Origin of the sequence: Streptomyces sp. NPDC019443, assembly GCF_044389785.1 — a bacterium.
In the GTDB taxonomy this organism is placed as follows: domain Bacteria; phylum Actinomycetota; class Actinomycetes; order Streptomycetales; family Streptomycetaceae; genus Streptomyces.
Genome location: NZ_JBIRYJ010000007.1, coordinates 1 through 114,264 on the forward strand (window position 1 = coordinate 1; position 114,264 = coordinate 114,264).

The following is a 114,264-nucleotide window of genomic DNA, read 5'->3' on the forward strand; positions in this document are numbered from 1 at the left end:
CGCCCGGTTACATTCCGAACCCGGAAGCTAAGCCTTTCAGCGCCGATGGTACTGCAGGGGGGACCCTGTGGGAGAGTAGGACGCCGCCGAACAATCTTTCAAGGACCCGTGGTCCAGCGTTCATGCTGGACCACGGGTCCTTTTTGTTTTGCTTGCTTTTCCGAAGCGCGCCCGAAGGCCGGCTGCGCGAGAATGACTGCAGTACCCGAAGACAGGAGTCACGCCGATGTCCACCAACTCTCCCGACGATCGTCCGGAGCGCGAGCCGCGTCGTAGGGACGGTGGTGAGCGGGGCGGCTTCCGCGGTGGCCGTGACGACCGGGGCCGTGACGACCGGGGTCCGCGTCGTGACAACGACCGTGGTGGGTACCGCGGTCCGCGCGACGACCGTGACCGGCGTGACGATCGGCGTGATGACCGCGGCCGTGATGACCGTCCGGGTGGATTCCGTCGTGACGACCGCGACCGGGGCCGTGACGACCGGGGCCGTGACGACCGGGGCCGTGACGACCGGGGCCGTGCCGACCGTGGGCCGCGTCGGGACGATGACCGTGGTGGGTACCGCGGCGGGCAGCGTGACGACCGTGGCTCTCGCCCCAGCGGCGGCGGGTACGGCTCTCGCCCCACCGGCGGCGGTGGCGGCGGGTTCCGGCGTGACGACCGCTCCGGTGGTGGTGGCGGTGGTGGCTATGGGCGTCGTGACGACCGGCCGAGCGGGCCGCGTCGTGATGACGACCGTGGTGGACGGCCTAGTGGTGGACGTCCCGCTGGCGGCGGCTACGGTCGCCGTGACGACCGTGGCCGTGATGACCGGCGTGACGACCGTCCGTCGGTCCGTCGCGATGATGACCGTGGTGGGTACCGCGGCGGGCAGCGTGACGACCGTGGCTCTCGCCCCAGCGGCGGCGGGTACGGCTCTCGCCCCAGCGGGGGCGGTGGCGGCGGGTTCCGGCGTGACGACCGCTCCGGCGGCGGGTACCGCGGACCGCGTGACGACCGGCGTGACGATCGTCGTGATGACCGCGGGCGTGATGACCGCGGGGGTGATGACCGTCCGGGTGGGTTCCGTCGTGATGACCGCGGTCGTGATGACCGGCGTGACGACCGTCCGTCGGTCCGTCGCGATGACGACCGTGGTGGGTACCGCGGTGGACAGCGTGACGACCGCGGCTCTCGCCCCACAGGCGGCGGCTACGGAGGCCGCGACGACCGCGACAGGGACCGTGGGCCGCGTCGCGATGACGACCGCGGTGGACGGCCCAGCGGTGGACGTCCCACTGGTGGACGTCCCGCTGGTGGCGGTGGCTACGGGCGCCGTGACGACCGCGACCGCGGTGGGTACCGCGGGCCGCGTGACGACCGACGCGATGACCGGCGTGACGACCGCGGTGGCTATCGCGGGTCCCGGGACGACCGTGGTGGCTACGGGCGGCGCGACGACCGTGACCGCGACCGCGGGGACCGCGAGCCGATCAAGCGGCTGCCGATTCCCGAGGACGTCACGGGCGAAGAGATCGACAAGGATGTACGGCAGGAGCTGCAGAGCCTGCCCAAGGGCCTTGCCGAGGATGTCGCCAAGAACCTCGTTATGGTCGCCAATCTGATCGACGAGGACCCGGAGCAGGCGTACGCGTACTCCAGGGTCGCGCTGCGGCTTGCCTCGCGTGTGGCTGCCGTACGCGAGGCCGCGGGCTTCGCCGCGTACGCGACGCAGAAGTACGCCGAGGCTCTGGCCGAGTTCCGGGCGGCCCGGCGGATGACCGGGAGCGTTGAGCTGTGGCCCGTCATGGCGGACTGCGAGCGTGGGCTCGGGCGTCCCGAGCGGGCGATGGCGATGGCCGGTGAGCCCGAGGTGCAGAAGCTCGACAAGGCGGGTCAGGTCGAGATGCGGCTGGTCGCTGCCGGCGCGCGCAGGGACATGGGGCAGATCGACGCAGCCATCGTGACCTTGCAGAGCCCCGAGCTGGCGTCCAACTCCATACAGCCCTGGACCGCGCGGCTGCGCTACGCGTACGCCGATGCTCTGCTTGCGGCGGGGCGTGAGGCTGAGGCGCGTGAGTGGTTCGCCAAGGCGCTCGAAGCGGACAAGGATGGGGCGACCGACGCCTCGGACCGGCTCGCCGAGCTGGACGGTGTGGAGTTCGTCGACGCCATCGACACGGACGACGCCATCGATGCGGACGACGCCATCGATGCGGACGACGCCATCGATGCGGACGACGCCATCGATGCGGACGACGCCATCGATGCGGAGGATGCGGACGACACGGACGACGATGACGACACGGATGACGATGACGACGCGTCCGGCGATGTCGAAGGTGACAAGTCCCAGTAGCGGAACGTAACGAGGAAGGGCGGCACCCCAAGCGGGTGCCGCCCTTTCGTATGTGTACGTCCTAGTCCAGCGCCAGGCTTCTCAGCACCAGGCCCGTCGCCGGCTTCGGGCCGAACGAGGTGGACTTGCGGGGCATCGTGACACCCTCGCGGGCGAGGTCCCGTACGACCTCCTCCCGTACCGGATGCATCAACACCGCCGTACCGCCGCGGAGTTCGGCCTGCGTCACGACCGCCTCGGTGTCATGGATGTACGCGATGTGTTCCGGGGTGTCCGGGATCCGCCAGATGCCGTCCAGGAGCGTCGAGTGCAGAACCGTCGCGTCGAGCGTGCGCCACGCCTCGGGGCGGTCGGCGCGCACGGTGCGTGACAGCAGCTCCGGGTCCGGGCGGTCGACGAGGTGGAAGGCGCCGTCACCCGCGAGGAGGAAGGCGTTCCCCTCGGCTGCCGCGTCCGCAAGGGCCTCCAGCGCCTCCGGGAGCGGGACTTCCAGGCGCTGGACGCGGAAGGAGCCGGTCAGCGCGGCGAGTGCCTCGGAGACCGGGAGGCGGTGCAGCAGGCGGTGGATGGCGCGGACCCGCAGCGGGTAGCGGGCCGTGTCGATCAGCAGGACGAGGCCGTAGTTCCACGGGCCGTTCGAAGGGTGTTCTGCGCGCAGTCGCAGATACGTCGCCCAGCGGTGGTGGCCGTCGGCGATCAGGGCCTGACGGTCGGACAGGTCGGCGCGGATCTCGGCCAGATCGGCGGGGTCCGTCACCGACCACATGCGGTGGCTGAAGCCGTCCTCCGTGGTGGTGGCCAGCAGCGCGGGCCGCAGGACGGTGCGTTCGATGACGGCGGTCGCGCCGGTCGCGTTGCCCATGCTGCGGTAGGTGAGGAGCAGTGGTTCCAGGTTGGCGGCGGTGGTACGCATCAGGGCCGCGCGGTCCGCGACGATGTCCGGCATCACGTCCTCGTGGGGGAGGACGACGCCTTCGGACGGTTCGGACAGGGCGAGCGCGCCGATGACGCCGCGCTGCAGGATGTCGCCCCGGCGCTGCTCGTACACATACAGCGCCGGCTCGGGGTCCGCGGCCAGGATGCCGTCGGCCATCCAGCGGGTGAGGGTTTCGGCGGCCTGCTGGTGCCGGGCCTGCGCGGTCGTCGCCTGCGGGAGGATCAGCCGGACGATGTTGTGGGGGTCCGCCGACTCGAGGTGGAGCAGTCCGTCGGGCCTGACGACGACGTCGTACGGCGGCGAGGTCACGGCGGCGAGGCTGCCGACCCGCTCGGGGACATAGCGCAGTCCACGGAACGGGATCAGGTGCAGACCGTCGTTGGCCGCGGGACCTTCGGTGTTCATCTGTGCATCGTATGTGGGTGCGCGGATAAGCGATGATCGGGGGAGCGGCACCGAGTGAGGAGCGAAAGCGAATGAGCCAGCAGAGCAGGAACCGGCCGAGCGGGAGCGCGACGGCGCTGAGCAAGGTTTACGACACGGCACTGCTCGACCTGGACGGCGTGGTGTACGCGGGCGGTGAGGCGATCGCGTACGCCGTGGATTCGCTGCTGACGGCGCGGGAGCGGGGAATGCACCTCGCGTATGTGACGAACAACGCGCTGCGGCCGCCCCAGTCCGTGGCCGCGCACATCACCGAGCTGGGTGTACCGACCGATGCGTCGGACGTCATCACCTCGGCGCAGGCGGTCGCCCGGCTGATCTCCGAGCAGGTGCCGGCCGGTTCCCGGGTGCTGGTGATCGGCGGCGACGGACTACGGATCGCGCTGCGTGAACGGGGCCTTGAGCCGGTCGAGTCGGCGGACGACGATCCGGCGGCGGTGGTGCAAGGGTACGGCGGTCCTGATCTGGCGTGGGGGCGGTTCGCGGAGGCGTGTTACGCGATCGCCCGGGGTGTGCCGTGGTTCGCGTCCAACACCGACCTGACGATTCCCAGCGCGCGCGGGATCGCTCCGGGCAACGGTGCGGCCGTCGAGGTCGTACGGATCGCGACGGGCGCGGAGCCGCAGGTGGCGGGGAAGCCGCTGCCGCCGATGCACAAGGAGACGATCCTGCGGACGGGCGCGCGCAGGCCGCTGGTGGTCGGGGACAGGCTGGACACGGACATCGAGGGCGCGTTCAACGGGAGCGTGGACTCGCTGCTCGTACTGACCGGAGTGACCGACGGCGCGCGGCTGCTGGCCGCGCCTCCCCAGCACCGGCCGACCTATGTGGACGCCGATCTGCGCGGGATGCTGACCGGGCAGCCCGAAGTGGCCGAGGCGGACGGCGGGTTCACCTGCGGCGGGTGGACCGCGTCCGTACGCGACGAGGAGCTGGCACTCGACGGCGAGGGTGAGCCGCTGGACGGGCTGCGGGCGCTGTGCGCGGCGGCGTGGACGCAGGCCGGGGGCGGCGTGTGCATGCTGGACGCGGGAAAGGCGTTGTCCCGGCTGGGGTTGTAGGCCGCGTCAGGACGAGCTTGATCGACAGGAGGGTAGGCTAACCTAACCTCGTGTTGGTCGACAGTCCCCCCAAACAGAGCGCGGAGCCGATATCCGCAGCTGCGTCCCGGAAGCGCCACGCGGTGCGCGCCAGCGGGCTGCTGGTGTCCATCGGCCTCCTGCTGTTGGTCTGTGTCGCGAGCATCGCCGTCGGTGCCAAGCCGATTCCGCTCTCCGACGTGTGGCACGGCCTGTTCCACAACGCGGGTGCCGGCAATGACGTGATCGTCCACGATGTGCGCGTGCCGCGGACCCTGCTCGGTCTGATCGTCGGCGCGGCTCTCGGCCTCGCGGGCGCCGTGATGCAGGCGCTGACGCGCAACCCGCTGGCGGAACCCGGACTGCTCGGCGTGAACGCGGGAGCGTCGGCTGCCGTCGTCTCAGCCATCAGCTTCCTCGGCGTCACATCGCTCACCGGCTATGTGTGGTTCGCGTTCCTCGGCGCGGCCGCAGTCTCCGTTCTCGTGTACGTCCTCGGCGGCAGCCGCGGCGCGACGCCGGTACGGCTCGCGCTCGCCGGGACCGCGGCCACCGCCGCGCTCTACGGCTACATCAACGCCGTACAGCTGCTGGACGCCGCCGCCCTTGAACGGCTGCGGTTCTGGACGGTCGGCTCACTCGCCTCGGCCGACATGGCGACCATCGGCAAGGTCGCACCGTTCATCGGCGTCGGCGTGGTGCTCGCGCTGCTGCTCGCGCGGCCGCTCAACGCCATGGAGATGGGCGACGACACCGCCCGCGCGCTCGGCGCGCATCTGAACCGTACGCGCGCACTCGCGATGCTCACCGTCACGCTGCTGTGCGGGGCGGCCACCGCCGCCTGCGGGCCGATCGTCTTCATCGGGCTGATGATCCCGCACCTCGTGCGCACCATCACCGGACCCGACATGCGGTGGATCCTGCCGTACGCAACCGTCCTGTCGCCCGTCCTGCTGCTCGGCGCCGACGTTCTCGGCCGGGTCGTCACCCGCCCTTCCGAGCTGCAGGTCGGCGTCGTCACGGCGCTGATCGGCGGGCCCGTCTTCATCCATCTCGTACGTCGCAAGAGGATGGCCCAGCTGTGAAGGCCGTGCTGTGTCTTCCCGGGGGACGCCGCACCCCAAAGCGGCTTCGCCGCGGGCCGGATCCCCGGCAGGACAGACAGTTCAGACGACCTGCCCGGAACGTCATGCGAGGGAAATCCCAGTGAAAGCGATACGCACCCGCAGCGGGCTCTCCGTACGGGTCGATCCGAGGATGGCAGCCGTCGTCCTGCTGCTCACCGCGGCCGTCGCGGCCGCCGGAGTCGTACTGATCGGCAGCGGCGACTTCCCGATCTCGCCCGGCGAGGTCATCGCCACGCTCCTCGGGAACGGCACCCCGGCGCAGGAGTTCATCGTCCAGGACCTGCGGCTGCCGCGGGCGCTCGTCGGACTGCTCGTCGGCGCCTCGCTCGCCCTCAGCGGCGCGATCTTCCAGTCCATCTCCCGCAATCCGCTGGGCAGTCCGGATGTGATCGGCTTCGGGCAGGGCGCGACCGTCGGCGCGCTGAGCGTGATCGTGCTCTTCGACGCCGGGGCGGTCGCGGTGGCGGGGGGTGCGGTCGTCGGCGGAGTGGTGACCGGCGTCGCGGTCTACCTGCTGGCGTGGAAGCGCGGCGTGCACGGCTACCGGCTGGTCCTCGTCGGCATCGGCATCGCCGCCGTGCTCACCGCCGCCAACCACTATCTGATGACCAAGGCCAGCCTGGTCGACGCCACCCGGGCCACCCTGTGGATGACAGGCTCGCTCGACGGCCGCGACTGGGCCGAGTTCTGGCCGCTCCTCGGGATGTGCGCCGTCCTGGTCCCGCTGGTGTTCATGTACGGGCGGCCGCTGCGGATGCTGGAGATGGGCGACGACGCGGCGTATGCGCTGGGCGTGCCGGTCGAGCGCACGCGTGTAGTCCTGATGGGCTCGGGCGTTGTGCTCATCGCGATCGCCACCGCGGCTGCCGGGCCGATCGCCTTCGTCGCGCTCAGCGCGCCGCAGCTCGCCCGCCGGCTGACCCGCTCGCCGGGGCCGAACCTCGCCGCGGCTGCGGTGATGGGCGCCGCGCTGCTGCTGATCGCCGACTGGGTGGCCACCACCGCCTTCGGCGAGCGCCAGCTGCCGGTCGGTGTGGTGACCGGAGTGCTCGGCGGTTGCTATCTGCTCTGGCTGCTGGTCACCGAACGCAAGGCGGGACGCATATGAACCCCGTGAACCCCCGATCCAGGAGTACGACCCCTATGCAGCGCCTCACCGCGGAATCGGTAACCCTCGGCTACGACCAGCGCGTCATCGCAGAGAACCTCTCGGTGGAGATCCCCGACAACTCCTTCACCGTGATCGTCGGCCCGAACGCCTGCGGAAAGTCGACTCTGCTGCGCGCCCTGTCCCGGATGCTCAAGCCGACCCAGGGCCGGGTCCTGCTCGACGGGCAGGTCATCCACTCGCTGCCCGCGAAGAAGGTCGCCAAGACGCTCGGCCTGCTGCCGCAGTCGTCGATCGCGCCGGACGGGATCACGGTCGCCGACCTGGTCGCGCGCGGCCGCTATCCGCACCAGGGACTCCTGCGCCAGTGGTCGCCCGAGGACGAGCGGATTGTCGAGGAGTCGATGGCCGCGACCGGAGTCGGCGAACTGTCAGAGCGCTATGTCGATGAATTGTCCGGTGGGCAGCGGCAGCGCGTATGGATCGCGATGGCGCTGGCCCAGCAGACCCCGCTGCTCCTGCTCGACGAGCCCACGACGTTCCTCGACATCCAGCACCAGCTCGAAGTACTCGACCTGTGCGCGGAGCTGCACGAGACGCAGGGGCGGACACTCGTCGCCGTACTGCACGACCTCAACCAGGCCGCCCGTTACGCGACGCACCTCGTCGCCCTGCGCGACGGGCAGGTCGTCGCCGAGGGCGCGCCCGCGGATGTGGTCACCGCCGAGCTGGTGGAGCAGGTCTTCGGGGTGAAGAGCCAGGTCATCGACGACCCCGAGTCCGGGACGCCGCTGGTGGTGCCCGCTGCCCGGAGGCGTACCGCTACAGCAGTGTCCTGAGGCGCAACAGATCGCGGAAGCCGGCCTCGAGCCTGACCCGGCCCGATGCCCAGGCCTTGGCGAAGTTCAGGTCGCCGTTGACCATCGCCACCAGGTCGTCGCCATTCATCGCCAGGCGGATCTCCGCCCTGTCGCGCGGCGGACCCGGGAAGGTGTCGGCCACCTCGATCCTGCCGTCGTCCAGACGGCCGGTGAAGGTGATGTCCAGATCCTTGATGTGGCAGCTGAGGGATCGGTCGAGCGCGGCCGCGCCACGCACGTCGCCGTCCGCCTTTGCCAGGTTGTCCGAGAGTTTGTCGAGTGCGGTGCGGCACTCTTCCGTTGTCGCCATCGTGATCGACCGTACCTCAGGGCTTCGCGATAGCGTCTGGGCATGAGCGACTCGATGCCGGGCCCGGAGATCCAAGAGCAGGGGATCCAGGAGGCGCCACAGAGCCCCGAGCCCGGGACCCCCGAGGCCGGGAGCTCCGCGCCCGGGACCCCCGAGGCCGGGAGCTCCGCGCCCGGGACCCCCGAGGCCGGGAGCTCCGCGCCTGCGGCGGCGGCCGCCCAGGCGTACGAACCCGCCGCGCCCGCGCCCCTCGGCGTGCAGCGCGTACCCACCGGCGACGCCGGCGTGGACGCCCAGCTGGAGCGACTGGCCGACGCCGACCACCTTCCGGCGGACGGACACCTCGAGGTGTACGAGGATGTACACAGGGGGCTGCGCGACGCGCTTACCGCGCTCGACGCTCGCCCCCAGCCGTCACCCCCGTACAACCACAGGAGCTGAACCGAACGTGGCAGGAGTGGCCCGCCGCCGCCTCGACGCCGAGCTGGTACGCCGCAACCTCGCACGCTCGCGGGAGCACGCGAGCCAGCTGATCGCCGCGGGGCGAGTGACCATCGGTGGCAACACCGCGACGAAGTCCGCCACTCAGGTCGAGACCAGCGCGGCCATCGTCGTCGCCGCGGACGACGGCGACCCCGACTACGTCTCGCGCGGCGGCCACAAGCTCGCCGGCGCGCTGGAGGCATTCGTACCGCTCGGTCTGAAGGTCGAGGGACGGCGGGCGCTGGACGCGGGCGCGTCGACCGGCGGCTTCACGGATGTACTGCTGCGGGCGGGCGCCGGTCATGTGGTCGCCGTCGATGTCGGATACGGACAACTTGCCTGGTCTCTGCAGAGCGATGAACGCGTCACCGTCAAGGACCGTACGAATGTACGCGAGTTGACGGTGGAGGCGATCGATGGAGAGCCGGTGGACGTGGTGGTCGGGGACCTTTCCTTCATCCCGCTCGCCCTGGTGCTGCCCGCACTGGTGCGCTGCGCGGCTCCCGACGCGGACCTGGTGCTGATGGTCAAGCCGCAGTTCGAGGTGGGCAAGGAGCGGCTCGGCAGCGGCGGGGTCGTACGCAGTCCGGAGCTGCGGGCGGACGCGGTGCGGGCCGTGGCGCGCAAGGCGGCGGAGCTCGGGCTCGGTGTGCTGGGCGTCACCGCCAGTCCGCTACCGGGCCCCTCCGGCAATGTTGAGTATTTTCTGTGGCTCCGGGCCGGAGCGCCCGAGCTCGATCCGGCGGATGTCGACCGTGCAGTGGCGGAGGGACCTCGTTGACAACGAAACCAGCAGCGACACCAGCACGCACCGTTTTCCTGCTCGCACACACCGGGCGGCCCGCGGCGATCCGCAGTGCCGAACTCGTCGTACAGGGACTGCTGCGCTGCGGTCTGGGCGTGCGCGTCCTTGAAGCCGAGGCGGCCGATCTGCCGCTGCCGCCGTCCGTCGAGACGGTCCGGGAGGCGACCCCCGGCGTACTCGAGGGCTGCGAGCTGCTGGTCGTGCTCGGCGGGGACGGGACGCTGCTGCGCGGCGCCGAGTTCGCCCGGGCCTCCGGGGTGCCGATGCTCGGCGTCAACCTCGGGCGCGTCGGCTTCCTCGCGGAGGCGGAGCGCGACGACCTCGACAAGGTCGTCGACCGGGTCGTCACGCGCGCCTACGAGGTCGAGGAGCGCATGACCATCGATGTCATCGTGCACAGCAACGGCGACATCGTGCACCGGGACTGGGCGCTGAACGAGGCGGCCGTGCAGAAGGTCTCGCCCGACCGGATGCTGGAGGTCGTCCTCGAGATCGACGGGCGGCCGGTGACCGCCTTCGGCTGCGACGGCATCGTGTGCGCGACGCCGACCGGCTCGACGGCGTACGCCTTCTCCGCCGGCGGGCCGGTGGTGTGGCCGGAGGTGGAGGCCCTGCTGATGGTGCCGATCAGCGCGCACGCCCTGTTCGCCAAGCCGCTGGTGACCTCGCCGACCTCGGTACTCGCGGTGGAGGTGCAGCCGCACACGCCGCACGGGGTGCTGTGGTGCGACGGGCGCAGGACCGTCGAACTGCCGCCGGGGGCACGGGTGGTGGTGCGGCGCGGGGCCGTTCCCGTACGTCTCGCACGGCTGCACCACGCGTCGTTCACGGACCGTCTGGTGGCCAAGTTCGCGCTGCCGGTCTCGGGTTGGCGCGGCGCGCCGACCTGAGCGTTGCGCCGTGGTGAGGGGGCTGGGGCCATCCCCGCGCGTGGGGAGCAAAGTATCCGGAGATCACCCAAAACGGAGACGTCCGGACCATCCCCGCGCGGGCGGGGAGCCATACGGTCAACGAGCCGCGCACCGAGGAGTGACTCCCCGCCCGGTGCCTCCCCGGCACCGGTTTCCCCGCATACCGTGCAGGGAGGCGGGGCGACGTCGCATCGGATGGGGGAAACCTCGTATGGTCAGGTCCGTGTTGGAGGAGATGCGGATACGGTCGCTCGGAGTCATCGACGACGCTGTCGTCGAGCTGTCGCCCGGTTTCACCGCGGTGACCGGCGAGACGGGCGCGGGCAAGACCATGGTCGTCACCAGCCTGGGGCTGCTGCTCGGCGGGCGCGCCGACCCCGCCCTGGTGCGGATCGGCGCGAAGTCGGCGGTGGTGGAGGGGCGGATCAGTGTGCCCGCCGACGGCCCCGCGGCCGTACGGGCCGAGGAGGCGGGCGCCGAACTCGACGACGGCACCCTGCTGATCAGCAGGACCGTCTCCGCGGAGGGGCGCTCACGGGCCCACCTCGGCGGACGGTCCGTGCCGGTCGGCATGCTGTCCGAGCTGGCCGACGAGCTCGTCGCCGTCCACGGCCAGACCGACCAGCAGGGACTGCTGCGGCCCGCGCGGCAGCGGGAGGCGCTCGACCGGTACGCGGGCGGCGCGGTCACCGGGCCGCATGCCAAGTACGCGGCCGCGTACCGGCGGCTGCGCGCCGTCGCCACCGAGCTGGACGAGCTGACCACGCGCGCCCGCGAGCGCGCCCAGGAAGCCGATCTGCTGCGCTTCGGGCTGAACGAGATCGCGGGCGTCGAGCCGCGGGCGGGCGAGGACGTCGAACTCGCCGCCGAGGCCGAGCGGCTGGGCCACGCGGAGGCGCTCGCGTCCGCCGCGTCGGTCGCGCACGCCGCGCTCGCGGGCAACCCCGAGGACCCGGAGGGCGTCGACGCGACGACGCTCGTCGCGGGCGCGGGGCGGGCGCTCGACGCCGTACGCTCCCACGACCCGGCGCTGGCCGCGCTCGCCGACCGGATGGGCGAGATCTCCATCCTGCTCGGCGATGTGGCGGGAGAGCTCGCCGGGTACGCCGACAATCTGGACGCCGATCCGCTGCGGCTGGCCGTGGTGGAGGAACGGCGGGCGGCCCTGACGCAGCTGACGCGCAAGTACGGCGGGACCGGTGAAGGTATCGACAAGGTCCTGGCCTGGTCCGAGGAGAGCGCCGAGCGCCTCACCGAGCTGGACGGCGACGACGAGCGGATCGATGAGCTGACGGCGGAGCGGGACGCGCTGCGGGGTGAACTGTCGGGTCTGGCCCAGGCGTTGACCGACGCCCGTACGGAGGCGGCGGCGCGGTTCGCCGACGCCGTCACCGCGGAACTGGCCTCGCTCGCCATGCCGCACGCGCGCGTGTCGTTCGACATCCGCCAGACCGAGTCCGTCGACGAGGCCTCCGGCGTGGAGGTCGGCGGGCGCCCGGTGGCGTACGGCCCGTCCGGCGTCGACGAGGTCGAGCTGCTGCTGGCCCCGCACCCCGGTGCGCCGCCGCGGCCGATCGCCAAGGGGGCATCCGGCGGTGAGCTCTCGCGCGTGATGCTCGCGGTCGAGGTCGTCTTCGCGGGGACCGACCCGGTGCCCACCTACCTCTTCGACGAGGTCGACGCGGGTGTCGGCGGCAAGGCGGCGGTCGAGATCGGCCGGCGGCTCGCGAAGCTCGCGAAGTCGGCGCAGGTGGTGGTCGTGACGCATCTGCCGCAGGTGGCGGCGTTCGCCGACCGTCAGCTGCTGGTCGAGAAGACCAACGACGGCTCGGTGACGCGAAGCGGCGTCACGGTCCTGGAGGGCGAGGACAGGGTGCGCGAGCTGTCGAGGATGCTGGCGGGCCAGGAGGACTCCCAGACCGCGCGGGCGCACGCGGAGGAACTGCTGGCGACGGCCCGGTCGGACGGGTAGCCAGCCCTGCGGACGGGTAGCCCTGCGGACGGGTAGCCTTGCGGACGGGTAGCCCTGCGGACGGGTAGCGAGGGCGGACGGTGAGGCTGGGGCCAGGGGCGGACGGCCGACCGATGGCCCGCCCTAGGGTGGGTCGTATGCGAGCAGCCCAGAACCCCAGGCCCGGTGGCCGTGTTGCCGCGTTCGTCACCGCCCTCGGCGCGACCCGCGGCGTCTACGAAGCGCTGCGCAGGCGGGCGCCGGGAGACCCCGCCCAGTGGCAGCGCAAGAACTACGCGGGCCGCACAGTCGACCTCTACGCCGGGCCCGCCGCGGCGGTCGGAGCCGCGCTCGGGACCGTGCCGGCCCGGACCCGGGGCGCGGCAGGGCTCGTGGTGGTCGTGGCCGGGGCGTGCGGGGCGTACGACGACATCGCCGGGGCCGGTGACCCGCGCCGCGGGTTCCGGGCGCATCTGGCCGCGCTCCGGCGTGGCGAGTTGACCAGCGGGGCCGTCAAACTGTTCGGGATCGGGGCCGCCGGGCTGGCCGCGGGCGCGTTGCTCAAGGAACGGCCGGCCGACAGGCTCCTCGCCGGGATCGTGATCGCCGGCACCGCGCACCTCGTCAACCTCGTGGACGTCGCCCCGGGGCGGGCCGCCCTCGCCGTGCTCGGCATCGGCGCACCCGGGCTGCTGCGGCGCGGCGGCGCGGGCGCCCTCGCCGCGGCACCCATGGGAGCCGCTGCCGCGATCCTCACCGAGGACCTGGGCGAGCGGACCATGATCGGAGACACCGGCGCCCACGCCCTGGGCGCGGCCCTCGGCGCCGCGATCGCCGCGGGCAACGGCCGCGCGGGACTGGCCCTTCACGCGGCGGGCCTGATCGCGGCGGCGGCCTACGGGGACGAGGTCAGCCGGGTCGCCGGTTCCCCCATGTGAGTGATCCCGCGACACAGCCGCCCGGTACCTGACACGGCGGCGACATCCCGACGGTGCCGGAACGTGCGTACGGGCTGGCATCCTTGGCGCGTGACACAGCTGCGTACGGTCCAGGTGCTGGGCGGCGGCAGTGCGGGCAGCAGCGCGCACGTCAGGTCGCTGGCCGCGGGGCTGGTGGCACGGGGCGTGCGGGTGACGGTGTGCGCGCCCGCCGAACTGGAGCACGTCTACGACTTCCCGGGCGCCGGGGCCCACTTCGTGCCCGTGCCGCGGCGGAGCGACCCGGCGACGGTCGGGGCGCTGCGCGTGGCGTGCGCGGGGGCGGACGTGGTGCACGCGCACGGGCTGCACGCCGCCGTACGCACCATGCTGGCGCTCAGGGGGCAGCACCTACCCCTCGTCGTCACGTGGTACACGCGCTCCCACGACGACGGGGCGCGGGCCCGTGGTCGGGTGCTCCAGCTGCTGGAGCGAAGGGCCGTGCGGGCGGCGGCAGTTGTGCTCGGCACCTGCTCCGAGCTGGTCGACCGGGCTCGCGTCCGGGGCGCACGTGACGCCAGGCTCGCACCGGTCGCGGCGCCGGCGCCGCGGGGCTCGGCGGCCGCGATCGAGGGCAAGGCCCGGGCCGAACTGGGCGTGGTGGACCAGCCGTTGCTGATGGCCGTCGGCAGCCTGGAGCCCCGCCGGGGGTACGGGACGCTGCTGGACGCGGCGCGGTTGTGGCGCGGCCTGGACCCGATGCCGCTGGTGGTGATCGCGGGGGAGGGGCGGGAGCGGGGCGCGCTCCAGCGCCGCATCGAGGCGGAGGATCTGCCGGTGCGGCTCATCGGCCGCCGCGACGACATCGCCGACCTGCTGTCGGCGGCGGACGTGGCCCTGCTCACGAGCCGCTGGGAGGCCCGCTCCGTGCTCGCCCAGGAGGCGCTGCGCCTGGGCGTTCCGCTGGTCGCGACGGCGGTCGGCGGCGTGCCGGAACTGGTGGGCGAGGCGGCGGAACTGGTCCCGTACGGCGACGCGGCCGCGCTGGGCGAGGCGGTGGCGCGACTGCTGGGTGACGCGCGGCGGCGGGAGGAACTCGCGGCGGCGGGGCGGGCGCAGGCAGGGACGTGGCCGACGGAGGACGACACGATTGCGCAGGTGCTGAGCGTGTACGACGAGGTGGTGGCGGGGCGAGGGGCCTGACCCCGGAGCGGAGCCCGGCGCCGGGCTCCGCACCCCCGGGCCGGTCTCACCCTCACGGCACGTGACGCCTCGCCCGCAGTGCCAGGCTCAGGGCCAGCACCGTCTGGGGGTCGTCCAGGTCCGTGCCCAGGAGTTCGGAGATGCGGGCCAGACGGTTGTACAGCGTCTGGCGGTTCAGGTGGAGTTCGCGGGCCGTTTCCGCCTTGCGGCCCGCGTGGGCCAGGTACGTCTGCAGCGTGGGGAGCAGCGGCGGACGGGACGTCGCGTCGTGGTCGCGCAGCGGGCCGATCGCGCGGTCCACGAAGGCCGCCAGATCCGGATGGTCCCGTAGGCGCCACAGCAGCAGGTCGATGTCCAGGCGGCGTGCGTCATACCACGGGCGGTCGGACAGGCCCTGCGCCGCCGTCGCCGTTTCCGCCGCGTGGCGCAGGCCCGCCGATGCCGCCGCCCAGCCGCCCGCCATGCCGGCCACCACGACCGGCGGGTGCGCGCCGGCCCTCTCCAGGCCGGCCCGTTCCACGCCCGCTCGCAGTGCCGCCGCGACCCGGTCCGCGACCGCCGTGCGTTCGGATTCGGAGCGCAGGCCCAGCAGCAGCGGGACGCGGCCCTCCACGGGGCGCACGCCCAGCAGCACCGGTACGCCCACCGAGGACAGCTCCTCCAGTACGGCCCGGGCCAGCAGCGCCCAGTTCCCGGAGGGGGAGAGCTCGGGTGCCAGACGCATGACGACCGGCAGCAGCGGTCCTTCGCCCGGTTTGAAGCCCAGGACGCGGGCCTGGGCCGGCGCGTCCTCCGCCGTGATGCGGCCCTCCGCCAGGTCCGTCAGGAAGTCGCCGCGGCCGCGTGCCGCCAGCTCCTCCTCCTGGCGGGCCTGCATCAGGACGACCGCCAGCAGCCCGGCCGCCCGCTCGGCCGCCATCCGGTGCACCGTGAGCAGCGGGGAGCCGACGGCCAGCAGCACCAGCCGGGCGCGTACCGAAGCCGCCCCCTGCCCGCCCCCGGGGACGTCCACCAGGACCGTTCCGGCCGGCGGGGACTCCCGCACGGCCCGCTGCCCGCGCAGCCCGTCCCACACCTGGAGCGGATCCGCACTGGCCTGCCCCGACTCGGAGCCTGCCGCGTACAGCAGCTGTCCGTCCGCCGTCTCCAGGAAGACCGGGTTCGCGGTGAAGTCCGCGAGGATACGCAGCACTTGGGGCACCCCGCCCCCGCCGAGCAGTGCGTCCGTACACCGCCGGTGCACATCCTCGGCCTGCCGCAGCAAGGCGTAGTGCCCATTGACGATCTCGGTGTGGATCTCCTCCGTCACCGAGACGAAGGCGACCTCGCGGTGCAGCTGCACCAGCGGCAGCCCGGCCGCCCGCGCCGTCTCCACGATCGCCGCGGGCAGCCGGTCGAAGCGCGGCCCGAGCTCCACCACCAGCGCGGCGATCCCGCGGTCGGCGAGCCGCCGTACGAAGGCACGCTGCTCGGCCGGCCGGGTGCCGAGGCCCAGGCCCGTGGTGAGCAGCAGCTCGCCGCCCTTCAGCAGCGAGGCGATGTTCGGCACTTCGCCGGCGTGCACCCAGCGCACCGTGCGCTGCAGCCGGTCCGCGCCGGCGACGACCTCCGGAAGCCCGCCGCGCAGCCCGGGCAGCTCCAGCGCCCGCTGCACCGTGATTCCGCCTTGGGTCTCCACTGACTCTCGCCTCGCGATTTCACTCGGGCCGGACGGGTGGCGCCGCCTTGGACGAAGGCGTCGCCCAGGATTCGGACGCTACTGTGCCGGTGCGCGTGGGCGATTGCCAGGCCCCCTGATGGATACAGCGGGTGTCATGCGCCGTTCGGCGGGGCCGATTGGATGTTGTGGTTCAGCCGGAACACATTGTCCGGGTCGTACTCGGCCTTGACCGCGGCGAGCCGCTTGTAGTTGTCGGCGCCGAAGCTGGACACCACCCGGTCCCGGCCCTCCTGCCCGATGAAGTTGAGATACACCGTGCCGCTGGACCAGGTCGCGAAGTCGGCCCGGACGTCGCGGACCCACTGCTTGCCGCGTTCGTCGTCCAACGGGTTGTCCCAGATGCCGAAGGGATGGACGGCCCACGGGGATGTGCGCCAGGGCACCGGATAGTCCGCCCGGCCCCTTGCGACCGCGCCGCCCATCGGGAAGAGGATGTGCTGCGAATTCGAGGGCACTGGCATGGCGGAGGCATGGGAGCAGAAGACGTCCACGGCCGCGTCCGGGAAGCTCTCCAGATACTCGGCGGACCAGTAGTTCCGCAACCCGGGCGGGTCGTCGAGCATGCACTGCAGTTCCGCGTACGGAAGCTCCGCGATCACCTCTGCCTCATGACCGAGCCCCTGCAGCGGCTCGGTGACCTCGCGGGCCTCCGCCTCCCCACCCGCGTAGGTGACCAGGGCAACGAGCATGAGCTCGCCCACCAGCTGCTCGGGGACGAACGGCTCCGGCGGCCCGGTGAGGTAGATGCAGCCACCGCCGGCCTCGTCCGGGGCGGATTCCCCGAAGTCGCGGAAGGCTTGCAGCACTTGGGGTCCGGCCTCCGGCCGGAACACCAGCATGACCATGCTCATCGCGGGCAGCTCGTGCAGTGCCAGGGTGATCGAGGTGGCCACGCCGAAGTTGCCGCCGCCGCCGTGCAGCGCCCAGAACAGCTCCTGGTTCTCGTCCTCACTCGCGTGCACCGTGCTGCCGTCGGCGGTCACCAACTCGACGGCGATGAGATTGTCGCAGGCCAGTCCGTACTTGCGCTCCAGCCAGCCCGATCCGCCGCCCAGCGTGAAGCCGCCCACGCCGGTGGTCGACGCGCGGCCGCCCGTGGTCGCCAGATCGTACGGCTGTGTCGCGCGGTCGAGGTCGCTCATGGTGGCGCCGCCACCGATGCGTGCCGCACGGGAGCCGGCATCGACGATCACGGTGTGCATCCGGCGCAGGTCGATCACGATCCCGCCGTCGGTCAGCGACATGCCCGCGACACTGTGGCCGCCGCCGCGGACCGCGATCTCCAGTTCCTGATCTCTCCCGAAGCGGATCGCCCTGGCCACATCCGCCTGCGTCTCGCACTGGGCGATCACGGAGGGCCGCCGGTCGATCATGCCGTTGAAGACCGCGCGGGCCTCGTCGTATCCCTTGTCACCAGGGACGATTGCTTCCCCGGTCAGTTCTTGGCGGAAACCGGCCAGAGCCGTGTCCGCTATGTCTCGGGGTGCCATAGTGGCCCCCTTTCGAGGGCGCGACAGGACTTTCTCATCGTAGTCCCGCAGGGCGGGACGTGATCAGTCGGGAGAAGGGCCCAGCCGCGCCGCCGGGCTACCCTCCGTACGCCCCCGAAGCCGTCAGCCGCAGCGCCGTGTCGATCAGTGGCACGTGGCTGAACGCCTGCGGGAAGTTCCCCACCTGACGCTGGAGCTTCGGATCCCACTCCTCGGCCAGCAGCCCCAGGTCGTTGCGGAGCGACAGCAGCTTCTCGAACAGCCGCCGCGCCTCGTCCACCCGCCCGATCATCGCCAGGTCGTCGGCGAGCCAGAACGAGCAGGCGAGGAACGCGCCCTCGTCGCCCTCGAGGCCGTCGACGCCGGCCTCCTCGCCGGCCGTCGGATAGCGCAGTACGAAACCGTCCTCGGTCGACAGCTCCCGCTGGATCGCCTCGATAGTGCCGATGACGCGCTTGTCGTCCGGCGGCAGAAAGCCCATCTGCGGAATCAGCAGCAGCGAGGCGTCCAGCTCCTTGGAGCCGTACGACTGTGTGAAGGTGTTGCGCTCCTTGTCGTAACCCTTCTCGCAGACATCGCGGTGGATGTCGTCGCGCAGCTCACGCCACCGTTCGATCGGCCCGTCCGCGTCCCCGGACTCGATCAGCTTGATGGTCCGGTCGACCGCGACCCAGGCCATGACCTTGGAGTGCACGAAGTGCCTGCGCGGCCCGCGCACCTCCCAGATGCCCTCGTCCGGCTGGTCCCAGTGCTTCTCCAGGTAGCGGATCAGCTTGAGCTGCAGCAGCGAGGCGTAGTCGTTGCGGGCCAGACCCGTCATATGGGCCAGATGCAGCGCCTCGGTGACCTCGCCGTACACATCCAGCTGAAGCTGGTGCGCGGCGCCGTTCCCGACCCGGACAGGGCCGGAGTTCTCGTAGCCGGGCAGCCAGTCCAACTCCGCCTCGCCCAGCTCCCGTTCACCAGCGATCCCGTACATGATCTGCAGGTTCTCCGGGTCGCCCGCGACCGCGCGGAGCAGCCACTCGCGCCAGGCGCGGGCCTCCTCGCGGTAGCCGGTGCGCAGCAGCGACGACAGGGTGATCGCCGCGTCGCGCAGCCAGGTGTAGCGGTAGTCCCAGTTGCGTACGCCGCCGATCTCCTCCGGCAGCGACGTCGTCGGCGCGGCAACGATCCCGCCCGTCGGCGCGTACGTCAGTGCCTTCAGCGTGATCAGTGAGCGGACCACGGCCTCGCGGTAGGGCCCGTGGTACGTACAGTGCTCGACCCAGTCCCGCCAGAAGTCGGCGGTCGCCTCCAGGGAGCCTTCCGGGTCCGGCAGCGCCGGCGGCTGGTGGTGCGAGGGCTGCCAGCTGATCGTGAACGCGATCCGCTCGCCGGGAGCGACGGTGAAGTCGGAGTACGTGGTGAGGTTCTTGCCGTACGTCTCGGTCTCGGCGTCCAGCCACACCGAGTCGGGCCCGGCGACGGCGACCGTGCGCCCGTCGATCTTGTGGACCCACGGCACCACACGCCCGTAACTGAACCGCATACGCAGCGCCGAGCGCATCGGCACACGCCCGCTCACGCCCTCCACGATCCGGATCAGCTGCGGGGCACCATCGCGAGGCGGCATGAAATCCGTCACACGGACCGTGCCGCGCGGCGTGTCCCACTCCGATTCGAGGATCAGCGAGTCACCGCGGTAGCGGCGCCGGTCGGCCGTCGGGGGCTCCGCCTCCGCGGCGTGCGCCGGGCCGAGCCGCCAGAAGCCGTGTTCTTCGGTGCCGAGCAGGCCGGCGAAAATGGCATGCGAGTCGAAGCGGGGCAGGCACAGCCAGTCCGCTGTGCCGTCCCTGCAGACCAGGGCAGCGGTCTGCATGTCCCCGATGAGTGCGTAATCCTCGATGCGCCCGGCCACGTGCATCTCCAGTCGAACGGCCACGTTCGCCCCGCGGGGCGCTTACTGCTGTCAAGGGTCGTTGACGAGCCCTGCTCGATGCGCTTCGCCCGCGCCCTTGTACATCGCTCGGCAGCGAGTGTCCGAGCAGGATACGACGCACCCTGATGATCCGCGCGGCCCTCCCGACAACCTGAGACGGCCGAACGGGTGAGCCAAGGGTGAGTCCCCTGTGATGGGTGTGCCTATAAGACCATGCGTGGCCGGAAGCGGTCACGCGCTGTCGCTGATACCCTGGTACCCCGTGGACCGGTGGCCGTCCTGTGTGAAACAGGGGCCCCGAAACCGCAGCGACGGCACCCCCCGAACCCCCTCGGAGGCACGCCGGTACGCACTTCACCTCGCGACCACGGGAGCCCCCTCTTGGCGATGCCGCCCAAATCCATGACGACCAAGCACATCTTCGTCACCGGGGGTGTCGCCTCCTCCCTCGGCAAGGGCCTCACGGCCTCCAGCCTGGGCGCGCTGCTCAAGGCGCGGGGCCTGCGGGTCACGATGCAGAAGCTCGACCCGTATCTCAATGTCGACCCGGGCACCATGAACCCGTTCCAGCACGGTGAGGTGTTCGTCACCAACGACGGCGCCGAGACCGACCTGGACATCGGCCACTACGAGCGCTTCCTCGACGTCGACCTCGACGGCTCGGCCAACGTCACCACCGGTCAGGTCTACTCCACGGTCATCGCCAAGGAGCGGCGCGGTGAGTACCTCGGCGACACCGTCCAGGTCATCCCGCACATCACCAACGAGATCAAGCACCGAATCCGCCGCATGGCCACCGACGACGTCGACGTCGTGATCACCGAGGTCGGGGGCACCGTCGGAGACATCGAGTCGCTGCCGTTCCTGGAGACCGTCCGCCAGGTCCGCCACGAGGTCGGCCGCGACAATGTCTTCGTCGTACACATCTCGCTGCTGCCGTACATCGGTCCGTCCGGCGAGCTGAAGACCAAGCCGACCCAGCACTCCGTCGCCGCGCTGCGCAACATCGGTATCCAGCCGGACGCGATCGTGCTGCGCGCCGACCGTGACGTGCCGACCGCGATCAAGCGCAAGATCTCGCTGATGTGCGACGTCGACGAGGCTGCCGTGGTCGCGGCCATCGACGCCAAGTCGATCTACGACATCCCCAAGGTGCTGCACACCGAGGGCCTCGACGCCTATGTCGTACGCAAGCTGGACCTGCCGTTCCGCGATGTCGACTGGACCACCTGGGACGACCTGCTGGACCGCGTGCACAACCCCGACCACGAGGTCACGGTCGCGCTGGTCGGCAAGTACATCGACCTGCCCGACGCCTACCTCTCGGTGACCGAGGCGCTGCGCGCCGGAGGCTTCGCCAACAAGGCCCGCGTCAAGGTCAAGTGGGTCACCTCCGACGACTGCAAGACCCCGGCGGACGCGCAGAAGCAGCTCGGCGACGTCGACGGGATTCTCATCCCCGGCGGCTTCGGCGACCGCGGCGTGACCGGCAAGGTCGGCGCGATCACCTTCGCCCGCGAGAACAAGATCCCGCTGCTCGGCCTCTGCCTGGGCCTGCAGTGCATCGTGATCGAGGCCGCGCGCAACCTCGCCGAGATCCCCGAGGCGAACTCCACCGAGTTCGACGCCACCACCGCCCACCCGGTGATCTCCACCATGGAGGAGCAGCTGGCGTACGTGGAGGGCGCGGGCGACCTGGGCGGGACGATGCGCCTCGGCCTCTACCCGGCGAAGCTCGCCGAGGGCTCGATCGTGCGCGAGGTCTACGGCGACCAGCCCTACGTCGAGGAGCGCCACCGTCACCGCTACGAGGTGAACAACGCCTACCGCGCCGAGCTGGAGAAGAAGGCGGGCATCCTCTTCTCGGGCACGTCCCCCGACAACAAGCTCGTGGAGTACGTCGAGTACCCGCGCGAGGTGCACCCCTACCTGGTCGCCACCCAGGCGCACCCGGAGCTGCGCTCCCGCCCGACCCGCCCGCACCCGCTCTTCGCGGGCCTGGTGAAGGCCGCGGTGGAGCGCAAGACGGGCAAGTAATCGCAGGCGATACGGTTGCCGGGGTACGGGGCTTTTGGGTTCCCCTACCCCGGTTTTCTGTTGTGTGTGGTGGGAGGACTTTTTCATGACCATCAAGGACACGCCCGAGGAGTGGCACGTCGCCGCTGCCGCGACGCCTTTCCGGGGCAACAAGACCAGCGTCCGCACCGACGATGTGGTCATGCCCGACGGCACGGTGGCGCGGCGGGACTACCAGGTCCACCCCGGCTCGGTGGCGGTGCTCGCGCTCGACGACACGGGCCGTGTTCTCGTACTGCGTCAGTACCGGCACCCCGTGCGCCACAGGCTCTGGGAGATTCCGGCCGGTCTGCTGGACGTGCCGGGTGAGAACCCGCTGCACGCCGCGCAGCGCGAGCTGTACGAGGAGGTGCACGTCAAGGCCGAGGACTGGCGGGTGCTGGTGGACGTCTACACCACGCCCGGCGGCTGCGACGAGGCCGTACGGATCTTCCTCGCCCGTGATCTGTCGGAGGCCGAGGGCGAGCGCTTCGAGGTCTCAGAGGAGGAGGCCGACATGGAGCTCGCGCGGGTACCGCTCGACGAGCTCGTACGTGGCGTGCTCGCCGGTGACCTCCACAACAACTGCCTCGTCGTGGGCGTCCTGTCGGCCACCGCCGTACTGGCGGGCGACGGCTTCGACTCGCTGCGCCCGGCCGAGGCCCCCTGGCCGGCCCGCCCCTTCGAGGCCTGAGCTAGGTCCGATCGGGCCCGATCGGGGCTTTGTCCGACGATCCGCTGAACCGAACGGGCGATGCCCCCGCCGCGCTCTGCAGGGATCGTCGCAGAGAGTGAACTACGCTCGGAACGCCCGTGCGGAGTCCCGGCGGGCTCGGCTCGTGCGCGGACTGGACGGGAGCGTGGCCCGTGGCGGATCAAGCGGTGGACTCGGGCGGCCAGGCCGGGGCGTCCCGGGACCAATTCTTCGGGCGGCAGCGGGAGTTGAAGTCCCTGCGGGCCGATATCGAACGGGCCGGCCTGAACACCCTGTCCGGACGCAAGGCACCCCGCGCCCGCGTTCTTCTGATCGCCGGGCGGCCCGGATCCGGACGTACCGCACTCGCCGGGGAACTCGCCTTCCGGCTCGCCGACGACTATCCCGACGGGGTGCTGCGCGCCCGGCTGACCGAACCCGGCGGGCGGCGCGTCCCGATGGACTCGGCCGCCCGCGAACTGCTCGACTCCCTCGGCGTCACATCGCCGCCCGGCGCCGACGAGGACGAGCTGACGGAGATGGTCCGCGAGGCGCTCGCGGAACGCCGGATGCTGCTGCTCCTCGACGACGCCGGTGACGCCGAGCAGGTCGACCCGCTGCTGCCCGACAACCCCGACTGCCTGGCCGTGGCGGTCTCCGAGGGGCCGCTGACCGGCATCCCCGACGTACGGCCGTGCACGCTGGGCGGGATGGACGCGAAGTCCGCGATCGAACTGCTCAGCACCTTCACCGGGTCGGTGCGTATCACCGTCGACCCGCAGGCCGCCGAGTCCATCGCCGAGGAGTGCGGCGGGCTTCCCGCAGCACTCGTCCTGGTCGGCGGCTGGCTCGCAGGCAGGCCGAGGGCGTCCGTCGCCGACGTGGCCAAGCGGCTGCGGGCACTGCCCGACGACGGGGCACAGCCAAGAGGCGCGAGGCCGCTGGCCCGGGCCTTCCGGCTGGTGTACGAGTCCTTGCCGCAGTCGGCCGCCCGGATTCTGCGACTGCTGGCCCTCGCGCCCGGCGGGTTCGCCGACGCGCACACCGCGTCCGCGCTGGCCGGCTGCTCGCTCTCGGCCGCCCAGTCCACGCTGGACGACCTCGTCGCCCTCCGCCTGCTGCACTCGGTGAGTGCCCCTCTACCGGAGACAGGGCAAGGGCAGTACGTGGTGCCGGGCTGTCTCCTGCCGATGCTGCGCGCCCTGCTGGAGACGCAGGACCGGCCTTCCGAGCTGCAGCTGGCCCGGGCCCGGATGCTGGAGCGGACCGTGCGACAGCTGCAGTCCTGCCGTGCCGTCACCGAGCCGGACGGCTCCCCGGCGCGCAAGAAGCTGGCCGGGCTGCCGAGCGGACTGCGTTTCCCGAACGCGCCCGCCGCGGCGGCGTGGCTGAGCGCGCGGCTGCCCGCCCTGCTGGCATCCGCACGCCTCGCGGTCGAGGACGGAGGGCTGGACACCCTGGCGCGCCGGCTGGTTGCGGCGCTGGTCAGGGCGCTGGCCGCGCACCGCGGCACCGAGGCCGCCGCTCCCGAGCTCTACGGCCTGCACCAGCTGGTCCTCGGCGTCGCCGAGCGGCGCGGGCTGCACCGGGAAGCGGCCGCGGCCCTGCTCAATCTCGCCGATCTGGATGCGCAGACCGGCCGCACCGAGGCGGCGCTGGCCCGTTACCGGGCCGCTCTGGACGCCGGACGGGCCGCGAACGATCCGTACGCGACCGGCCGCGCGATGGAATCCGTAGGCGGCGCCTACCAGGAACTGGGGGACTGGCAGCGGGCCGCCGACTGGTACGGCCGGGCGCTCGCCCAGCGCCAGGCGCGCGGCGAGCGGGCAGAGGAGGCGCGGCTGTACGGCCGGCTCGGCACCGCGCACACCTACGCCGGCCGGTACGGCGACGCGCTGCGCAGCTGGCGGGCCGCGGTGGCCGGCTACCGCAGAGTCGGCGATCTCCCGTCCCAGGCACGAGCGTTGAGCGAGGCGGCTCGCGTACAGGAATATGCGGGCCGGCCGGAAGAGTCCTTGCACACCTGCAGGGAGGCGGTGGACTGGGCGCGGCAGGCCGGGGACGTACGGCTGCAGGCAGCTCTGCAGCTCAGGCTGGCCGACACGCTCGACCGGCTGGGCGACCCGGCGGCAGCCCGGCTGCACCGTTCCGCTGCGGAAAGACTGCTCGGAGAAGAGGATTCCACCTACGAAATCCGTAGCACTTCAGCCAAGGATTGATGCTTTGTAAGGCTAGACAGCGAGAAATCCTTCATTAGACTGGCTCCGCCACGTGTTCTCGTGGTGTCATCCGGTGCGGCATACGTATCCGGGTATGTATGGCTATGCCCCCTGTATCCCCTGAGCCAAGGACCGTGATCGACGTGAAGGTCGGCATCCCCCGCGAGGTCAAGAACAACGAGTTCCGGGTGGCGATCACCCCCGCCGGCGTGCACGAGCTCGTGCGCCACGGCCACCAGGTCTTCATCGAGCAGAACGCCGGTGTCGGCTCCTCGATCACGGATGACGAGTTCGTTGCCGCGGGTGCGCAGATCCTGCCCACCGCCGACGAGGTCTGGGCCATCGCCGACCTGCTGCTGAAGGTCAAGGAGCCCATCGCTGAGGAGTACCACCGCCTCCGCAAGGACCAGACGCTCTTCACCTACCTGCACCTGGCCGCCTCCCGCGCGTGCACGGACGCCCTGCTGGAGTCCGGCACCACCGCGATCGCGTACGAGACGGTGGAGACCGCGAACCGCGCGCTGCCGCTGCTCGCCCCGATGTCCGAGGTCGCGGGCCGGCTGGCCCCGCAGGTCGGCGCTTACCACCTGATGCGCTCGGTCGGTGGCCGCGGTGTGCTGCCGGGCGGAGTCCCGGGCACGGCGGCCGGCGAGGCTGTCGTCATCGGCGGCGGCGTCTCCGGCTGGAACGCCACGCAGATCGCGGTCGGCATGGGCTTCCACGTCACCCTGCTCGACCGTGACATCAACAAGCTGCGCGAGGCCGACAAGGTCTTCGGCACCAAGGTGAAGACGATCGTCTCCAACGCCTTCGAGCTGGAGAAGGCCGTCGTCGAGGCGGACCTCGTCATCGGCGCCGTTCTCATCCCGGGCGCCAAGGCCCCGAAGCTGGTCACCAACGAGCTCGTCGCCAAGATGAAGCCCGGAAGTGTACTTGTCGACATTGCAATCGACCAGGGTGGCTGCTTCGAGGACTCGCGTCCGACCACCCACGCCGAGCCGACCTTCATGGTCCACAACTCGGTCTTCTACTGCGTGGCCAACATGCCCGGCGCGGTGCCCAACACCTCCACCTACGCGCTCACCAACGCGACGCTCCCGTACATCGTGGAGCTCGCGAACCGCGGCTGGGCCGAGGCGCTGCGCCGCGACCCCGCGCTCGCCAAGGGGCTCAATACCCATGACGGCCAGGTCGTTTACGGCCCGGTCGCCGAGGCTCACGGCCTTCAGAGCGTCGAACTGAGCGCGCTCCTCGGCTAGGCGTCAACGCGCGTCGTCAACATCAATCCCACGGCCGGACCTTGCCGAGCAAGGTCCGGCCGGATGTGTATCCGACCATTTTGCGACGCTCGCTCAACTCGCGTCGAACGTAACCCTTTAGCCGTTTCGCGCACCATCGAAACCAGAGGGCCAGGTCACGCCGGAAGTCCTGAGCGCTCTTGACAGAAGGGTGTTCGGTTGCCGACACATCGGGCCGGGTCCGGCGGATTGTGTTGCTGCGGACCGGTGACACGCCATAGAGTCGCCAACCGTCGGCATGGTGCCACGCTGACCTATCGATAAAGTTTCCTGGTCACGTCCAAGGAGGTAAGACGACTTGTGAATGAGTCGACATTTACTCCCGGGGGTGTTCAACCAGGTATTCCCCCCCGACGCCCTGGGGGCGTGGGGGAGGTGCCCCCAGCGAGGGGCCGGGTCCCGTCAACAGAGCAGCCCGGGCTCGAGGCTGTCGGCTCCGTCGCTGTCCGAACCTCCGTGACACGCCAGCACACGACGCACATGACGACAGCCCACACGATGAAGATGATGGACGGCCAACACGTGAACGCCATGGCCGGCAACGAGAGTGGCCGAGAGTCCACCCACTTCGCCGCCTACGAGGAAGTGCCCGAGGGGCACTTCTACGACCCCGACGCCGAGTACGAGCCAGACCCCGAGTACGCGGCCACCCTCGCCCCTGACGCCGCGCGTCAGCGCCGCGAGCGGATCGGCCCCACCGGGCGGCCCCTGCCGTACTTCCCGATCCCGGGCCCGCTGACCGACCACGGTCCCGCGAAGATCATCGCGATGTGCAACCAGAAGGGCGGCGTCGGCAAGACGACGTCGACCATCAACCTGGGCGCCGCGCTCGCGGAGTACGGACGGCGTGTGCTGCTCGTCGACTTCGACCCGCAGGGAGCCCTGTCGGTCGGCCTCGGCGTCAACCCGATGGAGCTCGACCTCACCGTCTACAACCTGCTCATGGAGCGGGGCATGGCGGCGGACGAGGTGCTCCTGAAGACCGCGGTGCCCAACATGGACCTGCTGCCGAGCAACATCGATCTCTCGGCCGCGGAAGTGCAGTTGGTGAGCGAGGTCGCGCGCGAGTCCACGCTCCAGCGCGCGCTGAAGCCGCTGATGTCGGACTACGACTACATCGTGATCGACTGTCAGCCGTCGCTGGGCCTGCTCACGGTGAACGCGCTGACCGCCGCACACAAGGTGATCGTGCCGCTCGAGTGCGAGTTCTTCGCGCTGCGCGGGGTGGCGCTGCTGACCGAGACGATCGAGAAGGTCCAGGAGCGGCTCAACCCCGACCTCGAGCTCGACGGCATCCTCGCCACGATGTACGACTCGCGCACGGTGCACAGCCGTGAGGTGCTGGCACGGGTGGTCGAGGCCTTCGACGACCACGTCTACCACACGGTGATCGGGCGGACCGTGCGCTTCCCGGAGACAACGGTCGCCGGTGAGCCCATCACCACGTACGCATCGAACTCCGTCGGCGCCGCCGCGTACCGTCAGCTCGCCAGGGAGGTGCTCGCCCGGTGTCACGCCGAGTGAGTCTGCCCGGGGCCGACGAGCTGTTCCGTACGACCGGGGGCATGGCGCTGCAGGCTTCCTCCCCTGCGTCGCAGCGCCGCAAAGCGAACGGCGAGCCGAGGGTGCCGGCGCCGGCGGGGGAGAGCGATCCGGCCGACGATGGCGCGGCCGAACCGTCCTCGTCCGCCACTTCGTCCAACTCGTCGTCGGAGGAACACTCCACTGCGGACGCGGACTCCTCCGCGGAAGGGCGAAGCCGGGGGGCGGAGGCGGAGGCCGTACCGAAGGCTCGTCGCCCGCAGGAGGCGGCCTCTGCGGGAGCCGCTGCCGTGTCGCCGACCGGACAGACGCGCCGCAGGGGGCGTGGCGCGAACCGCCGGCCGAGCGGCCGCGAACGGCACGACGAGAAGATCACGGTCTACGTCTCGGCCGAGGAACTGATGGACCTCGAGCATGCGCGGCTGGTGCTGCGTGGCGAGCACGGGCTGGCCGTCGACCGCGGGAGGATCGTCCGCGAGGCGGTGGCGGTGGTACTGGCGGATCTTGAGCAGCGCGGCGAGGCGAGCATTCTCGTACGACGTCTGCGCGGGCGCTGACGGTAGCCTGCGCGCTGCCCTGCCTGCTCCTTTTGCCCCTGGACCGCGATGCCCCCGACCGATGACTCCGCCAGCCCCCAGCCTTCGGCCGGGGGCGCCGGCTCGTTTCGCTCACCCCGCCGCTCGCTGGGCCGCGGCCCGGGCGCGCCGGCCGCCCCCGGCGAGGCGGCGACGGTGCAGCCCGAAGCCCCGGGCGAGCCGGAGGCGGCCGAGACCGATCCGCCGGGTGAACCCGAGGCCCTGGAGCCCGAGGCCTCGGAGCCCGAAGCCCCGAGCGAGCCGGACGCGGCCGAGACCGACCCGCCGGGTGAGCCCGAGGCCGCCGAGGGCGTCCCCGCCGAGCAAGCCGTCGACGACGGGCGGTTCAGGGTGCGGCTTGCCAACTTCGAAGGGCCCTTCGATCTCCTGCTGCAGCTGATCTCCAAGCACAAGCTCGACGTCACCGAAGTCGCCCTCTCCAAGGTCACCGACGAGTTCATGGCGCACATCCGGGCCATGGGCGACGACTGGGACCTCGACCAGACCACCGAGTTCCTCGTCGTCGCCGCCACCCTGCTCGACCTCAAGGCCGCCCGGCTGCTGCCGACCGCCGAGGTGGAGGACGAGGCCGACCTCGCGCTGCTCGAAGCGCGGGACCTGCTCTTCGCCCGGCTGCTGCAGTACCGCGCGTACAAGCAGATCGCCGAGATCTTCAGCGCACGGCTGGACGAAGAGGGCAAGCGGTATCCCCGTACCGTCGGACTCGAAGCCCAGTACGCCGAGCTGCTGCCCGAAGTCGTCATCAGCATCGGCGCCGAGGGCTTCGCCAAGCTGGCCGTGAAGGCGATGCAGCCCCGGCCCAAGCCGCAGGTGTACGTCGACCACATCCACGCCCCCCTCGTGTCCGTGCGCGAGCAGGCAGAGGTGGTCGTGGCGCGGCTGCGGGAGGCCGGTGAGGTCACCTTCCGGGAGCTCGCCGCGGACGCGCCCGACACCCTCACCGTCGTCGCGCGCTTCCTCGCGCTGCTGGAGCTGTACCGGGACAAGGCCGTCGTTCTGGAGCAGGACGACGCCCTGGGGGAACTCGTGGTCAAGTGGACCGGCGGCGAGTCGGATGCGACTGTCACCGATGAATTCGATTCTGAGGTTCGCGAGAATCAGGAGGAGGAGAAGGCGTGAGCGATCTCAAGCCCGCGCTCGAAGCGGTCCTCATGGTCGTCGACGAGCCGGCCACCGAAGAGCACCTCGCCAAGGTCCTGGAGCAGCCCCGCCGGGCCGTCGCCGACGCCCTGCGGGAGCTGGCGGACGAGTACACGGTCCAGGGCCGCGGCTTCGAGCTGCGGCTCGTCGCGGGCGGCTGGCGCTTCTACTCGCGGGCCGCGCACGCCGACGCCGTGGAGCGCTTCGTACTCGACGGGCAGCAGGCCCGGCTCACCCAGGCCGCCCTGGAGACCCTCGCGGTCGTCGCGTACCGCCAGCCGGTCAGCCGTTCGCGCGTCTCGGCCGTACGCGGAGTGAACTGCGACGGCGTGATGCGCACCCTCCTCCAGCGCGGTCTGGTCGAGGAGGCGGGCGCGGAACCTGAAACAGGTGCGATCCTGTACAGGACGACGAACTACTTTCTGGAGCGGATGGGCCTGCGCGGCCTGGACGAGCTCCCGGAGCTCGCGCCCTTTCTCCCTGAGGCGGAGGCGATCGAGGCCGAGACGCAAGAGGGTGTGCCGTCGTTCGATCCGGACGCACCGGACACCGACGCAGACGACAAGACGGAATTTTGATGCGAAGCAGCGGCAGGAACAGCGGAAGCGGCAACCGGGACTCCCGGGGCGCCGGCGGGAACCGGGACTCCCGGGGCGCCGGCGGGAAGGGGCGCGACGACAAGCAGGGGCAGCGCCCCCGCCGCCCCCGGCCCGAGGAGCGCCGTTACGACGTGGGCGGTTCCACCGAGGAAGGCGGCGGCGTCCGCAAGGGCCGCGGCGCGTCCGCGCGCGGCGGCGCCAAGGGCGGCCCGAAGCCTGCGCAGAAGCCTCAGGGTTCCCGGCGCGGCGCACCGGCCCGCCCCCGTGAGCTCGACGCCAAGATCGAGCAGCGCAACCGGGACAGGTACGCCGACAAGCCGCAGATCAAGACCCCCAAGACCTTCCCCGGCGCCGAGCAGGAGGGCGAGCGGCTGCAGAAGGTGCTGGCCAGGGCCGGCATGGGCTCCCGCCGTGCCTGCGAGGAGCTGATCGAGCAGGCCCGTGTCGAGGTCAACGGCAAGATCGTCGTCGAGCAGGGGCTGCGCGTAGACCCGGACAAGGACGAGATCAAGGTCGACGGGCTGACCGTTGCCACCCAGTCGCACCTGTTCTTCGCGCTGAACAAGCCCGCCGGTGTCGTCTCCACGATGGAAGACCCGGACGGGCGCCAGTGCCTCGGTGACTACGTCACCAACCGCGAGACCCGTCTCTTCCACGTCGGCCGGCTCGACACCGAGACCGAGGGCATCATCCTGCTCACCAACCACGGCGAGCTGGCCCACCGGCTGACCCACCCCAAGTACGGCGTGAAGAAGACCTACCTCGCCGCCATCCAGGGTCCGCTCCCGCGCGAGTTGGGCAAGCGGCTCAAGGACGGCATCCAGCTCGACGACGGCTACGCCCGCGCCGACCACTTCCGGGTCGTCGAGAACACCGGCAAGAACTACCTGGTCGAGGTGACGCTGCACGAGGGCCGCAAGCACATCGTGCGCCGGATGCTCGCCGAGGCCGGCTTCCCGGTCGACAAGCTCGTACGGACCTCCTTCGGGCCCATCGCACTGGGCGACCAGAAGTCGGGCTGGCTGCGCCGCCTGACCAACACCGAGGTCGGCATGCTGATGAAGGAAGTCGGCCTGTAGCCACACCAGTTCTCGCACGAAGCCCGCGGTCACCTTCGGCCGCGGGCTTCACGCATCTTGTGGGACAGACCCGTTCACCTTTATAGTCAACATGACTATTAAGGGGGCGGGCGTGAGTCTCTCGGACATCGTCGAACTCCTCGGCTTCGGCAGCGGCGCGCTCTGCGTCCGGCTCGTCGCGCGCCCGCGCATCGCCACCCCCGCCGTGTACGGCTGGTGGACCTGGACCCACGGGGGTGGACCAGGTTCCGACGCCGCGCTCGCGGCGGGGGTGGTGGGGACCCTCGCGCCCCCCATTCCGGAGAAACGATGATGCAGGGCTACGACCCCGGCGCCTTCCCGCCCTTCGCGGTCACCGTCGACCTCGCCGTCTTCACCGTCCGCGAGGGACGGCTGAATGTCCTGCTCGTCGAGCGCGGGGAGGACCCGTACAAGGGCGATTGGGCACTGCCGGGCGGCTTCGTACGCCCCAGGGAGTCCGCCGGGCAGGCCGCACGTCGCGAACTGGCCGAGGAGACCGGCCTGTCGCGAGAGACCGTCGCCGACCTCCACCTGGAGCAGCTGCGGACCTACAGCGACCCCGACCGCGACCCGCGGATGCGGGTCGTGTCCGTCGCGTACACCGCGCTGCTGCCGGATCTCCCGGAGCCGCGCGGCGGCGGGGACGCGGCGCTGGCCCAGTGGATGCCTCTCGCCGACGCCCGGCTCGCCTTCGACCACGACCAGATCCTCGCCGACGCACACGAGCGGATCGGCGCCAAGCTCGAATACACCTGCCTGGCCACCAGCTTCTGCCCGCGCGAGTTCACGCTCGGCGAACTGCAGCAGGTGTACGAGACGGTCTGGGGCGTCGACCTCGACCGGCCCAACTTCCGGCGCAAAGTCCTCACCACACCCGGCTTCGTCGAGGCGGTCGAGGGCCCGCCGCGCCGCACCGGCGGCCGCGGGAAACCGGCCGCACTGTACCGGGCGGGTGCCGCCTCGGCCCTGCACCCTCCACTTCTGCGACCGGAAGGACGGCACGTATGACCGCCATGAGGACCACGAGGACCATCACCAAGCAAGCGGCCAGCGGCTCGCTGATCGGGCTCGCGCTCGGGGACGCGCTGGGCTTCCCGACCGAGTTCGACGACGTGCCCCAGATCCTCGCCAAGTGCGGGCCGTGGCGGGAGATGGACCTGCCCAGGCCCGCGATCGTCTCGGACGACACCCAGATGACGCTCGCCCTGGCGCGCGGCATACGCACCGCGATGGACCGCGGACTGCTCGTCGCCTCCAGGCTGACCCGGCCGGTGCGCGAGGAGTTCGTCGACTGGTACCACTCCCCGGAGAACAACCGCGCCCCCGGCCGCACCTGCATGGTCGCCTGCCAGCTGCTCGACAGCGACCGGCCCTGGCAGGAGGCCAGCCAGATCGGCTCCAAGGGCTGCGGCGCCAATATGCGGGTTGCGCCGATCGGTCTCGTACCGGGGCTGAGCGAGGAACAGCGGGCGGGCGCCGCGCAGTTGCAGTCCGCGCTCACTCACGGCCATCCGACGGCGCTCGCGGCGAGCGACCTCACGGCGCGCGCGGTGTTCCTGCTCGCGCAGGGCGCGGAGCCGATGGGTCTGGTCGGCCAGCTGCGTTCGTACGCGTACGAGATGCGCAGCCACTACTACCACCACTGGCTCGGCAATCTGTGGACCTACTCCCACGACCCGACGCCCGAGGCGTTCATCGCGCGGGGGTGGGACGAGTGCCTGAAGGTCCTGGAGCGGCTCGCGACCGCGATGCGCACCGCCAACCCGGAGACCGATCCGTGCCTGGCCACGGGAGACGGCTGGATCGCCGAAGAGGCCCTCGCCACCGCTCTGTTGTGCTTCCTGCTCTTCCCCGAGGAGCCGGTCATGGCACTGCGCCGGGCCGCCTGCACCAAGGGCGACTCGGACTCGATCGCCTGCATCGCGGGCGCGCTCGCCGGCGCGCATCTGGGGGCGGGCGTCTGGCCGAAGGAGTGGTCCGAGCGGATCGAGTACCGCAGCGATCTGATGTCGCTCGGCGCCCTCTGGGACTCTTGATCCATGACTGACCCGCTGACCGACCCGCTGACCGACCCGCTGTCTGATCCGCTGTCTGATCCGCTGGAGATGGAGCTCGGCCCCGTCGTCGACGAACAGTCCGACCCGCTGCTCTTCGTCACCGTCTCCGGGGCGCATCTGTACGGATTCCCGTCCCGGGACTCGGACGTGGACCTGCGCGGGGTCCATCTGCTGCCCGTCGAGGACCTGCTGGGCCTGAGCGAGCCGGACGAGACCCGGTCCCGGATGTGGGACCGGGACGGCGTCGAGATGGACCTGGTCACGCACGACGTACGCAAGTTCGTACGGCTGATGCTGCGGCGCAACGGCTATGTGCTGGAACAACTGCTCTCACCGCTGGTGGTGCACACCTCGGACGCGCACGCGGAGCTGGCCGCGCTCGCCCCGGGCGTGCTCACCAGCCACCACGCCCACCACTACCGGGGGTTCGCGAACACCCAGTGGCGGCTCTTCGAGAAGACCGGGGAGCTCAAACCGCTGCTGTACACCTTCCGCGCGCTGCTCACCGGCATCCATCTGATGCGCAGTGGCGAAGTGCAGGCCCATCTGCCCACCCTGCTCGGGGAGGTCGACTCCCCGGGGCATCTGCCGCAGATGATCGCGGCCAAGGCGGACGCCGAACACGGCCCCGCGTCCGGCGTCGACCGGGAACGGGTGCGCTCCGACGTCGAAGCGCTGCACGCAGTCCTGGAGGAGGCGCGGCTGGCCTCGCGGCTACCCGACGAGCCCACCGCTTACGACGCCCTGCGTGATTTCGTGGTCCGCGTACGCCTGGAGCGCTGACGCCCGGCGGGTGCGGAACAGGAAGTCCTCGACCCGTGCCCGGTCGGGCTCGGCCGGCAGCGGTGAGCCCGGCGCCGCCGCGTCGGCCTCGCCCGCGAGGCGCGTCATCCATGCCTCGACGCGCGGCCACGGCACTTCGCCCCGCTTGACCGCGAGCAGCCGCTCCCGGTCGGCGCCGGCGTCGATGACCAGCTCGCCCGTACGCAGCAGATCCCGGCAGCTGCCGAGCAGCCGCAGCAGATGCATGGCGTGCTTCCAGCGCGGGGCGCCGTGCTGACGGACGTCCGCCTCCAGCTTCCTGCGCTGGCCCACCGCATAGCGCACGAACGTCTGGTGGGCCTGCCGGGACAGGAACGCGTCGCGCAGGGCGAGCAGTTCCCGGCCGGTGTCGTCGACGCGCTCGACGAGGGGGGAGTGCAGGCACTCCAGGACGTTCGGGTTGGCCCGCAGCGCGAGCTCCAGGAAGCGCTCCAGCTCCCAGGAGAACTGCTCGTGGGCCGGGCCGTCGAGATGCGTCGGAGGCTTGTCGAAGCGCCAGTAGAGCGCGGCCGGGGCGAGGAAGACCCCCCGGCGGTCGGTGTCGCTGCCGTCCGTGGCCAGCCCGAAGGCGCGCGAGCCCATCACGCAGGAGTAGACGGTGTGGTCGCGGACGAGTGCTTCGGGCGTCACCTCGGGCGTCATGCGCGAGAGGGTACGTGAGGGGGTCAGACCAGCCGGATGGTGTCCCCGGAGATGGCGATCTGCTTCGCGGGCAGCGGTGTGGTGGCGGGGCCCTCGGCGACCGAGCCGTCCGTGATGCGGAACTTGCTGCCGTGGCAGGGGCAGTCGATGGTGCCGGCCGCGATCGTCCTGACGAGGCATTTCTGGTGGGTGCAGATGGCCGAGAACGCCTTGAACTCGCCTGCCTCCGGCTGGGTCACCACGACCTTCTCGTCGACGAAGACCCTGCCCCCGTCGACCGGGATGTCGGCGGTCTTGGCGAGCTCGGCGCCGGCCGGTGAGCCACTCGGCGCTTTGCTGGCCGGCGGTGCGCTGGTCGGGCCGCCGCCCCCGTCCCCGTCGCCGCAGCCCGACACCAGAGCGGCGGCGCCCGCCGCACCCGCCGCCAGAAGCGTCCTTCGTTGCGCGTCCATGGCTGTCTCCCTGTTGTCGTGACCTTCAGCCGGATCACCGAGCATCTTGGCGCTCAAAGCGCCGAAGACGAAGCAACCGGGCAGCGTGTGCCGCATCAGGCGCGTGCTGTACGTCTGACAGCCCAGTCCGCGAGGGCCGCGGAGGGCCGGCATCCAGCCCTGGTCCTCCGGCCGGACCGTCAGGCCCAGGGGGTGAGCTCCCGCGCGTGCCCGTCCGCGTCCCGGCACACCGCAAGCACCGCGGTGACGGCAGCCCGCTCGATCGGCCCGTACACATGCGGGAAGAGCATGTCCTCAGAACCCTCCCAGCGGATCTCTGCGGCGAGCTCCGCCTCGTCGATCTGGAGAACCAGCAGGTCCGGCACGTCCCGGTAGAGGCCGTCGGCGATGGCGAGCGCGGCCGGCCCGTCGGGCGAGCAGTGCACAAAACCTTCGGTGGCCAGGGAGGCCGGGGCGTAGGGACGGTCCACGTCCGCCGTCCATTGGTCCACCGGAACGACATGAAAGAGCATGCCGCCAGTTGTAGCGCAGGGCAGCCCGCGCTCGAGGGGTGGTCGCCGCAGCCGTGTACCCCGGTCCCTGACTACGCTTGACGGAGCACTCGCACAGTTAAGGAGCACGACGTGGCGGTACGAGCGGTCCGGGGAGCTGTCCAGCTGGAACGGGACGAGGCCGGACACATGGACGAGCAGGTCAGTGAACTGCTCACCGCCATCCTGGAGCGGAACGGGCTGGGCACGGACGATCTGATCAGCGTCTGGTTCACGGCCACGCCGGATCTGCACAGCGACTTCCCGGCGGCCGCCGCGCGCAAGCTGGGCATCGTCGACGTACCACTGATCTGCGCGCAGGAGCTGGACATCGTCGGGGCGATGCCCCGTGTCGTACGGATCCTCGCGCACGTCGAGTCGGATCTGGCCAAGTCGGAGATCGCGCACGTGTACCTCGGTGCCGCGGCCGCCCTGCGCAAGGACATCGCCCAGTGAGAACCGCCGTCGTCATCGGAACCGGCCTGATCGGCACGTCCGCGGCCCTCGCCCTGGCGGGGCGCGGAGTCGCCGTGCACCTTGTGGACCACGACCCGGAGCGGGCCCGTACCGCCGCCGCGCTCGGCGCGGGGACGGACGACCCGCCCGAGGGCCGGGTCGACCTCGCGATCGTCGCCGTTCCGCCGGCGCATGTCGCCACCGCGCTGGCCGACGCGATGCGCGCCGGGACCGCGCGCGGCTACCTCGACGTGGCGAGCGTCAAGGGCGGGCCGCGGCGCGAGCTGGAGGCGCTGGGCCTGGACCTGAGCGCGTACATCGGCACGCATCCGATGGCGGGCAAGGAGCTCTCGGGTCCGCTGGCGGCGACCGGGGATCTATTCGAGGGCCGCCCGTGGGTGCTGACGCCCACGCGCGACACGGACACCGAGGTGCTCAACCTCGCCCTCGAGCTGGTCGCGCTGTGCCGGGCCGTCCCGGTGGTCATGGACGCCGACGCCCACGACCGGGCGGTGGCCCTCGTCTCCCACACCCCGCAGCTGATCTCCTCGATGGTCGCGGCCCGGCTGGAGGACGCGGACGACACGGCGGTACGGCTCTGCGGCCAGGGCATCCGCGACGTCACCCGGATCGCGGCGTCCGACCCCCGGATGTGGGTCGAGATCCTCTCCGCGAACCCGGGCCCGGTAGCCGACGTGCTGGCCGGAGTCGCGGCGGACCTGGACGAGACGGTCCAGGCGCTGCGGTCCCTTCAGTCCTCCGACGAGTCCAAGCGCCAGGACGGCGCGGAGGGCATCGAGGACGTTCTGCGCCGGGGCAACGCGGGCCGCGTCCGCGTCCCGGGCAAGCACGGCGCGGCCCCGACGTCGTACGAGATCGTGGCGGTCCTGATCAGCGACCAGCCGGGCGAGCTGGCGCGGATCTTCGCGGATGCGGGCCGGGCGGGTGTGAACATCGAGGACGTCCGCATCGAGCATGCGACGGGCCAGCAGGCGGGCCTGGTCCAGCTGATGGTGGAGCCGGCGGCGGCGACGGTGCTGACGGCGTCGTTGCGGGAGCGGGGCTGGTCGATCCGCCAGTGACCACGGCGTCGGAAAAGGGGCGGGGGGCCGGTCGATCCGCCAGTAGCCACCGCTCCGGCGCCGGAGGGTCTTGATTTCCCGCCGGACGGGCTGAAAATTCAGCTCGTCCGGCGATTGAGGACCGGGGTCTGGGGCGGAGCCCCGGTGGCGCCGCCATCCGTGTGTAAAGGCGGCCCCAAGTACTCGGTAACCTTGTTCAGGGCCCACCGGCAATTCCGCCTGCCCTCTCCGCGTACCAGGAAGGTGTCCGACACCGTGGAATCCGTGATCGTCGCCATCGACGGCCCCTCCGGCACGGGCAAGTCGAGCACCTCCAAGGCGGTCGCCGCAGCGCTGGGGCTGAGCTATCTCGACACCGGCGCCCAGTACCGCGCGATCACCTGGTGGATGATCAGTAACGGCGTCGACCTCCAGGACCCGGCCGCGATCGCCACCGCCGCCTGCAAGCCCGCCATAGTCTCCGGCACCGACCCGGCCAACCCCACCATCACCGTGGACAGCGTGGACGCCGCCGGGCCGATCCGTACGCCCGAGGTCACCTCCAAGGTGAGCGCGGTCAGCGCCGTCCCCGAGGTGCGGGCCCGGATCACCGAGCTGCAGCGCTCCATCGCCTCGGCCGCCGCGACCGGCATCGTCGTCGAGGGGCGCGACATCGGCACCACCGTCCTGCCGGACGCGGACCTGAAGATCTTCCTGACCGCATCGCCCGAGGCCCGCGCCGCCCGCCGCAGCGGGGAGCTGAAGGGCACCGACGTCGCGACCACGAAGGAAGCCCTGATCAAGCGGGACGCGGCCGACTCCAGCCGTAAGACGTCCCCGCTCGCCAAGGCTGACGACGCGGTCGAGGTGGACACCACCGACCTGACCCTGCAGCAGGTCATCGAGTGCGTCGTCACCCTCGTCGAGGAGCGGCGCAGCCGAGACGCAGCGCAGGTTGAGGGCTCCGACCGAGGGACGAGGGAGAAGCACTCGGCCGGAGCGGAGCCGAGGCGGAGCGCGACCGGCACCACAGATAAGCGAGCCGCCCGGTGACCGTACCCTCGAAGAAGGGCGCGGCGGTCGGTCGGGGCATCGGCATCGGGCTCATGTACGGACTGTTCAAGCCGCGGGTACTCGGCGCCTGGCGGGTTCCGGCGACCGGCCCCGTGATCCTCGCCGTGAACCACTCGCACAACATCGACGGGCCGATGCTGATGGGCACCGCTCCCCGGCCCGTGCACTTCCTGATCAAGAAGGAGGCGTTCGTCGGCCCCCTCGACCCTTTCCTGCTGGGAATCGGTCAGCTGAAGGTGGACCGTACGAGCACCGACCGCACCGCCATCACGGGCGCCCTCGGCGTGCTGGAGAACGGCGGCGTCCTCGGGATCTTCCCCGAGGGCACCCGGGGCGAGGGAGACTTCGCCTCGCTGCGCGCCGGGCTCGCGTATTTCGCCGTACGCTCCGGCGCCCCGATCGTCCCGGTGGCGGTGCTGGGAAGCACTGAGCGCCGCGGACGGTTGATACGGGCACTGCCTCCGCTGCGCAGCCGGGTCGACATCGTCTTCGGTGACGCCTTCGATGCGGGTGACAGCAGTGGCCGCCGCACGCGCAAGGCGCTGGACGAAGCCACCGTGCGTATCCAGGATCGGCTGACCGCCCACCTGGAAGACGCCAAGCGCCTCACCGGGCGCTAGGCGAGACTTTAGTAGTGGATCGCGCGACGAGCGGTCCATCGATGATGCAACTTAACGAGGTAAGCACTTCATGAACGACCAGATCCACTCCGGCGACGAGCACGAGCACGGAGCGCTTGGCGACGCCGAGTACGCGGAGTTCATGGAGCTCGCCGCGGACGAGGGCTTCGACGTCGAGGACGTCGAGCACGCGATCGGCGAGGCCGGTCACGGCCCGCTGCCCGTCCTCGCCGTCGTCGGCCGCCCCAATGTCGGCAAGTCGACCCTGGTGAACCGCATCATCGGACGCCGTGAGGCCGTCGTCGAGGACAAGCCCGGCGTCACCCGCGACCGCGTCACCTACGAGGCCGAGTGGGCCGGCCGCCGCTTCAAGGTCGTCGACACCGGCGGCTGGGAGCAGGACGTCCTCGGCATCGACGCATCCGTCGCCGCCCAGGCCGAGTACGCCATCGAGGCCGCCGACGCGGTCGTCTTCGTCGTGGACTCCACGGTCGGCGCGACCGACACCGACGAGGCCGTCGTCAAGCTGCTGCGCCGGGCCGGCAAGCCCGTCGTGCTCTGCGCCAACAAGGTCGACGGACCCAGCGGCGAGGCGGACGCCACCGCCCTGTGGTCGCTCGGCCTCGGCCAGCCGCACCCCGTCTCCTCCCTGCACGGCCGCGGTACGGGCGACATGCTCGACGCCGTCCTGGAGGTGCTGCCCGACGCCCCGGCCCAGACCTTCGGCAACGCCGTTGGCGGCCCGCGCCGCATCGCCCTGATCGGCCGCCCGAACGTCGGCAAGTCCTCGCTGCTCAACAAGGTGGCGAACGAGGACCGGGTGGTCGTCAACGAGATCGCCGGCACCACCCGCGACCCGGTCGACGAGCTCATCGAACTCGGCGGTGTCACCTGGAAGTTCATCGACACGGCCGGCATCCGGCGCCGGGTCCACCTCCAGGAGGGCGCGGACTACTACGCCTCCCTGCGTACCGCCGCCGCCGTGGAGAAGGCGGAGCTCGCGGTCGTCCTGATCGACGCGACCGAGTCCATCAGCGTTCAGGACCAGCGGATCATCACCATGGCCGTCGAGGCCGGGCGTGCGATGGTCGTCGCGTTCAACAAGTGGGACAACCTCGACGAGGAGCGCCGCTACTACCTGGAGCGCGAGATCGAGACGGAGCTCGGGCAGATCGCCTGGGCGCCGCGGGTCAATGTGTCCGCCCGTACCGGCCGCCACATGGAGAAGCTGGTCCCGGCGATCGAGACGGCCCTCGCGGGCTGGGAGACGCGTGTCCCGACCGGTCGGCTGAACGCCTTCCTCGGTGAGATCGTCGCCTCCCACCCGCACCCGATCCGCGGCGGCAAGCAGCCCCGCATCCTCTTCGGCACCCAGGCCGGCACCAAGCCGCCGCGGTTCGTGCTCTTCGCCTCCGGCTTCCTGGAGCACGGCTACCGCCGCTTCGTCGAGCGCCGGCTGCGCGAGGAGTTCGCCTTCGAGGGCACCCCGATCCACATCTCGGTGCGGGTGCGCGAGAAGCGCGGCCGCAAGAAGTGACCTGAACGCGTGGCAATGGCGCTGCCCCGGACCGGTGAACGGCCCGGGGCAGCGCCATGTCGTCCCGGGGTCACAGACCCCGGCGGGGACCCGGCGGCAGCGCCGCCGGGACATGGTTCCCGTTGTGCGGCCGACTCAGCGGGTACGGCTGCCAGCCCGCCCCCGGGTGGCTCGTATGGCCCGATGACCCGCTTCGGCTGCTGTGCAGCCCGGTGCCGAAGGCCCTGAAGTCGAGATCCTCCTCGCCGCTCCGGTCGCCCGGCAGCGCCCTGAACGCCCTGCGGTACTCGGAGTACAGCGTGTCGTAGATGGGCGTGGGCGAGTGGCCGACCGTCGCGTCACGCGCGGGACGCATGGCGGGGATCTGACTCTGGTACGGCTGGCGGGAGGGGTCGTATGAGTGCACGTACCTGCAACGACCCCCGCCGTCGGACGGATGCGGGCGCGGAGCTGCATTCTTCCGAGGGACGTACGAAACGTGCGCCCGGGGTACGTTTCCGCACCCTGGCGTCGTCACGTGCCGGCGAGCGGCATCGCCGCGGCCACCAGGCGCCCGCCGGCCGCGGCCTTCTCCAGCGCCTCGCGCAGCAGGTCCTCGCGCGGCTGCTGGCCGATCGAGCCGACCGGGGCGGCGAAGACGAGCACCGTGTGCGACTTGTTGGCGGCCGCGCGCCATCCGTCGGTGACCTGGAGCGGCTGATGGGCCTGCCACCAGGCGACCGGGCTGCCGCCGCCGGTGCCGGGCTGGAGCACGGCGTGCAGCTGTCCCATGGCGACCAGGACGGACCAGCCGGGGAGCCGGCCGGGCCGCCGGTTCATGTCGGAGACCGGCTGGAAGCCCTGCTCGATGAGGAGCGGGAGGAAGTCGTCGCCGCCGAAGCCGGCGGTGCCGGGGCGGGCGATGGGTGCGGTCGGCTCGACGACCAGGGCGGGGTGCAGATCGCCGTCGATCAGTACGAGACCGCTGGTGATGCCGAGGACGGCCTGCTGCGGACCGCCGCCGGGGATCTGTGACTCGTCGCCGGTGATGGACCGAACGGCGCCCTGCAGCTGGTCCTCGGCGACCTGGACGACCTGCGAGGGGATGCAGGTGGCGTGGGCGAAGGCGAGAACGGCGGTCTCCTCGCCGACGAACAGCACGGTGCTGGTGCGTTCCTGCTCGGAGTCGCCCGGGGTACGGCAGGAAGTGCAGTCGTAGCTGCCCGGGGCGTTCTCGCCGGCGAGCAGCCGGTCGGCTTCTTCGTCGCCGATCTCGGCGCGTACGTCCTCGCTGACGTCGAGCATGCGCGGCACGGGTGGCTCCTCGGAACTTGTTGCGTGCGCCGGGCGGTTCCCGGCTCGTAAAGGTTCAACGGGTGATCTGTGGCCGGAGTCACGCGTGAAATGGAACGGAATCGCACCGTCCGATGCAGGCAGTGAAACCGCGGGCGGAATTGGTTACTCCATGTCAACGGCTGCTGATTACACGGAACTTGGTCCGGTGAAGCGGGTCACAGAACCCCTCGCCACCAGGTCGACAAATCATGAAATCAGCGAATCAAGTGGGTGGCCGGATTTCGCCGATACTGCGAGTAACGGGCAACTGGCCTGGAATGACAGGGGATTGGTTGATACCGCGGTGTTGAGCTGCCTAGATTCCTCCGCCGTGTGCAGAGAGCACCGCCCGGGACAGCCCGCCGGCCGTACAGCCAGTACGGCGCAGCAGCAGCACAGAACGACCGACCTCAGGTGGGCGAGGCGGAGCTGACGCACGGCGCCGGATGCGCCGAAGTCGGCACCGCCCAGGGGGACCCCGGGTCCTTCGAGAGGGATTTGATGTTCACGAGTTCCCGTTCCATACGCAGGCGTGACACGGCGGCGCTGGTTAGCGCAGCACTGGTGGCGCCGCTGGCTCTGCTCGCCGCGACGACGGGCGAGGCCCGGGCGGCGGACGAAGGGGTATGGGACCGCATCGCAGCGTGCGAGAGCGGCGGAAACTGGCACATCAACACCGGCAACGGCTACTACGGCGGGCTGCAGTTCTCCGCCGGGACCTGGCGCGCCTACGGCGGCGGGGCGTACGCGTCCACCGCGGACCGGGCGAGCAAGGGGCAGCAGATCGCTGTCGCCGCGAAGGTCCAGCGGGCGCAGGGGTGGGGCGCATGGCCCACCTGCGCGGCGCGGGCCGGGGCGTACGGCAAGGCGCCGGCGGCACAGAAGGCCGACGCTCCCAAGTCCACGGCCCACAAGGCCAGAACGAAGGGCAGGTCCGCGGCCGAGGCAAAGGCGCCGGAGCGAGCAGTTGCCCACACCGAACGCGGCAGCGCCCGGGGCGGCGACTACACCGTCCGGCGCGGCGACACCCTGAGCGCGGTCGCGTCGGCGCACGGCACCTACTGGCGCGACCTGTACGCCGCCAACAAGGCCGTCATCGGCGGTGATCCGAACCTCATCGTGCCCGGGCAGCGGCTCGCGCTCTGAGGTGCCCTTCGGCAGCCCCGCCCGGGTCCGACCGGGTGGGGCTGCCTGCCGCCCGCGCGCGGCACCGGCTCTCGCGGGGCCGCGCTGCCTAGCGTGACCCGATGTCGAAGATCCGCTTCTGGCCGACAGCGACGGCTGCCGCGTTGCTGCTGGCACTGGTGCCCCTGAGCGGCGCGTACGCCGCGCCTCCGCTTCCGCCGCCGCCCGCACCCGGAAGCCCCGGCATCGGCGTCGGCGTCGGCTCCGGACCGGCCGCCTGTGTCGCAAGGGGATGGCCGTGGAGCTGTCTCGCCACGTGCGAGAGCAGCGGTCGGTGGAACGCCAACACCGGCAACGGCTTCTACGGCGGACTGCAGTTCTGGCAGCCCACCTGGGAGGAGCACGGCGGCCTCGTCTACGCGCCGCGCGCCGACCTCGCCACCCGCGAACAGCAGATCAAGGTCGCGGAGGAGGTGCTGCGTACACAGGGATGGGAAGCATGGCCCGTCTGCGCCAAGAAGTACGGCCTCAGCGGCCGTGTCCACACGGTCCAGCCCGGCGACACGCTCTCCGCGATCGCCGGGCGCTTCGGCGCCAAGGGCGGCTGGCAGGCGCTGTACGCGGCGAACAAGGCCACGATCGGCAGCTCTCCGCACCTGCTCCAGGTGGGCATGATGCTGGTCATTCCGGGCTGAGCTCGGCAGGCTCTCCTCTGAATACGACGGAGCCGCGGCGCAGTTCATGGACGAGGACCGGGGGCGTCCGGACGCCGCTCAGGCCGGATGGCAGGCGCTGTTCCGCGATGACGACGGCGGCGTCGAGGGCGCGCAGAAGTTCGTAGGTACGGGCCGCGACGGGCGGTGCCATGCCCTGGGCGGGCTCGTCGACGAGGACGACACGAGCGGGTGAGAGCAGGGCGCGGGAGACCGCGAGCATGCGCTGCTCGCCGCCGGAGAGGGTGCCCGCGCGTCGCCCGAGGAGCGGACGGAGTGCGGGATAGCCGTCGATGGCCTGGGTGAAGTCCCCGTCCACCGAGGACAGTTCGAGATTCTCGGCGACGGTGAGGGTGCCGTACACCGCGCGAAGATCCGGTACGAAGCACAGGCCGCGGCGGGCCCGTTCGTCGGCGCGGAGACCGGTCACGTCGCTGCCGCGCCACACCACCCGGCCGGCGGCGAGCGGCACGGTCCCGGCGAGGGCGCGCAGCGCGGTGGTACGGCCGGAGCCGTTGCGCCCGATCAGTACGGTGAGGGCGTCGGCGGGTACGGGGAGGTGGACGCCGTGCAGGGCTTCCAGGGGGCCGTACCGTACGCGGGCGGCGCGCAGCTCGATCTCGACGGTCATCGCACGATCCGCCCCGCCGCCATGACATGCACGGTGTGCGCGATGCGCGTGACGAGATCGAGATCGTGCTCGACGACGAGCACGGCCATCCCGTCCGCGGCGAGCGCGCCGAGGATCCGGGCGAGCCCCTCCGCCTCCACGGCGTCGAGTCCCGCGGCGGGCTCGTCGAGCAGCAGCGTGTGCGGCCCCCCGGCGAGCGCCCGCCCCAACTCGGTACGCCGCAACGTCCCGGTGGACAGCCCGGCGGCGGCCCGGTGCCGGACGGGCCCGTCGAGCCCGAGCAGCCGGAGCACGGGCCCGACGGCCTCGCGGTCGCGTCGGCGTCCCTGCTCGGCGCCGATACGTACGTTCTCCTCGACGGTCAACGACGGGAACACGGCGAGCTGCTGGAACGTCCTGGCAATTCCGAGCCGCGTGCGCGCGTGGGCGGCGTGCCGGGTGATGTCGACGCCGTCGAGCTCGACCCGCCCGGAATCGGGCCGGAGGGTCCCGCACAGACAGTGAAAGAGGGTGCTTTTCCCGGCCCCGTTGGCCCCGATGAGGGCGGTGACCTGCCCGGAGGGGAGGACGAGATCGACCCCGTCGAGGGCGGTGTAGTCGCCGTAGGCGAGCCGGACGTGTCGAGCGACGAGGGTATGGGCGCGGGGAGTTGGCTGCCGCTGGGGGGCGCTCGGCGGGCTCCCGGAGGGGCGGGGGCGGTGCGCGGGCGTGGCCGGGGCGGGGGTGGGCCCGGTCGGGCCGGGGCCGTCTTCGCCAGGCCCGGGTGGACGCCTCCTGGCAGCCGGGGTCTTGGCCCGGCCGCTCGGCCCCGCCGCGGTGCCCCTTCCCGTCTCGGTCGGGCCCAGGCGGCGCAGGGTCCGGCTCGGGGCTTTGGGGAAGCGGCCGATCAGGATGGCCAGGATGCCGATGACCGCCGCCGCGACACCGCCGCGAGCTCCCGCGTCGAGGCCCACCAGCAGGGCCGCCGCGACAAGGGGGCCCACCAGGTTGTCCGCGCCCAGGACTACCACCGCGGCGAACCAGAGCAGGCCGCGCACCGGGTCGTACGCCGAGGGGTCGAAGGCGCGCAGGCCCATGCCGAGCAGGCCGCCGCCCAGCGCCGCGAGGGCCGCGCCGGTGACGAAGGCCAGGAGTTTGAGCGCGGGGACCGGGACGCCGGCCGCCGACGCGCCCGGTTCGTGGTCGCGCATGGCCGCGAGCGCGCGGCCCGTACGGCCCCGGCGCAGCGCCCCTACCGCGAGCAGCGCACCGGCCAGGACGACCAGTTCGACCAGGTAGAAAGCGCGGTCGGACGACAGGCCGGCCGGGCGGGACAGTGACAGCCCCGCCGTCGCGTACGGCTGCGCGAAGACGAAGCGGCTCACGCCCACCCCCACCGCCAGCGTCGCCAGTGCCAGCGCAAGCCCGTGGCGGCCGATCGCCGGCCAGCCGGTGAACAGGCCCAGCGGCGCGACCAGTAGCACCGCGACGACCAGCGCGAGAAGTTCGGGCATCGCCGGGAGCCCCGGGAAGCGCCCGGCCGCAAGCAGCGCCGTGAAGAGCGCGCCCAGGCCCGCGTACGCCGCCTGGCCCAGCGAGATCTGGCCGCCCCGGCCCGTCACCACCACCAGCGACAGCAGGATCACCGCCAGCGCCGGCACCTGGATCGAGGTGTGCAGGTCCGAGCCCGCGAAGCCGAGCGGGAGCAGGAACAGGATCGCGGCCACCAGCCACACAACGCCCGGCACCCGTACCGCGGGCGCGGCGGGGCGCGCGAGGGTGTCCCGCGCCCCCACCCCCGGCAGCACCAGCGCCGCGATCAGCAGCGCCACCACGAAGAGGTTCGCGCCCACCGCCTGGAGCAACGGCTCGCCCCACCCCGAGGGGTGCAGCCGCGTCAACTGCGCCTGGGCCACGCCGATCGCCAGCGCCGCGGCCACCGCCACCGGCAGGCTCCGCATCCGGGCGATCACCGCGACCGCGATCACCTCGACGATCAGCAGCGGCAGCCCGTACGGATCGAGACGTACGTACGGAACGAGCAGCACACCCGTAACACCGGCCGTGAAGGAGCCGAACGCCCAGCCCACCGCCGACACCCTGTTCGCGTCGATCCCGCCCAGCGTCGCGAGCGCACGGTTGTCGACGACGGCGCGCAGCTCGCGGCCGAAGCGGGTCCACCGGGTGACCGCCGTGACCAGCGCGGCGAGCAGCAGTACGGCCGACAGCTGCACCCACGGGTCGTCAGGCAGCAGCACCGGCGCGTCCGCCCGCGCCCCGCCGCCCCACACCAGCGCCGCGCCCCCGACGAGCAGGACGAACACCCCGATCGACGCGACCAGCGCGCGCCCGGGGTCCATGTCCAGCACCGCGATCGGCCGGAAGACCAGACGGTCCAGGACGATCCCGATCCCGGGGGCGACGACCAGCAGCGTCACCGCCGCGGCGAGCGGCAGCGGCCAGCCCCACTCCACCGCGAACTGCCGCAGCACATACGCGCAGACCATCGCGATCGCACCGTGCGCAAGATTCAGCACGCCGGTCGCCCGGTAGGTGACGATCAGTCCGATCCCGGTGAGTGCGGCCGCGCTGCCGACTGCGAGCCCCGCGAGGGTGAGGTCGTACGTCAGCGAACTCACCCGTCAGCCCCGGGGCTCGCAGACGGGGCACGGGCCGAGCTCCCGGTCGCCGACCGGCTCGGCCTCCGGTTTGCCCGCGACCAGAGGGCAGTCGGGGCGGTGCGCCAGCGTTCCGCCTGGCACGCACAGCGGGGGTTCGTCCGAGGACGGCGCATCCCAGGCCGGTACATCCCTGAAGGGCGAGGCCTCCTCCGGCCCGGCCCCGGCCTCTCCCCGTACCCCCGCGGCCCGGCAAGCCGCCGCGATCAGCACCGCCCCCACCACCAGCAGCGCCGCACCCGGCATCGTGCAGGAGGCCAGATAGGGGATCTGCCGTTCGGCGAACCGCTCGCCGGACACGCCGTACCAGCCGATCACGCACAGCACCGCGCCACCGGTCGCGGCTGTGAGCCCGCCCCACCACAGCAGTCGGGAAGTCGGCATCCGGGGGCCCTCCCGCCGCTCTGGCACCGGTCTGGTCATGGCACTGGTGATGTACGCCGATTCCTTGCACTATGCCCTGAACGGACAGACGCTGGAAGCCGACAACGGGTGGTGAGCCAGATGGTCCATGTCAGGCCCAAGACGACCGCCGCATGGGCGGCCGTCGCGATCCTGGCCTTCGTACCAGCCGCCGCAGGATGCTCGGACGACAGCGGCGGCGGCTCGAAGTCCTCACCCACCCCGTCGGTGACGGCCCCGGCGACGCCGTCGCCCAGCGCCCCGGCCGCGGACGGCCCCGCCGACCCCGCCGCCGCGAAGGCCGAGATCGAGAAGAACTGGACGACGTTCTTCGACCCCAAGGCGGCCACGGACTCCAAGGTCAAGGTGCTCGAGAACGGCGAAGCGCTGCGGCCGCTGCTCGCCGCGTTCAGCGGCGACAAGAACGCCGCGCAGTCCTCGGCCAGGGTCACAGACGTGCAGTTCACCTCCGCCACCGAAGCCACCGTCACCTATGACCTGCTGGTCGGCGGCACCCCTGCCCTGCCCGGCACCAAGGGCACCTCGGTCTACCAGGACCAGACCTGGAAGGTCTCCGTGAAGACGCTCTGCGCCCTGGTCGAGCTCAGCGGCAATGCCGCCGCGCCGGGCTGCTGAAGCCCTGCTGCTCGCGGCGCTCCTGACCGGGGGCGCCGCCTGCGGCAGCCGGCTGCCCGAGAGTGACTTCGACAGCCCACCGTCACCCACCCGCAGCAACGCCGCCGAGCCGATCCGCGTCGGCATCATCCGCAGCGCCACCAGCCCGGTCGGCGGCGCGGCCTTCAGCGGTCCCGGCGACGGAGCGAAGGCCTACTTCGACGCGCTCAACGCGAAGGGCGGACTCGACGGCCGCCGTATCGAGGTCGTCACCTGCGACGACGGCGGCAGCGGCGTCGGCAACAACGAATGCGTGCACAAGCTCCTCGACGAGCGGAGAGTCTTCGCCCTGGTGGCCACCACCGCGCTGGAGTACGCGGGCGCGCCCCTCGTCGCCAAGGCCGGCGTACCCGACATCGGCGGTCAGCCGATCGGCCCCGCGTACGACACGTATCCGCATCTGTACGGGATCTACGGCAGCCTCGCCCCCCGCGCAGGCGGCAAGCCCGGCTGGAACGGCACCCTCTACGGCGGAACCGAGGTCTACCGCTACTTCGCCCGCGAACACGGCGCCCGAACCGCCGCCGTCGTCTCCTACAACCAGGCCGCATCCGCCGCGTACGCCCGGATGATCACCCAGGGCCTGAAGGCCGAGGGCTATCGCGTCGTGGGCGAACAGGTCGACTTCGCCCTGCCGAACTTCCGTGCCGTCGCCGCCGATATCCGGCAGCAGGGCGCCGACTTGGTCTTCGACGCGATGGACACGCACGGCAACGCCCAGCTGTGCGAGGCGATGGACGCCGTCGGCGTACGCGTCACCGCCAAGGTCACCAATGTGCAGAACTGGGCCTCGTCCGTACCGAAGGACTTCAAGAACGCGCCGAGCTGCCGCAACGCACTGTGGGTGACCGGATCGAGCCGCAACCACGACGACGTCACCCATTCGGCCGTACGTGAATTCCGCGAGGCGATGAAGGGCCGCGAGCTCTCCCAGTGGCAACTGGAGGGCTGGGCGGCGGCCATGTGGTTCACCGACGCCGCCCGGTCCTGCGCGGCGGATCTCACGCGCGCCTGCGTCGAGCGGTTCGTCAACCGCCCCGAGCCGTACACCGCCCGTGGTCTGCTGTTGCCCGTCGGCTACGAGAAACTGGCCGAGCCGCCGAAGACCCGCCGCACCTGTCTGTCCGTCGCCCGGTGGCAGGACGACAAGGGCTGGGTGACGCAGGGCGGTGAGATGACCGAGAACTGCTTCACCGTGCCCCAACTCCCTTATCAGCCGTAACAGACAGGTACAGTCCACTGCGGCACACATGAAGACTGGGGGACGCTGCGGCGTATGCACATCTCTTTTCTGCTCCACAACGTGTACGGCATCGGCGGGACGATCCGCACGACGTTCAACCTGGCCCAGACCCTGGCCGAGCGGCACGACGTCGAGATCGTCTCCGTCTTCCGCCACCGTGACGAACCCACCATGGGCGCGCCGGCCGGCGTCACCATGAAGCACCTCGTCGATCTGCGCAAGAGCAGCCCCGGCTACGACGGCGACCATCCGGACTACAGGCGCCCCGCCAAGGTCTTCCCGCGCGGCGACGGCCGCCACAAGCAGTACAGCCGCCTCACCGACGCCCGGATCGCCGCCCATCTGGGATCCGTTGAGGCCGATGTCGTGGTCGGCACCCGCCCCGGGCTCAATGTGCACATCGCCCGCCAGACCCGCCGCGGCCCGGTCCGCGTCGGCCAGGAACACCTCACGCTGGACAGCCACGGCTACCGGCTGCGCCGCGAGATCGGGCACCGCTACCCCCTCCTCGACGCGATCACCACCGTCACCGAGGCGGACGCCCGGTCCTACCGTTCCAAGCTGAAACTGCCCGGCGTACGGATCGAGTCCGTGCCCAACAGCGTGCCCGCGCCGACGCTCCGGCCCGCCGACGCCTCCAGCAAATGGATCGTCGCGGCCGGCCGGCTGACCAAGGTCAAGCGGTACGACCTGCTGGTCAAGGCTTTCTCCAAGGTGGTCGCCGCGCGTCCCGACTGGCGGCTGCGGATCTACGGCAGCGGAGACGCGACCGGCAACGAGAGGAACGCGCTGCGCACCCTTATCGAGGAGCGCGGGCTGCACAACCATGTCTTACTGATGGGCCCCGCCAACCCGCTCGAACCTGAGTGGGTCAAGGGCTCGATCGCCGCCGTCACCTCCAGCCTGGAGTCGTTCGGCATGACCATCGTCGAGGCGATGCGCTGCGGCCTGCCGGTCGTCTCCACCGACTGCCCGCACGGGCCCCGCGAGATCATCGAGGACGGCGTCGACGGCCGTCTGGTGCCGGTGGGCGACGTGGACGCGATCGCCGACGCGCTGCTCGGGCTGATCGAGAACGACGAGTTGCGACGGCGCACCGGGCAGGCCGCGCTCGCCGCCTCGGCCCGCTTCGACCCGGCGCGGATCGCCGAGCGCCATGAGGCTCTGTTCACCGAGCTGGTCGCGCGCGGCGAGGGCCGCTCGCGCAGTGCGCTGCGGGACGCCGCGCACCACGCCCGGGGCACGCTGTACGACGGGGCCTACGCCCTGCGCTATCTGGGCGCCGACGTGATCCGGAAAGGGAAGAAGTCCTCATGACCACGTCCACCGAGCGGCGGGTGCCGCGGGCCGACTGCATCGCCGACTCCGCTGGGGGCATCACCTTCGACATCGCGGGGGCCGGTGCGCCGGACGCCGTGCTGGTGCTGAAGCTGCGCGGTGGCGCGGGCCCACAGGACGAGACACGGCTGCCGCTGACTCCCACGGGGGAGGGCAGCTCGCGCGCCGTACTGCCCAGCACGGTCGAGCTGGCCGAGGGCCGCTGGGACGCGTACGTCGGTGACGAGGCCGTCGAGCCCGGCATCCGGGACCTGCGCACGCTGGTCGATCGCGCGCCCGACGCCGACCGGATCGCCGCGCGCGTGCCCTACCCGACGGAGGACGGCCGGCTGGCGGTGCGCTGCTGGGTGCGGGCGCCGCACGCCGAGGCAGGGGAGATCGGCCTCGCGCCGGAGCGTGGCGCGATGACGGTGGAGGGGGTGCTGTACGGAGCCGAACTGGGCGAAGGGGCCGCCGCCGAGGCTCGGCTGCGCGGCTCCGACAAGGCGCATCGGGTGCCGGTGACGGGCGGCGACGGCGGAGCCTTCGGCTTCACCCTGCCGTACGGCCCGCTGGCGGAGCAGCACCTCGGCAAGCAGGAGTTGTGGGACATGTGGCTGCGGCCCACTGCGGACGCTGCCTGGATACGGATCGCCCGCATCCTCGACGACGTCTGGGACCGGAGGAACATCTTCGTGTACCCGAGGCTGCCGTCCGGCAACTGGCTGGCCGCCCCCTGTTACACGAGCGACAACGAACTCTGCGTACGCCTCACCGAAGCGCCCTGACGCACGCCATCTGAGGACAGCTGCTGTCCGCAATCGCTGGCAGACTCGACACCATGTTGGAGACCTCGGCAAGACTGCTGCGCCTGCTCTCGCTGCTCCAGGCCCACCGCGAATGGTCCGGCGCAGATCTGGCCTACCGCCTCGGCGTCACGCCGCGTACGGTCCGGCGCGACGTCGACCGGCTGCGCGAGCTCGGCTACCCCGTCAACGCAAGCCCCGGCACGGGCGGCGGCTATCAGCTCGGCGCCGGGGCCGAGTTGCCGCCGCTGCTGCTCGACGACGAGGAGGCGGTGGCCGTCGCGGTGGGCCTGCGCACCGCCGCGGGCCATGGCATCGAGGGCATCGGCGAGACCTCCGTACGCGCCCTGGCCAAGCTGGAGCAGGTGCTGCCGAACCGGCTGCGCCGCCGTGTCGGCGCGCTCAACGCCTTCACCGTGCCGATGCTGCGGGGCCGGCAGAGCTCCACCGTCGACGCGAGCGTGCTGACCGAACTGGCCAACGCGTGCCGGGACAGCGAGCGGCTGCGCTTCGAGTACCGCGACCATGGCGGCTCCGCCACCCGCCGCACCGTCGAGCCGCACCGTCTGGTGTGCACCGAGCGGCGCTGGTATCTCGTCGCCTGGGATCTGGACCGCGGCGACTGGCGTACGTTCCGTGCCGACCGGATCACCCCGAAGCCGCCGCACGGCCCGCGCTTCGCTGCTCGTACACCGCCGGCCGAGGACCTGGCCGCGTATGTCTCGAAGGGCGTCTCCACACACGCCTACGCCGCCCAGGCGGTCATCCGGCTGCACACCTCGGCCGAACTGGCCGCCGAGTTCGTCGGTCCGTCCGACGGCGCCATCGAGGCGGTCGACGAGAAGACGTGTCTGCTGCGCACCGGGGCCGCGAGCCTGGATGTGCTGGTCATCCATGTGATGCTCATGGGCGTGGACTTCGATGTGATCGAGCCGCAGGAGCTGACCGAGCACATCAGGGCGGTCCGGGACCGGCTTTCCCGTGCCCTGGACTGATCGCCCCCCGGGCAGTCTCCGTACCCATCACCTTCGCTCGCCGTTCGCGGCTCGGACTTCGTCTCATTGCGCGCCAAGACTGTTCGGACGCGTGGGGGGATTCTGTAATGAACTGGTGAATTCTTCACCGTTGTCAATTCGCCCTCCGGCACCTGACGCGAACAATTCCGCAGGGGGAATTCAGCATGATCAGCAAGGTCGGTGGAATTACCGTGCGGGCGGCGTTGAACTGCACGTTCGAGTGACTGTGTATGGGCTAAACGCGTGTCGTGATCCTGTGACAGAAGCGTGACCGGTGAGGTACGTGGGAGTGCTGAAGCATCCCTTCGGCCCCGGCTTCCGTCACCGTCCGCGGCCGCCTACGGTGGGTGTCATGGCACCCACACCGACCCCTCCCGCACAGCCCGACGACGACCCCGACGCGTATGTCGGCCTCGCCGCCGACGGTGCCGAGCAGCTGGCTCGTGAGCGTGGCTGGAGCACCGTCAGATCGCTGCCGCCGGGCGCCATCATCACGATGGAGTACCTGGAAGGCCGGCTCAACTTCGAGGTGGAGGGCGGCACCGTCATCCGCTGCTGGCCGGGCTGACAGGCCCGCACGCGAACGGCGAAGGCCCCGACCGTCATGGTCGGGGCCTTCGCCGTACATTCCGCCGGGTTTCCCGCGGAACCCACTGACACTGACTCAGCCGCCGGTCACCGGCCGCGAGGTCGGCGGACGGCGCCTGCCGGACGGGGTGATGGGCGTCCGCTCGGAGCGCACCGTGTGCGACCTCGGCTGGGTGAGCTGTGCCGTGGTCCTGCCGTTCGAAGCCGGCCGGCCACCGACGGCGGCCACCGGCTCGCGGGCCGGATCCTGCTCCTGTGAAGGCTCACGCTGCGGGAATATCCCGGGCCTTGGGCCACCCGCCGCGACCGGCAGCGAGGGAGCGAGCCGACGGCGCGCACGCAACTGCTCGCGCAGCGACAGGATCCAGGCCTCCGCGCGGCCGATCAGCGGCTCGCACCAGGGCAGTGCGAGCAGGATCAGCAGCCCGGCCGCCCAGCCGAGCAGCACATCGCTCAGCCAGTGCGTACCGAGGTACACGGTGGTCAGGCCGACGCCCAGGGAGACCACCGCCGACAGGGCCGACAGATAGCGTCTGGCCAGCGGAGTGGTGGCCAGATACGCCAGGATTCCCCATGTCACGACCGCGTTCGCGGTGTGCCCGGAGGGAAATATATCGCCGCCGGCGAAGAGCTCGGCGGAGCCGATCTGCGTCGCGTAGTGGGGGCCGAGACGGCCCAGTCCGATCTTGACGGCGCCCACCGTCGCGTTGAGCAGTAGCAGCGAGGCGCCGAGCACCAGCAGGGGTCGCAGGGTGTGCTGACGCCAGGAGCGCCAGCCCAGCCAGGCCGCGACCATCACGGCTGTGGGTCCGCGCTGGCCGAGAACCACGAAGTAGTCGAGGAAGGCGTGCAGGTCCGGCCACTGCTGGTAGGGCCGGAAGAGCATGACCTTCCAGTCGATGATCACGAGCCAGGTCGAGGCCAACACGGCCACGACGATGGCGAGATAGAAGGCCGACGTCCCGCCGAAGAGGGCGAGACGGGTGCGGCTCATCCGCGGGATCTCTATCTTCGGCGGTTCCGGCTCCCGGTCCAGGCGGGCAAAGATGTCGGTACGCACCCAATCGACGTTACAGCGAGTGAGTGTCCGCCCAGGTCGATCCCGCGGGTTCGTGATGACGATGTGATGTGGACTATGTCTCAGATCGAGTTTTACTCCGGGCCAATTCGGAAATTCCGATGACCTTGCGCTCTATTGTCCGCGAGCCCGTCATCATGGGGTTCTATCCGGGGCGCAAATAACAGTTCACCACTTCCCCGTACGGAATTTCCCCCTCGTTGGCGGACGTCCAGGACGGCTCCGGTTCCGGGCGTGGCGTGGCGTACGCCACACGCGCGTGCCCGACCAGGTGAGAGATGGACCACGCGCCACACGCCGGATCTCGCGTACGCTGGCGGCTCACTCGCCCGTCGATGCCGGACCGCCCTGTGGGACAGCAGCACTGTCCCCGGCTGGCCCGCCGAGCGCGAGGGACTCATTGGGAGGTACGTACATGTCCGGGACGATCACGACCGGAGCACGGCTGCGTGCCGCCGGCGGCGGTGCGAACCGCTGGGTCGTCCTCGTCGTCCTCTGTATAAGCCTGCTGCTCGTCGCACTCGACGCGACTGTGCTGCACGTCGCCGTCCCCGCCGTCACAGAGGACCTCCGCCCCAGCGGGGTCGAGCTGCTGTGGATCGTGGACGCGTACCCCCTCATCTGCGCCGCGCTGCTGATCCTCTTCGGCACGCTCGGTGACCGGGTCGGCCGCCGCCGTGTGCTGCTGATCGGTTACGGCATCTTCGGCGTCGCCTCCTTGGCCGCCGCATTCGCCCCCACCCCGGAGGTGCTGATCGGGGCGCGCGCCCTGCTCGGCGTCGGCGGCGCGATGATCATGCCCGCGACGCTCTCGATCCTCCGCGCGGTCTTCCCCGACAGGCGGGAGCGGGCGACGGCGATCGGCATATGGACCGCGGTCGCCGCGGTCGGCGCCGCCACCGGACCGGTCCTCGGCGGCTTTCTCGTCGAACACTTCTGGTGGGGCTCGGTCTTCCTGATCAACATCCCGCTGATGGCGCTGATCCTGCCCGTCGGCCGCTGGCTGCTGCCCGAGTCCAGGGGCGGCGCCGACGGGCCCTGGGACGTACTGGGCGCGCTGATGGCCGCGGCCGGTGTGCTCGGCGCGGTCCTCGGCATCAAGCGGCTGGGCGCGGGCGACACCGTCCTCGACATCAGGACGGCGGGGCCGCTGCTGCTGGGCGGTGTGCTGCTCGCCCTGTTCGTACGGCGGCAGAAGCGCCGCGAGCATCCGCTGATCGATATGCGGATGTTCGCCAGGGCCGCCTTCTCCACCTCCGTCGGCTGCATCATTCTCGCCATGCTGGCGCTGGTCGGCCTGGAGCTGATCGCCGTCCAGTACCTCCAGCTCGTCCTCGGGCTGAGCCCGCTGGAGACCGGCCTGCGACTGCTGCCGCTGACCTTCGCCGCGATGGCCGCCGGCGCCACCGGCTCGCACACCCTGCACCGCATCGGCCCCCGCCGGATGGTCGGCTGGGGTTTCGTGCTCACCGCCGCGGCCGTGCTGCTGCTGACCCTGATGGGACAGCACGACCGGCCCTGGCTGCTCACCACGGGCTTCGTGCTGCTCGGCTTCGGACTGCAGACCACGCTGTTCGCCGCGTACGAGTCGATGCTCAGCGAGGCACCGGCGGACCAGGCGGGCGGGGCTGCCGCGATCGGCGAGACCTCCTACCAACTGGGTGCGGGGATGGGCATCGCGCTGCTCGGCAGCGTCATGAACGCGGCGTACGCGCCCGCGCTCGCCTCGCTCACCGGCGTCCCGGGATCGGCGGGCTCGGCCGCCTCCCATTCGCTGGGCGAGGCCTACCAGGTGGCGGACCGGCTCGGCGGCCCCGCGGGCGCGATGGTGCGCAGCACGGCGCGCCACTCCTTCGTCAACGGCCTCCATATAACGCTCCTGGTCAGTGCGGGCCTGCTGCTGCTCGGCGCGCTCGCCGCGCTGCGGCTGCCCAAGGTCATGGAGTGCGCGACTGTCACCGCCGAGAAGTGCCCGAAGCCGAGGCGCCCGGAAGTCTCGCTCCCGGCGAGCCGCGAGCCTGCCGAGGCGGCCGGGTCTGGACGCCCGGCACACTGAGCCGTAACGTCAGCCGGAGCAGTAACTAACACTGCTAGTTTTCTGTGTTCCGCTGTGTGAGCGCCGCCGGAGGCCACGCCCATGTCCGCACCCTCGAAGCTGCCGCCCTTCGACCCCAGCGACCCCCTCGGCATCGACGATCTGCTCGACCCCGAGGATCTCGCGATCCGCGACACCGTCCGCAGCTGGGCCGCCGACCGTGTCCTGCCGCACATCGCCGACTGGTACGAGCGCGGCGAACTCCCCGGCATCCGCGAGCTGGCCCGCGAACTCGGCTCGATCGGCGCGCTCGGCATGTCCCTGAAGGGATACGGCTGCGCGGGCGCCACCGCCGTCCAGTACGGCCTCGCCTGCCTGGAGCTCGAAGCCGCCGACTCCGGCATCCGCTCGCTCGTCTCCGTCCAGGGCTCACTCGCCATGTACGCGATCCACCGCTTCGGCTCCGAGGAGCAGAAGCAGCGCTGGCTGCCCGGCATGGCGGCCGGCGAGATCATCGGCTGCTTCGGCCTCACCGAGCCCGACCACGGCTCCGACCCGGCGGGCATGCGGACCTTCGCCAAGCGGGACGGCTCGGACTGGGTGCTCACCGGCCGCAAGATGTGGATCACCAATGGCTCGGTGGCCGGGGTCGCGGTGGTGTGGGCGCAGACCGACAAGGGCATCCGCGGCTTCGCCGTGCCGACCGACGTCCCCGGCTTCTCCGCCCCCGAGATCAAGCACAAGTGGTCGCTGCGCGCCAGCGTCACCAGTGAGCTGGTCCTGGACGAGGTACGGCTGCCCGCCGACGCCGTACTGCCGGGCGTCACCGGTCTGAAGGGCCCGCTGAGCTGCCTCACGCACGCCCGCTACGGAATCGTGTGGGGCTCGATGGGGGCGGCGCGGTCCAGCTTCGAGTCCGCCGTGGAGTACGCGAAGACGCGCGAGCAGTTCGGCAGGCCGATCGGCGGTTTCCAGCTCACCCAGGCCAAGCTCGCCGACATGGCGGTGGAACTGCACAAGGGGATCCTGCTCGCCCACCATCTGGGCCGCCGCATGGACGCGGGGAAGCTCCGCCCCGAGCAGGTCAGCTTCGGGAAGCTCAACAACGTGCGGGAGGCGATCGAGATCTGCCGCACCTCGCGCACCATCCTAGGAGCGAACGGGATTTCGCTGGAGTACCCCGTGATGCGCCATGCGACCAACCTCGAGTCGGTGCTCACCTACGAGGGCACCGTCGAGATGCACCAGCTGGTGCTGGGCAAGGCGCTCACCGGCCTGGACGCCTTCCGGTGACCCGGCGGCGGTCGGCGAGCTCCCCCAGCTGACGCTGGGAGGTGCCCCCCATGCTCAGCTCTGGTTGAAGAAGCCGTCCTGCGAAGAACGGCTCGCGGCTTCCCCGCTGACGACCTGCGTGTCGGCGGGGCTCAGCAGGAAGACCCGGGTGGCGACGCGCTCGATCGAGCCGCGCAGCCCGAAGGTCAGCCCTGCGGCGAAGTCCACGACGCGCTTGGCGTCGGAGGGCTCCATGGACGTGAGGTTCACGATGACCGGGACGCCGTCCCGGAACAGCTCACCGATGCCGCGGGCGTCCCGGAAGCTGTCCGGGGAGACCGTAGCGATCCGGCGGCCCTGTTCCTGGGCGGACTCGGAGGCCACGCGCACCCGCGGGTCGGTGACCCACGCGTCACCCGCCTCAGCACCCTCGGCGTACTCCTCGTCGTAGTAACGCTCGTCACTGTCCTCGACGAGTCCCAGCCAGGCGCTTGCCTTGCGCACAGATCCCATGGACGCCTCCTTCCGCTCCAGTCCGCTCATTGCGGTCTTTTCTCGTTCCGCATCCCTATGGTCGTCCATGATGCGGATCGCGCGCCAAGTAGATAGTCGCCGCGCAGGGGATTCGTGACGGTACTGGTGCAGAAGATGTGGCGATTCGTCAATATTCTTCCTGTGTACGGGGGGTTGCGGGCCCAAAATATGAAAGTCGTGTCACGCGGGTGACGGTGGGCGCGTCCGGGTGAACGGATCGCTCGATACGATGCGTGCCGCACTGTGGAACGACTCTCGGGGGACCGTCGTGTTCGGAATCGTCAGGCCATGCACTCATCGCCTCACCGATGGGCTCAAGACCGAGTGGATGGCCCATCTGTGCGGACTCTGTCTGGCACTTCGCGCCGACCACGGTCAGTTCGCCCGGGTCGTGACCAACTACGACGGCCTGATCGTCTCGGTTCTGACGGAGGCTCAGACCGAGCGCACCCCCGCCTCCCGGCGCACCGCGGGCCCCTGTCCGCTGCGCGCCATGCGCACCGCACCCGTCGCCCGGGGCGAAGGAGCGCGCCTGGCGGCCGCCGTCTCCCTGGTGCTGGCGTCGGCGAAGATACGGGACCACGTCGCCGACCGGGACGGGGTGTTGGCCCGCAGGCCGGTGGCGGCCCCCGCCCTCCGGGTCGCCGCGGGCTGGGACCGGGCCGGGGCGCGCACCGGCGCGGAGCTCGGCTTCGACACCGCGGTGCTGCTCGACGCCGTCGAGAGGCAGAGCGGGATCGAGGCGCTGGCCGGGCCGGGCACCTCGCTGCTGACCGTCACCGAGCCGACCGAGACGGCGACGGCGGCCGCCTTCGCGCACACCGCCGTACTGGCCGGACGGCCGGAGAACATCGCACCGCTGGCCGAGGCCGGCAAGCTCTTCGGACGGCTCGCGCATCTGCTGGATGCCGTCGAGGACAGGGAAGCTGACGCAGCGTCGGGTGCCTGGAACCCTCTCGCCGCCACCGGCACCTCGCCGGCCGAGGCGCGACGGCTCGCCGACGACGCGGTGCACGGGGTGCGGCTCGCGCTGCGCGACGCCCGCTTCGCCGACGACAAGCTGGTGCATGTGCTGCTGGCGCACGAGCTGCAGAACTCGGTGAACCGGGCGTTCGGGACGACGACCTGCGCGCACCAGGGGTACGGAGGCCCGCCGCAGGGCCCGTACCAGGGACAGGGCGGTCCGTATGACCAGGGGCCGTACGGCCAGGGACCGTACGGCCCCGGCAACCCCTACGGCGGGGGCGGCCCCAGCGGTCCTGGTGGGCCCGGCGGTATGCCGCCCGGCTTCCACCAGGAGCCCCAGAAGCCGGGCAGGCGCGGCTTCTGGGCCGGCTGCGCCGCTTTCGTCGGGCTGTGCTGCACCTGCAAGCTGTGCTGCGCCGAAGAGTACGAAGGCCCCTGGTCCCGCAAGAAGCGCGAGGGCTGCTGCCACAAGTGCGACTGCGACTGCTGTGACTGCTGCAGCTGTGACTGCTGACCTGGCGTCGGTTCACTTGATCTCGGGTGGCGAGATCTGCGACTTCTCGATCGCCGACTCGGTCGTGCTCCACTTCTTCAGGATCCGGTCGTACGTCCCGTCCGTCTTGAGCTTGTTCACCGCCGCCTGGAAGGCGGGCGCCAGCGGGGTGCCCTTCTTGAATCCAGCTTCGCGACCGCCTCGTCCTTCGCGACCGCGGACACCACATCGGTGGTGGGGAGCTTGCCGGGCTTCGCACCCGGCTTGGCGCCGGCGCCGGCGGTCGCCGGGTCGCCGGAGCCGCAGGCGGTCAGCGTCAGCGTGGCGGCTGTGATCAGCGTGAAGACGACGGCGTGGCGTGTCCTGCTCATGATGCTGGGGTCTCCAGGTGCTTCTCGAACGGCAGCGGGCCGATCGACTCCGGATCTGCGGACAGATCGAACAGAGGGCGGTATCCGGCGGCCAGATAGAGGCCCTTGGCCTCGGGCTGGCGCGGTCCGGTGGTCAGATAGATCCGGGAGTAGCCGCGGTCGGCGGCCTCTCGCTCCAGTACGCGCAGCACCCGCCGGGCAAGGCCGCGGCGGCGGTGCGCGGAGTGCGTCCAGATCCTTTTGAGCTCGGCCGTGCTCGCGTCGTAGCGGCGGTACGCGCCGCCGGCCACCGGCCGGCCCTGCTCCAGGAGCAGCAGGAACGCGCCGCAGGGCGGAGCGAACTCCTCGGACGGGTAGCGCTCCAGATCGAAGGCGGAGCCGTACCGGCTGATGTATTCGTGCGCCAGCTCCTCCAGGAGCGGGCGGGCCAGGGGGTCGTCGACCGTGGTCCTCAGTACGGACAGCGCGGAGCCACGGCTCGGGGTGAACGTCATGCGTGCCCTTCTTCGAGCAGGCAGAAGGAAGCGGGGTACGGCGAGGGGAGAGATGCGCGTGCTGTGCGTGTGAAGGCGCGAAAAGCGGAAGAGGGCGCGAAAGCGCGCGAACACCGAGAAGCAGCGGGGGTCAGCTCAACAGGAAGAGGACCACACTCGACCGAAGTCGATGTGGGAGCGCGTGACCAGCCACTGCTGCGAATGCATGGCTCAAGTGGAGCAGGCATCCGTTTCCGCGTCAACTGCCTTGAGATGTACGGCTCACAGTCTGGACAGGCTTGACAGCGGGCCGCTTCGACCGTCTAGCCTCAGACACGGATCGTGCTGAGGGGCTCGGTCCACGTTGTGTTTCCAGTGAAGGCATTCCCGTGTTCGATCTCTGCATCCACGGAGCCTTCGCATGGCTGTGTCAACAGACACCCTCCCCGAATCATCCGTGGCCGGGCCGGCCAAGACCGACGCTGTGCAGCCGCGTATCGTGCCCGTACGCCGAACTGGCCAGTGGGCGGCGGCAGTTGTCGTACTGCTGCTGCTCGCGGGCGCCGTCAGCTCCGTCGTACGCAACGACGCCTTCCAGTGGGACGTCGTCGGCGACTACTTCACCTCGGCCTCCGTACTGCGCGGACTCGGCCTCACCCTCTGGCTGACCGCCGTCGTCATGGTGCTGGGCTTCGCGCTCGGCACGCTGCTCGCCGTGATGCGGCTGTCCGCCAACCCCGTGCTGCGAAACGTCAGTCGGGGATACACCTGGCTGCTGCGCTCGACGCCGATCCTGGTCCAGCTGCTGTTCTGGTTCAACATCGGCGCCCTCTACCCGCAGATCCTCGGCGTCAAGACGGTCAATCTGCTGAGCCCGGTCACCATCGCGATCATCGGGCTCACGCTCCACGAGGCCGCGTACGCCGCCGAAGTGGTGCGCGGCGGGATCCTCTCCGTCGAGCGCGGACAGATCCAGGCCGCCGAGTCGCTCGGCCTCGGACGCCGGCGCAGACTCCGCCGGATCGTGCTGCCGCAGGCCATGCGCTCCATCGTGCCGCCCGCCGGGAACATGCTCATCGGCACCCTGAAGGGCACCTCGATCGTCAGCGTGATCGCCGTACAGGACCTGCTCTACTCGGTGCAGCTCGTCTACCACCGCACCTATCAGGTCGTGCCGCTGCTGCTCGTCGCCACCATCTGGTACGTCGTGGTGACCTCGTTGCTCAGCGTCGCCCAGCACTATGTCGAGCGGTACTACGCCCGCGGCACGGCGGGCGCGCGATGAGACCGTCCATCGTCGTGATCGGAGCCGGTCCGCGGGGGACCGGATTCCTGGAGCGACTGGCCGCCAACGCCCCCGAGCAGTACGGCGATCTGCCGCTGGACATCCATCTGGTGGACCCGCACCCGCCGGGCGGTGGCCGGATCTGGCGCCATGAGCAGTCCCCGCTGCTCTGGATGAACTCCATGGCCGAGGACGTCACCATGTTCACCGACGACACGGTCGAGCAGCAGGGTCCGGTTCGGCCGGGCCCCACGCTCGCCGAGTGGGCCGGTCTCGACGGCCAGACCTTTCCCGGCAGACAGCAGCAGGGGGCGTATCTGCGCTGGGTGTACGAGGAGGCGGTGGCCGCCCTGCCGCCGACCTTCACGGTGCACGAGCACCGGGCGACCGCCGTGCGCGTCGGCGGTCCGCGCGCAGGCCGCCAGCGGGTCTGGCTCGAAGGGCGTACGGAGCCGCTGACCGCCGATCTGGTGGTGCTCACCCTCGGCCACCTCGACGCCGAACTCGACGACGAACAGCTTGAGTTGGCCGACTTCGCACGCCGTCACACACTGCTCCATCTGCCGCCGGACTTCACCGCCGACAGCGACCTCGACGGGCTCCCCGCCGCTGAGCCCGTCCTCGTCCGCGGCTTCGGACTGGCCTTCATCGATCTGATGGTGCTGCTCACCGAGGGGCGTGGCGGACGGTACGAGAACGGCGAGTATGTGCCATCGGGCCGGGAGCCCGTCCTGTACGTCGGATCGCGGCGCGGTGTCCCGTACCACTCCAAGATCGGTTACGGGCCGCAGGGCGAACGGCCCCCGCTGCCACGCTTCTTCGGATCCGCCCAGGTCGACGCGCTGCTCGGCGGACCCGTCGACTTCCGCCGCGACGTATGGCCCCTCGTCGACAAAGAGATCGGCTATGCCCACTACCACCGGCTCTTCACCGCCCACCCCGAGCGCACCGCGGTCAACTGGCCCGACTTCGAGGAGAAATACGCAGCCGCCCAGCCCGGCAGCCCGGAGCTGCACACGCTGGTCGCCGCCTCCGTCCCCGACCCCGGCGACCGCCTCGACCTCGAAGCGCTCGACCACCCGCTCGACGGGGTGCGCTTCGGCTCGTACGACGCGCTCCAGGACGGGTTGCGCGGCTACATCACCGCCGACCTCGACCGCCGCCACGATCCCGCGCACAGCGAGGACCTCGCCGTCTTCCTCGGACTGCTCTCGGTCTACGGGCAGCTGATCCGGCTCGGCGACATCGGCGGCTGGTGGCACGGCTTCTTCAGCTATCTCGCTTCCGGCCCGCCCGGCCCCCGGCTGCGCCAGCTCCTCGCCCTCTCCCGCGCCGGAATCGTCCGCTTCCTCGGCGCGGGCATCACCGTCGAGGCCGACGAGAAGCGCGGCATCTTCCGGGCGGGCAGCGCCAGCGTGCCGGGGGAGTGGATCGAGGCGCGGGCGCTGGTCGAGGCCCGGCTGCCGGAGCCTTCGCTCGAGCGCACCCGCAGCCCGCTGCTGCGCGCGCTGTATGCGGACGGGGCCGCCGCGACCCCCACCGGACTGCTCTCGGTGGACCCCGAGGACGGCCGGGTGCTCGACCGCTCGGGCCGGCCGCATCCGCGCCGCTTCGCCCTCGGTCCGCACACCACCGCCCGGGCGAGCGGAGCCTTCACCCGGCCGCGCACGGGAGGCCCGGCCTTCGCGCAGAACGACGCCACCGCGCGTACCGCGCTCGCCCTACTGCGTGACCTCGCGTGTCACAGCCGCCTCACCGCGTGATCGCAGACCCCGTTCTCGTACACCCATCACGGAACCTCACGGAACTCGAAGGAACCCCATGTCGCTCACCAGCGATCCACCCAAGGCGGCCGTCGTCGCCACCGAGGACTACGGCGCGCTGAAGGTCGTGTCCGTACGCCACCCCTGGCGCTGGGTCGCCGTCGCCGCCACCGCCGTACTCGTCGCGCAGTTCCTGCACGGACTGGCCACCAACCCCGCCTGGGAGTGGGACGTCTTCGCCCGCTTCTTCACCGCGGAGACGATCCTCAAGGCGGTCTGGGTCACCCTCCAGCTCACCTTCTACGGCACGGTGCTCGGCTTCGCCCTCGGCATCCTGCTCGCCTTCATGCGGCTGTCGGCCAGCCGCTTCCTCACCTCGGTGGCCGTCGCCTACATCTGGGCGTTCCGCTCCATCCCGCTCATCGTGCAGCTGCTGTTCTGGTTCAACCTCGCCTATCTCTACAAGGAGCTGCAGTTCGGGATTCCCTTCGGACCCGGCTTCTACTCCTTCGACACGATGGGGCTGGTCGGCGCGCTCGGCGCGGCCGTCCTCGGACTCGCGCTGCACCAGGCGGCGTACGCGGCGGAGATCGTGCGCGGCGGTGTACTGGCCGTGGACAGCGGTCAGTTGGAGGCCGCGGCCGCCCTCGGCATCCCCAAGCTGCGCCAGCTGCGGCGTCGTGCTGCCGCAGGCGATGCGCTCGATCCTGCCCAACGCCGCCAACGAGATCATCTCCCTCTTCAAGGGCACGTCGATCGTCTCCGTCATGGCGATCGGCGAGCTCTTCTACCAGGTCCAGGTGGTCTACGGACGCAACGGCAGGGTCGTCCCGCTGCTGATGGTCGCCACGGTCTGGTACATCCTCCTGACCGCCGCGCTCTCCGTCCTCCAGCACTACGTCGAACGTCACTACGCCAAGGGGGCCGCGCGATGAGCGCCATGGTCGAAGTCAGGTCGGTCCACAAGAGCTTCGGGACGCTGGAGGTGCTGCGCGGCATCGACCTCGAGGTCCGCGCCGGAGAGGTGACGGTCGTCCTCGGCCCCTCCGGCTCCGGGAAGTCGACCCTGCTGCGCACCATCAACCATCTGGAAAAGGTGGACAGCGGCTGGATCAGCGTCGACGGCACGCTCGTCGGCTACCGCCGCTCCGGCGACAAGCTCTACGAGCTGCGTGAACGCGAAGTTCTCAGACAGCGCACCCAGATCGGCTTCGTCTTCCAGAACTTCAATCTGTTCCCGCACCTGACCGTGGTGGAGAACATCATCGAGGCACCCGTCTCGGCGCTGAAGCGGCCCCGCAAGGACGCGGTCGCCGCCGCCGAGAAGCTGCTCGCCCGGGTGGGCCTGGCCGACAAGGCAGACGCCTACCCCCGACAGCTCTCCGGCGGACAGCAGCAGCGCGTCGCCATCGCCCGCGCGCTCGCCCTCGAACCAAAACTGCTCCTTTTCGACGAACCCACCTCCGCCCTCGATCCCGAGCTGGTCGGTGAAGTCCTCGACGTCATCAAGGACTTGGCGCAACAGGGCACCACCATGATCTTCGTCACCCATGAGATCGGCTTCGCCCGCGAAGTCGCCGACACCGTCGTCTTCATGGACGACGGCCGCATCGTCGAGCAGGGCACACCTGCCGCGGTGCTCGAGCGCCCACAGCACGAACGCACCCGCGCCTTCCTCTCCAAGGTCCTCTGAAGGAGTTCGGACATGATCACCCGACGTATCACGCTTGCCGGAACCGCCATCCTCTTCCTCGGCCTGCTCACCGCCTGCGGCACGAGCGACGCCGCGAACGACCAGGTCAAGCCCGCGGGAGGGACCGGCGATGCCATCAATCTCGGCCCGAATCAGAACCGTATCCATGCGAAGAAGGCCGACGCGATCGCCGCGAAACTGCCGGAAGCCGTACGCAAGCGAGGCAGCCTCACCCTCGGTGTCTCCACCGGCAGCGCCCCACCGCTCAACTTCTACGCCACCGACGACAAGACCCTCATCGGCGTGGAACTCGACATCGCCACCCTCGTCGCCGACACCCTGGGGCTGAAGCCCGACTTCCAGGCCGTCTCCTGGGAGAACCTCTTCGTCGGCCTGGACAGCGGAAAGTTCGACGGCGTCTTCTCCAACGTCACTGTCACCGAGGAGCGCAAGGAGAAGTACGACTTCGCCACGTACCGGCTCGACGAGCTCGCCTTCGAGGCGAAGAAGGGCGGCGACTGGCGGGTCAAGGGCCCAGGGGACGTGGCGGGCAAGACCATCGCCGTCGGCTCCGGCACCAACCAGGAGGAGATCCTCGTCGACTGGAGCATGGAGAACGAGAAGGCCGGACGCAAGCCGGTGGACATCAAGTACTTCCAGAACACGACCGATTACTACCTGGCGCTCCAGTCCGGCCGCATCGACGCCTATCTCGGCCCCAACCCGACCGCCGCGTACCACGTGGCCTCGGCCGGACAGACCGAGATCATCGGGCACTTCTCGGGCGGCGGCGCGACCATCCAGGGCAAGATCGCCGCCACCACGAAGAGGGGCAGCGGCCTGGTCGAGGCCTACGCCGCCGCGATCGACCACATCGTCAAGGACGGCTCGTACGCCAAGGTGCTGAAGCGCTGGGGGCTCTCGAGCGAGGCGGTCCCGAAGGCCGAGATCAATCCGCCCGGCCTGCCCAAGCCCAAGAACTGACCAGCACCAGAAAGGCACTTCTGCCATGTCCGCCACCCGGCCTCTTCATCTGGCCGTCGCCCTCGACGGCCCGGCGCACTACGACGCCGCGTACTACGTCGGCCTCGCCCGGCTCGCCGAGCGGGGCGCACTCGACTTCGTGACCCTGGGCGACTCCTTCGCCCGGCCCGGGCTCGACGCCCTCGCCGTACTGTCGAGGGTCGCGCCCGTCACCGAACGGATCGGCCTGGTGCCGACCGTGACCACCACCCATACCGAGCCCTTCCATGTGTCCACGGCCGTGGCCACCCTCGACTGGGTGAGCCGCGGCCGGGCAGGCTGGCAGGTCGATGTGTCGACCACCGAGGCCGAGGCCCGGCCCTTCGGCCGCCGCCCGGCAGCGCCCGCGGGCGCGCTGTGGCGGGAGGCCGCCGATGTTGCCGACGTCGCCGCCCGGCTGTGGGACAGCTGGGAGGACGACGCCGAGATACGCGACATATCGACAGGGCGGTTCGTCGACCGCGCCAAGCTGCACCACGTCGACTTCGAGGGCGGCACGTTCAGTGTGCGCGGCCCGTCGATCGTCCCCAGGCCGCCACAGGGCCATCCCGTTATCGTCGTGGACGGCACTGGAGAGCAGGGCAGGGAAGCCGCCGCCCGGCACGCCGATGTCGTTCTCGTACGGGCGGGCGCACCCGACCAGGCCGCCGCCCTCCGCGACGACATACGCCGGCGTGCCGAGGCACACGGCCGTGACCCGGACACACTCCGGGTGCTGGTCTCGCTCGTCGTCGACCTCGGCGAGAGCGAGTCCGCGCCGGACCCCGGCCCCGGCAGCGACCCGCAGCTCGCCGGGGGCGGCCCGCACTACAGCGGCGGCCCGGTCGACCTCGCCGAGCTGATCACCCGGTGGCACGGACAGGCGGCGGTGGACGGCTTCCATCTGGCGCCCATCGCACCCCACCGGGACCTGGAGCGGATCGTCAACGGCACGGTCGCGCTGCTCCAGCACCGCAGTCTGTTCCGCACCTTCTATCCGGGCGGCTCGCTCCGCGAGCACCTGGGCCTCGCAAGGCCCGCCAACCAGTACGCCCTCGCCGGGGGAACCACATGACCGCCGTACGCAAGCAGATGCACCTCGCCGCCCACTTCCCGGGCGTCAACAGCACCACCGTCTGGGCCGACCGCCACTCGAAGAGCCAGATCGACTTCTCCTCCTTCGAGCATCTCGCCCGCACCGCCGAGCGCGGCCTGTTCGACTTCTTCTTCCTCGCCGAGGGGCTGCGGCTGCGTGAGCACAAAGGCGAGATCCACGACCTGGACGTGGTCGGCCGCCCCGAGTCGATCACCGTGCTGAACGCGCTCGCCGCCGTCACCGACCGGCTCGGCCTCGCCGCCACCGTCAACGCCACCTTCAACGAGCCGTACGAACTGGCCCGCCGGCTCGCCTCCTTGGACCATCTCAGCGGCGGCCGCGCCGCATGGAACGTCGTCACCTCCTCCGACGCCTTCACCGGGGAGAACTTCCGGCGCGGCGGCTTCCTCGACCGGGCCGACCGCTATACGCGGGCCGCCGAGTTCGTCTCCGTCGCCCGCAGACTCTGGGACTCCTGGACGCCGGCCGGGACAGCCCGCCCCTTCGCCCACAGCGGCCAACACTTCGAAATAGAGGGTGAGTTCACGGTCCCGCGCGCGCCACAGGGCCACCCAGTCGTCATCCAGGCGGGCGACTCCGACGAGGGCCGGGAGTTCGCAGCGTCCGCCGCGGACGTGATCTTCACACGGCGCGGGACGCTGGAGGCGGGCCGCGCCTTCTACGCCGACGTCAAGCAGCGCCTCGCCCGCCACGGCCGCCGCCCGGGCGACCTCAAGGTGATGCCCGGCGTCACCTTCGTGCTCGGCGACAGCGACGCCGAGGCGCAGGAGCGGGCCGCGGAGATCCGCCGCCGACAGGTCTCCCCGCAGAACGCGATCCTCGCCCTGGAGCTGGTCTGGGGCCGCGACCTCTCCTCTTACGACCCCGACGGGCCGCTCCCCGACATCGATCCGGATCCCGGCTCCGAGCTCGTCCAGGGCCGGGTGAAGCACGGCGACCCCTTCGCTGTCGCCGCCAAGTGGCGTGCCCTGTCGGAGGCCAAGGGGCTGTCGATCCGGCAGACCGTCATCGAGACGACCAGTCGGCAGTCCTTCATCGGCACCGCGCGGAGCGTGGCCGCCGCGATGGACGAGTTCGTGTCGACGGACGCGGCCGACGGCTTCATCCTCGTCCCCCATCTCACCCCCGGCGGCCTCGACGGCTTCGTCGAGCAGGTCGTGCCGCTCCTCCAGGAGCGCGGGGCCTTCCGCACGGAGTACACCGGCACGACGCTGCGATCACACCTCGGGCTCGCCGAGCCGGTGTGGAAAGGTTGATCACCATGGGCACAGACGCCCACGCGGACGCGGATGCGGAAGCCGCGCAGGACTGGAAGGGCTGGCACGAGCACCGCACCGTGACAGTCTCGGCGCCGTACGGACCGCTGTCCCTCACCGGCACGCACTGGCTCTCGGACTACCCGGAAGGTCGAATTCCGGCCGTCCCGGGCCAGTGGCGGGATGACGGCGACAAAGTGGTGCTGACCGCTGCCGCCGAGGATGGTCTGACCGTCGACGGACAGCCGCTGACCGGCGACGTCCGGCTGACGGCGGACCACGGATCGATCACCGACGCCCGGGTCGCGCACGGCGGTCGGCACCTTGTCGTGCTGCGCCGCGAAGGCCTGTGGGCGGTACGGGACTTCGACCCGGACTCACCGGCGCGCACGGCCTTCCAGGGCATCGAGGCGACCGCGTACGACGCCCGTTGGACGCTGCCGGGGCGCTTTCGTCCGTACGAGGAACACCGCAGCGTACGAGTCGAGAACGCCGACGGACGCGAGCGCGGCCTCGGCCTCGGCGGCGAGATCGTCTTCGAGATCGACGGCCAGGAGCGCACCCTGCAGGTCGCAGTCGAGCCGGACGGCTCGCTGTGGGCAGTCTTCGCCGATGCCACCAGCGGAAACAGCAGTTACCGCTTCCGTTTTCTGCGGCCCTCCGCACCGGCCGCGGACGGCACGGTGACGGTCGACTTCAACCGTTCGCTGCTGCCGCCGTGTGCCTTCGCGGACCACTTCATCTGCCCCTTCCCACCCCCTGGCAACACCCTGGAGGCCTGCGTCCCCGCGGGCGAACGGAACCTCCTGGGCGGCTGAGCCGTCCTACCGGCCGGACAAGTGCGGCACAGCCCCGGCGGCCACCGAGCCGCCGGGGCGCTGTGCCGTGGGCGCGCGGAGCGGCCGAAAGGCGCCCTTGCGCGGCAAGTTGACGCCCCGAATACTCCCGAACAGCGCTTGTCAGGAGCACGGCTTGTCCGAAAATCGAACGCTCTTCATCGAACGTGCTTCATGGCTGCGCCTCACGGGCCCCGAACCCCACAACGGGCCCCCAATTCCCCTCTGGAGGAACGACAAGTGAGGATCAAGCGCACCACCCCCCGCAGTGGCACGGCGAGACGTACGCGTCTGCTCGCCGTCACCACTGGCCTGATCGCCGCCGCCGCGCTGGCCGTCCCCGCCGCCAACGCCAACCAGGCCCAGACCTTCAGCGCCAACCAGCTCACCGCCGCGAGCGACGCCGTACTCGACGCGGATGTGGCAGGCACCGCCTGGCACATCGACAAGGCCGCGGGCACCCTGGTTGTCACGGCCGACAGCACCGTCTCCCGGGCCGAAATAGCCAAGATCAAGCAACAGGCCGGGTCCAACGCCGGTGCGCTGCGCATCGAGCGCACCCCCGGCACGTTCTCCAAGCTCATCTCCGGCGGCGACGCCATCTACGCCACCAGCTGGCGCTGCTCCCTCGGATTCAACGTCCGCAGCGGCAGCACCTACTACTTCCTGACCGCCGGTCACTGCACCGACGGCAACCCGCCCTGGTACACCAACTCCTCGCGCACCACGAGCATCGGTCCCACGGCCGGATCCAGCTTCCCGGGCAACGACTACGGCATCGTGAGGTACTCCAACACCTCGCTGTCCCACCCGGGCACCGTCGGCGGCCAGGACATCACAAGCGCGGCCAACGCCACGGTCGGTATGTCCGTCACCCGCCGCGGCTCCACCACGGGCACCCACAGCGGCTCCGTCACCGGCCTCAACGCCACGGTCAACTACGGTGGCGGCGACATCGTCTACGGCATGATCCGCACCAACGTCTGTGCCGAGCCCGGTGACAGCGGCGGCCCGCTCTACTCCGGCAGCAGGGCCATCGGCCTGACCTCCGGCGGCAGCGGCAACTGCTCCTCCGGCGGCACGACGTTCTTCCAGCCGGTCACCGAGGCGCTCAGCGCCTATGGAGTCAGCGTCTACTGACGCACCACCTTCACGGTCGGCAGCAGTCGAGCCCTCGTCCGTATGACAGGACGGGGGCTCGACGTCGCGTCCCCTTTTGAGAGGATGTCAGAGCGGTCGGGCATGGAGGGACGGGGAAGTTGCGGTCAGTGAAACGCATTGGAGTGACCGGCCACCGAGGAATCCCTCCCGAGGCCTACGCCCACATCCGCGCCGGAATGCACGCCGTGCTCTGCGGCCACGACGGCTCGATGGAGGCACTGTCCAGCCTCGCGGCCGGAGCCGATCAGCTCTTCGCGGACATCGCCCTGGCCTGCGGCGCGGAACTGACCGTGGTCATCCCCAGCGGGGACTACGAGGACGGCTTCACGGCCCCCGACGAGCTGGCGCGCTACCAGCGCCTCAAGGGCCGCGCCACCCGGGAGGTCAAGCTCGCCTTCCCGTACTCCACCGACGAGGCCTACTACGCGGCAGGCGCCTACATCGCCGACAACTGCGACCGCCTTCTCGCGGTCTGGGACGGCCGCCCCGCCCGTGGCTACGGCGGCACGGCCGACATCGTCCGCTACGCACGCGATCTCGGAAGGCCCGTGACGGTCATCTGGCGCGACGGGCTTGAGCGCCACTGGATCTGATTGACCATCAACTTCGGTGTCTGACCAGCCAGTCGGTGTGCTGAGGCGAGACGATGCGCTCGGTCTCGTACACCGCTGACGGCCACTCCACATCGCTCACGGTGGTCTCCATCGCCGTATGCATCGCCGCGAGGTCCTCCTCCACCAGCGAGTGGGCCGCGATGAGAGGTTGATGGCGGCGTATCTCGCTCCACGCCAGACACGCTGCCGCCGCCGAGGACAACAGGCCGGCCATCTCGACGGATTCGGCGAGCGAGAAGGTACGCAGCAGTGCGAAGAACAGCGCGAGCAGGGTGAGCAGCCCGATCGAGGCGGACCACAGGACGGTCGCGCGGCGGGATATCTCCTTGCGACGGTGATACCAGTTGCGCTGCTCGATCAGCCGGTCCCTGACATACGTCTCCTTGCGGACGCTGAAGGCCTTGGCACGCAGCCGCCGCATGGGTGTGGTGATCAGCTCCCCGGCCGCCACCTCCGGCACGCTCGGGCGCGGGTCCTGCCAGCCGACTTTGGTCAGTTCCCGCAGCCCTTCCTCCAGCCGCACGGTGAACAGTTCGTCCGCATCGGTGGAGTTGGAGTCGAAGGGTGCTCCATGGACCGCGTAGCGCCAGCACATCGACTTGATGAACTCCGCTGCGGAGCGGTTGAGTTGCCAGTGCGACTTTGCTCTGCGCCTCGATGAGCGGTAGCTGAGGATCAGCACCCCGGCGTACGCCAACGCGCTGAGTGCTCCGGGGAGTTGGAAGGTGTCGCCGAGCTTCAGTGATGACGGCAGCGCCGCCAGGGCCGCGCCGGCGACCAGTAGCAGCAGCTGGTAGCGGGTGGCGCCGACGGCCTCGCGCTGGCGCGAGATGGCTATCGCGTCCGTGTGGTGGAAGAGAACCGGCAGATCAGTGTTTCTGAAGACCATGCTTTGCAGTGGGCCGGGAAACACGGTCATGCGCACCCCTGTCTGCAGTTTTGTCTTCACTCTTTAGGCGGAATGGCTTGTTCCGTACTCTCCTGCGAGAATGCGATGCAACTCTTTTGTTCCGTCTCCACGTGCTGAGTTGCTGCGAGTGGCCATGAGAGTAAAGTCGTGCCGCCGGCATCGCAACGGTGCGTGGTATCTGTGCTGGACACAACATCAAGGACGGCCCCCATGACGTTTCAGACCTCCGCGTCCTTCGCGGCTGCGAAGAAGAACCGCGTTCCGCTGGCACAGATCGATGTGCGTAGCACCGATACCGCCAGGAAGCTGGCCCGCGTCCTTCCGGCCGCCGCCGACCGCACTCTGCGCGCTTCCACGTTCAACTCGGCGCTCTAGACTGGCGGAATGACTGGACCCCTGGTCCCATTCCGCGAGATCGTATTGAAGGTTCACAGCAGGTGTGATCTTGCATGTGACCATTGCTATATCTATGAACACGCTGATCAGAGCTGGCGTACCCGCCCAAAGGCAATCTCTGACGATGCGATTTCCTGGACAGCTCTGCGACTGGCCGAGCATGCCAAGAGTCATGCCCTGCCCTCCGTGTCAGTGATCCTGCACGGAGGGGAGCCTCTTCTGGCAGGACCCGCACGACTGCGACGTATCTGCGAGGAGCTGACCGCAGCCCTCGACGGAGTAGCCGAGCTCGACCTTCGGATCCATACGAACGGCTTACAGCTCTCCGCGCGCTACCTGGACCTCTTCAGCGAGTACAACGTCCGGGTCGGGATCTCCCTCGACGGCGACCGAAGCGCGAACGACCGCCATCGTCGCTTCGCAGACGGACGCACCAGCCATCCGCTGGTCCTCAGGGCCGTCGAACTGCTCCGGCAGGAGCGCTACCGCCACCTCTATCTCGGCCTTCTCTGCACGATCGACGTGGCCAACGACCCGATCGCCGTGTATGACGCGCTCACCGAGCTGGAGCCTCCCCTCATCGACTTCCTGCTCCCGCACGCCACCTGGGACGACCCGCCGGCCCGCCCCGACGGCTCACCCACCGCGTACGCCGACTGGATCCTCGCCGTCTTCGACCGCTGGGAGTCGAAGGGCAGAAACGTGCCGGTACGGCTCTTCGAGTCCGTGCTCTCCACGCTCGGCGGCGGCCCCAGCCTCACCGAGTCCCTCGGCCTTGCCCCCACCGACCTCGTCGTCGTCGAGACCGACGGCACCCTGGAGCAGGTCGACTCGCTCAAAAGCGCCTACGAAGGCGCGGCAGCCACCGGATTCGACGTCTTCACGCACCCCTTCGACGACGTCGCCGCCCACCCCGGCGTCAGGGCGCGCCAGCTGGGCCTAGCGGGAGTCAGCGAGACGTGCCGGCAGTGTCCGGTCGTACGGTCGTGCGGCGGCGGGCTCTACACCCACCGCTACAGCTCCGGCAACGGCTTCGACAACACCTCCGTCTACTGCACCGACCTCGAGGCGCTGATCCGGGGCATCGAGCAGCGCACGGCCGCCTCGACGGTGTCGCCGGCGGTCACGGACCCGGGCGTGCTGATGGCCGAACACCAGGACCTGACCCGCACACTGCTCGCCGAACTCCATCAGGAGCTCGACGGGCGGGGCGGCGAGAAGTGGGACGAGGTCTGGCAGCTGGCAGGCGCCCTGGAAGGGCACGCCGATGTGCTCGACGCGGTGTACGGCCATCCGTACACCTACACCTGGCTGCAGGACACGCTGGCCGCGCTGCGGACGGGACGGCCGGAGGCGGTCCCACTCGCGCTCCGGCTGGCGTCGTACCTCGCCGCGGCGGTCGTACGAGGCGGGCTCGACCTCCCCGTCCGGATGCCGTACCGGGACGGCAGGCTCTGGCTTCCCACACTCGGCGAACTGCGGCTGACCGGTCCCGGGGAGCCGGGCGAGGCCGAGGTGCGCCTGGCCGAGAAGGGCTTCCAGGTGCGGGTGGACGGACGTGCGCCGGTGTACGTACGCACCGACGGGGAGAGCGACGGCTGGCGGCCCGTGCGCACGCTCGGCGGCGACGGGGCGCCCGCACTGCGGCTCGACGACCTCGACCCGTACCGCAACTGCTTCGGCGCCCCCGTGCGGGAGCGGCTCGGCGCGGGCGAAGTGGCCGACTGGAGCGAGCGGCTGGCCGGGGCCTGGGAACTGCTGCGGCAGGCCGCACCCGAACAGGCCACGGAGGCCGCGGACTGTCTGACAACCCTGACGCCGCTGGTCTCGGGAGAGCCGTCACTGGGCCGGCACGGCTACGGTGCGCTGGGAATCGCGCTGCCCGACAGCCCCGAAGAGCTGGCGCTCGCGCTGCTGCGCGGATTTGGACGGGCGAAGCTGCACGCGCTGGTCGAGGTCACGGATCTCTATGCACAGGACGGCTGGTGGCGCCACCCGGCACCCTGGCAGGACGAGCCCGTCGCGGCGTCCGAGCTGCTGGCCGGGGCGTACGAACGAGTGGGCCTCGCGGCCTTCGAACCGGCCGGTGCCCACCAGGCCGAGCGCGCCCTGGAAACCCTGGAGCGCGCGGCGGAGCTGACCGTCAGCGGGCGGCGCCTGCTGGACGAGCTCCGCAAAGAGGCCGGCCGTGGCTGACGGCGGGCGCGGACGTGGACGCGGATGCGGGCTGGCCCAAACGCTGCGCGGGCTGGGCGTACAGGACGGCATGACGCTGCTCGTCCATGCCTCCCTGAGCGCCACCGGGCTGCGCGCGGACACCGTCCGTGACGCGCTGCTGGACGTGCTGGGCGCGGACGGCACGCTGGTGGTGCCCGCGTTCACCATGGAGAACTCCGACACGTCCCACTCGTACCTGGCCCGGGTGCGCGGGATGACACCCGAGCAGGCGGCGGCCTTCCGGGCGGAAATGCCGGCCTTCGACGCCGCTGCCAGCCCGAGTCAGGGGATGGGCCGGTTGGCCGAGTCCGTGCGCACCGCCGAGGGGGCCGTGCGCAGCGCCCATCCGCAGACTTCTTTCACGGCGCTGGGGCGGCGGGCCGCGGAACTACTCTCCCCGCATCCGCTGACTTCCCATCTCGGCGAGGACTCACCGCTCGGAGCTCTCTACCGGGCGCGGGCGCAGGTGTTGATGATCAATGTGGATTTCGCCGTCTGTACTGCATTCCATCTCGCCGAATATCGCACCGGATCGCCTCTGCGCACCTACCGTTGTGTGGTGCAGCGACCCGGCGGGGGTAAGAAATGGACGGAGTACGAGGACGTCGATCTGGACGACAGCGATTTCGACGCGATCGGCGCCGCCTTCACATGGGGCATGGAACACAAGGGACAACTGGGAGGAAGGCCCGCAAGGTTGTTCTCGATCAAGGACGCGGTCGACCATGCGGCGAGCTGGATGACCGAAAAGCGGTGTTGACTGACTGAACGTCGGGGAGATGGAGTGTGTCGGGCTCCGGAATGATTAATTCGCTCGCATCTCTCATCGATGCTGGGTGTCGGGGCGGGCGTTCGCGCAGGACGGGGGTCGTGTGGCAGATTTAGCGCAGCGAGCGGCGGACCATAGGCCGTACTTCTTTCTGAGTTACGCGCACACGCCGCGGTACGGGGCCGGGGGCCCTGACCCGGACATGTGGGTGGAGCGGCTCTTCCGCGATCTGTGCGGCCATGTGATGGCCATGACCGATCTGCCGGCCGGTGCTCCGGCCGGGTTCATGGACCGGGAGATCCGCTCGGGGGAGGGCTGGTCGGAGCGCCTGGGTGAAGTACTGGCCACCTGCCGGGTGTTCGTGCCGCTGTTCTCGCCGCGGTACTTCGCCAGCGAGATGTGCGGCAAGGAGTGGTACGCCTTCGCCCAGCGGGCGATCTACCACCAGGCCAAGAGCAACAGGCCCGCGGAGGCGATCGTGCCCGCGCTGTGGGTGCCGATGCCGCCGGAGCAACTGCCGGGGCCTGCCGAGCGGTTGCAGTTCAACCACCGGGCCTTCGGTGACCGCTACGTCACCGACGGCCTCTATGGGCTGATCAAACTCCGGATATTCGCCGAGGAGTACGAGGCCGCCGTCTATGAACTCGCCAAACGCATTGTCAGCGTCGCCGACACTACGCGCGTCGGCTCGGGCAGCCCCGTCGACTACCGGCAGGCGCCCAGCGCCTTCGGCAAGCCCACCGGCGGCCCCCGCCCGATGCATGTGACCGTCGCCGCGCCCACCAGCCACGAGCTGCCCGAAGGCCGCACACCCGACTACTACGGCAAACAGTCCCAGGACTGGAATCCGTACCACCCGGACTCGGCACGGCCGTTGGCGTACGTGGCCCAGGACCTGGTGCGCTCGCTCAACTACCAGGCGACGGTCTCCTCGTTCGACCATGAGTCGCCGCCCGACCTGAGCCAGCCGCCAACCCGGCCCGAGATACTTCTCGTCGACCGCTGGGCGCTGGAGGACGAGGACCGGCGCGAGCGGCTCGCCGCCTTCGACGCGGAGCCGCGCCCCTGGGTGAGCGTCGTCGTCCCCTGGAACCGCGACGACCCGCAGAGCCGGGTGTCCGAGGCCGAGCTGGTCCAGAAACTGGAGCGCACGATGCCCCACCAGATGCGCCAGGGCCGGGCCGCCTGCCGGGCCGCCGCCAGAGGCGTGCTCAGCATGGAGGCGTTCGGCCAGATCCTGCCCCAAGTGGTGGAGTCGGCTGCCCAAGAGTATCTGCGGCACGCCGAGGTCTTCCCGCCCGCGGCGCCCCCGCCTCCCGGAGCCCGCTCTTCCGAACGGCCCAGGCTCCGCGGCCCGATGGCCGAGTACGGCACCACCCACTACGTCCCGAACACGCGTGACATCGCCCCCGATGCGGAGGACACGGATGACGGCCAGTCGTGACGGACGCATCGTCACCTTCTATTCGTACAAGGGAGGTACGGGCCGCACGATGGCCCTGGCCAACACGGCCTGGATACTCGCCGCGAACGGCAAGCGGGTCCTGGCGGTCGACTGGGACCTGGAAGCGCCCGGCCTGCACCGCTTCTTCCACCCCTTCCTCGACCCCTCCACGCTCGGCGCCACCACCGGGGTCATCGATCTGATCACCGAGTACGCATGGGCCGCGACCAGCCCCGAGCCGCGCCGCGACGACTGGCATCTCGACTACGCGCGCATCCAGCCGCACGCCGTCTCCCTCACCCCGGAGAGCCTCGGCTGGGAGTTCCCCGACGGCGGCACACTCGACTTCGTCTCCGCGGGCAAGCAGAACCGCGAGTATTCGGCGACCGTCTCCACCTTCGACTGGGACAACTTCTACGATCGGCTCGGCGGCGGCCACTTCTTCGACGCGCTGCGCGAGGACATGAAGGCCAACTACGACTACGTCCTCATCGACAGCCGTACCGGCCTGAGCGACATCGCCGACATCTGCACCGTCCATCTGCCCGACATCCTCGTCGACTGCTTCACCCTCAGCGACCAGTCCATCGACGGCGCCGCCGCGGTGGCCCGGCAGATCGACGAGCGGTACGGCGGCCGGGGCATCCGGATCTTCCCGGTCCCGATGCGGATCGACGAGGGCGAGAAGGAGAAGGCGGACGCCGGACGTGCGCTGGCCCGGCTGAAGTTCGACCGCTTCCCCACCGGCCTCGCCGGGGAGGACCTCACGGCCTACTGGGGCGCGGTGGAGATTCCGTACCGGCCCTACTACGCCTACGAGGAGACCCTCGCCACCTTCGGCGACGAAGCGGGCCTGACCAACTCCCTGCTCTCCGCCTTCGAACGGCTCACCGCCGTCATCACCGACCAGCGGATCACCTCGATGCCCGCCATCGGCGAAGAGGTCAGGCTCCGGATCAGGGATGCCTTCACCCGCCGCCGGCCCGCCCTGCCCGCCGACCTCTTCCTCAGCTATGTCGCCGAGAACCGCATGTGGGCCGACTGGGTGGAGTCCCTGCTCACCAGGGCCGGCTTCCGGGTCGTGCCGCGCGACGTCTCGGTCGAACGGGACCCGGCCGACCCGGACGAACTCGCCGCGGAGAACGCCGCCCGGACCGTGGTGCTGCTGTCCACCGCATATCTCAAGTCCGCCCGGGCTGTGGAGCTCTGGTCGCGGGCCGCGGCCGAGGACCCCGGCGGCGGCAGGCACCATCTGCTGCCGATCCGGGTCGGCGACGTCCGGCTCACCACCCCGTACATCGACCGCAACCCGGTGGACCTCTTCCGGCTCGACGAGGTGCACGCCGCCACCGCGCTGTTGCGCGCGCTGGACCGCCCGGTCCAGCTCTCCGACAGCGCCTCGCCGGGGCCGCGCTTCCCCGGGACCGTGCCGAAGATCTGGAACGCGCCGCCCCGCAACCCAGGTTTCACCGGACGCTCGGTGGTGCTGGAGCGGATGCGCGACCAGCTCGGCGGCGGAATGGCGGTGGCCGCGGTGCTGCCCCAGCCGCAGACCCTGTACGGACTCGGCGGCGTCGGCAAGACCCAGGTCGCCCTGGAGTACGTCCACCGCTTCATGGCCGACTACGACCTGGTGTGGTGGATCTCCTCCGAACAGTCCGACGACGTGGTCGCCGGACTCGCCGAACTCGCCGTCCGGCTCGGCGCCCAGGGCAGCGAGGACATGGCGGCCGCCTCGCAGGAGGCCATCGACCTGCTGCGGCGCGGAGTGCCGTCCTCCCGCTGGCTGCTGGTCTTCGACAACGCCGACGACCCCGAGCAGCTCAAGCGGTTCTTCCCGCCGCAGGGGCCCGGGCACATCCTGGTCACCTCCAGGAACCAGACCTGGTCGCAGTACGGGGACGCGCTGCCCGTCGACGTATTCCTGCGCGAGGAGTCCATCGAGCACCTCCAGCGGCGGGCCCGCGGGCTGAGCGTCGAGGACGCCGACCAGGTCGCCACCGCCGTCGGCGACCTGCCGCTCGCCGTCGAACAGGCCGCGGCCTGGATCGCGGAGACCGCCACACCCGTCGCCGCGTATCTGGAACAGCTCAAGGAACAGGCCGCAAGCGTCCTCGCGCTCAACCAGCCCCCCGGCTATCCCGAGCCGGTCGCCGCGACCTGGAACGTCTCCATCGAACGGCTCAAGGAGCGCTCGCCCGCCGCGGTGCGCCTCCTCCAGCTCTGCGCCTTCTTCGCCCCCGAGCCGATTTCCGCGAACCTCCTCTACAGCAAGGAGATGATCGACGCGCTCAAGCCGTACGACTCCTCGCTGCAGGAGAAGCTGGTGCTCGGCCGGGTCATCCGGGAGATCGGCCGGTTCGCGCTGGCCAAGGTCGACCAGGTCTCCAACAGCATCCAGGTGCACCGACTGGTACAGGCGGTCATCCGGGCCCAGCTGACCGAACAGGAGCAGCAGGACGCGCGGCACGCCGTCCACCGGGTCCTCGCGGGCGCCCGGCCCGACGACGACGAGCCGATCGACAACCCCGAGACCTGGCCGCGGTTCGCCAGCATCTGGCCGCACCTCGGCACCTCCGAGGCCAGGTTCTGCAAGGAGCCCGAGACACGCCGGCTGATGATCGACCGCGTGCGCTATCTGTGGAAGCGCGGCGACCTGAACGCGGCGTACACGCTCGCCGACGAACTGCGCGAGATCTGGCGCGAGATGCTGGGCAATGACGATCTGCAGTATCTCTATCTCCGCTTCCACCTCTCCAACATCCTTCGCTCGCAAGGCCGTTATGTGGAGGCCAAGGAGCTGGACGAGGTGACCCTGGAGCGTCAGCAGGCGGTGCTGGGTACCTCCCATCCGCATACGTACATGACCACCAGCGGTCTCGCGATGGACCTTGGCACCCTCGGCCAGTACGGCAGGGCGATGGAGCTGGCGACCGAGGCGCACGAGGGATTCAGCCAGATCTTCCACGAGTCCCATCCGCGTACGCTCGCGGCAGCCAACAACCTGGCGCTGAATCTGCGCATGGTCGGCCAGTACGCGCGAGCCCGCGAGATCGACCAGGAGGTCTTCGACCGGCGCACCGAAGTACTCGGCCCGGAGCATCCGTACACCCTCTCCTCGGCCATGAACCTCGCCCGTGACCTGCGGGAGGTCGGACGGTACGAGGACTCGGTCGCGCTGCTCAGCCGGACGTACGACCTCTACAAGGAGCAGCTCGGCCGGGCCTTCCCGGGCACGCTGGCGGCGGCCAAGAGCCTCGCCGTCTCGCTGCGCAGGGCCGGGCGGATCGAGGACGCGCGGCGGCTGACGACGGCCACCCGCAACCGCTATCGCGCCAAGTACACATCGGCCAACCCGGACTCGCTCGCCTGCGATCTGAATCTGGCGGCCGACCTGTTCGCGGCCGGGGAGCCGGTCGCGGCGCGGGATCTGGCGCAGGAAGTCGTCGACCAGTACATCAGGGTGCCGGGGGAGCGGCACCCGTACACCCTGGCCGCCGTCAACAACCTGGGCATCTTCCAGTGGGGCTGTGGCGCTCCGGATGCCGCGGAACAGTTGCTGGTGAAGGCGTCCAGGACGATGCGGGAGGTCCTGGGCGAGAACCATCCGCACGCCCTGTACAGCACCATCAACCTCGCCAACGCGCTTGCGGATCTGGGCGGTCTGGAGGAGGCGCTGGAGATCGAGCAGCGGACCGTGAGCCGACTGCGCGAGGTGCTGGGCTCGCACCATCCCGAGGTGCTCGGCATCGTCTCCAACATGTCCGTCACGCTCGGCCTGCTCGGCCGCAAGGACGAGGCGGCGCATGTGCGGGCGGAGACTGTGGTGGAGTTGCAGCGACTGCTCGGTGAGGAGCATGCGCTGACCAGGATCGCGCGGGACGAGCGCAGGGTGCACCGCGATCTGGAGCCGCTTTCCGTCTGACCCTGGGGCTCCGCCCCGGACCCTCCCCCTACGCCCTGCGGGCGTGGGGGGACCCCCATGCCTCAAACGCCGGCGGGGCTGAATTTTCCCGCCGGTCGGCCTGAAAGTTCAGGCCCACCGGCGGAGAATCAGCCCGTTGGGGGTCCCCCGGACCAAGTCCGGGGGAGATTGAGGACGAACCGGCTGCCGGACGGCCCCGGTCACCCGGTCACCTCTCCAGCAGCCACGTCAGGATCCGCGGCAGCGCATGCAGCGCGTCGAAGTGCGCGGCGGTCGGTTCGAGTACGGCCGTCGCGCCGGGGATGCGCTGCGCCAGCCAACGGGAGTGGCCCACGGGTGAGAAGACGTCCTTCTCGCCGTGCCAGAGCATCACCGGGCCCTTGATGTCGGCGGGGTCGAAGCCCCAGGGGCTGCAGAAGGCGAGTGCGTCATCGATCCAGCCGTACGCGGAAGTACGCAGCGCCTCCTGGTAGTTGCGAAGCAGCATGGACCTGACGCCCGCGTCCGACACCACCATCCGGTCGGATTCGGTCAGCTCCCTGCGCAGATCGTCAAGCAGCCGGACCGGGTCCTTCCTGATCTCGGCGGAGCGCAGGATGAACCGCTCGGTCAGCCCTGCCGGGTCGTCCGACGCGCTGGTGTACTCCAAGACATTGGACGCGGCCATGCCCTCGAACCAGTCGAGTCCGTCGGCGTCCCTGGGCGCGAGCGTCACCAGAGCGGCGGTACGGGTGATCCGCTCCGGCATGAGGGCCGCGCAGGCCAGCGCGTGCGGTGCGCCGCCCGAGCGGCCCACCACGGCGAACCGCTCCAGGTCGAGCTCGTCGGCGATCGCTCGTACGTCCTGGGCGACATCGGCGACGCTGCGTCCCGCCAGCCGGTCCGAACCGCCGTAGCCGGGGCGGTCGTACGCGATCAGCTGTGTGCCGCGCTGGTACAGCACCATGCCGCGCGGCGCCGGGCCCAGCCTGCTGCCGGGGGTGCCGTGCAGCAGGAACACCGGTCTGCCGCGCGGATCGCCCAGCCGTTCCACCATCAGATGCCGCCCGTCCGCCACGCGCATCCGACGTCGCACTCCCGAGCCCCCTTCGCCGTAAGTGCCCCGTGCAGGCATGTGAGCCTTGGCATTCCCCACCGATTCGATGATTACCCATCAAGGCCCTGACCGGGACTGCCTTTGTAGTCATTTGGGGGTTACCGTCGAAGAGGTACGTGCAGGCGCGTCCACATCGCACTCCAGGGGGCCCGTGATGATTGAGGCACTGGTGACGGCCGGCGTGGCCGTAGCGTCAGCGGGCGTCGTCTATGTGATGGCGGCGGCCCGGGTGGTCAAGCAGTACGAGCGGGGTGTGGTCTTCCGGCTCGGAAGGCTCAAGTCCTCGGTACGCGGCCCGGGTTTCACTCTGATCGTGCCCATCGTGGACCGGCTGCGTAAGGTCAATCTGCAGATCGTGACCATGCCGGTGCCCGCGCAGGACGGCATCACGCGGGACAACGTGACGGTGCGGGTCGACGCGGTGATCTATTTCAAGGTCGTCGATGCCGCCGATGCCGTGGTCCAGGTGGAGGACTACCGGTTCGCGGTCTCGCAGATGGCGCAGACGTCGTTGCGGTCGATCATCGGCAAGAGCGATCTGGACGATCTGCTGTCGAACCGCGAAAAGCTCAATCAGGGGCTGGAGTTGATGATCGACAGTCCGGCGATCGGATGGGGCGTTCAGATCGACCGGGTGGAGATCAAGGACGTCTCGCTGCCCGAGACGATGAAGCGGTCGATGGCACGGCAGGCGGAGGCGGACCGTGAGCGGCGGGCCCGGGTCATCAACGCGGACGCGGAGTTGCAGGCATCCAAGAAGCTGGCAGAGGCGGCCGGGGTGATGGCGGAACAGCCCGCTGCGCTTCAGCTGCGGCTGCTCCAGACCGTGGTAGCCGTCGCCGCGGAGAAGAACTCCACCCTGGTGCTGCCCTTCCCGGTGGAGCTGCTGCGGTTCCTGGAACGGGCCCAGCAGCCGCTGCCGCCCGCGGAACCCCGTCCCGCGGAGACGAAAACAGGACAGGACTAGTCCTTACGCGCTGCCCATGGTCCGGTTGCACGCGGTGTTCGCAAACGAAACCGACCAGTGGGGACGCTTCCTGTGAAGGCACTGTGAACGCACCCGCGTTGTCGTGTGCGCGTCCTGAAGTCGACCTTGTGTGCTACCGATCGGTATCGGAATAGTGGGCGCTCCATCCTCCGTGTCCTGGCACCCCACTTGCCCGGACACGGCCCCCACAGGAGGTCGATGTTGAAGCACCGACGCATGCCCAAAAGGAAAGCGGCGATCGCAGGCGGCGCGGTCGTCGCGCTGGTAGCCGCGGGCCTCACCTTCCAGAGTGCGAACGCCAGTGACGACACTGACCAGTTCGTCGCCAAGACGCTGTCCGCGGGAGCGGCCGGAAACCTTGCTTCCACCCTCAGCAAGGATCTGGGCACCGATGCGGCCGGTACGTACTACGACGCCGACACGAAGGCCCTCGTGGTGAACGTCGTCGACGAGACGGCCGCCGAGACCGTGCGCAAGGCGGGCGGCAAGGCCAGAATCGTGGAGAACACCCTCGCCGAGCTGAAGACCGCCCGGCAGACCCTCACCGTCAAGGCGACCATCCCCGGCACCTCCTGGGCCGTCGACCCGGTCACCAACAGGGTCGTCGTCACCGCCGACCGTACGGTCAAGGGTGCGGCCTGGGACAAGCTCAGCCAGGTCGTCAAGGGCCTGGGCGGCAAGGCCGAACTGAAGAAGTCCGCCGGGGAGTTCAAGCCCCTGATCGCTGGCGGCGACGCCATCCACTCCGGCGGCGGACGCTGTTCGCTCGGCTTCAACGTGGTCAAGGACGGCGAGCCGCACTTCATCACCGCCGGACACTGCGGGCAGGCCGGCAGCGAGTGGTCCGACTCGGCGGGCGGCGCGGCGATCGGCTCGATGGTCGACTCGCAGTTCCCCGAGAACGACTTCGCGCTCGTCAAGTACAGCGGCAGCACCGAGCACCCGAGCGAGGTCAACCTCTACAACGGCAGCTCGCAGGCGATCACCAAGGCGGGTGAGGCGACTGTCGGCATGCAGGTGCAGCGCAGTGGCTCCACCACCCAGGTGCACGACGGTGAGGTCACTGGGCTCGATGCCACCGTGAACTACGGCAACGGCGACATCGTCAATGGCCTCATCCAGACCACGGTTTGCGCCGAGCCGGGCGACAGCGGCGGCTCGCTCTTCGCGGGCGACACCGCGATCGGCCTGACCTCGGGCGGCAGCGGCGACTGCTCCTCGGGCGGCGAGACCTTCTTCCAGCCGGTGCCGGAAGCGCTGAGCGCGTTCGGAGCCGAGATCGGCTGACGGCTCCCTCGTCTCTTTCTGGTCCGGCTGGTCCGGCCCGCCATGGACAGCTCCATGGCGGGCCGGACCTATTTTTTACGTCCTTGATCGCGTCGAAGAAGCCTTGCGCCCGGTGTTCACGCAGGTGGGCGGGGTCGAATGGCTGGCGGTGTTCGCCCACCAGCGACAACTCCACCAGTGGCGTACGGCGCAGGCACGGGACGCCGGTGTGGAGGTGCTCCCCGGGCTGCCGCAGACGGGGCTGCGCACCCTGCGCGGCGAAGGCGCCCTCGACGGCCGCTCCGCCGTCGTGGTGCTCACGCACGACGCGCGGGTCGACGTTCCGGCGCTGCTGGAAGCCGCCGCGGCGGGCGTCGGGTACCTGGGCGCGATCGGCTCGGCGGCGACGATCCGTGACCGGAGCGGACGGCTGCGCGACGCCGGACTCGACGATGCGGGGCTCTTGGCGATCCACTCGCCGATCGGCTTGCCCCTCGGCGGCCGCGCCCCGGCCGAGGTCGCCACGGCGATCGCGGCCCAACTCGTCGCCGTACGGGTCAGCCCACGGCATCCAGGTCCGCGTCGCGCAGTTGGGAGCGGCGCCCGAACCTGTCGCGGACGCGGACGACATTCGATGAGGGCTGCGCCGGGCTTGCGGAAGACCCCAGGCTCCAGAAAGGGCGGCACCAGACGGTCCCGGACATGGTCAGGGGAGGGCAGTGGCACCCGAACAGGCGTAACCGCTCTGTCCAGTTGCCTGGTGCAGTCATCGGCCGGGGAGCCGTCGAGAACCCGGGAACGCGTCGGCGTTGCTACTCGTCACCGGGCTGACTCGACCACATCGACCTCACCCCGCCGGCGCGCTGATCTCCCTTTTGAGGATCTTGCCGCTGGGGCCGGTCGGCAGCGTGTCCACGAGCCACACCTCGCGCGGGTACTTGTACGCCGCCACCCGCTCCTTGACGAACTGCCGGAGCTCGTCGGGCGTGACCTGCGCCTTCGGGCGCAGCACCACAGCGGCCGCGATCTCCTCGCCCAGATGCGCGTCGGCCACGCCCACCACCGCGGCAAGCGCAACGGCCGGGTGCTCGTGGAGCACCTCCTCGATCTCGCGCGGGTAGACGTTGTAGCCGCCGCGGATGATCATGTCCTTCTTGCGGTCGACGATGTACAGGTAGCCGTCCTCGTCCTGGCGCGCGAGGTCGCCGCTGCGCAGCCAGCCATCCGGGATGGCGGCCGCCGTCTCCTCCGGGCGGTTCCAGTACCCCTTCATCACGTTCGGCCCGCGGACGGCCAGTTCGCCGATCTCGCCGGGAGCCACGTCCTGGCCCTTGTCGTCGAGGAGCCGCACCTCCACGTCCTTGATCGGCGTGCCGATGGACCCGGCCTTGCGCGGCCGGTCGGGGTGGTTGAAGGTGACCACCGGACTCGTCTCGGACATGCCGAAGCCCTCCAGCACCACGCAGCCGAAGCGACGCTCGAAGCCATGCAGGATCTCCACCGGCAGCGAGGCTCCGCCGGAGACGCACATCCGCAGCGTGGACACGTCGGCCTTCGACGGGTGCTGGAGCAGCGCCGCGTACATGGTCGGTACGCCCTCGAAGATCGTCGCCCGGTCGCGGGCGATGACGTCCAGCACGGTCTGCGGGTCGAAGCGGGGGATCAGGGTGAGCGAGGCACCGGCGCGGACGGTCACGCTCATCGTGCAGATCTGGCCGAATATGTGGAACAGCGGCAAACAGCCCACGACCACGTCCTCCGCCGTCATCCGCTGCACATCGACCGCGTTGACCTCGGTGTTGTGCCGCAGCCCGGCGTGGGTGAGCGTGGCGCCCTTGGGGCGGCCGGTGGTGCCGGAGGTGTACAGCAGCACGGCCACGTCCTCGCCGTCCGGCTCGCTCACCTCCGGCAGCGGCTCGTGACCGGCCAGCAGGCCCGCGAAGGCGGCGGGCTCGACGGCCATGTGCCGCACTCCGGCGGCGGCCGCGCCCTGCGCGCCCTCGCCCGGCGCCTGGTGCCACTCGAAGAGCATCTCCGCGCCCGAGTCGCGCAGGTGGTACTCGGTCTCCCGGGTCTTCAGCAGCGGGTTCATCGGCACGACGACCGCTCCGGCGCGCAGCACGCCGTAGTACAGGACGACGAACTCGGGAACGTTGGGCAGCATCAGAGCGACCCGGTCTCCCGGTCGTACGCCCTCCGCCTGCAGCAGCGCGGCGGCGCGGGCGCTGCGCTCGTCGAGCTCGGCGTAGCTGGTGACCTGGCCCCCCAGTCGCAGCGCGGGGCGTTCCGGCTGCCGCCGTGCCGTCTCCACCAGGAACTCCGCCAGATTGGCCATGACCGCCTCCACGAACGTCGCCGTCGAAATCCGCTGTTCACGTTGACGACATCGTGCAGATGTCCGTGGCGACGGCCTATGTGCGGTAGGACAGCGTCTGCCCTCCCGGATTGTTCCCGAGTACAAAACAGGGGCGTTACGCTGCGGGAATGAACCTCTCAGGGGTGGTCTCGGCGCTTCATGCGAGGCTGCCGGAAGTGGGCGAGCGGATGGCGCAGCGCATCCGCTCGGACGTCGATGCCTACAAGGACGAGTCGCTGATCCCCTTCGACTCGCTGCTCCGCTCGTGCACCGCCAACGCGGACCTGCTCCTGAACCAGCTCGGCCGCGCGGGCGCGCAGGACGCGAGCCCGGCCCGGGAGACCGGCCGCCTCCGCGCCCAGCAGGGCGTGCCGCTGGCGGACACCCTGCACGCGTACCGGATCGGCTTCGAGCTCCTGTGGACGGAGGTCCTCGCCGAGGCACGCACCCATCCCGAGGTCACCGACGCCCAACTGGTGTCCCAGTCCGCGGAGATCTGGGCCCTGTTCGGCCGCTACGCGGAGGCGGTGGCGGCGGCCTACCGGGAGACGACCGCCGAGCTGACCTCGCGGCGTCAGGCGCGCCGCTCGGCATTGGTGGAGGCGCTGTTCACCGGCGTCATCGCCGACCGCACGCTGTGGGAGGCCGCCCGCGAGCTGGGTCTGCCCGACCGCGGGCCCTACGTGGTCGCCGCGGCGGCGGCCGACGCTCCCGGCGAGGAGCCGCTGGCGGGGACGGAAGCGGCGCTGCGTCAGGCCCAGGTCCACTTCGCCTGGCGGCTGCTGCCCGACCAGCAGATCGGTCTGGCCGCCCTGCCCACGGCGACGGCGGAGAGCACCTGCCTGCGCATCCTGCGCCGCGCGGGCGCCCGCGTAGGTGTCAGCCCGTGCTTTCACTCGCTGCGGGACACCCCCCAGGCTCTGCGCTTCGCCCGTCTGGCTCTGGCCGGCCTCCGGGGCACCGGCCCCGGCGTCGCGCGGTTCGACGACAACCCGCTGGCCATGGTCGTCGCCGCCGCTCCCGCCGAGGCGGCGCACCTCGTGGAGGTGGTTCTCCAACCCCTGCTCGATCTCCCGGCCGCGGAGCGTTCCCGTCTCCTTCAGACCCTGGAGCACTGGTACGCCGCCGCCGGCTCCGCCACGGACGCGGCGCGGAGTCTCTTCGTCCATCCCAACACCGTCCGCTACCGGTTGCGCCGCGTCGAGGAGCTGGCGGGCCGCTCCCTGTCCGATCCGCGAGCGGCGGCGGACATCGGCGCGGCGCTCCTGGCGGTCCGCCGGGCGGGCGCGTCATTCAGTGACGTCATTCAGTAACTCGACTGCGTACTTCTACTGGCGTCCTCGCCCCGGTCGGCCCGTAGGGTTCGGCGGGCCGCGTGGCCCGAGGATTACCGAGGTGGTCGCAGGTCAGAACGACGAAGAGTGCCAACCGTCACCCTGCCCGCCCAGGGCAGCAACCAGTTGATCAGCCAGGAACGGAACCGGAACTGTTGAACGGCGCAGGACGGAAAGGTGCCGTCTGACCTGCGCAACATGAGATCGGCCTGATCAAGGCCTTTAGTCGTGGTTCTTCGCGCAAGCGGTCAGTCCGCCAGAGCAGCTGGACGTACGGCCTCTGGCCCGAAGCGTCGGCGGGCACGGTCTGCGGCTGCTTCGGCCGCGCGGGCACGGGCATCGCCGGGATCCAGAGAGAGCTGGCGGTAGGCATGGTTGGCCGGCAGCAGGTCGTCGGCGCGGATCACGAAGGCGCGGACTCTCGCTCGCTGCAGCCCGAGGGTGGTCAGCAGCTCCAGGGCGGTTGCGGCGAGGGCGGGTGAGTGGTTGGTGGCTTCTGGCAAGGTGCGCGTGCGGGTGGTGGAGCTGCGGTCGGCGTACCGCACGGTGAGGGTGAGTCGGTTGGCGATCTGGCTTTCACCGCGCAGGCGTTGGCCGATGTGGTCGGCAAGTCCCAGGACTGCTCGGTGATGCCGTGCCGGGTCCAGGCAGTCCCGCTCCAGCACGAGGTCGGCGACCAGGTGTGCTGCCGGTTCCGACGGGGTGACCGGGCGGGAGTCATGGCCGCGGGCGCGCTCGGCCAGCAGCCGGGCCGAGCCGGCTCCGAGCAGTCGCTGCAGAGTTGCCGCGGATAGGTCAGCGACCTGGCCGATGGTGTGCAGTCCGTATCTGTTGAGCGTTTCCGCTGTGGCGCGGCCGATCCCCGGCAGTGCGGTGACCGGTCGGGGGTAGAGCCAAGCGGCGGCTTGCCCTTCGCGGACCCAGGTGGTGTCGCCCGGCGCGGATGCGTCGGCCGCCATCGCTGCCAGCATGCGGTTGTTCGCGAGCCCGGCATTGCTGTCGATGTCGTAAAGGAGCTTCAGCCTGAGCTTCGTCAACTGGACGACGTCGTAGGGAGACAGGTCGAAGTATCTGAGCGCTGACGTCAGGTCGAGCTGGACGGCGTTGGGCGGGATGGCCTGAACGTGCGGCGTGACACCAGACATCAATTCGATGATGTCGTCGTACTGATCCTCGCTCAGTGAGGCGTGCAGATGGAGGTGGGCGATGTGCCGCTGACGTGTGGTCATCCTGCGCTCCCCGGGCTGGTGTAGCCGAACTTCTTCAGGTCGGCCGAACGAGTGCCGGCGGGCTGGAGGTCGGCATACGGGTGCAGTCGGGCGCCGGTGGTGCCGTTGGCCAGGGTGCGCTGCGGCTGGGCGGGGGTCGGGTGCGGGTGACTGGTTCCGAGAAGGGCGAGCGCGGCCTCGGGGCCGTTGTCGCGGCGGGCGGCGGCGATCTCGTCCAGGTCCCAGGCCATGGTGCCGACGACGGTACGGCGGGTGCCGCGCACCTGGACCGTGCCGCGCACCAGCAGCAGTCCGCTGTGGAAGACGGTGTGCGCGCAGGCCGGGTGGGAGTCCTCGAAGAAGGCCAGATCGACCAGGCCGGAGCCGTCCTCCAGCGTGACGAAGATGATCCGCTTGCCGCTGGCGATCGGCGGGGTCTGAGTAGAGGCCCGTACCCCAGCGACCAGCACCTGCTGACCGGCGCGCATCCCGGCCAGATGCGCCGCGTCGGTCGCGCCGATCTCCCGCAGCAGCCTGTGGTGGTGCTCCATCAGGTGCTTGGAGACGTCGATGCCGAGGGTGCTCAGCTCGGCGCTCAAGGCCTCACGTCCAGTCATCTCCGGCAGGCCGCTCGGCTCCGCCCCACCGACAGCGCCCGCGTCGATGGGCAACTGCCCCTTGCCCGCGGACCGGGTCCGGGACTGGCGATGGAGTTCGGCGATCTGCAGCAGCAGGTCGCGTCGCGTGAGACGGCCGTCGTGGAGGCAGTTCAGGGCGCCGATCTCCGCGAGCCGCTCGGCGACCGGTCTGCTGGGGCGGGCCCGCTGCCAGAAGTCGGACAGCGATCCGTACGGCTGTCCCTCCTCGATCCGAGCGCACTCGGCCTCGCTGATGCCGTGTACCGCGGACAGCGCGAGTCTTACGCCCCACTGCTCTCCGTCGGTCGGTTCCACGGTGTGCTTCACCTTGGAGTGGTTGATGTCGACGGGCAGGACAGGGACACCGCGTCGGCGGGCGTCCGAGACCAGGACGCGCTTGGGCCACATACCGGGGTCGTGTTCGAGAAGGCCGGCCAGCAGGAACGCCGGGTAGTGCGCTTTGAGCCAGGCGCTCTGCAGGGCCGGGACAGCGAAGGCGACCGCGTGGGCGCGGCAGAAGCCGTACGCGCCGAAGGCCTCGACGGTTTTCCAGACCTCGTCCCGTACGGCCGCGCTGTAGCCACGCGCGCTTGCCAGCCGCTCGAACCAGTCCTTGATCCTGGGCAGCCGGTCCTTGTCACCGAGCGCGCGCCGGGCGATCTCCGCCAGCGCACGGTCGCAGCCGGTCATCACCGAGAAGGTCTCGATGATCTGCTCGTGCCAGATGGTCACGCCGTAGGTGTCGGCGAGCACCGGCTCGAGATCCGGGTGGGCATACGACGGTGCACCACCATGGCGTGCGGCGATGTACCGCTCGGGCATGCCGCCGGCGACCGGTCCGGGACGGAAGAGGCTGATGTCGGCGATGACGTCCTGCGGGTCGCGGGGCTGCAGCCGGGACAAAAGATCTTGTTGTCCAGGTGACTCCAATTGAAACAGGCCCAGGGTCTGACTCTCCTGGATGAGTTTGAACGCGAAGACGTCATCGAGTGGCACCTGCTGTGGGTCGTCCAAGTCGATGCGGTTATCAGTTGTCCGTTCGATCTCGGTGACGGCGTGGGCCATTGCGGACTGCATCCGCACGCCCAGAACATCCAGCTTGATATTGCCCAGCGCCTCGATCTCCTCCTTTGCCGCCATGGCCATGGGGTAGTCGCCCTGCGGCGTTGGCTGTACCGGCAGCCGGTCCAGGAGGGTCGCGTCGCTGATGACCACGCCGCAGGGGTGCATGGCCATGCCGTAGACCAAGGAGTCGAGGCCCTCGGCAAGCTCCCACAGCGGCCCGTACCGGTGCGCCTCGGCCGCCAGTTGCCGCAGTTCGGGCAGTTCGGCGAGCGCGCCGGTGATGTCGGCGGCCCGCAGGTGCGGGAAGCTCTTGGCGATCCGGTCGACCTCTGCCGGCGCGATTCCGAGGGCGAGGCCGGTGTCCCGCAGGGCCCGGCGGGCCCGGTAGGTTTCGGGCATCGCGGTGACCGCCACCCGTTCCTTGCCGAACCGGTCGAAGATCGCGTCGTAGCACTCCAGCCGTCGGGCGGATTCCACGTCGATGTCGATGTCGGGCAGCGACGCCCGGCGCACGCTCAGGAAGCGTTCGAACAGCAGGCGGTGGTCGAGCGGGTTGGCCGTGGCGATGCCCAGCGCGTGGCAGACCATCGACCCGGCGCCCGAGCCGCGGGCCGCGACCCGGATGCCCTTGGCCCGGATGTCGGCCACCACTTGGCCGACGGCGAGGAAGTACGAGTCGTAGTCCAGCTTGGAGATCACGTTGAGTTCTTCGTCCAGCCGGTCGAGCGCCACCCGGTCGCGGTCGAGGCCACGTCGGGTCATGCCCGCCTCGCACTGCCGACGCAGCAACTGTGCGGCTCCGCCCGTTCCGGGCTCGGCACCGAAGAGCGACGGTTCCGGGAAGTGCGGCGTGCCCAGCCCGAGGTCCGCTGCGGTGTCGACGGTGCACGCGGCCGCCGTGGCGGCGGTGTCCGCCATCAGGCGGCGTGCCCGCCGGACGTCCGCTCCTGCGCACTCGGCGACCATCTGCGCGATGACCATCATCGCTTTTTCGTCCTTGAGCCAACGTTGCCCGCTGTCCAGGTGGCGTCGGTCGATCGGGCGCAGCAGCCGTGCGGCGTCCAGGACGTCGGCGAGGCGGTGCTGGTCGGGGTCGGCGTAGCGGACGGCGTTGGAGAGCACCGCGGTGGTGCGGGTGTGGTCGGCCAGCGCCAGGGTGCGGGCAGCCAGGCGCAGGGATCCCGGACCCATGCAGAAACGTTTCTGCGCAACGACCTCCAGCCGGACTCCCCTCCCGAAGATCTCCCGCCACGGCGCCAGCAGCTTCACCGCGACGTCTTCCCGGCCCACCGACAGTGCCCGCACCGGCTCCGAGAGTGGCCCGAGCAACACCGTCAGCCCTGGGCCGCCGTACTTGCGCAGCGCCTCCCACGGCACCACCGGCGGCGTACCGGATACGGCACCGACATGGGCAGCCGACGTGATGCGACACAGCCGCGCCCATCCCTCCCGGTTCTGAGCGAGCAGCACGAACCGCAGCGGCGGCTCGACGACGTGCGCGCCACCGCGCGCCGGAGTGCGGCGCCGCCGGTCGGGCGGCGGGGGTGCAAGGGCCTCCACCGCCAGATCGACACCGAAGATCGGCCGGACCCCGGTTCCAGCGCATGCCTGCGCGAACCGGACGGCCCCGGTGACCGTGTCCCGGTCGGTGAGCGTGAGCGCCGCCATGCCCCGCTCGGCCGCCCTTCGAGCAAGGTGCTCCGGATGGGCGGCACCGTAGCGAGCGGAGTAACCGGACGCGACGTGAAGATGGGCGAAGCCCGCCATGCCACACCTCCATCACTCCACCCCTTTTCAGCCATACGCCCGATATGTTCATCGTACGCTCGTTCGATTACTCTAGCCCCATCAGCCCCGGTCAGCGACCAGATTCGAACACGTAAACGATTCATTGGTGAGTTGAGCAGTGGCCGGAACAGATGCCACCCGTCACCTCCTCGGCCGGGGAGAGCAGTTGGGGGAAATCGACCCTGTGGTACGCACCGCGCCGCAGTCATTCAGCGACTCATAGGCGGACGGATGGGTGACGGCGTGCCGCACGAACGCCACTTTCCGTAATGAGAACGACTCTCGGATCGGTCGTGTCAGCCGGGACTTACGGCGGCGTCGGATCGGTCGTCTGCCCGCTGACGCGGATCGCCGTTCGGTGGCAGCTCCCAGCACAGATCTCCTGCGGCGAGGGCCACGCTCCAGGAGATGAGGGATGCCGCCAACCGGTCGAGCACAGGGAACAGAGCCGCAGGAACGAGTCCGCACTCACGCGCGATCCGGTCCACCCCGGCGCACCCGCGACCGGTCGAGGGGTCTGCGACCTGATGCTGCACCGACCCTGGTGGTGACCGAGGACGGGACGGCCGGTTTCCTGGCCGACAAGCCGGTCGCCGCGCTGGACGGCGTCGGGACGGTGACGGCCCGCACGCTGTGCGCGTACGGCTTCGACTGTGTCGGCCGCGTGGCCGAAGCGCCGCTCGCCGTGCTCCAGCGGATCGTCGGCGCGCGGGCCGGGCGCGAGCTGTGGGAGCGGGCGCACGGCATCGACCGCACGCCGGTCGTCCCGAACGCCGCAGCCCGCTCGATCGCCGCCGAACGTGCTTTCAACCGGGACGAGTTGGACCCCGTACGGCACCGCAGAGCGCTGCTCTCGATCGCCGAGGAACTGGGGCTGAGGATGCGCGCCGAGGGTCAGGTGTGCCGCTCCCTGACCCTCACCGTGCGGTACGCCGACCGGTCCACGACCACGCGGGTGCGCACCCTGCGCGAGCCGACCGCCCACTCCGCGGCGCTCACTGGTGTCGCGTACCGGATTCATGAGTCGCTCGGCCTGCAGCGTGCCCGGGTGCGGAGCCTGTCGCTGCGTGCCGAGGACCTGACGCCGGTCGAACGGGCCGCCCGGCAGCTGACGTCCGACCCGGCGGACGAGCGGGCGCGCAGGATCGAGGCGGTGGCGGACCGGGCGCGGGCTAAGTTCGGGCCGCGGGCGGTGGTTCCGGGCTCACTCGCCGCATAGCGTCTATGCGTTGACCAGGGGTCAGTTTTTACCGATGCGTAACTTCCAATCTTTGGTTACTCGTGCGTAAGTTGGCTTGAGCACCACAAATCCAGCCATCGCTACTCCCTTGAGCCGCAAGGAGACTGCCCGATGCTGCCCTGGAAACGTGCCCTCAGACCGGTCGCCGCCCTGCTGTTGGCCGTGTCTGTCGCCCTCACCCCTGCCGTCGCGAACGCCGACCCAGCGCCCCGCAGCGGCTGGAACAACTACTCCTGCAAACCCTCCGCCGCCCACCCCCGCCCCGTCGTCCTCGTCCACGGAACCTTAGGGAACTCCGTCGACAACTGGCTCGCCCTCGCCCCGTACCTGGTCAGACGCGGCTACTGCGTCTTCTCCCTCGACTACGGGCAACTTCCCGGCGTGCCCTTCTTCCACGGCCTCGGCCCGATCGACAAGTCGGCCGAGCAACTCGACACGTACGTCGACAAGGTGCTCGCCGCGACCGGCGCATCCGAAGTGGACCTCGTCGGCCACTCCCAGGGCGGCATGATGCCGCGCCACTACCTCAAGTTCCTGGGCGGGGCCGACAAGGTGAACGCGCTGATCGGCCTCGCACCCGACAACCACGGCACCACGCTGAACGGTCTTACCAAGCTGCTGCCGTACTTCCCTGGCGCCGAGGATCTGCTCAGCGCCGCCACTCCGGGGCTGGCCGACCAGATGGCCGGCTCCGCCTTCCTCACCAAGCTCAACGCGGGCGGCGACACTGTGCCCGGCGTGCGCTACACGGTCATCGCCACTCGCTACGACGAGGTGGTCACGCCGTACCGCTCGCAGTACCTGGTGGGTCCGGGCGTACAGAATGTGCTGCTCCAGGCCTTGTGCGCGGTCGACCTGTCGGAGCATGTGGCGATAGGGCTGTTCGACCGGATCGCGTACCACGAGGTGACGAACGCACTGGATCCGGCGCATGCGACGCCGACGACGTGCGCGTCGGTATTCGACTGAGAAAAGCGCGACTGCGGCCCGCTCCCTTTCGGGGGAGCGGGCCGCAGCCCTGCCTCTCGTCGTATACGTCAGCGGCTGTGACGCGCGCCGGCGGTCGCCCTGCGGCGGGCCGTGCCGAACATCGCCGCGGCGCCGATGGCGAGGGCGGCGGCGCCGCCGATCGCCATGTACGGGGTGTTGCCGTCGCCGCCGGTCTCGGCGAGGTTGTCGTCGGCGGGGTTCGGGGCGGCGGCGGGCTTGGCGACGCTGTTCGCTTCGGGAGCGTTGTTGTCGGCGTTGTTGTCGGCGGGCTTCTCGGCAGGCTTGTCGGCCGCAGCCGCGTCGGTCGCCTCCGCGTGATCGCCACCGTGACCACCGTGATCGACGGTGGACTTGCCCGCGCCGTCCGCGATGTCCTTCTCGGAGGGCGCGGAGGCGGTCGGGGCGGGCGCACCGCCGCCGTTGTCCTGCCCGAAGACCACGTCGGAGCAGGTGTAGAAGGCCTCGGGGGAGTCCGAGCGCTGCCAGATCGAGTAGATGAGGTGCCGGCCGGACTTGTTCGGGACGACGCCGTCGAAGACGTACTCACCGTTCTGCAGCGTGGGGTTGGTGACCTTCGCGAACGGCTTCTCCTCCAGGTCCGACCACTTGAGGGGCTTGGTCGGGTCGTAGCCGTCCTTGGTGAGGTACAGCTCGAAGGAACCCTTGTGCGGGGCGGTCGCCTTGTAGCGGAAGGTGCGGTTGCCGGACGCGAGCTTGGAGGACGGCCAGTCGGCGCGGGGCAGGTCGAGACCCTTGTACTTGTCGCGGCCCGCGCTGCACAGCTTCCCGTCCGGGATCAACTGCTGGTGGTTTCCGGCGGCGTTGGCGATGTTGACTTCGTTCCAGTCGTAGAAGGCCTGCGTACCGCTGGCCGCGACCGCCGCCTTGCACGCCGCTGAATCCGGACTCTCCGGCCCCTCGGCGAAGCAGGCGGACACCCGGCTGACCGGGTCCGTCATCGACCCGTGCGCGACGGCCGGCGCGGCAGCAAGCCCGGCGAGCGCGAGCGGCGCGAACCCGAGGGCGGCGACCGAGGTGACCTTACGGCGAGCGGTCATGGTGACGTACTCCTTCAAGAGCGGGCATATGGGGGGTCCCGGGGCAGGCTCGATCGGGCGGCGCGGCCCCCCGTAGGACCGCAGCGCCGACCGCTCGAACCGGCCCCGGCGATCAGCAAGCTAGCCGCTCGCAACCGCGAAATCGCCTGCTGGGAGGGGGTGATGACGATCCTTATGGTCGCTTTAAGGAGGGGGTAAGGAGGGGCTCAGGAAGCGGGGCCGTGCGCGCTTGTCCAGTGACGGAACGGGGATCGGCTCGGGGCGCCCGTCGGGGACCCGCGTTCGTCCGACACACCCCGATCGGGGTGGACAGGTCGAAGGGGATGACTCCGTCCAGGGCGAGGACAGCCGGGTATACATGGCTCAACTACAGAAGGACGCCAGGTTCTCGTGAACCGATTCATCACGCCATCTGCATCTCTTGCGCTGGTCAGATGCCCTCAGGCTCAGTTGGCCAGAATCCGTTGGGGTATGTCGATTCAGCCTCTACTGAGCGGTGTCGACTGTGACTAGCGTCGGTGTCTGCGCCCCGCCAAGGGCCGCTTCTCCCATGGAAAGGGACTACTCCCCGATGCTGTGTCAGATCGTGCTGTTCGACGGATTCGACCCGCTGGACGTCATCGCCCCCTACGAGGTGCTGTTCGCCGGAGGGATGGCCGCGCCGGGCGCGCTGCAGGTCGAGCTGGTCTCGGCCGAGGGTCCGCGCGAGGTGCCCAGCGGCTCGGGACTGCTCTCGCTGCGAGCCACAGCCACACTCGACCCGCAACGCGCGGACCTGGTTCTCGTGCCGGGAGCGGTGGGCCCCCTCGGCGACCCCTCCGACCCTGACGCCCCGGGGAACGAGGACTCCATCCCCGCCCTGCTCGGCCGTTCGCTGCAGACCGGACTGCCGGCCCTGCTCAAGGAGGCCCTCGACCGTCCGGGCCTGACCATGACCACCGTCTGCGGAGGCTCCACGATCCTCGCCATGGCCGGGCTGATCGAGGGCCGGCACGCGACCACCAACCACCTGGGCCTGGACCTGCTGGACGCCACCGGCGTGGTCGCGATCGACGCGCGCGTCGTGGACGACGGCGACCTGGTGACCGGCGCGGGCGTCACCTCCGGCCTGGACCTCGGCCTGTACCTGCTGGAGCGCGAACTAGGCCCCCGCATCGCCCACGCCGTCGAGCAGCTCTTCGCGCACGAGCGCCGGGGCACCGTCTGGCGCGCCACCGGCCCGGTCCCCGTCGGCTTCTGACGTCCACCCCCTGAACGCCCGGCTCCCGAGCACTCGAGAAAGCGCACCCCATGTCTGTCGAAGGTACCTGGAACATCGTCATCGCCACCCCGATCGGCAAGCAGCAGGCCGTACTGCGGCTCTTCACCGAGGACGGCGCGCTGCGCGGCGTCGCCACGGGTGAGGCGGAGGAGGTCCCGCTGTCCGATCTCACGCTCCACGCCGACCGGCTGACCTGGAGGCAGTCGATCACCAAGCCGATGCGCCTCAACCTGGCCTTCGACGTCGCTGTCCACGGCGACGAACTGACCGGCACAGCCAAGGCCGGCCGGCTGCCCTCCACCAGGGTCACCGGTCACCGCGCCGCTGACGCCTGACGGCCCGGACCGGACGGCCACCGCACTGTCGGCCGTCCCCGGCATCGGGGGCATGCCCGCCCTGCGGCGGCTCGCCCCGCGGTACGCGCGGGCCCGGCCTGACCGGCCTGCTCAGGGGCCACATCCCCGTGCCCGAGCGACGGGCCGCCCCTTTGGGGGAAGGCCACCCGCGCTTACAGTCACCAGGGGCGGCTCGCGGACGGCTACCAGACCCTGCGGCGGGCGGTACCCGCAGAGTGGGGGAGCGCGGTGACGGGCCGGGGTCCGCCACCGCCCTCCCGTGGTCACCCGTCAGGTGGTGGCGCTTTCCGCCGTGTCGGGTACCGGCGGTGCCGGGGGCCACGGGATCTCCGCCAGCACGGGAAGAAGCGACTCCTCCTCGTAGTCGAGGTGCGCCGTCAGTTCCTGCGACATCCGGTCCAGCTCCGTGCGGAAGCGCCGCGGGTCAGCGGTGCCGATGTCGGCCAGCAGGGCGAGGAGTTCGCCCTGGACGCGGGTGACCGTCCGGTGTTCGTCGCGGAGCCGGTCGATGGCGTCGCGCAGGTGAGGGTGGTGGCTCGCGATCGCGGGGAACAGGTGCCCGTCCTCGCTGGTGTGGTGGAACTCCAGGGACTGGCAGAACGCGAGGCAGTGCTGCCGGATCTGCAGGCCGAGCCCTGGCGCCGGCGGTTCGTCGGAGCCGTGGTGGGCCGCCTGCGCGGCGAAGTGGGCGTCGGCCTCGGCGCGCACGTGCCGCAACTGCGAGCGCAGCCAGGTGTGGACCTCCAGCAGCTTGTCGGCGAGGTTGTTGACCTCGCGGGGACGTGCACCCCCCTCGGGCTCGGCCCGCTCCAGCGCCACGACCGGCAGGACTCGGCTGGTCCGGGTCTGGTAGTCGCCGTATCCGGGCACCGCGCGCACCACGTGCGCGAACAGCCGCTCGCGCCGAGCGCACTCGGCGGGGACGGCGATCGCTGCGAACGACTCGGTGCCGATCTCCACCTGCACCTGGGGATGGGCGAGCACGTTGTGGTACCAGGCGGGATGACTTGGCGCGCCGAGGTTGGACCCGACGACCAGCAGGAGGTCGCTGTCGCGGACGTAGCCGAGGGGAGTGGTGTGCTGTTTCCCCGACTTCGCGCCGGTGGTGGTCAGCAGAAGGAGGTCGCCGCCCTCGAAGGGACCACCGACCTTTCCCCCGTTGGCTCGGAACTCCTCGATGACGGATTGATTGAAGGACGTGGGCATACGGTGTCGAATCTCCAGGTGAAGAGTGTGGTCCGCGGCGATGGTGGATGACCGCGGTGATGGTGGTGACGGTGATGTGCTCAGCGCGAAGTGACCGCGCGCGAGCCCTCGCCCGGAGACGGAAATCGATAGTCGATCGAGCACGCGGAGCCGTGGAGCGGTGGACGGTCGCCGGGATGCGGCGGCCGTCGGAGGCTCGGGAGGCAAGGCGTACTGACGTCACACGGCGGTGCAGGGCACCACGGAGGACAAGGGACGACGCGCGGACGCGTTTACGTCAGGCGCAGATCGCTGAGTGTGAACTCATGGCATGGCCCCTTGGTGAATGGTGTCCGCCCGATCACCGGCCTGCCCACTGCTCTTTGGCCGGCGCCACGCGACACGCGCACCATTACAACCAGCCGGTAGTCGCCTGTCAACGCGGAAGAAATGCGGGCGGACGCGGTTCGCCGGCCTGCGGCCGCGGGGGTCCGGCAGCCGTGCACCACCGCCGCACCCCCTCATCGGGTATGACAGCGGCGACGCACCACGTCGGCGCGGCACTCGGCCGAACGGCTTTCCCGAACGAGTGAGACAGCGGTTTCCCGGGCGGGCCCGGCAGGCCGTGCGGCGTCGTGCGCGCGGACGCGCGGCGTAGGGGCAGGAGTACAGGCAGGGGTACGGGCAGGGGTACGGGCAGGAGAACGAGGGCAGGCGGCGGGGGAAGCGCGTCAGGTCCCGCGTGGTTAGCATCCGCGCAGGGGGCAGCCCACGGATGGCACGGGAGGCCGTCATGCAGAAGACACCCACTCCGCGCCTGGCGAGGAACCGTTCACGGCTGGGGCACAAGGTGCGCTACGCGCTGCGGTATCCCCAGCGCGTGCTGCCCTACCTGCGACGAGCGGGCCGGGACGGCTGGCTCCGGTTCCGGCACCGCGGGAGTCACATCGCGTACTACCGGGCGGTGATGGCGTCGGACACGGCGAGAAGTCCGGAGGCGGCGGTCGGCGGCGGTCCGTCGCGCGACCGCTGGATGGCCATCGGACAGCTGCAGTACGACTACCTGGTGCGACACGGCCTGAAACCGCAGGACCGGATGCTGGAGATCGGGTGCGGCAACCTGCGGGCCGGGTGGCGGTTCATCGAGCATCTGGAGCCCGGCCATTATGTCGGGATCGACATCTCGCCCGACATCCTCATCGAGGCCAAGAAGACCCTGGTCCAGTACGGCCTCCAGGACAAGATGCCGTATCTGACACCCGTCGACAACCTGACGCTGGACTTCCTTCCCGATGCCTGGTTCACGGTGGTGCACGCGCACAGCGTGTTCTCGCACTCACCGCTGGAGGTCATCGACGAATGCCTCTCGCACGTCGGACGGGTGCTGGCCCCCGGCGGCTTTTTCGACTTCACCTACGACCGCACCGAAGGCAGCGAGCACCAGGTGCTTGGCGAGGACTTCTACTACCGCACGGAGACGCTGATCCGGCTGGCCGAGAAGCACGGTCTCGTCGCCTGCTTCATGGACGACTGGGAGCGACTGCCGCACGGCCAGTCGAAGCTCCGGGTCAGCCACCCCACGCCGACCGGGTCACCCTGACCCGACCGCGCCCGACCGGGTCACCTGACCCGACCGCGCCCAGGCCGTTCAGCGGGAGGCGAGACTGGTGCGCGCTGCCGCCATGAATGTGGCCTTGGGCGTCTCGAGGTGCTCGTTCACCTCGGTGTCGCCGATGTCTCGCCACACTGCCTGGTTGAGCGCACGGCCGTAGACGTGGACGGGGTCCTGCACGGCCTCGTCGCAGAGCAGCATGAGCGTCCGCTCCGCGGTCCACAGCGCGGTCATGATGGGCTGGGTCTGTGTCATCCAGCCTTCCTCGTCGTCACCCCACGGTTCGGGACGGCGATAGGCGGCTCGTTCGGCCGCCTGGGCGCACGCGATGAACTCCTTGATCGCCTGCAACTGCTCTGCCCGGCGAGCCTCTGCGGTGGCGGCAGCCTGCTTCCGTTCTTCCGTTCTCTCGGCGGACCGCTGGGTGGCGCGCTGTGCGAACGCCGTCAGCCCACTGCCGAGCACAACACCACTGAGCGACAAGACCGATGCCCAGAGTTCTCCAGCCACTGCGATGCCCCCTCCAAGACTTCGTGCCCATGGACATGGACATGCTCTCGCATGTGATGCGAGGGACCACCCGGTGGCTGTGGCCCGCCCCGGGCCACCTCAGCCGATCCGCCGGTACCGCCGCTCCGGCCGCCCCGTCCCCCCGTACCGCAGCGTCACCTCCACCCGCCCCGTCTCCGCGAAGTACTCCAGGTACCGGCGAGCGCTGACTCTGGACAGGGAGCCCGCCTCCGCGCACTCCGAGGCCGACAGGTCCTCGCCCGGGTGCTCCCGAAGGATCCGTTCCACCAGTTCCGCGGTGTGGGCCGCCAGGCCCTTGGGGAGTTCGCGCGACCCCGGCGGGCGGGTGCCGAAGATCTGGTCGACGTCCTCCTGACGGGCCTCGCCCAGCCGGTCGAAGCGGGAGCGGAGCGAGGCCACGTGGCGCAGTTGTTCCTGCAGCGCCGCCTGGGTGAAGGGCTTGATCAGGTAGTGGAGGGCGCCCGCGCGCAGTGCCGCCCGCACAAGGCCCGCATCCCGCGCGGCCGTGATGAACAGGGCGTCCACGGAAGCACGCCCGTCACGCTCCTCTGCCGCACGCAATTCCCGCAGGACGCCGATCCCGTCCATGTCGGGCAGATAGATGTCCAGCAGTACGAGATCGGGCCGAAGCCGCTCCGCCGCGCGCAGCGCTTCGGCGCCGCTGTGCGCCACCCCGACGACCGTGAAGCCCTCCGTCGCGGACACATAGCGGCTGTGCAGCTTGGCGACCATGAAGTCGTCGTCCACCACCAGCACACTCGTCACGCCGACACGCTAGGCCGCGACCACAACGACCACAACGTCCGTTGATTCCGGAAGAGAGACAGCTTCTTAACGCGCAGGCAACATGTGGGCCACTTCACACGTTCCTTACTCTCCTTCGAAAGGCGGCTCGCGTGCGATTGCGCACTCCCCTCGCCCTGCTCGGGGCGGCGTTGCTGGTGCTCGTGGGGCCGCCGCTGCTCACCGCAGGCAGCGGTTCCGACACCGGCACGCAGATCCCCGGCCTGCGCTTCATGGTCCCCAACACGCCCGGCGGCGGCTACGACATCACCGCCCGTACGGCCGCCAAGAACGCCGAGGACGCCGAGCTCACCCACAACATCGAGGTGTTCAACCTGCCGGGCGCCGGCGGCACCGTCGGTCTGGCCCGTCTCGTCGGCGAGCACGGCAACGGCAGGCTCGCCATGTCCATGGGCCTCGGCGTCGTCGGCGCCGTACACACCAACAAGTCGCCCAAGACGCTCGCCGACACCACCCCGATCGCCCGGCTCACCGAGGAGCAGGACATCGTGGTCGTCAGCAAGGACTCCCCGTACGAGACCATCCAGGATCTGCTCGCGGCCTGGAAGAAGAACCCCGGCAAGCTGCCGGTCGGCGGCGGGTCCTCGCCCGGCGGGCCCGACCACCTCGCGCCCATGCTGATGGCGCAGGCCGCCGGGATCGCGCCCAAGACCGTCAACTACATCCCCTTCGACGGCGGCGGCGAGCTCCTCGCCTCCATCCTCGGCAACAAGGTCGCCTTCGGCGTCTCCGGCGTCGGCGAGTACCTCGACCAGATCAAGTCGGGCGAGCTCCGGCTGCTCGCGGTCACCGGCCCCGAGCGGGTCCCGGGCCTCGACGCCCCCACCCTGCGCGAGTCCGGACTCGACACGGACTTCACCAACTGGCGCGGCGTCGTCGCCCCGCCCGGCCTCTCCGACGCCGAGCGCGACAAGCTCATCGGCCTCCTCGAGAAGCTGCACGACTCCCCCCAGTGGAAGGAGTCGCTGAAGAAGAACGGCTGGGACGACGCCTTCCTCACCGGCGACAAGTTCGGTGACTTCCTCGACGAGCAGGACAAGAGCGTGGACTCGGTGCTGAAGGAGCTCGGGCTGTGACGACAGAGACGGAAGCAGAGACCGAAACCCCCGCCCCGCGCCGCCCCTGGCAGGAATGGTTGCGCGAGTACTCCGAACTCGGCGTCAGCGCCCTGCTGTTCGTCATCGGCGTGCTCGTCCTGACGGACGCGCTGACGATGGACGTCGACATCGCACAGCGCGGGCCCATCGGGCCCAAGACCGTCCCCGTCGTCGTCGGCATCGGCCTGCTGCTCGTCGCCGTACTGCTCGCCGTCGACGTACTGCGCGGCGGCCGCGGCGAGGCCGAGGGCGGCGAGGACATCGACCTCAGCGAGCCGAGCGACTGGCGTACGGTGCTGCTCCTCGCGGGCGTCTTCCTCGCCTTCGCCGTGCTCATAGGCCCGGTCGGCTTCCCGATCGCCGGAGCCCTGCTCTTCTGGGGCGCGGCCTTCGCACTCGGCAGCCGCCACCTCCACCGCGACCCGCTGATCGCCGCGGTCCTCTCCCTGGTCACCTACTTCGTCTTCAACAACCTGCTCGGTGTTCCGCTGCCGGGTGGCCCGCTGATGGGAGTGCTTTAGCCGATGGACTCTCTCAACTCACTCCTCGACGGCTTCGGCACCGCGCTGACCCCGGTCAATCTGCTCTGGGCGGCGATAGGCGTGCTGCTCGGCACCGCGATCGGCGTACTGCCCGGAATCGGCCCCGCGATGGCGGTGGCGCTCCTGCTGCCGGTGACGTACGGCCTTGAACCCACCGGCGCGTTCATCATGTTCGCCGGCATCTACTACGGAGCGATGTTCGGCGGCTCCACCACATCGATCCTGCTCAACACCCCCGGCGAGAGCGCGGCCGTGGTCGCCGCCCTCGAAGGCAATCCGATGGCGAAAGCCGGACGCGGCGCACAAGCCCTCGCGGCCGCCGCCGTCGGTCACTTCGCCGGCGGCATGATCGGCACCATCCTGCTGGTCGTGCTGGCCCCGACCGTCGCCGAACTGGCCGTCGACATCGGTGCGCCCGACTACTTCGCGATCATGGTCCTGGCCTTTATCGCGGTGACGTCCGTACTTGGTTCGTCACGTATTCGCGGGCTGGCGTCCCTGCTGATCGGGCTCACCCTCGGGCTCGTCGGCCTGGACCAGATGACGGGCCAGCAGCGGCTCACCTTCGGCTCGCTCCAGCTCGCCGACGGCATCGACGTCGTCATCGTCGCGGTCGGTCTCTTCGCGATCGGCGAGGCGCTGTGGGTCGCGGCCCATCTGCGGCGCAGCAGCGGCGAACCCATCCCGGTCGGCCGGCCCTGGCTCGGCAAGTCCGACGTCAGGCGCACCTGGAAGTCCTGGCTGCGCGGGCCCGCAATCGGCTTCCCGTTCGGCGCGATCCCGGCCGGCGGCGCGGAGATCCCGACGTTCCTGTCGTACGTCACCGAGAAGAGGCTGTCCAAGCACAGGGAGGAGTTCGGAAAGGGAGCCATCGAAGGCGTGGCGGGGCCGGAGTCGGCGGCCTCGGCATCGGCCGCGGGCACGCTGGTCTCGATGCTCACGCTCGGCCTGCCGACGACCGCCGTCGCGGCCGTGATGCTGGCCGCCTTCCAGCAGTACGGAATCCAGCCCGGGCCGCTGCTGTTCGAGCGCGAGCCGGACCTGGTGTGGGGCCTGATCGCCTCGCTCTTCGTCGGCATGGTGCTGCTGCTCGCGCTGAACCTGCCGCTGGCGCCGGTCTGGGCGAAGCTGCTGCGCATCCCGCGCCCGTACCTCTACGCCGGAATCATGTTCTTCGCCGCGGTCGGCGCGTACGCGGTCGGCGGCGAGGCGCTCGACCTGGTGATCCTGCTGATCATCGGTCTGATCGGCTTCGGCATGCGGCGGTACGGACTTCCTGTGCTGCCGGCGGTGATCGGTGTCATCCTCGGCCCGGCCGCGGAACAGCAGCTGCGCCGTGCGCTCCAGATCAGCGACGGAAGCGTGACCGGCCTGTTCAACACGCCGTTCTCGGTGACGGTGTACGCCGTGATCGTGGTCCTGCTGGCCTGGCCCTGGCTGAAGCAGGTGATCACGCGCCGCCGTAACGTGTCGGCATGACCGACGACGTCCTCCCCGCCGCCGCAGCCGATGTGCCCGCGGTGAAGGCCGTGACCGACGCGGCCTACCACCACTACACCGGAAGAATCGGCGTCGTGCCCGCCCCCGATGGAGGCGGACCACGCGGCCCGAGGTGGCGGCGTGGGGGTCCCCCCCCACCGAAGGTAGGGGGAGGGTGTTCGTGGCCGGCGACCCGGTGGCAGGGCGTCAGCGTCCTGGTCCCGGGGGCCGGTCACCTCTTCCTGGACTCGATGACGGTCCACCCGGACGCCCCGCCGCATCCACCACCGAAAGTGGCTTGTCGGTTGACATATCGTCAGGCGCCTGCGTGCAGATGTCCGGCCCACAGTGAGGGCGTACGGGGGAAATCGTCTCGTACGGCCAGGACTGACGCCCGCAGTGCGGCCGCTGACCGTGCGTAGTCGAGACCACGGGGACCCTGTAGGGACTCGTAGAAGGAGCCCGCGATCCGCCCCGCCACCACGTCGTCCACCTCCCACAGCGTGCCGACCACATGCCGGAACCCGGCCAGCTGGAACGCGCTCGTCAGATGGATGGCCTCGTCCAGCAGGTCGGCCGCGGCGGTGAAGGTCGTCCGGCATGCCGAGAGATAGGCGAGCTGTGCGCGGTCCAATGTGACCGAGGCGACCCCCGCCACCGTCAGCGGTGCCGTCTCGTGGTCCCACAACAGCAGTCGGCTGCCGGACGGGTCGACCGGATCGGTGTGAGCGTGGCAGGCCAGATGGACCGCCGACACCTCGGAGAGCCCCGCCAGCACCGCGTCCCTGGTCGGCGCGGTGGCGCCCGGAGCCAGGACCCCGTCCTCGGGGCCGGTGAGCAACGCGGCGTTCGGCAGGTGGGCCGCGACCGCGGCCACCTCCTCAGCGGTACCGGCGAGCGGTGGGGCCCCAGGTGTGAATGGCATCGCGACGATCAGCGACCGCTCCTCCGGCACCTCCCCGGTGACCGGCCGTGCCCGCCTGGCATGCCGGAGCGCGCGGACTGTCGGTGTGTAGGAGGAGACGACGCGATCCATGACGGTACGGTCCAGGCCCTTCGCCACGGACTCCGCATGGTGCCCCGCGGCATGCAGAGGGAGAGCGCCGAGCAGCCCACCCGGCGACCACCACACCCGAGGAGGTTCGTCATCGCCTGCGACGCGGGGGCCGATGCCGAGAGCCAACAGGACGGGTTCGGCGGCCACGTCCCACAGCCAGCCGAGAGTCCTGCTCAGTGTCCCCTGCGCGGCGCGCTGCTCGCGCCAGGAGCTGTCCGGATTGTCGATGACCGGCAGCGTACGGTGGAACAGATCGGCCTGCTGCGACAGTTCGTCGTATGACAGCCCCGGCAGTGGAAGATGCCGGATGCCCGCCGCCGTGACCAGCAGGGCATCGCTGCGCCCCGGGTGGCAGTTGAATACCACGATCGGGCCCGAGACTGCCTCGGCGACGAGGTCCTCGGCCTTGGGCGGGCGCGCGAAGGAGCCGAAGCCCTCCAGGCGGCGGATTTCCTCGATGGTGGCGGCGAGTTCGGTGGCGGCGCGCGGCCGCTCGTCCGAGCCATACTCCATTGCTTCGCCCGGCGGGGCCGCCTCGCTGTCGATCAGGCTCCGCAGCTTGACGAAACGCTTGGCGAGGTCGGGGTGGAGGCGCCGCAACTCCGAAACGTCGTCGCCGCGAGTCTCGAGCATCTGGCCGAGGAGAACCGCACGGCCCTGCTCCAGGGTCCGCAGGCTGCGGTCGGCGCTGTGCGGGAGCAGCGGCATCCCCGGGTACTGCGGGTCCGGATGCGGTTGCGAGCCCGCGTCCAGAGCCGCGGCGGCGGTCAGGGTGACGAGCTCGGAGAGATCCTTCAACGCGTGCTGCTGATCAGCCCGCTCGATGCGGCTCGGGGCGACGAGCGGGATCAGTCCGACGGCGTACTCCAGCAGCTCCTGAGCCCACGCGGTCTCCATCGGCGCGACGAGAACCGCCGCGTCACGGGCCGAGTTGATCCGCTGGGACGGCGGGAGCACCTCGCTGCGGACCGCCTGAGTCAGGGCGCCGAACGCGTCCAAGGCGTTGCCGGAGATCCCGCCAGTCATGCCCGCCGCGGCGGCCATCGCCAGGACCTCGTTCTCGGCATCGAGCACGTCCGCCTGAGCCTTGAGCGCGGCGCCCAGGTTGTGTCGGAACAGCCCGAGCGCGGCGTGGTCGGGCGGGGCGACATCGACGAGGCGTCGGCACAGGGCTACGAGTTCGTCGATGTCCACCCGGCCCGGGCCGCGTTGATGTTCGTCCAGCAGCGCGGCGATGAGCGGAGTGAAGGCAGACAGCGATTCCGGATCGCCCTCCGGCACGGCATCGGCGGCCCGGCGGCCGATCGCGAGAGCTTCCTCCAGATCAGCCCGGTCGCCGCTGCCCCGATATCGCCGCAGCAGCGCACCGCTGAGCCCTCCCAACAGGTTCGCCTCCTCCTCGTCGCCGAGCGGGCCCGTCGCTTCACGCAGCACCGCCACGGCCTCGTCGAGGTCCCCGGTGTCACCGGTCCGCTCGGCCCGCGCCGACAGCGCGAGTCCGAGATTGTGCAGGGGCGCCTGGTCGGTCCCTGACAGGGACTTCTGCCGCCGCAGAGCCTCGACGGCGGCGTTCAGATCGCCGAGGCTGCCCGTGCGCCTGCCGCGTTGCATCAGGGACGTGCCCAGCGCGTGCAGTGGGTTCGCCGCCTCCGGCCCCTCCTGCGCGTCCGCCGGTATGGCCCTGACGGCTTCCCGGCCATGGCCGACCGCTTCGTCCAACTGGGCGAGATCCCCGGTGTGTGTGTACAGCGCGACGAGCGACAGGGCGAGTCCGGCGAGGGTCTCGGAACGCTGGGGATCGGGCTCCGGGGTCGCCGACACCGCTTGTCGACGTGCGGCGACGGCTTCCTGGAGCGCGTCGAGTCCCGCTCCGGCCCGGTACCGGGCCCGGTGGGTCTCGGCGGCCTCGGTCGCGTAAGCCAGCAGCTGGTCCGGCGAGCCGGTGTGCGCCGCCGTCGTCGACCGCAGTGTTTCAGCGGCCTCGTCGAGATCTGCGACCCGGTGCGTGTGCCGGAACTGCAGGCGCAGGGCCCGAGGCAGCGCGTGCGCGAGGACCGTGCCGACCCGGGAGGGAAGCGGGTGGTCCGCATGAACGGCGAGGCCGGCACGGCTCGCTGTGATGATCCGCTCCAGATCGCGTCGCTCGTCGGGACCGGGCCGGTCGCCGGTGAGGGCACGCCGCTCCACGCGTTCCATCAGCGCGATGACGAGATCTTTCAGCATCTCCGCACGGGGCGCGGGATCGTCGGGGGCGCAGGACAGGGCACGCTCGTTCGTGTCAATCACTGCGTCCAGATCTTCCGGCCCCTCCAGGTGCTGGTATCGCAGCCAGTACAAGTAGGCCAGATCACGGAGCGAATGGACGTGCCGGCCGCCGGAGAGGCCGCCCGGGGCTTCGCGCAACAGTTGTTCCCGAAGGCGGATGGCCTCGTCCAGATCCGCGACGTACGAGCCGCGCCGCTTGAACCGTCGCTTCAGTGCCGTGGCGATGCCCTCCATGCCGAACGCGCGCAGTTCCGGGCGCTCCAGGGCCATGCGGCCCGCCTCCACCGCCTCCTCCCACTGCTCTTCCTCCAGTGCACGCGGGAGCCGTTCCGTCAGGAGAGAGCCGAGTGCGGCGGCGAGGCTGTCACGGTGCGCGTCCTCGAGGGGAAGGGCGAGGGCCGACGCGCAGGCCTCGCAGGCGGTACGGAGATCATTGGCAGACCCGGTCAGGTTGAAGCGGCGGGTCAGCGCACTGGCGAGGTTGCCCTGCACAGTCGGCATGCTTGGACTGCCGGCAGGCGTGTCGCGTGCGGCCCGGCTCAGCAGACTCACGGCCTCCAGCAGGTCGCCGGGGTCTTCGAGAATCCGGTGACGCTCTACCAGAGCTACGGCGAGCGACGTCAGATGGTCCGGCATTCGCTCGCCCTGCGGGTCCGCGTGCGCGACCAGGTACCGGCACCACAGGACGAGCCCCGAGAGCTCCTCGCCCACGTCGCCGTCCGTGGCCAGGACCTCGGCCAGCTGGCTGTGCACATGGGTGCCGTACGCGTCAGCGATCTCCGCCTTGAGGGGGTCGGGCACCAGATCGCCCGGGAAGAAGAACGGCGACAGCATCCTGACGGCGTCGTCGAGATCGTCCTGGGCGCCGAGCAGTTCGTAACGGCACCAGTACAGCCAGCCCAGCGCGACGGCGGCCTGTTTGTCCGCGGGGTTCGCCGCGACCCATCGGGCCAGGTCGCTCACCAGGGAGGCGTCGGGAGCGTCCGACGCGTCCGCGGGGCGGTCCTCCGCCAGCAGGGCGTGCAGTGTCCGGCCCGCCTCCGTCAGTAGTCGATCGCGCATCGTTCCCCCGAACTGCTGCTGATGGCAAGGCCCTGCATTGCATGATGCCCTGGGCAGCGGCATGCGAGGAGGGGAGTCGCGATGGCGGAGGAAGAATCATCTGCACGTGTCCGGCGAGGCCTGTTGTACGTCTGCGAGCATCTCGACGGACTCCGTGAACACCTGGACGACCTGGGCCGGGGCAGCGAGCTCGATCGGCTGCTGCGCGCGGTCGTCGACAAGGCCGAGGACCCGGCGGTGCCGCTGGCCACCGTCGACCGGATCGTTCGCCAGGACGCAGACGCGCGAGGGGCCTACGGCCCGGCGCCGCGGGCCGTGACGGACCCCCGGCCCGCCGGCGTCCCCGGCCCGAGCGGTGCCGAAGTCGCTTTCCTCTGCCCGCTGGGCGCCTGCGCCCGCCTGGTGTGGGCCGAGCGCTCCATGGCATCCCCGCCGACCTGCCGGATGGCCGGGCGCCCGCTGCGCTGGGTCAAGGGCTGACATGGGCGGCCTCCTGTCGGAGCTGGGCAAACGCCTCGCCGAGCGCTGGTTGTCGCTGCTTGTGCTCCCCGGGGCACTGTTCCTCGCGGCCGCCTTCACCGCCCGGACGCTCGGCCACTCCCACCCGTTCGACCTCGACCGGTTGATCCACGAGGTGGAGGCATTGCTTACACCGGCCGGTGCGGGCGCGGGTGCGCGCCTCGCCCTGCTCCTGCTGCTCGTGGCGCTGCTCGCCGCCGCCGTCGGCATCGTGGCGCAGACGCTCGGCTCGCTCGTCGAGCGCCTGTGGCTCGCCGCCGACTGGGCCTCGTGGCCCCGACCGATGCGTACGTTCGCCGGATGGCGCGTGAAGCGGCGCCGCCGTCGGCGTACCGCTGCCGAAACGGCATACGAGGACGAACGGCGCCGGGCAGGCGAACTCCTGGCCGCCGGGGGATCCGAGAGCGGTCCGGAGCTCGGCCCGGCACGGCTCGCCATCACCCGCGTGTCACAGGAGGAGCCGCACCGACCGACCTGGGCCGGGGACCGGGTGCATGCGGTCGCGCTCCGTTTTGCACGCGACCTCGACCTCGATCTCGCCACCGTGTGGCCGTCCCTCTGGCAACTGCTGCCCGACGCCCCGCGTCAGCAGATCGAGTCCGCCCGCGAGGCGCTCGGCCGTGCGACCACCCTCGTGGCCTGGGCCTTGCTGTACGCCGTGCTGGGCGTGTGGTGGTGGCCCGGACTACCGATCGCGGCTGCTGTGTTCGTCACCGCGTGGCTCCGGATCCGGGACGCCGCCGACGCGTACGCCGCACTGATAGAGGCCTCCGTGCACCTGTACGCCGGCGAGCTTGCCGAGCGCCTGGGGATTGCGCACACCGGTATGTTCGGCCGTCGCACGGGCTGGGAGATGACCTGCCTGCTGCAGGGCAGGCGCCATCTCATCGATCTGACGGCAGATCAGCCGCAGTCCTGAACTCTCCGCTCCGCGCCAGGAGTTCCAAGTGATCCAAAGCGCGCACGGCGTGGGCAGCCGCCTCAGGGTCCGCCTCCCGGAGGCCGCTCGCCTCGAACTCGTCCTCGTCCAGGCGCAGCACCGACGAACCGTCCGCCGACACCCACAGATCCAGGTCCAGGTCCTCGACGGTCAGCTTGTCGCCGTCGAGGGTGGCGGGGCGGGTGATGTCGCAATACCAGCCCTTGAGCGCGCCGTCTTCGGCGCGGACCTCCTTCACCGCGTACCAGCGGTCCCGCCAGTAGTGCTCGGTGAACACATCGCCGCTCTCGAAGCGTACGAAGCCGAAATCGCGCGCATCCTCGCCCGCCCACGGCGCGCGGACCACCAGATGGGTGCCGTCGTCCGCGAGCAGCTCGGCGGCGTAGCGGATCTTGATCCGGCCCGCCTTGACCAGGACCACCTCAACCGAGCGTGCGGACATGACGTACCTCCGTCGCACAGATCTCGTAACCGAACCATTTGTTGATGGCCAGCATGGGGCCATTGTCGGCGTCATTGCTGGTGAACGCGTCCGTGTAGCCCGCCGCGCGGGCGCGGCGCAGCGAATCCGTCTTGGCGAGCTTCGCAAAGCCCCGGGCGCGATGGGCGCGCAGCGTGCCGGTCATGCCGGACATATAGCGGGTGCCGCCGTCCGAATGCGCGGCGGTGAAGGCCGCGACCTCGCCGTCAACCAGCACGACCGTGGTCAGCTCACGGTCCAGCAGGGGGTTGTTCCAGGTGTGGCGGATCCAGTCGTCGTAGTCGTCGAAGTCCGTGCTGATGTCGCCGGGCTCGTCCGAGGTGGCCTCGGCATCGGCCCGGAACATCGGCCGCGGATCGGCCTCGAAGTCACCGGCGGTACGCAGCTCGACGCCCGCGGGCAGCTCCGGCAGCGGGGGCAGCGTGCCGTTCGCCAGGTCAAGACACTGGAAGTGGGCCGGGCGGGTCGGCCGGTAACCGCGCTTCTCGGCGAAGGCCCGGGACTCGGGGTCGTCCATCACCCAGGCGTACACGTTCGCCGCGCCTTCGGCCGCCAGATGCTCCTCGGCGGTGCGGAGCAGCAGCGACCCCGCGCCATGGCCGCGGTGGTCGGGGTGGATCTGGGGGGTGGCGTACGCCTGGCCGGGCTCGACGCTGTCGTACGCCATGCCGACGTGGGCCGTGCCGACGATCCCGCCGTCGGTCTCGGCGATCAACAGCCGGTACTTCTTGGCGGGGTTGGCGGTCCGCACGCCGAAGAGGATGGACGCCGGGGTCGTCACCTCGAAGGGTATGGCGGCACGGCGAGCCCGGGCCACGGCTTGGGCGTCCTCGGCATCATGGGCACGGAAGTCACGGACGATCACGGTCATGGGGCGGCACGTTACGCGCGGGCCCGGCGCGGCCGCCCCCCCATTTTTCCGGCGGCCCGCCGGGCGGTGGGGGACAATCGAGCCGTGACCTTGAAGATCGTCATTGACACGGACTCGGCGACCGCGCCGTACGAACAGCTGCGCGCCCAGATCTCGACGCAGGCTCGCGCGGGCCGGCTGCCCGTCGGCTACAAGCTGCCGACTGTACGGGGGCTCGCCGAGGAGCTGGGGCTCGCGGCCAACACGGTGGCCAAGGCGTACCGCGCGCTCGAGTCGGACGGGGTGATCGAGACGCGCGGCCGCAACGGCACCTTCGTCGCGGCGGCGGGCGATGCGGCCGAGCGGCAGGCGGCTGCGGCCGCGGCGTCGTATGCCGAGCAGGCGCATCGGCTCGGCCTCACGCGTGCCGACGCGCTGTCGACGGTGCAGGACGCGTTGCGCGCGGCGTACGGGAGCTGACGCCTGGGGCCTTTCGTCACGGGTGCGATCTCGGCCGCATGTCCTCAAACGCCGGACAGGCTTGATTTCCCGGGTTTCTCAGAGATACAGGCCCGCGTCCGGTCCGTCGTTCTGCGCCGGCACCGAGGCCGGGCTGTGGCCGCGGCGCAGGGCGTACAGCTCCGCAAGTGTCGCGCCCTCGCGGCCCACGCCCTCCTCCGTGCCGAGCCAGTTCACCGACTCGTTGCGGGTCAGCGCGCCCACCTCGATACGGGCCAGGCAGCGGCCCGGGCGGACCACCGCCGGGTGGAGGCGTTCCAGGTCCTCGTTGGTCGTCACGCCCACCAGGACGTTGCGGCCCTGGCCCAGCAGGCCGTCCGTGAGGTTGAGCAGCCGGGACAGCGCCTGGCCCGCCGTGTGCTTGGCCTCGCCGCGGATCAGCTCGTCGCAGTCCTCCAGCAGAAGCAGCCGCCAGCGGCCCTTCGACGTGCCCTCGTCCTCGCCGATCGCGATGTCCATCAGATAGCCGACGTCGTTGAACAGCCGCTCCGGGTCCAGTACGCAGTCGACCTGGCACCAGTCCCGCCAGGAGCGGGCCAGCGTGCGCAGCGCCGAGGTCTTCCCGGTGCCGGGCGGCCCGTGCAGCAGGAGCAGTCGGCCCGCGATGTCGTCCGGCGTCACCTTCATCAGCCGGTCCATCGCATCGGCCACCGGCGCCGTGTAGTTGGGCCGGACCTCCTCCCAGGTCCCCGCGGCGATCTGGCGGGTGGTGCGATGCGGACCGCGCCGCGGCGACACGTACCAAAAGCCCATGGTGACGTTCTCCGGCTGCGGTTCCGGCTCGTCGTGGGCGCCGTCCGTCGCCTGCCCCAGGACCTTCTCCGCGAGTTCGGAGGTGACGGCGGTGACGGTGACGTCCGCGCCGCGGTTCCAGCGGGAGACGAGCAGCGTCCAGCCCTCCCCCTCGGCCAGTATGGCGCTGCGGTCGTCGTCGCGCGCGGAGCGCAGCACGGACGCCGCCGGCGGCAGCAGCGTGGCCCCCGGCTTGACGCGGTCGATGGTGGCGCTGTGGGAGTACGGCTGCTCGCCCGTCGCGAAACGGCCGAGGAACAGCGCGTCGACGACGTCCGAAGGTGAATCGCTGTCGTCGACGTTGAGCCGGATCGGCAGAGCGTCCTCAGGCTTGGCAGACATGTGCCCATGATCCGGCACGGGACCGCCACGCGCACGGTGTTTTGACCGGTGACGCGCCCGGCGCGCGACCGGCTCGCCCGTCAACCCCCGCCCCGGCGGATCAGCCCGGCGGCCCGGCGAACCCCGCGCACCATGGCGTAGCCCTTGGTGAGCGCACGCTCCTTGGCGAAGTTCCGCGCGATCGAGCGGCCTTCGACCAGCCGCTCGAACTCCTCGATGCCGGTAGCGCGCCGCACGGTCACCCGCTGCAGGGCGTACGGCCCCTGCCGGGGCAGGGCAAGGCCGTTTCCCACGGCGAGCGACTGTGCGAAGCCCGCCGCCCGGACCGTGCGGCGCACCCGGCGGCTGGAGTAGCCGTACGGATACGCGAAGGAGAACGGCACAGCGCCCAGTTCGTCCGCGATGATGTCCCGGCAGCGGACCGTCTCGTACCGGAGGCGGTCGTCGTCGAGCTGGTCGAGCTGCGGATGGGTGTGCGTGTGCCCGCCGATCTCCGTGCCCGCGGCGGCCAGTTCACGCACCTGGTCCCAGTCGAGCATGGTGTCGAGCGCGCCGCCCTCGTCGTGCGCGCCGCGCAGCCAGCCCGTGGAGACGAAGAGCGTCGACGCGAAGCCGTGCCTGGCGAGGACGGGGAGGGCGTGCCGGTGCACGCCCTCGTAGCCGTCGTCGAACGTGATCAGCACCGGCTGCCGCGGCAACGGCCGTCCGCCCGCCCGCCAGGCGTCCCCCAGCTGTGCGGTGGTCAGCGGAGTGAACCCGCGCTCGCCGAGCAGCTCCATCTGCTCGGCGAAGGCGTCGGGCGAGACGGACAGTCCGTACGTGGCCTTGGCCGGCCGCTGTCCGACGGCGTGATACATCAGGATGGGGACAGGCCGGTTCACCCGGACGTACCTCCTGTGCTCGGCGCGGCCGCGATCGGTCCTGACGAGAACGTCGTCCCGCCCCCACGCGCCCGCACGCTCCCCACCACGTAGCCGCCCGCCGCCGCAGCCACGCCGGTGACGATCGCGCCCGCCCGCCCCGCGCCGCCCCGGCGGCCGAGCACCGCGTCGCGCAGCCCGCGTACGACTCCGGCCGGGAGCACCCGGGTGGTGTAACGGCGCTCCGACTCCAGGCCCTTGTCCGCGCCCACGCTCCGGGCCACGAGCGCCTTGGACAGGCCCTCGGCATACGCGCGGGTGCGGAAATACGCGAACCGTTCCCGCGCGGCCGGGACCTTGTGGTGGATCACCGCGCGGTCGTCGATGAGCAGCACGGCGTCGGGCAGCGCCCTGGCGAGCCGGATGCACAGCTCGGTCTCCTCGCAGCCCAGCGGTCGTTTGTCGCCGTCACGCCCGATCCCCGTGGC

The 114,264-nt window shown here is 70.6% G+C and carries 98 protein-coding genes, 1 rRNA gene and 8 pseudogenes (1 of these 107 only partly in view); 73 read left to right on the forward strand and 34 right to left on the reverse strand.

Translation table 11 applies throughout. The features are described 5' to 3' along the window. From rrf to ACH492_RS22495, 3 genes are all read left to right on the forward strand, one after another. Positions 1–92: ribosomal RNA gene (rrf, locus tag ACH492_RS22485) — 5S ribosomal RNA — on the forward strand; the annotation flags it as partial. A 255-nt stretch (positions 93–347) separates the two neighbouring features. Beyond that, positions 348–1,604, forward strand: a complete 1,257-nt coding sequence (locus ACH492_RS22490) for a hypothetical protein (protein ID WP_398989226.1) — start codon at positions 348–350, stop codon at positions 1,602–1,604. Beyond that, positions 1,589–2,338 (forward strand): hypothetical protein, encoded by a 750-nt coding sequence (locus tag ACH492_RS22495; RefSeq protein ID WP_398989228.1) that lies wholly within the window; start codon positions 1,589–1,591, stop codon positions 2,336–2,338. The genes ACH492_RS22490 and ACH492_RS22495 overlap by 16 nt, the downstream gene beginning before the upstream one ends. Before the next feature lie 61 nt (positions 2,339–2,399). Here the strand turns inward: ACH492_RS22495 and ACH492_RS22500 are convergent, their stop codons facing one another. Beyond that, positions 2,400–3,680 (reverse strand): DUF1015 domain-containing protein, encoded by a 1,281-nt coding sequence (locus ACH492_RS22500; protein WP_398989230.1) that lies wholly within the window; start codon positions 3,678–3,680, stop codon positions 2,400–2,402. A gap of 71 nt (positions 3,681–3,751) precedes the next feature. Between ACH492_RS22500 and ACH492_RS22505 the strand changes: the two genes are divergently transcribed. The 4 genes from ACH492_RS22505 to ACH492_RS22520 all read left to right on the forward strand — a co-directional run bounded on the left by ACH492_RS22505 (position 3,752) and on the right by ACH492_RS22520 (position 7,872). After that, entirely contained in the window at positions 3,752–4,780 is a 1,029-nt protein-coding gene (locus ACH492_RS22505) for an HAD hydrolase-like protein (protein WP_398989232.1), read from the forward strand. A 50-nt stretch (positions 4,781–4,830) separates the two neighbouring features. Continuing rightward, positions 4,831–5,883, forward strand: a complete 1,053-nt coding sequence (locus tag ACH492_RS22510) for a FecCD family ABC transporter permease (protein WP_398989234.1) — start codon at positions 4,831–4,833, stop codon at positions 5,881–5,883. A 172-nt stretch (positions 5,884–6,055) separates the two neighbouring features. Further along, positions 6,056–7,033 carry a FecCD family ABC transporter permease gene (locus ACH492_RS22515; protein WP_398989732.1) on the forward strand — a complete coding sequence of 326 codons (978 nt, stop codon included), beginning with the start codon at positions 6,056–6,058 and terminating at the stop codon, positions 7,031–7,033. Between the two features lie 35 nt (positions 7,034–7,068). Beyond that, on the forward strand, positions 7,069–7,872 hold the full coding sequence (locus ACH492_RS22520; RefSeq protein WP_356226055.1) for an ABC transporter ATP-binding protein: 804 nt from the start codon (positions 7,069–7,071) through the stop codon (positions 7,870–7,872). On the opposite strand, the gene ACH492_RS22525 is transcribed toward ACH492_RS22520, so the two are convergent. Further along, complete coding sequence (locus ACH492_RS22525; protein ID WP_398989237.1) at positions 7,856–8,203, reverse strand: SCP2 sterol-binding domain-containing protein; 348 nt, start codon at positions 8,201–8,203, stop codon at positions 7,856–7,858. The two genes, ACH492_RS22520 and ACH492_RS22525, sit on opposite strands and share 17 nt — an antisense overlap. Positions 8,204–8,245: 42 nt before the next feature. Between ACH492_RS22525 and ACH492_RS22530 the strand changes: the two genes are divergently transcribed. The 6 genes from ACH492_RS22530 to ACH492_RS22555 all read left to right on the forward strand — a co-directional run bounded on the left by ACH492_RS22530 (position 8,246) and on the right by ACH492_RS22555 (position 14,473). Continuing rightward, positions 8,246–8,644, forward strand: a complete 399-nt coding sequence (locus ACH492_RS22530; protein WP_398989239.1) for a hypothetical protein — start codon at positions 8,246–8,248, stop codon at positions 8,642–8,644. A gap of 7 nt (positions 8,645–8,651) precedes the next feature. Continuing rightward, positions 8,652–9,467 carry a TlyA family RNA methyltransferase gene (locus tag ACH492_RS22535; protein ID WP_356226052.1) on the forward strand — a complete coding sequence of 272 codons (816 nt, stop codon included), beginning with the start codon at positions 8,652–8,654 and terminating at the stop codon, positions 9,465–9,467. After that, complete coding sequence (locus tag ACH492_RS22540) at positions 9,464–10,381, forward strand: NAD kinase (RefSeq protein WP_398989241.1); 918 nt, start codon at positions 9,464–9,466, stop codon at positions 10,379–10,381. The genes ACH492_RS22535 and ACH492_RS22540 overlap by 4 nt, the downstream gene beginning before the upstream one ends. Positions 10,382–10,613: 232 nt before the next feature. Continuing rightward, positions 10,614–12,374 (forward strand): DNA repair protein RecN, encoded by a 1,761-nt coding sequence (recN, locus tag ACH492_RS22545; protein WP_398989243.1) that lies wholly within the window; start codon positions 10,614–10,616, stop codon positions 12,372–12,374. A 137-nt stretch (positions 12,375–12,511) separates the two neighbouring features. Then, positions 12,512–13,291, forward strand: coding sequence for a hypothetical protein (locus tag ACH492_RS22550; protein WP_398989245.1), 780 nt, complete (start codon positions 12,512–12,514; stop codon positions 13,289–13,291). A 90-nt stretch (positions 13,292–13,381) separates the two neighbouring features. Continuing rightward, positions 13,382–14,473, forward strand: coding sequence for a glycosyltransferase family 4 protein (locus ACH492_RS22555; protein WP_398989247.1), 1,092 nt, complete (start codon positions 13,382–13,384; stop codon positions 14,471–14,473). 52 nt (positions 14,474–14,525) lie between these two features. Here ACH492_RS22555 and ACH492_RS22560 read toward each other — a convergent pair whose 3' ends face one another. The 3 genes from ACH492_RS22560 to ACH492_RS22570 form a co-directional block, all read right to left on the reverse strand. Beyond that, positions 14,526–16,151 carry a PucR family transcriptional regulator gene (locus ACH492_RS22560; protein WP_398989249.1) on the reverse strand — a complete coding sequence of 542 codons (1,626 nt, stop codon included), beginning with the start codon at positions 16,149–16,151 and terminating at the stop codon, positions 14,526–14,528. A gap of 134 nt (positions 16,152–16,285) precedes the next feature. After that, positions 16,286–17,683 (reverse strand): FAD-binding oxidoreductase, encoded by a 1,398-nt coding sequence (locus ACH492_RS22565; RefSeq protein ID WP_398989251.1) that lies wholly within the window; start codon positions 17,681–17,683, stop codon positions 16,286–16,288. Positions 17,684–17,780: 97 nt separating this feature from the next. Then, positions 17,781–19,583, reverse strand: a complete 1,803-nt coding sequence (locus ACH492_RS22570) for a glycoside hydrolase family 15 protein (protein WP_398989733.1) — start codon at positions 19,581–19,583, stop codon at positions 17,781–17,783. 408 nt (positions 19,584–19,991) lie between these two features. On the opposite strand from ACH492_RS22570, the gene ACH492_RS22575 reads away from it, so the two are divergent. From ACH492_RS22575 to ACH492_RS22635, 13 genes and pseudogenes are all read left to right on the forward strand, one after another. Then, positions 19,992–21,641, forward strand: coding sequence for a CTP synthase (locus tag ACH492_RS22575; protein WP_398989253.1), 1,650 nt, complete (start codon positions 19,992–19,994; stop codon positions 21,639–21,641). Between the two features lie 85 nt (positions 21,642–21,726). Further along, positions 21,727–22,353 carry an NUDIX domain-containing protein gene (locus ACH492_RS22580; RefSeq protein WP_398989255.1) on the forward strand — a complete coding sequence of 209 codons (627 nt, stop codon included), beginning with the start codon at positions 21,727–21,729 and terminating at the stop codon, positions 22,351–22,353. A gap of 173 nt (positions 22,354–22,526) precedes the next feature. Further along, positions 22,527–24,572 carry a tetratricopeptide repeat protein gene (locus ACH492_RS22585; protein ID WP_398989257.1) on the forward strand — a complete coding sequence of 682 codons (2,046 nt, stop codon included), beginning with the start codon at positions 22,527–22,529 and terminating at the stop codon, positions 24,570–24,572. A gap of 143 nt (positions 24,573–24,715) precedes the next feature. Then, positions 24,716–25,831, forward strand: a complete 1,116-nt coding sequence (gene ald / locus ACH492_RS22590; protein ID WP_398989734.1) for an alanine dehydrogenase — start codon at positions 24,716–24,718, stop codon at positions 25,829–25,831. Between the two features lie 339 nt (positions 25,832–26,170). Further along, positions 26,171–27,394 (forward strand): ParA family protein, encoded by a 1,224-nt coding sequence (locus ACH492_RS22595; protein ID WP_398989259.1) that lies wholly within the window; start codon positions 26,171–26,173, stop codon positions 27,392–27,394. After that, entirely contained in the window at positions 27,379–27,969 is a 591-nt protein-coding gene (locus tag ACH492_RS22600; protein ID WP_398989261.1) for a hypothetical protein, read from the forward strand. The genes ACH492_RS22595 and ACH492_RS22600 overlap by 16 nt, the downstream gene beginning before the upstream one ends. 48 nt (positions 27,970–28,017) lie before the next feature. After that, entirely contained in the window at positions 28,018–29,127 is a 1,110-nt protein-coding gene (locus ACH492_RS22605; protein WP_398989263.1) for a segregation/condensation protein A, read from the forward strand. Then, positions 29,124–29,726: an SMC-Scp complex subunit ScpB gene (gene scpB, locus ACH492_RS22610; protein ID WP_398989265.1), complete on the forward strand. Its 603-nt coding sequence runs from the start codon at positions 29,124–29,126 to the stop codon at positions 29,724–29,726. The genes ACH492_RS22605 and scpB overlap by 4 nt, the downstream gene beginning before the upstream one ends. Continuing rightward, positions 29,726–30,826 carry a pseudouridine synthase gene (locus ACH492_RS22615; RefSeq protein ID WP_398989267.1) on the forward strand — a complete coding sequence of 367 codons (1,101 nt, stop codon included), beginning with the start codon at positions 29,726–29,728 and terminating at the stop codon, positions 30,824–30,826. Before scpB ends, ACH492_RS22615 begins: the two co-directional genes overlap by 1 nt. A 91-nt stretch (positions 30,827–30,917) precedes the next feature. Beyond that, a pseudogene (locus ACH492_RS22620) lies at positions 30,918–31,109 on the forward strand (nicotinamide riboside transporter PnuC); the annotation flags it as partial. 26 nt (positions 31,110–31,135) lie between these two features. Beyond that, positions 31,136–31,855: an NUDIX hydrolase gene (locus ACH492_RS22625; protein WP_398989269.1), complete on the forward strand. Its 720-nt coding sequence runs from the start codon at positions 31,136–31,138 to the stop codon at positions 31,853–31,855. Positions 31,856–31,860: 5 nt separating this feature from the next. Next, positions 31,861–32,883 carry an ADP-ribosylglycohydrolase family protein gene (locus tag ACH492_RS22630; RefSeq protein WP_398989735.1) on the forward strand — a complete coding sequence of 341 codons (1,023 nt, stop codon included), beginning with the start codon at positions 31,861–31,863 and terminating at the stop codon, positions 32,881–32,883. 69 nt (positions 32,884–32,952) lie between these two features. Next, entirely contained in the window at positions 32,953–33,687 is a 735-nt protein-coding gene (locus ACH492_RS22635) for a DNA polymerase beta superfamily protein (RefSeq protein WP_398989736.1), read from the forward strand. On the opposite strand, the gene ACH492_RS22640 is transcribed toward ACH492_RS22635, so the two are convergent. The 4 genes and pseudogenes from ACH492_RS22640 to ACH492_RS22655 all read right to left on the reverse strand — a co-directional run bounded on the left by ACH492_RS22640 (position 33,619) and on the right by ACH492_RS22655 (position 35,332). Beyond that, on the reverse strand, positions 33,619–34,368 hold the full coding sequence (locus ACH492_RS22640; RefSeq protein WP_398989271.1) for a DNA polymerase beta superfamily protein: 750 nt from the start codon (positions 34,366–34,368) through the stop codon (positions 33,619–33,621). The genes ACH492_RS22635 and ACH492_RS22640 overlap by 69 nt on opposite strands. A 23-nt stretch (positions 34,369–34,391) precedes the next feature. Beyond that, positions 34,392–34,820: a Rieske (2Fe-2S) protein gene (locus ACH492_RS22645; protein WP_398989737.1), complete on the reverse strand. Its 429-nt coding sequence runs from the start codon at positions 34,818–34,820 to the stop codon at positions 34,392–34,394. Between the two features lie 51 nt (positions 34,821–34,871). Then, positions 34,872–34,973: pseudogene (locus tag ACH492_RS22650) on the reverse strand (hypothetical protein); the annotation flags it as partial. A 26-nt stretch (positions 34,974–34,999) separates the two neighbouring features. Continuing rightward, positions 35,000–35,332 carry a DUF952 domain-containing protein gene (locus tag ACH492_RS22655; RefSeq protein WP_398989273.1) on the reverse strand — a complete coding sequence of 111 codons (333 nt, stop codon included), beginning with the start codon at positions 35,330–35,332 and terminating at the stop codon, positions 35,000–35,002. Between the two features lie 111 nt (positions 35,333–35,443). Between ACH492_RS22655 and aroH the strand changes: the two genes are divergently transcribed. The 5 genes and pseudogenes from aroH (at position 35,444) to der (ending at position 40,098) form a co-directional block, all read left to right on the forward strand. Then, the gene (aroH, locus tag ACH492_RS22660; RefSeq protein ID WP_307664353.1) at positions 35,444–35,806 is read left to right on the forward strand and encodes a chorismate mutase; all 363 of its coding nucleotides are present in this window, start codon (positions 35,444–35,446) and stop codon (positions 35,804–35,806) included. Beyond that, entirely contained in the window at positions 35,803–36,888 is a 1,086-nt protein-coding gene (locus ACH492_RS22665) for a prephenate dehydrogenase (protein WP_398989275.1), read from the forward strand. Before aroH ends, ACH492_RS22665 begins: the two co-directional genes overlap by 4 nt. A 243-nt stretch (positions 36,889–37,131) precedes the next feature. Further along, positions 37,132–37,803: pseudogene (cmk, locus tag ACH492_RS22670) on the forward strand ((d)CMP kinase); the annotation flags it as partial. Between the two features lie 170 nt (positions 37,804–37,973). Next, positions 37,974–38,561 (forward strand): lysophospholipid acyltransferase family protein, encoded by a 588-nt coding sequence (locus tag ACH492_RS22675; RefSeq protein WP_398989738.1) that lies wholly within the window; start codon positions 37,974–37,976, stop codon positions 38,559–38,561. Positions 38,562–38,631: 70 nt separating this feature from the next. Further along, positions 38,632–40,098 (forward strand): ribosome biogenesis GTPase Der, encoded by a 1,467-nt coding sequence (gene der, locus ACH492_RS22680; protein ID WP_398989277.1) that lies wholly within the window; start codon positions 38,632–38,634, stop codon positions 40,096–40,098. Between the two features lie 70 nt (positions 40,099–40,168). On the opposite strand, the gene ACH492_RS22685 is transcribed toward der, so the two are convergent. Together ACH492_RS22685 and ACH492_RS22690 are read right to left on the reverse strand one after the other, a co-directional pair. Then, positions 40,169–40,453, reverse strand: coding sequence for a hypothetical protein (locus ACH492_RS22685; RefSeq protein ID WP_398989279.1), 285 nt, complete (start codon positions 40,451–40,453; stop codon positions 40,169–40,171). 158 nt (positions 40,454–40,611) lie between these two features. Then, positions 40,612–41,391, reverse strand: coding sequence for a hypothetical protein (locus ACH492_RS22690; RefSeq protein WP_398989281.1), 780 nt, complete (start codon positions 41,389–41,391; stop codon positions 40,612–40,614). A gap of 522 nt (positions 41,392–41,913) precedes the next feature. On the opposite strand from ACH492_RS22690, the gene ACH492_RS22695 reads away from it, so the two are divergent. Further along, positions 41,914–42,558 (forward strand): transglycosylase family protein, encoded by a 645-nt coding sequence (locus ACH492_RS22695; RefSeq protein ID WP_398989283.1) that lies wholly within the window; start codon positions 41,914–41,916, stop codon positions 42,556–42,558. 101 nt (positions 42,559–42,659) lie between these two features. Continuing rightward, the gene (locus ACH492_RS22700) at positions 42,660–43,232 is read left to right on the forward strand and encodes a transglycosylase family protein (RefSeq protein WP_398989285.1); all 573 of its coding nucleotides are present in this window, start codon (positions 42,660–42,662) and stop codon (positions 43,230–43,232) included. On the opposite strand, the gene ACH492_RS22705 is transcribed toward ACH492_RS22700, so the two are convergent. The 3 genes from ACH492_RS22705 to ACH492_RS22715 are packed head-to-tail and all read right to left on the reverse strand — an operon-like array spanning position 43,219 to position 46,922. Further along, complete coding sequence (locus ACH492_RS22705; protein WP_398989287.1) at positions 43,219–43,881, reverse strand: ATP-binding cassette domain-containing protein; 663 nt, start codon at positions 43,879–43,881, stop codon at positions 43,219–43,221. The two genes, ACH492_RS22700 and ACH492_RS22705, sit on opposite strands and share 14 nt — an antisense overlap. Then, on the reverse strand, positions 43,878–46,499 hold the full coding sequence (locus tag ACH492_RS22710) for an ATP-binding cassette domain-containing protein (protein WP_398989289.1): 2,622 nt from the start codon (positions 46,497–46,499) through the stop codon (positions 43,878–43,880). The genes ACH492_RS22705 and ACH492_RS22710 overlap by 4 nt, the downstream gene beginning before the upstream one ends. 3 nt (positions 46,500–46,502) lie before the next feature. Then, entirely contained in the window at positions 46,503–46,922 is a 420-nt protein-coding gene (locus tag ACH492_RS22715; RefSeq protein ID WP_398989291.1) for a hypothetical protein, read from the reverse strand. A gap of 120 nt (positions 46,923–47,042) precedes the next feature. Here ACH492_RS22715 and ACH492_RS22720 point away from each other — a divergent pair, with 120 nt between their 5' ends. The 6 genes from ACH492_RS22720 to ACH492_RS22745 all read left to right on the forward strand — a co-directional run bounded on the left by ACH492_RS22720 (position 47,043) and on the right by ACH492_RS22745 (position 52,565). Further along, complete coding sequence (locus ACH492_RS22720) at positions 47,043–47,576, forward strand: hypothetical protein (protein WP_398989293.1); 534 nt, start codon at positions 47,043–47,045, stop codon at positions 47,574–47,576. Further along, entirely contained in the window at positions 47,554–48,837 is a 1,284-nt protein-coding gene (locus ACH492_RS22725) for an ABC transporter substrate-binding protein (protein WP_398989295.1), read from the forward strand. The genes ACH492_RS22720 and ACH492_RS22725 overlap by 23 nt, the downstream gene beginning before the upstream one ends. A 54-nt stretch (positions 48,838–48,891) precedes the next feature. Further along, the gene (locus ACH492_RS22730; protein WP_398989297.1) at positions 48,892–50,175 is read left to right on the forward strand and encodes a glycosyltransferase family 4 protein; all 1,284 of its coding nucleotides are present in this window, start codon (positions 48,892–48,894) and stop codon (positions 50,173–50,175) included. Next, the gene (locus tag ACH492_RS22735; protein WP_398989299.1) at positions 50,172–50,963 is read left to right on the forward strand and encodes a hypothetical protein; all 792 of its coding nucleotides are present in this window, start codon (positions 50,172–50,174) and stop codon (positions 50,961–50,963) included. Before ACH492_RS22730 ends, ACH492_RS22735 begins: the two co-directional genes overlap by 4 nt. Positions 50,964–51,016: 53 nt before the next feature. Then, positions 51,017–51,976 carry a helix-turn-helix transcriptional regulator gene (locus ACH492_RS22740; RefSeq protein WP_398989301.1) on the forward strand — a complete coding sequence of 320 codons (960 nt, stop codon included), beginning with the start codon at positions 51,017–51,019 and terminating at the stop codon, positions 51,974–51,976. A gap of 373 nt (positions 51,977–52,349) precedes the next feature. Then, entirely contained in the window at positions 52,350–52,565 is a 216-nt protein-coding gene (locus ACH492_RS22745) for an I78 family peptidase inhibitor (protein ID WP_398989303.1), read from the forward strand. A 96-nt stretch (positions 52,566–52,661) separates the two neighbouring features. Here ACH492_RS22745 and ACH492_RS22750 read toward each other — a convergent pair whose 3' ends face one another. Next, positions 52,662–53,645, reverse strand: coding sequence for a phosphatase PAP2 family protein (locus ACH492_RS22750; protein WP_398989305.1), 984 nt, complete (start codon positions 53,643–53,645; stop codon positions 52,662–52,664). A gap of 433 nt (positions 53,646–54,078) precedes the next feature. Here ACH492_RS22750 and ACH492_RS22755 point away from each other — a divergent pair, with 433 nt between their 5' ends. Together ACH492_RS22755 and ACH492_RS22760 are read left to right on the forward strand one after the other, a co-directional pair. Then, on the forward strand, positions 54,079–55,719 hold the full coding sequence (locus ACH492_RS22755) for an MFS transporter (RefSeq protein ID WP_398989307.1): 1,641 nt from the start codon (positions 54,079–54,081) through the stop codon (positions 55,717–55,719). An 81-nt stretch (positions 55,720–55,800) separates the two neighbouring features. Next, a complete protein-coding gene (locus tag ACH492_RS22760) occupies positions 55,801–56,991 on the forward strand; it encodes an acyl-CoA dehydrogenase family protein (RefSeq protein WP_398989309.1) in 1,191 nt (396 codons plus the stop codon). A gap of 54 nt (positions 56,992–57,045) precedes the next feature. Here the strand turns inward: ACH492_RS22760 and ACH492_RS22765 are convergent, their stop codons facing one another. Beyond that, positions 57,046–57,483, reverse strand: coding sequence for a cell division protein SepF (locus ACH492_RS22765; protein ID WP_398989311.1), 438 nt, complete (start codon positions 57,481–57,483; stop codon positions 57,046–57,048). Positions 57,484–57,733: 250 nt separating this feature from the next. On the opposite strand from ACH492_RS22765, the gene ACH492_RS22770 reads away from it, so the two are divergent. Beyond that, positions 57,734–58,984 carry a DUF5685 family protein gene (locus tag ACH492_RS22770; RefSeq protein WP_398989312.1) on the forward strand — a complete coding sequence of 417 codons (1,251 nt, stop codon included), beginning with the start codon at positions 57,734–57,736 and terminating at the stop codon, positions 58,982–58,984. A gap of 12 nt (positions 58,985–58,996) precedes the next feature. On the opposite strand, the pseudogene ACH492_RS22775 reads toward ACH492_RS22770, so the two are convergent. The 3 genes and pseudogenes from ACH492_RS22775 to ACH492_RS22785 all read right to left on the reverse strand — a co-directional run. Next, a pseudogene (locus ACH492_RS22775) lies at positions 58,997–59,146 on the reverse strand (ABC transporter substrate-binding protein); the annotation flags it as partial. Beyond that, positions 59,101–59,334: a hypothetical protein gene (locus tag ACH492_RS22780; RefSeq protein ID WP_398989314.1), complete on the reverse strand. Its 234-nt coding sequence runs from the start codon at positions 59,332–59,334 to the stop codon at positions 59,101–59,103. The gene ACH492_RS22780 and the pseudogene ACH492_RS22775, both read right to left, overlap by 46 nt. After that, positions 59,331–59,828 carry a GNAT family N-acetyltransferase gene (locus tag ACH492_RS22785; RefSeq protein WP_398989316.1) on the reverse strand — a complete coding sequence of 166 codons (498 nt, stop codon included), beginning with the start codon at positions 59,826–59,828 and terminating at the stop codon, positions 59,331–59,333. The genes ACH492_RS22780 and ACH492_RS22785 overlap by 4 nt, the downstream gene beginning before the upstream one ends. Before the next feature lie 400 nt (positions 59,829–60,228). Between ACH492_RS22785 and ACH492_RS22790 the strand changes: the two genes are divergently transcribed. The 10 genes and pseudogenes from ACH492_RS22790 (at position 60,229) to ACH492_RS22835 (ending at position 70,513) form a co-directional block, all read left to right on the forward strand. Beyond that, a complete protein-coding gene (locus ACH492_RS22790; protein ID WP_398989318.1) occupies positions 60,229–61,092 on the forward strand; it encodes an amino acid ABC transporter permease in 864 nt (287 codons plus the stop codon). After that, positions 61,089–62,855 carry an FAD/NAD(P)-binding protein gene (locus ACH492_RS22795; RefSeq protein ID WP_398989320.1) on the forward strand — a complete coding sequence of 589 codons (1,767 nt, stop codon included), beginning with the start codon at positions 61,089–61,091 and terminating at the stop codon, positions 62,853–62,855. Before ACH492_RS22790 ends, ACH492_RS22795 begins: the two co-directional genes overlap by 4 nt. Positions 62,856–62,913: 58 nt before the next feature. Next, positions 62,914–63,790, forward strand: a pseudogene (locus tag ACH492_RS22800) (amino acid ABC transporter permease). Between the two features lie 5 nt (positions 63,791–63,795). After that, positions 63,796–64,548, forward strand: coding sequence for an amino acid ABC transporter ATP-binding protein (locus ACH492_RS22805; protein ID WP_398989739.1), 753 nt, complete (start codon positions 63,796–63,798; stop codon positions 64,546–64,548). A gap of 12 nt (positions 64,549–64,560) precedes the next feature. Then, positions 64,561–65,532 (forward strand): ABC transporter substrate-binding protein, encoded by a 972-nt coding sequence (locus ACH492_RS22810; RefSeq protein WP_398989322.1) that lies wholly within the window; start codon positions 64,561–64,563, stop codon positions 65,530–65,532. Between the two features lie 25 nt (positions 65,533–65,557). Then, positions 65,558–66,625 (forward strand): LLM class flavin-dependent oxidoreductase, encoded by a 1,068-nt coding sequence (locus ACH492_RS22815; RefSeq protein ID WP_398989324.1) that lies wholly within the window; start codon positions 65,558–65,560, stop codon positions 66,623–66,625. 17 nt (positions 66,626–66,642) lie between these two features. Beyond that, a complete protein-coding gene (locus ACH492_RS22820; RefSeq protein WP_398989740.1) occupies positions 66,643–67,923 on the forward strand; it encodes an NtaA/DmoA family FMN-dependent monooxygenase in 1,281 nt (426 codons plus the stop codon). 5 nt (positions 67,924–67,928) lie between these two features. Beyond that, positions 67,929–68,741, forward strand: coding sequence for a DUF1684 domain-containing protein (locus ACH492_RS22825; protein WP_398989326.1), 813 nt, complete (start codon positions 67,929–67,931; stop codon positions 68,739–68,741). A gap of 258 nt (positions 68,742–68,999) precedes the next feature. After that, positions 69,000–69,899: a S1 family peptidase gene (locus ACH492_RS22830; protein WP_398989328.1), complete on the forward strand. Its 900-nt coding sequence runs from the start codon at positions 69,000–69,002 to the stop codon at positions 69,897–69,899. Between the two features lie 128 nt (positions 69,900–70,027). Further along, a complete protein-coding gene (locus tag ACH492_RS22835) occupies positions 70,028–70,513 on the forward strand; it encodes a hypothetical protein (RefSeq protein ID WP_398989330.1) in 486 nt (161 codons plus the stop codon). Between the two features lie 7 nt (positions 70,514–70,520). Here ACH492_RS22835 and ACH492_RS22840 read toward each other — a convergent pair whose 3' ends face one another. Next, entirely contained in the window at positions 70,521–71,423 is a 903-nt protein-coding gene (locus ACH492_RS22840; protein WP_398989332.1) for a DUF4231 domain-containing protein, read from the reverse strand. A gap of 231 nt (positions 71,424–71,654) precedes the next feature. Between ACH492_RS22840 and fxsA the strand changes: the two genes are divergently transcribed. The 5 genes from fxsA (at position 71,655) to fxsT (ending at position 80,195) form a co-directional block, all read left to right on the forward strand. Then, positions 71,655–71,819: an FxSxx-COOH cyclophane-containing RiPP peptide gene (fxsA, locus tag ACH492_RS22845; RefSeq protein WP_307664385.1), complete on the forward strand. Its 165-nt coding sequence runs from the start codon at positions 71,655–71,657 to the stop codon at positions 71,817–71,819. A 9-nt stretch (positions 71,820–71,828) separates the two neighbouring features. Continuing rightward, entirely contained in the window at positions 71,829–74,036 is a 2,208-nt protein-coding gene (gene fxsBH, locus ACH492_RS22850; protein WP_398989334.1) for a radical SAM/SPASM protein FxsBH, inactivated beta-hydroxylase extension form, read from the forward strand. Between the two features lie 70 nt (positions 74,037–74,106). Then, a complete protein-coding gene (locus ACH492_RS22855; protein ID WP_398989741.1) occupies positions 74,107–74,817 on the forward strand; it encodes an AAC(3) family N-acetyltransferase in 711 nt (236 codons plus the stop codon). Between the two features lie 112 nt (positions 74,818–74,929). Beyond that, positions 74,930–76,270, forward strand: a complete 1,341-nt coding sequence (locus ACH492_RS22860) for a TIR-like protein FxsC (protein WP_398989336.1) — start codon at positions 74,930–74,932, stop codon at positions 76,268–76,270. After that, positions 76,254–80,195 carry an FxSxx-COOH system tetratricopeptide repeat protein gene (gene fxsT / locus ACH492_RS22865; RefSeq protein WP_398989337.1) on the forward strand — a complete coding sequence of 1,314 codons (3,942 nt, stop codon included), beginning with the start codon at positions 76,254–76,256 and terminating at the stop codon, positions 80,193–80,195. The genes ACH492_RS22860 and fxsT overlap by 17 nt, the downstream gene beginning before the upstream one ends. A gap of 208 nt (positions 80,196–80,403) precedes the next feature. Here the strand turns inward: fxsT and ACH492_RS22870 are convergent, their stop codons facing one another. Further along, positions 80,404–81,258: an alpha/beta fold hydrolase gene (locus ACH492_RS22870; protein WP_398989742.1), complete on the reverse strand. Its 855-nt coding sequence runs from the start codon at positions 81,256–81,258 to the stop codon at positions 80,404–80,406. Positions 81,259–81,445: 187 nt separating this feature from the next. On the opposite strand from ACH492_RS22870, the gene ACH492_RS22875 reads away from it, so the two are divergent. The 3 genes and pseudogenes from ACH492_RS22875 to ACH492_RS22885 all read left to right on the forward strand — a co-directional run. After that, the gene (locus ACH492_RS22875) at positions 81,446–82,258 is read left to right on the forward strand and encodes a slipin family protein (protein WP_398989339.1); all 813 of its coding nucleotides are present in this window, start codon (positions 81,446–81,448) and stop codon (positions 82,256–82,258) included. Positions 82,259–82,480: 222 nt separating this feature from the next. Then, positions 82,481–83,566: a S1 family peptidase gene (locus ACH492_RS22880; RefSeq protein ID WP_398989743.1), complete on the forward strand. Its 1,086-nt coding sequence runs from the start codon at positions 82,481–82,483 to the stop codon at positions 83,564–83,566. Between the two features lie 148 nt (positions 83,567–83,714). Further along, positions 83,715–84,077: pseudogene (locus tag ACH492_RS22885) on the forward strand (XdhC family protein); the annotation flags it as partial. A gap of 315 nt (positions 84,078–84,392) precedes the next feature. On the opposite strand, the gene ACH492_RS22890 reads toward ACH492_RS22885, so the two are convergent. Continuing rightward, on the reverse strand, positions 84,393–85,880 hold the full coding sequence (locus ACH492_RS22890; RefSeq protein WP_398989341.1) for a long-chain fatty acid--CoA ligase: 1,488 nt from the start codon (positions 85,878–85,880) through the stop codon (positions 84,393–84,395). A gap of 164 nt (positions 85,881–86,044) precedes the next feature. On the opposite strand from ACH492_RS22890, the gene ACH492_RS22895 reads away from it, so the two are divergent. Beyond that, a complete protein-coding gene (locus ACH492_RS22895; protein ID WP_398989744.1) occupies positions 86,045–87,214 on the forward strand; it encodes a PucR family transcriptional regulator in 1,170 nt (389 codons plus the stop codon). 269 nt (positions 87,215–87,483) lie between these two features. On the opposite strand, the gene ACH492_RS22900 is transcribed toward ACH492_RS22895, so the two are convergent. Together ACH492_RS22900 and ACH492_RS22905 are read right to left on the reverse strand one after the other, a co-directional pair. Next, positions 87,484–88,464 (reverse strand): DNA polymerase thumb domain-containing protein, encoded by a 981-nt coding sequence (locus ACH492_RS22900; protein WP_398989343.1) that lies wholly within the window; start codon positions 88,462–88,464, stop codon positions 87,484–87,486. Next, complete coding sequence (locus ACH492_RS22905; RefSeq protein ID WP_398989345.1) at positions 88,461–91,913, reverse strand: DNA polymerase III subunit alpha; 3,453 nt, start codon at positions 91,911–91,913, stop codon at positions 88,461–88,463. The genes ACH492_RS22900 and ACH492_RS22905 overlap by 4 nt, the downstream gene beginning before the upstream one ends. Before the next feature lie 550 nt (positions 91,914–92,463). On the opposite strand from ACH492_RS22905, the pseudogene ACH492_RS22910 reads away from it, so the two are divergent. Further along, positions 92,464–93,153: pseudogene (locus ACH492_RS22910) on the forward strand (hypothetical protein); the annotation flags it as partial. A gap of 132 nt (positions 93,154–93,285) precedes the next feature. Continuing rightward, a complete protein-coding gene (locus tag ACH492_RS22915; RefSeq protein WP_398989347.1) occupies positions 93,286–94,143 on the forward strand; it encodes an esterase/lipase family protein in 858 nt (285 codons plus the stop codon). Positions 94,144–94,211: 68 nt separating this feature from the next. Here the strand turns inward: ACH492_RS22915 and ACH492_RS22920 are convergent, their stop codons facing one another. Then, positions 94,212–95,222, reverse strand: a complete 1,011-nt coding sequence (locus ACH492_RS22920) for a lytic polysaccharide monooxygenase (RefSeq protein ID WP_398989349.1) — start codon at positions 95,220–95,222, stop codon at positions 94,212–94,214. 571 nt (positions 95,223–95,793) lie between these two features. Between ACH492_RS22920 and ACH492_RS22925 the strand changes: the two genes are divergently transcribed. Next, positions 95,794–96,462, forward strand: a complete 669-nt coding sequence (locus ACH492_RS22925) for a DJ-1/PfpI family protein (protein WP_398989745.1) — start codon at positions 95,794–95,796, stop codon at positions 96,460–96,462. A gap of 50 nt (positions 96,463–96,512) precedes the next feature. Continuing rightward, positions 96,513–96,818, forward strand: a complete 306-nt coding sequence (locus tag ACH492_RS22930; protein WP_398989351.1) for a hypothetical protein — start codon at positions 96,513–96,515, stop codon at positions 96,816–96,818. A 291-nt stretch (positions 96,819–97,109) separates the two neighbouring features. Here ACH492_RS22930 and ACH492_RS22935 read toward each other — a convergent pair whose 3' ends face one another. Then, complete coding sequence (locus ACH492_RS22935; protein ID WP_398989353.1) at positions 97,110–98,045, reverse strand: nitroreductase/quinone reductase family protein; 936 nt, start codon at positions 98,043–98,045, stop codon at positions 97,110–97,112. Between the two features lie 772 nt (positions 98,046–98,817). Here ACH492_RS22935 and ACH492_RS22940 point away from each other — a divergent pair. Then, positions 98,818–99,624 (forward strand): class I SAM-dependent methyltransferase, encoded by an 807-nt coding sequence (locus ACH492_RS22940; protein ID WP_398989355.1) that lies wholly within the window; start codon positions 98,818–98,820, stop codon positions 99,622–99,624. A gap of 48 nt (positions 99,625–99,672) precedes the next feature. On the opposite strand, the gene ACH492_RS22945 is transcribed toward ACH492_RS22940, so the two are convergent. Beyond that, a complete protein-coding gene (locus ACH492_RS22945) occupies positions 99,673–100,146 on the reverse strand; it encodes a hypothetical protein (RefSeq protein WP_398989357.1) in 474 nt (157 codons plus the stop codon). A 99-nt stretch (positions 100,147–100,245) separates the two neighbouring features. Further along, positions 100,246–100,923 carry a response regulator gene (locus ACH492_RS22950; protein WP_398989746.1) on the reverse strand — a complete coding sequence of 226 codons (678 nt, stop codon included), beginning with the start codon at positions 100,921–100,923 and terminating at the stop codon, positions 100,246–100,248. A gap of 140 nt (positions 100,924–101,063) precedes the next feature. Between ACH492_RS22950 and ACH492_RS22955 the strand changes: the two genes are divergently transcribed. The 4 genes and pseudogenes from ACH492_RS22955 to ACH492_RS22970 all read left to right on the forward strand — a co-directional run. Beyond that, a complete protein-coding gene (locus ACH492_RS22955; RefSeq protein ID WP_398989359.1) occupies positions 101,064–102,047 on the forward strand; it encodes a Bug family tripartite tricarboxylate transporter substrate binding protein in 984 nt (327 codons plus the stop codon). Further along, a complete protein-coding gene (locus tag ACH492_RS22960; protein WP_398989361.1) occupies positions 102,044–102,589 on the forward strand; it encodes a tripartite tricarboxylate transporter TctB family protein in 546 nt (181 codons plus the stop codon). Before ACH492_RS22955 ends, ACH492_RS22960 begins: the two co-directional genes overlap by 4 nt. A 3-nt stretch (positions 102,590–102,592) precedes the next feature. Further along, positions 102,593–104,089 carry a tripartite tricarboxylate transporter permease gene (locus ACH492_RS22965; RefSeq protein WP_398989363.1) on the forward strand — a complete coding sequence of 499 codons (1,497 nt, stop codon included), beginning with the start codon at positions 102,593–102,595 and terminating at the stop codon, positions 104,087–104,089. After that, a pseudogene (locus ACH492_RS22970) lies at positions 104,086–104,361 on the forward strand (GNAT family N-acetyltransferase); the annotation flags it as partial. The gene ACH492_RS22965 and the pseudogene ACH492_RS22970, both read left to right, overlap by 4 nt. Positions 104,362–104,405: 44 nt before the next feature. On the opposite strand, the gene ACH492_RS22975 reads toward ACH492_RS22970, so the two are convergent. Then, the gene (locus tag ACH492_RS22975; RefSeq protein ID WP_398989365.1) at positions 104,406–108,473 is read right to left on the reverse strand and encodes a CHAT domain-containing protein; all 4,068 of its coding nucleotides are present in this window, start codon (positions 108,471–108,473) and stop codon (positions 104,406–104,408) included. 81 nt (positions 108,474–108,554) lie between these two features. On the opposite strand from ACH492_RS22975, the gene ACH492_RS22980 reads away from it, so the two are divergent. Together ACH492_RS22980 and ACH492_RS22985 are read left to right on the forward strand one after the other, a co-directional pair. Further along, a complete protein-coding gene (locus ACH492_RS22980; protein WP_398989367.1) occupies positions 108,555–108,953 on the forward strand; it encodes a hypothetical protein in 399 nt (132 codons plus the stop codon). A gap of 1 nt (position 108,954) precedes the next feature. Then, complete coding sequence (locus tag ACH492_RS22985) at positions 108,955–109,911, forward strand: hypothetical protein (protein ID WP_398989369.1); 957 nt, start codon at positions 108,955–108,957, stop codon at positions 109,909–109,911. Here ACH492_RS22985 and ACH492_RS22990 read toward each other — a convergent pair. Continuing rightward, positions 109,877–110,374: a DUF402 domain-containing protein gene (locus ACH492_RS22990; protein WP_398989371.1), complete on the reverse strand. Its 498-nt coding sequence runs from the start codon at positions 110,372–110,374 to the stop codon at positions 109,877–109,879. The genes ACH492_RS22985 and ACH492_RS22990 overlap by 35 nt on opposite strands. Beyond that, on the reverse strand, positions 110,355–111,284 hold the full coding sequence (locus tag ACH492_RS22995; protein WP_398989373.1) for a GNAT family N-acetyltransferase: 930 nt from the start codon (positions 111,282–111,284) through the stop codon (positions 110,355–110,357). The genes ACH492_RS22990 and ACH492_RS22995 overlap by 20 nt, the downstream gene beginning before the upstream one ends. A gap of 84 nt (positions 111,285–111,368) precedes the next feature. Here ACH492_RS22995 and ACH492_RS23000 point away from each other — a divergent pair, with 84 nt between their 5' ends. Continuing rightward, positions 111,369–111,743, forward strand: a complete 375-nt coding sequence (locus tag ACH492_RS23000) for a GntR family transcriptional regulator (protein WP_398989374.1) — start codon at positions 111,369–111,371, stop codon at positions 111,741–111,743. Between the two features lie 78 nt (positions 111,744–111,821). Here ACH492_RS23000 and ACH492_RS23005 read toward each other — a convergent pair whose 3' ends face one another. The 3 genes from ACH492_RS23005 to ACH492_RS23015 form a co-directional block, all read right to left on the reverse strand. Then, on the reverse strand, positions 111,822–112,916 hold the full coding sequence (locus ACH492_RS23005; protein ID WP_398989376.1) for a DUF5925 domain-containing protein: 1,095 nt from the start codon (positions 112,914–112,916) through the stop codon (positions 111,822–111,824). A gap of 80 nt (positions 112,917–112,996) precedes the next feature. After that, positions 112,997–113,773 (reverse strand): polysaccharide deacetylase family protein, encoded by a 777-nt coding sequence (locus tag ACH492_RS23010; protein ID WP_398989747.1) that lies wholly within the window; start codon positions 113,771–113,773, stop codon positions 112,997–112,999. A gap of 20 nt (positions 113,774–113,793) precedes the next feature. Beyond that, positions 113,794–114,264, reverse strand: the final stretch of a protein-coding gene (locus ACH492_RS23015; RefSeq protein WP_398989378.1) for a glycosyltransferase family 2 protein. Its footprint extends 564 nt past the window's final position; only the last 471 of its 1,035 coding nucleotides appear in the window; its start codon lies beyond the right edge, outside the window; it ends in the stop codon at positions 113,794–113,796.

Excerpts from the sequence above, each read along its gene's own strand:
- ACH492_RS22495 (WP_398989228.1), top strand. The coding sequence starts at position 1,589 with ATGGTCGCCAATCTGATCGACGAGGACCCGGAGCAGGCGTACGCGTAC.
- ACH492_RS22825 (WP_398989326.1), top strand. The coding sequence starts at position 67,929 with ATGGGCACAGACGCCCACGCGGACGCGGATGCGGAAGCCGCGCAGGAC.
- ACH492_RS22785 (WP_398989316.1), bottom strand. The coding sequence starts at position 59,828 with ATGACGTTCACCCCGAGCCGTGGCTCCGCGCTGTCCGTACTGAGGACC.
- ACH492_RS22780 (WP_398989314.1), bottom strand. The coding sequence starts at position 59,334 with ATGAGCAGGACACGCCACGCCGTCGTCTTCACGCTGATCACAGCCGCC.
- ACH492_RS22770 (WP_398989312.1), top strand. The coding sequence starts at position 57,734 with ATGCGTGCCGCACTGTGGAACGACTCTCGGGGGACCGTCGTGTTCGGA.
- ACH492_RS22635 (WP_398989736.1), top strand. The coding sequence starts at position 32,953 with ATGGAGCTCGGCCCCGTCGTCGACGAACAGTCCGACCCGCTGCTCTTC.
- ACH492_RS22525 (WP_398989237.1), bottom strand. The coding sequence starts at position 8,203 with ATGGCGACAACGGAAGAGTGCCGCACCGCACTCGACAAACTCTCGGAC.
- ACH492_RS22875 (WP_398989339.1), top strand. The coding sequence starts at position 81,446 with ATGATTGAGGCACTGGTGACGGCCGGCGTGGCCGTAGCGTCAGCGGGC.
- ACH492_RS22655 (WP_398989273.1), bottom strand. The coding sequence starts at position 35,332 with ATGCTCTTTCATGTCGTTCCGGTGGACCAATGGACGGCGGACGTGGAC.
- ACH492_RS22720 (WP_398989293.1), top strand. The coding sequence starts at position 47,043 with ATGGTCCATGTCAGGCCCAAGACGACCGCCGCATGGGCGGCCGTCGCG.
- ACH492_RS22580 (WP_398989255.1), top strand. The coding sequence starts at position 21,727 with ATGACCATCAAGGACACGCCCGAGGAGTGGCACGTCGCCGCTGCCGCG.
- ACH492_RS22695 (WP_398989283.1), top strand. The coding sequence starts at position 41,914 with ATGTTCACGAGTTCCCGTTCCATACGCAGGCGTGACACGGCGGCGCTG.
- der (WP_398989277.1), top strand. The coding sequence starts at position 38,632 with ATGAACGACCAGATCCACTCCGGCGACGAGCACGAGCACGGAGCGCTT.
- ACH492_RS22870 (WP_398989742.1), bottom strand. The coding sequence starts at position 81,258 with ATGCGCGTGGCGGACGGGCGGCATCTGATGGTGGAACGGCTGGGCGAT.
- ACH492_RS22915 (WP_398989347.1), top strand. The coding sequence starts at position 93,286 with ATGCTGCCCTGGAAACGTGCCCTCAGACCGGTCGCCGCCCTGCTGTTG.
- ACH492_RS22890 (WP_398989341.1), bottom strand. The coding sequence starts at position 85,880 with ATGGCCAATCTGGCGGAGTTCCTGGTGGAGACGGCACGGCGGCAGCCG.
- ACH492_RS22755 (WP_398989307.1), top strand. The coding sequence starts at position 54,079 with ATGTCCGGGACGATCACGACCGGAGCACGGCTGCGTGCCGCCGGCGGC.
- fxsT (WP_398989337.1), top strand. The coding sequence starts at position 76,254 with ATGACGGCCAGTCGTGACGGACGCATCGTCACCTTCTATTCGTACAAG.
- recN (WP_398989243.1), top strand. The coding sequence starts at position 10,614 with ATGGTCAGGTCCGTGTTGGAGGAGATGCGGATACGGTCGCTCGGAGTC.
- ACH492_RS22705 (WP_398989287.1), bottom strand. The coding sequence starts at position 43,881 with ATGACCGTCGAGATCGAGCTGCGCGCCGCCCGCGTACGGTACGGCCCC.
- ACH492_RS22940 (WP_398989355.1), top strand. The coding sequence starts at position 98,818 with ATGCAGAAGACACCCACTCCGCGCCTGGCGAGGAACCGTTCACGGCTG.
- ACH492_RS22995 (WP_398989373.1), bottom strand. The coding sequence starts at position 111,284 with ATGACCGTGATCGTCCGTGACTTCCGTGCCCATGATGCCGAGGACGCC.
- ACH492_RS22815 (WP_398989324.1), top strand. The coding sequence starts at position 65,558 with ATGTCCGCCACCCGGCCTCTTCATCTGGCCGTCGCCCTCGACGGCCCG.
- ACH492_RS22515 (WP_398989732.1), top strand. The coding sequence starts at position 6,056 with ATGGCAGCCGTCGTCCTGCTGCTCACCGCGGCCGTCGCGGCCGCCGGA.
- ACH492_RS22765 (WP_398989311.1), bottom strand. The coding sequence starts at position 57,483 with ATGGGATCTGTGCGCAAGGCAAGCGCCTGGCTGGGACTCGTCGAGGAC.
- ACH492_RS22715 (WP_398989291.1), bottom strand. The coding sequence starts at position 46,922 with ATGCCGACTTCCCGACTGCTGTGGTGGGGCGGGCTCACAGCCGCGACC.
- ACH492_RS22925 (WP_398989745.1), top strand. The coding sequence starts at position 95,794 with ATGCTGTGTCAGATCGTGCTGTTCGACGGATTCGACCCGCTGGACGTC.
- ACH492_RS23005 (WP_398989376.1), bottom strand. The coding sequence starts at position 112,916 with ATGTCTGCCAAGCCTGAGGACGCTCTGCCGATCCGGCTCAACGTCGAC.
- ACH492_RS22905 (WP_398989345.1), bottom strand. The coding sequence starts at position 91,913 with ATGGCGGGCTTCGCCCATCTTCACGTCGCGTCCGGTTACTCCGCTCGC.
- ACH492_RS22550 (WP_398989245.1), top strand. The coding sequence starts at position 12,512 with ATGCGAGCAGCCCAGAACCCCAGGCCCGGTGGCCGTGTTGCCGCGTTC.
- ACH492_RS22740 (WP_398989301.1), top strand. The coding sequence starts at position 51,017 with ATGTTGGAGACCTCGGCAAGACTGCTGCGCCTGCTCTCGCTGCTCCAG.
- ACH492_RS22935 (WP_398989353.1), bottom strand. The coding sequence starts at position 98,045 with ATGCCCACGTCCTTCAATCAATCCGTCATCGAGGAGTTCCGAGCCAAC.
- ACH492_RS22505 (WP_398989232.1), top strand. The coding sequence starts at position 3,752 with ATGAGCCAGCAGAGCAGGAACCGGCCGAGCGGGAGCGCGACGGCGCTG.
- ACH492_RS22790 (WP_398989318.1), top strand. The coding sequence starts at position 60,229 with ATGGCTGTGTCAACAGACACCCTCCCCGAATCATCCGTGGCCGGGCCG.
- ACH492_RS22980 (WP_398989367.1), top strand. The coding sequence starts at position 108,555 with ATGGCGGAGGAAGAATCATCTGCACGTGTCCGGCGAGGCCTGTTGTAC.
- ACH492_RS23010 (WP_398989747.1), bottom strand. The coding sequence starts at position 113,773 with ATGTATCACGCCGTCGGACAGCGGCCGGCCAAGGCCACGTACGGACTG.
- ACH492_RS22805 (WP_398989739.1), top strand. The coding sequence starts at position 63,796 with ATGGTCGAAGTCAGGTCGGTCCACAAGAGCTTCGGGACGCTGGAGGTG.
- ACH492_RS22795 (WP_398989320.1), top strand. The coding sequence starts at position 61,089 with ATGAGACCGTCCATCGTCGTGATCGGAGCCGGTCCGCGGGGGACCGGA.
- ACH492_RS22920 (WP_398989349.1), bottom strand. The coding sequence starts at position 95,222 with ATGACCGCTCGCCGTAAGGTCACCTCGGTCGCCGCCCTCGGGTTCGCG.
- ACH492_RS22675 (WP_398989738.1), top strand. The coding sequence starts at position 37,974 with ATGTACGGACTGTTCAAGCCGCGGGTACTCGGCGCCTGGCGGGTTCCG.
- ACH492_RS22625 (WP_398989269.1), top strand. The coding sequence starts at position 31,136 with ATGATGCAGGGCTACGACCCCGGCGCCTTCCCGCCCTTCGCGGTCACC.
- ACH492_RS22700 (WP_398989285.1), top strand. The coding sequence starts at position 42,660 with ATGTCGAAGATCCGCTTCTGGCCGACAGCGACGGCTGCCGCGTTGCTG.
- ACH492_RS22965 (WP_398989363.1), top strand. The coding sequence starts at position 102,593 with ATGGACTCTCTCAACTCACTCCTCGACGGCTTCGGCACCGCGCTGACC.
- ACH492_RS22530 (WP_398989239.1), top strand. The coding sequence starts at position 8,246 with ATGAGCGACTCGATGCCGGGCCCGGAGATCCAAGAGCAGGGGATCCAG.
- fxsA (WP_307664385.1), top strand. The coding sequence starts at position 71,655 with ATGACGTTTCAGACCTCCGCGTCCTTCGCGGCTGCGAAGAAGAACCGC.
- ACH492_RS22760 (WP_398989309.1), top strand. The coding sequence starts at position 55,801 with ATGTCCGCACCCTCGAAGCTGCCGCCCTTCGACCCCAGCGACCCCCTC.
- ACH492_RS22725 (WP_398989295.1), top strand. The coding sequence starts at position 47,554 with ATGCCGCCGCGCCGGGCTGCTGAAGCCCTGCTGCTCGCGGCGCTCCTG.
- ACH492_RS22630 (WP_398989735.1), top strand. The coding sequence starts at position 31,861 with ATGAGGACCACGAGGACCATCACCAAGCAAGCGGCCAGCGGCTCGCTG.
- ACH492_RS22575 (WP_398989253.1), top strand. The coding sequence starts at position 19,992 with ATGCCGCCCAAATCCATGACGACCAAGCACATCTTCGTCACCGGGGGT.
- ACH492_RS22930 (WP_398989351.1), top strand. The coding sequence starts at position 96,513 with ATGTCTGTCGAAGGTACCTGGAACATCGTCATCGCCACCCCGATCGGC.
- ACH492_RS22615 (WP_398989267.1), top strand. The coding sequence starts at position 29,726 with ATGCGAAGCAGCGGCAGGAACAGCGGAAGCGGCAACCGGGACTCCCGG.
- ACH492_RS22605 (WP_398989263.1), top strand. The coding sequence starts at position 28,018 with ATGCCCCCGACCGATGACTCCGCCAGCCCCCAGCCTTCGGCCGGGGGC.
- ACH492_RS22985 (WP_398989369.1), top strand. The coding sequence starts at position 108,955 with ATGGGCGGCCTCCTGTCGGAGCTGGGCAAACGCCTCGCCGAGCGCTGG.
- fxsBH (WP_398989334.1), top strand. The coding sequence starts at position 71,829 with ATGACTGGACCCCTGGTCCCATTCCGCGAGATCGTATTGAAGGTTCAC.
- ACH492_RS22855 (WP_398989741.1), top strand. The coding sequence starts at position 74,107 with ATGACGCTGCTCGTCCATGCCTCCCTGAGCGCCACCGGGCTGCGCGCG.
- ACH492_RS22640 (WP_398989271.1), bottom strand. The coding sequence starts at position 34,368 with ATGACGCCCGAGGTGACGCCCGAAGCACTCGTCCGCGACCACACCGTC.
- ACH492_RS22975 (WP_398989365.1), bottom strand. The coding sequence starts at position 108,473 with ATGCGCGATCGACTACTGACGGAGGCGGGCCGGACACTGCACGCCCTG.
- ACH492_RS22840 (WP_398989332.1), bottom strand. The coding sequence starts at position 71,423 with ATGGTCTTCAGAAACACTGATCTGCCGGTTCTCTTCCACCACACGGAC.
- ACH492_RS22810 (WP_398989322.1), top strand. The coding sequence starts at position 64,561 with ATGATCACCCGACGTATCACGCTTGCCGGAACCGCCATCCTCTTCCTC.
- ACH492_RS22565 (WP_398989251.1), bottom strand. The coding sequence starts at position 17,683 with ATGGCACCCCGAGACATAGCGGACACGGCTCTGGCCGGTTTCCGCCAA.
- ACH492_RS22900 (WP_398989343.1), bottom strand. The coding sequence starts at position 88,464 with ATGACCACACGTCAGCGGCACATCGCCCACCTCCATCTGCACGCCTCA.
- ACH492_RS22520 (WP_356226055.1), top strand. The coding sequence starts at position 7,069 with ATGCAGCGCCTCACCGCGGAATCGGTAACCCTCGGCTACGACCAGCGC.
- ACH492_RS22820 (WP_398989740.1), top strand. The coding sequence starts at position 66,643 with ATGCACCTCGCCGCCCACTTCCCGGGCGTCAACAGCACCACCGTCTGG.
- ACH492_RS22735 (WP_398989299.1), top strand. The coding sequence starts at position 50,172 with ATGACCACGTCCACCGAGCGGCGGGTGCCGCGGGCCGACTGCATCGCC.
- ACH492_RS22990 (WP_398989371.1), bottom strand. The coding sequence starts at position 110,374 with ATGTCCGCACGCTCGGTTGAGGTGGTCCTGGTCAAGGCGGGCCGGATC.
- ACH492_RS22500 (WP_398989230.1), bottom strand. The coding sequence starts at position 3,680 with ATGAACACCGAAGGTCCCGCGGCCAACGACGGTCTGCACCTGATCCCG.
- ACH492_RS22745 (WP_398989303.1), top strand. The coding sequence starts at position 52,350 with ATGGCACCCACACCGACCCCTCCCGCACAGCCCGACGACGACCCCGAC.
- ACH492_RS22730 (WP_398989297.1), top strand. The coding sequence starts at position 48,892 with ATGCACATCTCTTTTCTGCTCCACAACGTGTACGGCATCGGCGGGACG.
- ACH492_RS22685 (WP_398989279.1), bottom strand. The coding sequence starts at position 40,453 with ATGCGTCCCGCGCGTGACGCGACGGTCGGCCACTCGCCCACGCCCATC.
- ACH492_RS22645 (WP_398989737.1), bottom strand. The coding sequence starts at position 34,820 with ATGGACGCGCAACGAAGGACGCTTCTGGCGGCGGGTGCGGCGGGCGCC.